This window comes from Mesobacillus maritimus (genome assembly GCF_023715205.1).
Lineage (GTDB): Bacteria > Bacillota > Bacilli > Bacillales > Cytobacillaceae > Mesobacillus_B > Mesobacillus_B maritimus_C.
In genome coordinates, this window is record NZ_JAMBNR010000009.1 from 1 (window position 1) to 115,343 (window position 115,343).

109 protein-coding genes and 1 pseudogene are annotated in these 115,343 nt (G+C 42.7%); 89 read left to right on the forward strand and 21 right to left on the reverse strand.

The window, feature by feature from the left end; all coding sequences use genetic code 11:
- Positions 1–258 precede the first annotated feature (258 nt).
- From M3182_RS13750 to M3182_RS13760, 3 genes are all read left to right on the forward strand, one after another.
- On the forward strand, positions 259–933 hold the full coding sequence (locus tag M3182_RS13750; RefSeq protein WP_251558497.1) for a DNA alkylation repair protein: 675 nt from the start codon (positions 259–261) through the stop codon (positions 931–933).
- A 78-nt stretch (positions 934–1,011) separates the two neighbouring features.
- The gene (locus tag M3182_RS13755; RefSeq protein ID WP_251428109.1) at positions 1,012–1,866 is read left to right on the forward strand and encodes a Cof-type HAD-IIB family hydrolase; all 855 of its coding nucleotides are present in this window, start codon (positions 1,012–1,014) and stop codon (positions 1,864–1,866) included.
- Positions 1,867–1,940: 74 nt separating this feature from the next.
- Positions 1,941–3,011 carry a PQQ-dependent sugar dehydrogenase gene (locus M3182_RS13760; RefSeq protein ID WP_432806712.1) on the forward strand — a complete coding sequence of 357 codons (1,071 nt, stop codon included), beginning with the start codon at positions 1,941–1,943 and terminating at the stop codon, positions 3,009–3,011.
- A 77-nt stretch (positions 3,012–3,088) separates the two neighbouring features.
- Here M3182_RS13760 and M3182_RS13765 read toward each other — a convergent pair whose 3' ends face one another.
- From M3182_RS13765 to pdxK, 10 genes are all read right to left on the reverse strand, one after another.
- Positions 3,089–3,991: a FixH family protein gene (locus M3182_RS13765; protein WP_251558501.1), complete on the reverse strand. Its 903-nt coding sequence runs from the start codon at positions 3,989–3,991 to the stop codon at positions 3,089–3,091.
- On the reverse strand, positions 3,988–4,653 hold the full coding sequence (locus tag M3182_RS13770; RefSeq protein WP_251558503.1) for an ABC transporter ATP-binding protein: 666 nt from the start codon (positions 4,651–4,653) through the stop codon (positions 3,988–3,990). The genes M3182_RS13765 and M3182_RS13770 overlap by 4 nt, the downstream gene beginning before the upstream one ends.
- On the reverse strand, positions 4,650–5,447 hold the full coding sequence (locus M3182_RS13775; protein WP_251428101.1) for an ABC transporter permease: 798 nt from the start codon (positions 5,445–5,447) through the stop codon (positions 4,650–4,652). The genes M3182_RS13770 and M3182_RS13775 overlap by 4 nt, the downstream gene beginning before the upstream one ends.
- Before the next feature lie 2 nt (positions 5,448–5,449).
- Positions 5,450–6,781, reverse strand: a complete 1,332-nt coding sequence (nosD, locus tag M3182_RS13780) for a nitrous oxide reductase family maturation protein NosD (protein WP_251558505.1) — start codon at positions 6,779–6,781, stop codon at positions 5,450–5,452.
- Positions 6,778–7,344 (reverse strand): hypothetical protein, encoded by a 567-nt coding sequence (locus M3182_RS13785; RefSeq protein WP_251428096.1) that lies wholly within the window; start codon positions 7,342–7,344, stop codon positions 6,778–6,780. Before M3182_RS13785 ends, nosD begins: the two co-directional genes overlap by 4 nt.
- Positions 7,345–7,736: 392 nt before the next feature.
- Entirely contained in the window at positions 7,737–9,614 is a 1,878-nt protein-coding gene (gene nosZ / locus M3182_RS13790) for a Sec-dependent nitrous-oxide reductase (protein WP_251428094.1), read from the reverse strand.
- Positions 9,615–9,665: 51 nt separating this feature from the next.
- Positions 9,666–10,124, reverse strand: a complete 459-nt coding sequence (locus M3182_RS13795; RefSeq protein WP_251428092.1) for a c-type cytochrome — start codon at positions 10,122–10,124, stop codon at positions 9,666–9,668.
- 313 nt (positions 10,125–10,437) lie between these two features.
- Positions 10,438–11,103 (reverse strand): bacillithiol biosynthesis deacetylase BshB2, encoded by a 666-nt coding sequence (gene bshB2, locus M3182_RS13800; RefSeq protein ID WP_251428090.1) that lies wholly within the window; start codon positions 11,101–11,103, stop codon positions 10,438–10,440.
- A 91-nt stretch (positions 11,104–11,194) separates the two neighbouring features.
- Positions 11,195–11,542: a YojF family protein gene (locus M3182_RS13805; protein ID WP_251428088.1), complete on the reverse strand. Its 348-nt coding sequence runs from the start codon at positions 11,540–11,542 to the stop codon at positions 11,195–11,197.
- A gap of 33 nt (positions 11,543–11,575) precedes the next feature.
- The gene (gene pdxK, locus M3182_RS13810) at positions 11,576–12,394 is read right to left on the reverse strand and encodes a pyridoxine/pyridoxal/pyridoxamine kinase (protein WP_251428086.1); all 819 of its coding nucleotides are present in this window, start codon (positions 12,392–12,394) and stop codon (positions 11,576–11,578) included.
- A gap of 647 nt (positions 12,395–13,041) precedes the next feature.
- Here pdxK and fdhD point away from each other — a divergent pair.
- The 15 genes and pseudogenes from fdhD (at position 13,042) to M3182_RS13880 (ending at position 27,014) form a co-directional block, all read left to right on the forward strand.
- Complete coding sequence (fdhD, locus tag M3182_RS13815; RefSeq protein WP_251428083.1) at positions 13,042–13,854, forward strand: formate dehydrogenase accessory sulfurtransferase FdhD; 813 nt, start codon at positions 13,042–13,044, stop codon at positions 13,852–13,854.
- A gap of 36 nt (positions 13,855–13,890) precedes the next feature.
- A complete protein-coding gene (locus M3182_RS26605) occupies positions 13,891–14,463 on the forward strand; it encodes a twin-arginine translocation signal domain-containing protein (protein WP_490715554.1) in 573 nt (190 codons plus the stop codon).
- A 12-nt stretch (positions 14,464–14,475) separates the two neighbouring features.
- Positions 14,476–16,875 (forward strand): annotated as a pseudogene (fdnG, locus tag M3182_RS13820) (formate dehydrogenase-N subunit alpha); the annotation flags it as partial.
- Positions 16,875–17,705: a 4Fe-4S dicluster domain-containing protein gene (locus M3182_RS13825; RefSeq protein ID WP_251428080.1), complete on the forward strand. Its 831-nt coding sequence runs from the start codon at positions 16,875–16,877 to the stop codon at positions 17,703–17,705. The pseudogene fdnG and the gene M3182_RS13825, both read left to right, overlap by 1 nt.
- Positions 17,698–18,411 carry a formate dehydrogenase subunit gamma gene (locus tag M3182_RS13830; protein ID WP_251428077.1) on the forward strand — a complete coding sequence of 238 codons (714 nt, stop codon included), beginning with the start codon at positions 17,698–17,700 and terminating at the stop codon, positions 18,409–18,411. Before M3182_RS13825 ends, M3182_RS13830 begins: the two co-directional genes overlap by 8 nt.
- Positions 18,412–18,679: 268 nt before the next feature.
- Positions 18,680–19,489 (forward strand): formate dehydrogenase accessory protein FdhE, encoded by an 810-nt coding sequence (locus M3182_RS13835; protein ID WP_251428074.1) that lies wholly within the window; start codon positions 18,680–18,682, stop codon positions 19,487–19,489.
- 19 nt (positions 19,490–19,508) lie between these two features.
- On the forward strand, positions 19,509–20,108 hold the full coding sequence (gene mobA / locus M3182_RS13840; RefSeq protein WP_251428071.1) for a molybdenum cofactor guanylyltransferase: 600 nt from the start codon (positions 19,509–19,511) through the stop codon (positions 20,106–20,108).
- Positions 20,109–20,137: 29 nt separating this feature from the next.
- Positions 20,138–21,370: a molybdopterin molybdotransferase MoeA gene (locus tag M3182_RS13845; protein ID WP_251558506.1), complete on the forward strand. Its 1,233-nt coding sequence runs from the start codon at positions 20,138–20,140 to the stop codon at positions 21,368–21,370.
- A gap of 15 nt (positions 21,371–21,385) precedes the next feature.
- The gene (locus M3182_RS13850; RefSeq protein WP_251558509.1) at positions 21,386–23,305 is read left to right on the forward strand and encodes a molybdopterin biosynthesis protein; all 1,920 of its coding nucleotides are present in this window, start codon (positions 21,386–21,388) and stop codon (positions 23,303–23,305) included.
- Positions 23,306–23,417: 112 nt separating this feature from the next.
- On the forward strand, positions 23,418–23,882 hold the full coding sequence (locus M3182_RS13855; protein WP_251428061.1) for a molybdenum cofactor biosynthesis protein MoaE: 465 nt from the start codon (positions 23,418–23,420) through the stop codon (positions 23,880–23,882).
- Entirely contained in the window at positions 23,875–24,108 is a 234-nt protein-coding gene (gene moaD, locus M3182_RS13860) for a molybdopterin converting factor subunit 1 (protein WP_251558510.1), read from the forward strand. The genes M3182_RS13855 and moaD overlap by 8 nt, the downstream gene beginning before the upstream one ends.
- Before the next feature lie 53 nt (positions 24,109–24,161).
- Positions 24,162–25,181 (forward strand): thiazole biosynthesis adenylyltransferase ThiF, encoded by a 1,020-nt coding sequence (locus M3182_RS13865; RefSeq protein WP_251428055.1) that lies wholly within the window; start codon positions 24,162–24,164, stop codon positions 25,179–25,181.
- Positions 25,182–25,428: 247 nt separating this feature from the next.
- Positions 25,429–26,103, forward strand: a complete 675-nt coding sequence (locus tag M3182_RS13870; RefSeq protein ID WP_251558512.1) for a uracil-DNA glycosylase — start codon at positions 25,429–25,431, stop codon at positions 26,101–26,103.
- A 116-nt stretch (positions 26,104–26,219) separates the two neighbouring features.
- The gene (locus M3182_RS13875) at positions 26,220–26,540 is read left to right on the forward strand and encodes a YwdI family protein (protein WP_251428048.1); all 321 of its coding nucleotides are present in this window, start codon (positions 26,220–26,222) and stop codon (positions 26,538–26,540) included.
- 102 nt (positions 26,541–26,642) lie between these two features.
- Positions 26,643–27,014 (forward strand): DUF423 domain-containing protein, encoded by a 372-nt coding sequence (locus tag M3182_RS13880; protein ID WP_251558514.1) that lies wholly within the window; start codon positions 26,643–26,645, stop codon positions 27,012–27,014.
- A 296-nt stretch (positions 27,015–27,310) separates the two neighbouring features.
- On the opposite strand, the gene gerQ is transcribed toward M3182_RS13880, so the two are convergent.
- On the reverse strand, positions 27,311–27,805 hold the full coding sequence (gene gerQ, locus M3182_RS13885; RefSeq protein ID WP_349774438.1) for a spore coat protein GerQ: 495 nt from the start codon (positions 27,803–27,805) through the stop codon (positions 27,311–27,313).
- A gap of 145 nt (positions 27,806–27,950) precedes the next feature.
- Positions 27,951–28,697, reverse strand: coding sequence for a hydrogen peroxide-dependent heme synthase (gene hemQ / locus M3182_RS13890; protein ID WP_251428041.1), 747 nt, complete (start codon positions 28,695–28,697; stop codon positions 27,951–27,953).
- A gap of 258 nt (positions 28,698–28,955) precedes the next feature.
- Here hemQ and pta point away from each other — a divergent pair, with 258 nt between their 5' ends.
- Complete coding sequence (gene pta, locus M3182_RS13895; protein WP_251428038.1) at positions 28,956–29,936, forward strand: phosphate acetyltransferase; 981 nt, start codon at positions 28,956–28,958, stop codon at positions 29,934–29,936.
- Positions 29,937–30,084: 148 nt separating this feature from the next.
- A complete protein-coding gene (gene lipL / locus M3182_RS13900) occupies positions 30,085–30,927 on the forward strand; it encodes an octanoyl-[GcvH]:protein N-octanoyltransferase (protein ID WP_251558516.1) in 843 nt (280 codons plus the stop codon).
- 172 nt (positions 30,928–31,099) lie between these two features.
- Here lipL and M3182_RS13905 read toward each other — a convergent pair whose 3' ends face one another.
- The gene (locus M3182_RS13905) at positions 31,100–32,002 is read right to left on the reverse strand and encodes an RsfA family transcriptional regulator (protein ID WP_251558518.1); all 903 of its coding nucleotides are present in this window, start codon (positions 32,000–32,002) and stop codon (positions 31,100–31,102) included.
- A 232-nt stretch (positions 32,003–32,234) separates the two neighbouring features.
- Between M3182_RS13905 and M3182_RS13910 the strand changes: the two genes are divergently transcribed.
- From M3182_RS13910 to M3182_RS13920, 3 genes are all read left to right on the forward strand, one after another.
- Positions 32,235–32,456: a YuzB family protein gene (locus tag M3182_RS13910; RefSeq protein ID WP_251428029.1), complete on the forward strand. Its 222-nt coding sequence runs from the start codon at positions 32,235–32,237 to the stop codon at positions 32,454–32,456.
- Between the two features lie 307 nt (positions 32,457–32,763).
- Entirely contained in the window at positions 32,764–34,041 is a 1,278-nt protein-coding gene (locus tag M3182_RS13915) for an HD domain-containing protein (RefSeq protein WP_251558520.1), read from the forward strand.
- A gap of 41 nt (positions 34,042–34,082) precedes the next feature.
- Positions 34,083–34,598, forward strand: a complete 516-nt coding sequence (locus tag M3182_RS13920) for a YwgA family protein (protein ID WP_251428022.1) — start codon at positions 34,083–34,085, stop codon at positions 34,596–34,598.
- A 314-nt stretch (positions 34,599–34,912) separates the two neighbouring features.
- Here the strand turns inward: M3182_RS13920 and thmT are convergent, their stop codons facing one another.
- Positions 34,913–35,098, reverse strand: a complete 186-nt coding sequence (gene thmT / locus M3182_RS13925) for a 2-hydroxymuconate tautomerase (RefSeq protein ID WP_251428019.1) — start codon at positions 35,096–35,098, stop codon at positions 34,913–34,915.
- Between the two features lie 180 nt (positions 35,099–35,278).
- On the opposite strand from thmT, the gene M3182_RS13930 reads away from it, so the two are divergent.
- Complete coding sequence (locus M3182_RS13930) at positions 35,279–35,881, forward strand: site-2 protease family protein (protein ID WP_251558805.1); 603 nt, start codon at positions 35,279–35,281, stop codon at positions 35,879–35,881.
- Positions 35,882–35,893: 12 nt separating this feature from the next.
- A complete protein-coding gene (locus M3182_RS13935; protein WP_251428016.1) occupies positions 35,894–36,406 on the forward strand; it encodes a YwhD family protein in 513 nt (170 codons plus the stop codon).
- A 130-nt stretch (positions 36,407–36,536) separates the two neighbouring features.
- Here the strand turns inward: M3182_RS13935 and M3182_RS13940 are convergent, their stop codons facing one another.
- Complete coding sequence (locus M3182_RS13940) at positions 36,537–38,612, reverse strand: transglycosylase domain-containing protein (protein WP_251558523.1); 2,076 nt, start codon at positions 38,610–38,612, stop codon at positions 36,537–36,539.
- Between the two features lie 325 nt (positions 38,613–38,937).
- Between M3182_RS13940 and speE the strand changes: the two genes are divergently transcribed.
- The 4 genes from speE (at position 38,938) to argS (ending at position 43,058) form a co-directional block, all read left to right on the forward strand.
- Positions 38,938–39,765 (forward strand): polyamine aminopropyltransferase, encoded by an 828-nt coding sequence (gene speE, locus M3182_RS13945; protein ID WP_251428010.1) that lies wholly within the window; start codon positions 38,938–38,940, stop codon positions 39,763–39,765.
- Positions 39,766–39,894: 129 nt separating this feature from the next.
- Positions 39,895–40,767, forward strand: a complete 873-nt coding sequence (speB, locus tag M3182_RS13950) for an agmatinase (protein WP_251558525.1) — start codon at positions 39,895–39,897, stop codon at positions 40,765–40,767.
- Positions 40,768–40,977: 210 nt separating this feature from the next.
- Positions 40,978–41,391, forward strand: a complete 414-nt coding sequence (locus tag M3182_RS13955) for a YwiB family protein (protein ID WP_251558527.1) — start codon at positions 40,978–40,980, stop codon at positions 41,389–41,391.
- On the forward strand, positions 41,388–43,058 hold the full coding sequence (gene argS, locus M3182_RS13960) for an arginine--tRNA ligase (RefSeq protein WP_251558529.1): 1,671 nt from the start codon (positions 41,388–41,390) through the stop codon (positions 43,056–43,058). Before M3182_RS13955 ends, argS begins: the two co-directional genes overlap by 4 nt.
- A 631-nt stretch (positions 43,059–43,689) precedes the next feature.
- Here the strand turns inward: argS and uvsE are convergent.
- Positions 43,690–44,646, reverse strand: a complete 957-nt coding sequence (gene uvsE / locus M3182_RS13965) for a UV DNA damage repair endonuclease UvsE (protein WP_251558532.1) — start codon at positions 44,644–44,646, stop codon at positions 43,690–43,692.
- A 23-nt stretch (positions 44,647–44,669) separates the two neighbouring features.
- Positions 44,670–45,860 carry a cardiolipin synthase gene (gene cls / locus M3182_RS13970; protein WP_251558534.1) on the reverse strand — a complete coding sequence of 397 codons (1,191 nt, stop codon included), beginning with the start codon at positions 45,858–45,860 and terminating at the stop codon, positions 44,670–44,672.
- A 285-nt stretch (positions 45,861–46,145) separates the two neighbouring features.
- On the opposite strand from cls, the gene M3182_RS13975 reads away from it, so the two are divergent.
- The 10 genes from M3182_RS13975 (at position 46,146) to pyrG (ending at position 60,469) form a co-directional block, all read left to right on the forward strand.
- Positions 46,146–48,257 (forward strand): (Fe-S)-binding protein, encoded by a 2,112-nt coding sequence (locus M3182_RS13975; RefSeq protein ID WP_251427990.1) that lies wholly within the window; start codon positions 46,146–46,148, stop codon positions 48,255–48,257.
- Between the two features lie 407 nt (positions 48,258–48,664).
- The gene (locus M3182_RS13980) at positions 48,665–49,846 is read left to right on the forward strand and encodes an acetyl-CoA C-acetyltransferase (RefSeq protein WP_251558536.1); all 1,182 of its coding nucleotides are present in this window, start codon (positions 48,665–48,667) and stop codon (positions 49,844–49,846) included.
- A 239-nt stretch (positions 49,847–50,085) separates the two neighbouring features.
- Positions 50,086–50,931: a 3-hydroxybutyryl-CoA dehydrogenase gene (locus tag M3182_RS13985; RefSeq protein ID WP_349775455.1), complete on the forward strand. Its 846-nt coding sequence runs from the start codon at positions 50,086–50,088 to the stop codon at positions 50,929–50,931.
- Positions 50,932–50,963: 32 nt separating this feature from the next.
- On the forward strand, positions 50,964–52,094 hold the full coding sequence (locus M3182_RS13990) for an acyl-CoA dehydrogenase (protein WP_251558538.1): 1,131 nt from the start codon (positions 50,964–50,966) through the stop codon (positions 52,092–52,094).
- Between the two features lie 188 nt (positions 52,095–52,282).
- Positions 52,283–53,422 carry an acyl-CoA dehydrogenase gene (locus M3182_RS13995; protein ID WP_251558541.1) on the forward strand — a complete coding sequence of 380 codons (1,140 nt, stop codon included), beginning with the start codon at positions 52,283–52,285 and terminating at the stop codon, positions 53,420–53,422.
- A gap of 33 nt (positions 53,423–53,455) precedes the next feature.
- Positions 53,456–54,091 (forward strand): TetR/AcrR family transcriptional regulator, encoded by a 636-nt coding sequence (locus tag M3182_RS14000; RefSeq protein ID WP_251427978.1) that lies wholly within the window; start codon positions 53,456–53,458, stop codon positions 54,089–54,091.
- Positions 54,088–57,366 carry a fused isobutyryl-CoA mutase/GTPase IcmF gene (gene icmF / locus M3182_RS14005; protein WP_251558543.1) on the forward strand — a complete coding sequence of 1,093 codons (3,279 nt, stop codon included), beginning with the start codon at positions 54,088–54,090 and terminating at the stop codon, positions 57,364–57,366. The genes M3182_RS14000 and icmF overlap by 4 nt, the downstream gene beginning before the upstream one ends.
- A 194-nt stretch (positions 57,367–57,560) precedes the next feature.
- Positions 57,561–57,773 carry a hypothetical protein gene (locus M3182_RS14010; RefSeq protein ID WP_251427971.1) on the forward strand — a complete coding sequence of 71 codons (213 nt, stop codon included), beginning with the start codon at positions 57,561–57,563 and terminating at the stop codon, positions 57,771–57,773.
- 112 nt (positions 57,774–57,885) lie between these two features.
- Positions 57,886–58,455, forward strand: coding sequence for a DNA-directed RNA polymerase subunit delta (gene rpoE, locus M3182_RS14015; protein WP_349775456.1), 570 nt, complete (start codon positions 57,886–57,888; stop codon positions 58,453–58,455).
- Positions 58,456–58,867: 412 nt separating this feature from the next.
- Complete coding sequence (gene pyrG / locus M3182_RS14020) at positions 58,868–60,469, forward strand: CTP synthase (protein WP_251558547.1); 1,602 nt, start codon at positions 58,868–58,870, stop codon at positions 60,467–60,469.
- 1,187 nt (positions 60,470–61,656) lie between these two features.
- On the opposite strand, the gene M3182_RS14025 is transcribed toward pyrG, so the two are convergent.
- Positions 61,657–62,187, reverse strand: coding sequence for a DUF2529 domain-containing protein (locus M3182_RS14025; protein WP_251558549.1), 531 nt, complete (start codon positions 62,185–62,187; stop codon positions 61,657–61,659).
- Positions 62,188–62,390: 203 nt separating this feature from the next.
- Here M3182_RS14025 and M3182_RS14030 point away from each other — a divergent pair, with 203 nt between their 5' ends.
- The 12 genes from M3182_RS14030 (at position 62,391) to spoIIR (ending at position 76,195) form a co-directional block, all read left to right on the forward strand.
- Positions 62,391–62,756: a response regulator gene (locus tag M3182_RS14030; protein WP_251427958.1), complete on the forward strand. Its 366-nt coding sequence runs from the start codon at positions 62,391–62,393 to the stop codon at positions 62,754–62,756.
- Between the two features lie 284 nt (positions 62,757–63,040).
- Positions 63,041–63,898, forward strand: coding sequence for a class II fructose-bisphosphate aldolase (locus M3182_RS14035; RefSeq protein WP_251427955.1), 858 nt, complete (start codon positions 63,041–63,043; stop codon positions 63,896–63,898).
- Between the two features lie 308 nt (positions 63,899–64,206).
- Positions 64,207–64,851 carry a fructose-6-phosphate aldolase gene (gene fsa, locus M3182_RS14040; RefSeq protein WP_251427952.1) on the forward strand — a complete coding sequence of 215 codons (645 nt, stop codon included), beginning with the start codon at positions 64,207–64,209 and terminating at the stop codon, positions 64,849–64,851.
- A 199-nt stretch (positions 64,852–65,050) separates the two neighbouring features.
- Positions 65,051–66,337 (forward strand): UDP-N-acetylglucosamine 1-carboxyvinyltransferase, encoded by a 1,287-nt coding sequence (gene murA / locus M3182_RS14045; protein ID WP_251558551.1) that lies wholly within the window; start codon positions 65,051–65,053, stop codon positions 66,335–66,337.
- A gap of 90 nt (positions 66,338–66,427) precedes the next feature.
- Complete coding sequence (gene glpX, locus M3182_RS14050) at positions 66,428–67,390, forward strand: class II fructose-bisphosphatase (RefSeq protein ID WP_251428463.1); 963 nt, start codon at positions 66,428–66,430, stop codon at positions 67,388–67,390.
- Positions 67,391–67,686: 296 nt separating this feature from the next.
- Positions 67,687–68,964, forward strand: coding sequence for a transcription termination factor Rho (rho, locus tag M3182_RS14055; protein ID WP_251427945.1), 1,278 nt, complete (start codon positions 67,687–67,689; stop codon positions 68,962–68,964).
- A 251-nt stretch (positions 68,965–69,215) separates the two neighbouring features.
- Positions 69,216–69,425: a 50S ribosomal protein L31 gene (gene rpmE, locus M3182_RS14060; protein WP_251427942.1), complete on the forward strand. Its 210-nt coding sequence runs from the start codon at positions 69,216–69,218 to the stop codon at positions 69,423–69,425.
- Positions 69,426–69,957: 532 nt separating this feature from the next.
- A complete protein-coding gene (locus tag M3182_RS14065; protein ID WP_251427938.1) occupies positions 69,958–70,581 on the forward strand; it encodes a thymidine kinase in 624 nt (207 codons plus the stop codon).
- A gap of 1,054 nt (positions 70,582–71,635) precedes the next feature.
- Complete coding sequence (prfA, locus tag M3182_RS14070; RefSeq protein WP_251558553.1) at positions 71,636–72,709, forward strand: peptide chain release factor 1; 1,074 nt, start codon at positions 71,636–71,638, stop codon at positions 72,707–72,709.
- A complete protein-coding gene (gene prmC, locus M3182_RS14075) occupies positions 72,702–73,562 on the forward strand; it encodes a peptide chain release factor N(5)-glutamine methyltransferase (protein WP_251558555.1) in 861 nt (286 codons plus the stop codon). The genes prfA and prmC overlap by 8 nt, the downstream gene beginning before the upstream one ends.
- Positions 73,563–73,871: 309 nt before the next feature.
- Positions 73,872–75,440: a Vga family ABC-F type ribosomal protection protein gene (locus M3182_RS14080; RefSeq protein ID WP_251558557.1), complete on the forward strand. Its 1,569-nt coding sequence runs from the start codon at positions 73,872–73,874 to the stop codon at positions 75,438–75,440.
- Between the two features lie 92 nt (positions 75,441–75,532).
- Positions 75,533–76,195 (forward strand): stage II sporulation protein R, encoded by a 663-nt coding sequence (gene spoIIR, locus M3182_RS14085; RefSeq protein ID WP_251427930.1) that lies wholly within the window; start codon positions 75,533–75,535, stop codon positions 76,193–76,195.
- A gap of 53 nt (positions 76,196–76,248) precedes the next feature.
- Here the strand turns inward: spoIIR and M3182_RS14090 are convergent, their stop codons facing one another.
- Positions 76,249–76,590, reverse strand: coding sequence for a cupin domain-containing protein (locus tag M3182_RS14090; protein WP_251558559.1), 342 nt, complete (start codon positions 76,588–76,590; stop codon positions 76,249–76,251).
- 152 nt (positions 76,591–76,742) lie between these two features.
- Between M3182_RS14090 and M3182_RS14095 the strand changes: the two genes are divergently transcribed.
- From M3182_RS14095 to spoIID, 34 genes are all read left to right on the forward strand, one after another.
- Positions 76,743–77,198, forward strand: a complete 456-nt coding sequence (locus M3182_RS14095; RefSeq protein WP_251558561.1) for a GNAT family N-acetyltransferase — start codon at positions 76,743–76,745, stop codon at positions 77,196–77,198.
- A gap of 198 nt (positions 77,199–77,396) precedes the next feature.
- Positions 77,397–78,440 (forward strand): L-threonylcarbamoyladenylate synthase, encoded by a 1,044-nt coding sequence (locus M3182_RS14100; protein ID WP_251558563.1) that lies wholly within the window; start codon positions 77,397–77,399, stop codon positions 78,438–78,440.
- A 346-nt stretch (positions 78,441–78,786) separates the two neighbouring features.
- Entirely contained in the window at positions 78,787–79,341 is a 555-nt protein-coding gene (locus tag M3182_RS14105) for a manganese efflux pump MntP (protein WP_251427920.1), read from the forward strand.
- A 114-nt stretch (positions 79,342–79,455) separates the two neighbouring features.
- The gene (locus tag M3182_RS14110; RefSeq protein WP_251558564.1) at positions 79,456–79,893 is read left to right on the forward strand and encodes a low molecular weight protein arginine phosphatase; all 438 of its coding nucleotides are present in this window, start codon (positions 79,456–79,458) and stop codon (positions 79,891–79,893) included.
- 87 nt (positions 79,894–79,980) lie between these two features.
- Positions 79,981–80,421 (forward strand): ribose 5-phosphate isomerase B, encoded by a 441-nt coding sequence (gene rpiB, locus M3182_RS14115; RefSeq protein ID WP_251427914.1) that lies wholly within the window; start codon positions 79,981–79,983, stop codon positions 80,419–80,421.
- Positions 80,422–80,436: 15 nt separating this feature from the next.
- Positions 80,437–81,000 carry a TIGR01440 family protein gene (locus tag M3182_RS14120; protein ID WP_251558566.1) on the forward strand — a complete coding sequence of 188 codons (564 nt, stop codon included), beginning with the start codon at positions 80,437–80,439 and terminating at the stop codon, positions 80,998–81,000.
- A gap of 270 nt (positions 81,001–81,270) precedes the next feature.
- Entirely contained in the window at positions 81,271–82,512 is a 1,242-nt protein-coding gene (gene glyA / locus M3182_RS14125; RefSeq protein ID WP_251558568.1) for a serine hydroxymethyltransferase, read from the forward strand.
- Between the two features lie 239 nt (positions 82,513–82,751).
- A complete protein-coding gene (upp, locus tag M3182_RS14130; protein WP_251427905.1) occupies positions 82,752–83,381 on the forward strand; it encodes a uracil phosphoribosyltransferase in 630 nt (209 codons plus the stop codon).
- Between the two features lie 221 nt (positions 83,382–83,602).
- Positions 83,603–85,825 carry a S8 family serine peptidase gene (locus tag M3182_RS14135; RefSeq protein ID WP_251558570.1) on the forward strand — a complete coding sequence of 741 codons (2,223 nt, stop codon included), beginning with the start codon at positions 83,603–83,605 and terminating at the stop codon, positions 85,823–85,825.
- A gap of 377 nt (positions 85,826–86,202) precedes the next feature.
- Positions 86,203–86,424, forward strand: coding sequence for an AtpZ/AtpI family protein (locus tag M3182_RS14140; protein WP_251427902.1), 222 nt, complete (start codon positions 86,203–86,205; stop codon positions 86,422–86,424).
- A gap of 5 nt (positions 86,425–86,429) precedes the next feature.
- Positions 86,430–86,804: an ATP synthase subunit I gene (locus M3182_RS14145; RefSeq protein WP_251427899.1), complete on the forward strand. Its 375-nt coding sequence runs from the start codon at positions 86,430–86,432 to the stop codon at positions 86,802–86,804.
- 22 nt (positions 86,805–86,826) lie between these two features.
- A complete protein-coding gene (gene atpB / locus M3182_RS14150) occupies positions 86,827–87,537 on the forward strand; it encodes a F0F1 ATP synthase subunit A (protein WP_251427896.1) in 711 nt (236 codons plus the stop codon).
- A 73-nt stretch (positions 87,538–87,610) separates the two neighbouring features.
- Positions 87,611–87,823, forward strand: a complete 213-nt coding sequence (atpE, locus tag M3182_RS14155) for a F0F1 ATP synthase subunit C (RefSeq protein WP_251427893.1) — start codon at positions 87,611–87,613, stop codon at positions 87,821–87,823.
- Between the two features lie 209 nt (positions 87,824–88,032).
- A complete protein-coding gene (gene atpF, locus M3182_RS14160; protein WP_251427891.1) occupies positions 88,033–88,554 on the forward strand; it encodes a F0F1 ATP synthase subunit B in 522 nt (173 codons plus the stop codon).
- Positions 88,551–89,087, forward strand: a complete 537-nt coding sequence (locus M3182_RS14165) for a F0F1 ATP synthase subunit delta (protein WP_251427888.1) — start codon at positions 88,551–88,553, stop codon at positions 89,085–89,087. Before atpF ends, M3182_RS14165 begins: the two co-directional genes overlap by 4 nt.
- Positions 89,088–89,111: 24 nt before the next feature.
- Positions 89,112–90,620: a F0F1 ATP synthase subunit alpha gene (atpA, locus tag M3182_RS14170; protein WP_251427885.1), complete on the forward strand. Its 1,509-nt coding sequence runs from the start codon at positions 89,112–89,114 to the stop codon at positions 90,618–90,620.
- A gap of 296 nt (positions 90,621–90,916) precedes the next feature.
- Positions 90,917–91,774 (forward strand): F0F1 ATP synthase subunit gamma, encoded by an 858-nt coding sequence (locus M3182_RS14175; protein ID WP_251427881.1) that lies wholly within the window; start codon positions 90,917–90,919, stop codon positions 91,772–91,774.
- Between the two features lie 86 nt (positions 91,775–91,860).
- Positions 91,861–93,282: a F0F1 ATP synthase subunit beta gene (gene atpD / locus M3182_RS14180; protein ID WP_251427878.1), complete on the forward strand. Its 1,422-nt coding sequence runs from the start codon at positions 91,861–91,863 to the stop codon at positions 93,280–93,282.
- Positions 93,283–93,304: 22 nt separating this feature from the next.
- Positions 93,305–93,709, forward strand: a complete 405-nt coding sequence (locus M3182_RS14185) for a F0F1 ATP synthase subunit epsilon (RefSeq protein ID WP_251427875.1) — start codon at positions 93,305–93,307, stop codon at positions 93,707–93,709.
- Between the two features lie 650 nt (positions 93,710–94,359).
- Positions 94,360–94,737 (forward strand): NADH-quinone oxidoreductase subunit A, encoded by a 378-nt coding sequence (locus M3182_RS14190; protein WP_251427872.1) that lies wholly within the window; start codon positions 94,360–94,362, stop codon positions 94,735–94,737.
- Positions 94,728–95,240 carry a NuoB/complex I 20 kDa subunit family protein gene (locus M3182_RS14195; RefSeq protein ID WP_251427869.1) on the forward strand — a complete coding sequence of 171 codons (513 nt, stop codon included), beginning with the start codon at positions 94,728–94,730 and terminating at the stop codon, positions 95,238–95,240. The genes M3182_RS14190 and M3182_RS14195 overlap by 10 nt, the downstream gene beginning before the upstream one ends.
- A gap of 3 nt (positions 95,241–95,243) precedes the next feature.
- The gene (locus M3182_RS14200) at positions 95,244–96,599 is read left to right on the forward strand and encodes an NADH-quinone oxidoreductase subunit C (RefSeq protein ID WP_251558572.1); all 1,356 of its coding nucleotides are present in this window, start codon (positions 95,244–95,246) and stop codon (positions 96,597–96,599) included.
- Between the two features lie 3 nt (positions 96,600–96,602).
- On the forward strand, positions 96,603–97,703 hold the full coding sequence (locus tag M3182_RS14205) for an NADH-quinone oxidoreductase subunit D (RefSeq protein WP_251558574.1): 1,101 nt from the start codon (positions 96,603–96,605) through the stop codon (positions 97,701–97,703).
- Complete coding sequence (gene nuoH / locus M3182_RS14210) at positions 97,703–98,716, forward strand: NADH-quinone oxidoreductase subunit NuoH (protein ID WP_251427859.1); 1,014 nt, start codon at positions 97,703–97,705, stop codon at positions 98,714–98,716. Before M3182_RS14205 ends, nuoH begins: the two co-directional genes overlap by 1 nt.
- A 136-nt stretch (positions 98,717–98,852) precedes the next feature.
- The gene (gene nuoI / locus M3182_RS14215) at positions 98,853–99,272 is read left to right on the forward strand and encodes an NADH-quinone oxidoreductase subunit NuoI (RefSeq protein WP_251427856.1); all 420 of its coding nucleotides are present in this window, start codon (positions 98,853–98,855) and stop codon (positions 99,270–99,272) included.
- A complete protein-coding gene (locus M3182_RS14220; protein ID WP_251558575.1) occupies positions 99,269–99,799 on the forward strand; it encodes an NADH-quinone oxidoreductase subunit J in 531 nt (176 codons plus the stop codon). Before nuoI ends, M3182_RS14220 begins: the two co-directional genes overlap by 4 nt.
- Positions 99,796–100,110, forward strand: a complete 315-nt coding sequence (gene nuoK, locus M3182_RS14225) for an NADH-quinone oxidoreductase subunit NuoK (protein WP_251427849.1) — start codon at positions 99,796–99,798, stop codon at positions 100,108–100,110. Before M3182_RS14220 ends, nuoK begins: the two co-directional genes overlap by 4 nt.
- 77 nt (positions 100,111–100,187) lie before the next feature.
- On the forward strand, positions 100,188–102,050 hold the full coding sequence (gene nuoL / locus M3182_RS14230) for an NADH-quinone oxidoreductase subunit L (RefSeq protein WP_251558577.1): 1,863 nt from the start codon (positions 100,188–100,190) through the stop codon (positions 102,048–102,050).
- Positions 102,050–103,555 carry an NADH-quinone oxidoreductase subunit M gene (locus M3182_RS14235; protein ID WP_251558579.1) on the forward strand — a complete coding sequence of 502 codons (1,506 nt, stop codon included), beginning with the start codon at positions 102,050–102,052 and terminating at the stop codon, positions 103,553–103,555. The genes nuoL and M3182_RS14235 overlap by 1 nt, the downstream gene beginning before the upstream one ends.
- Before the next feature lie 6 nt (positions 103,556–103,561).
- Positions 103,562–105,079, forward strand: a complete 1,518-nt coding sequence (gene nuoN / locus M3182_RS14240; protein WP_251427840.1) for an NADH-quinone oxidoreductase subunit NuoN — start codon at positions 103,562–103,564, stop codon at positions 105,077–105,079.
- A 280-nt stretch (positions 105,080–105,359) separates the two neighbouring features.
- Positions 105,360–105,596, forward strand: coding sequence for a DUF1146 family protein (locus M3182_RS14245; protein WP_251427838.1), 237 nt, complete (start codon positions 105,360–105,362; stop codon positions 105,594–105,596).
- Positions 105,597–105,899: 303 nt separating this feature from the next.
- Positions 105,900–106,625 (forward strand): YwmB family TATA-box binding protein, encoded by a 726-nt coding sequence (locus M3182_RS14250; protein WP_251558581.1) that lies wholly within the window; start codon positions 105,900–105,902, stop codon positions 106,623–106,625.
- A 32-nt stretch (positions 106,626–106,657) separates the two neighbouring features.
- A complete protein-coding gene (gene murA, locus M3182_RS14255; RefSeq protein ID WP_251558584.1) occupies positions 106,658–107,968 on the forward strand; it encodes a UDP-N-acetylglucosamine 1-carboxyvinyltransferase in 1,311 nt (436 codons plus the stop codon).
- A 345-nt stretch (positions 107,969–108,313) separates the two neighbouring features.
- Positions 108,314–109,345 (forward strand): stage II sporulation protein D, encoded by a 1,032-nt coding sequence (spoIID, locus tag M3182_RS14260; RefSeq protein WP_251427829.1) that lies wholly within the window; start codon positions 108,314–108,316, stop codon positions 109,343–109,345.
- Between the two features lie 128 nt (positions 109,346–109,473).
- Here the strand turns inward: spoIID and M3182_RS14265 are convergent, their stop codons facing one another.
- Both M3182_RS14265 and M3182_RS14270 read right to left on the reverse strand, forming a co-directional pair.
- A complete protein-coding gene (locus tag M3182_RS14265; RefSeq protein ID WP_251558586.1) occupies positions 109,474–110,472 on the reverse strand; it encodes a nuclease-related domain-containing protein in 999 nt (332 codons plus the stop codon).
- Positions 110,473–110,750: 278 nt separating this feature from the next.
- Complete coding sequence (locus M3182_RS14270; RefSeq protein ID WP_251558588.1) at positions 110,751–111,176, reverse strand: VanZ family protein; 426 nt, start codon at positions 111,174–111,176, stop codon at positions 110,751–110,753.
- A 137-nt stretch (positions 111,177–111,313) separates the two neighbouring features.
- On the opposite strand from M3182_RS14270, the gene spoIIQ reads away from it, so the two are divergent.
- The 4 genes from spoIIQ to M3182_RS14290 all read left to right on the forward strand — a co-directional run bounded on the left by spoIIQ (position 111,314) and on the right by M3182_RS14290 (position 115,214).
- Entirely contained in the window at positions 111,314–112,267 is a 954-nt protein-coding gene (gene spoIIQ / locus M3182_RS14275; protein ID WP_251427819.1) for a stage II sporulation protein SpoIIQ, read from the forward strand.
- Between the two features lie 114 nt (positions 112,268–112,381).
- A complete protein-coding gene (locus tag M3182_RS14280; protein ID WP_251558590.1) occupies positions 112,382–114,376 on the forward strand; it encodes a penicillin-binding transpeptidase domain-containing protein in 1,995 nt (664 codons plus the stop codon).
- Between the two features lie 268 nt (positions 114,377–114,644).
- Positions 114,645–114,827 carry a hypothetical protein gene (locus M3182_RS14285; protein WP_251427813.1) on the forward strand — a complete coding sequence of 61 codons (183 nt, stop codon included), beginning with the start codon at positions 114,645–114,647 and terminating at the stop codon, positions 114,825–114,827.
- 81 nt (positions 114,828–114,908) lie between these two features.
- Positions 114,909–115,214, forward strand: coding sequence for a DUF4212 domain-containing protein (locus tag M3182_RS14290; RefSeq protein ID WP_251427810.1), 306 nt, complete (start codon positions 114,909–114,911; stop codon positions 115,212–115,214).
- Positions 115,215–115,343 lie beyond the last annotated feature (129 nt).

Genomic DNA, 115,343 nt, shown 5'->3' on the forward strand with positions numbered 1-115,343 from the left:
TAAGGAAGTTATACAGGAGACCGTAAAATACGGTAGCCCTAGTTTCCTATTGACTAAATTCAATTATTAACATTGTTATCAAAAAAGATAGGGTTTAAACCCTTAATTTATTTTCACAGAAAAGAGCTTGCAAACCTAATTTTAAACATACGAAATGGCTACTATATCGTTAAAATCGGCTTTAGGATTTTAACAACAATCTTTACGATCAGCCTTTTAGGTAGAATAGAAATGAATACAATGTAAGGAGCCAATAACATGAAACAATTTGTTGAAGATTTGAGAGGTCGGTTGGCAGCGAATGCAAATCCTGAGAATGCTGAGCAAATGGCTCGTTATATGAAGAACCATTTCCCTTTCTTTGGGATCAAAACGCCCCAACGGCGAGAGATTGCGAATGAATTTTTTCGCGAAACCGAACTATTAAAAGAACCTTTTGAGGAATCGTTTGTGTTAGCGTTATATGACCAACCAGAAAGAGAATGTCAAATGGTGGCGATTGATTATATCGTTCGGTCACTCAAGAAGTTGGAGAAGAGTGATATTGATTTGATGCACAGGTTGCTTACGACAAAATCATGGTGGGATTCGGTTGATACTTTGGCACAGAAACCTGTAGGAACGATTGTTGCTAACCATCCTGAGTTGATTGCAGAAGTCATCGACACTTGGGCGGTTTCCGAAAATTTATGGTTAAGAAGAACGGCGATTATTTTTCAATTAAAATACAAAGAACAAACGAATGAAGAGCTACTATATCATTACATAAAATTAAATGCAGCTAGCAAGGAGTTTTTTATCCAAAAAGGCATCGGTTGGGCGCTTCGTGAGTATTCAAAAACCAATCCAGAGTCCGTTCGAAATTTTATTCAAAGTCACTCATTGGCGCCTTTGAGTGTCCGTGAGGGAAGTAAACATTTACCAAAAGAGTAATCAGTTAAGAAGAGACTTACTAGGATTCATGTTAGAATAGGACAGAATATAATTATAAAAGATAGTGAAGGTGAAAACATGATTAAATGCATTGCAACTGACATGGACGGAACATTGTTGAACGGATATCAAAAAATCACAGAAGAAAACAAGGCAGCAATTTTAAAGGCTCAGGAGCAAGGCGTTGAAGTCGTAGTCGCAACGGGACGCTCTTATCAAGAAGCAATTTTTGTGTTGGAAGAAGCAGGATTGAAGTGTCCAGTTATTGGCGTGAATGGGGCAGAAGTTCGGACGCCAGAGGGAGAAATCGTCGTTACCAACCCATTAACAAAACAGCAAGCGAAAGAAGCAGCAGCTATTCTTCGTGACTTGGGAATCTATTTCGAAGTGTATACGAATAAAGGAACATATACTGACAATGAGGATAAAGGCATTTCCGCAATCATTGATATTTTTGCGAGTGCAAATCCTGAATTGTCGATGGATTTGCTTGTTGAAGGAGCAAAGGAGCGATTTGTAAAAGGCTTGGTTTCTGTTGTTGAAAACTATGAAATGATCTTTGAAGATGATGAATTTCAAGTGTATAAGTTTCTTGCTTTTTCATTGAGTGAAGAGGAGCAAGCGCGGGGGAAAGAACTTCTTCAAAACCAAGACGGTTTAGCGATTAGTTCATCTGGCCATTTGAATATTGAAATAACGAGCCAACAAGCACAAAAAGGTGTGGCGCTTGAAGCGTTTGTGAAAGAAAGAGGCATCGAAATGTCTGAAACAATGGCGATTGGCGATAATGAAAATGACTTGTCAATGCTTCGTCGTGTTGGCAGAGCAGTTGCGATGGAGAATGCTTCTTATGCAATCAAGGCTGAGTGTGATGTCGTTACAGCGACTAATGATGAAAGTGGCGTTGGGAAGGCAATTTTAGAGGTATTGTAAACAGCATGAACTAACATCCTTCGCCTCAATGCTTGAGGAAAGGTTGAGTTGAATTGTACAAAAAGTGTTTTGGAATGTTCTTAATGATGTTATTCGTTGTTGGGTGCTCAGGTGAGAATCAAGAACAATCTGAGCAGACAAAACCAAGTGAAGAACCTGTAGCAGTTGTGGAGCCTGTGGAGGCAGATGCCTTAGCGAAAAACCTGCGTATTCCCTGGGCAATGAATAAAAGAAATGACACGTTTTATCTTAGTGAACGCGTTGGTTCAGTCGTAAAAGTAGAAAATGGCGGGCAAACTCGACAAAACGTTGTGCTCGAGAAGGAAATTGCCAGTACAGTTCCTGAAGCGGGATTGTTAGGTTTTGTGTTGGCCACAGACTTTGACCATTCACAGAAAGCATTTGCTTATTATACATACCGAGAGAATGATCAGCAATTTAATCGGGTTGTGGAACTATCATTAAATAGGAATGAATGGCACGAAACGAAAGTGCTGCTTGATCAGATTCCAAGTGATCGAGTCCATCATGGTGGCAGGCTTGCGTTGGGACCAGATGGCAAACTTTATGCGACCGCAGGAGACGCCTCACAGCCGGATTTAGCACAAGATTTAAAGTCACTAGCAGGGAAGATTCTACGGATGAACGTAGATGGCTCTGTTCCGGAAGATAATCCGTTTCCAGATTCTTATGTATATAGCTATGGTCATCGCAACCCTCAAGGAATAGGGTGGGCTGAGGATGGAACGATGTATGCCAGTGAACATGGTCCAAATGCACATGATGAAATCAACGTCATTGAAGCAGGGAAAAACTATGGTTGGCCAAAAATAGTCGGAGATCAGTCATTAGAAGGACTAGAACAACCGCTGTTCCACTCGGGGAGCGATACATGGGCTCCTTCAGGTTTGGTTGTTTCAGAAGGCAAGCTTTATGTAGCGACATTACGGGGCAATAGCGTCCGCGAGTTCGACCTAGAAACGAAGACAACAAATGAATTGGTGACAGGGTTAGGAAGAATTCGAGATGTTTGGTTAGAAGGTAGTGAGCTCTATTTTGTCAGCAATAATACCGATGGACGAGGAACACCATTAGAGGAAGATGATAAGCTTTATCGGGTGAACTTGTCTGCCTTGGCAGAATAGCGAAGTAATCACAAAATCAAAAACACACAGCCATATGGTTGTGTGTTTTTGGTGGAAAGAAGAGAATCTGCTTCCATTTACAACAGTTCAATTTCCAACGAATCTACTTGAGAGACGAGCAGTTCTTCGTATTTTTTCTGGGCGGTGAATTGAACTTCCTGTTCACTCGCTTTAGGATTTTCTTCTTTTACCAGCTCAATTACGTCGTCTTGGACCTTTTGAGTTAACACAATCTTTTCATATTGTGTTTGTTGATAGTTCCAGAACTTTTCTTCCCCATATTTAGCAATCAGTTCTTGCGCAACTTTTGAACCTTCATATTGCTTTCGAACTTTTTCAACTTCAGCCTTGATTTCGGCTTCTGCTGCTTGGTGGCCTTTTTCTACTCCAAGCATGGCCATGGCACGTAAGCGGATGATTTGGGCAACGAGCATGTTTTGGTTTTCATTCATTTTTTCTTGAGCATCCCAGTAAGCCATTGCTTCATCTAGGGCCTCGCCTGTGTATTTCTCACGGTCTGTTTCACGGGCCATTTCGATATGAAGCTCATTGATAAATTGGTAAAACGCAACATCTTCTTTTGTGATCCACTCGCCATTAATTGTAGCGACCCCGCCAGCTTCTTTGACATCAAGTTCAACAACCTTTTCGACTTCTGTGCTGCCATTTTTCATCGTTAAAAGAGCTTCCCAACTTCCCGCCATGGGGATGTTCACTTTCGTTGCGTAAGACCCATCCTCCACTTCTTCAAATTGAACTTCCAGTGTACCATGGTCCATTTCGACCATGGCTAATTCAGCCGTAATCTCAAGACCAGAAACAGGGGTGCCATCTTCACGGACTGAAATCTCCATTCGGGCTTCTTTTGCTTTTATAAACGACGGTGCTTGAGTGACTTCTACTTCCCATTTAGGGCTGCTACTGCATGCCGCTAATGTGAGTAGGAGAATCAATCCGATTAGTGTGGACCTTTTTTTCATGTGTTCATTCCTCCTAAATGTTTGAGCTTGATAAATTGTTGGACAGGATATTTCGTGATCTTTCCTCCATCTAAATAAGCAACATGCGTACAGAGTTGTTTAATTTCATCGAGATGATGTGAAGATAAGAGAATCGTTTTATTTTTAAGGCCTTTTAAAATCTCCAAAATTTCTTTACGTCCCATCGGATCAATGCCGCTCGTTGGTTCATCTAAAATGATGATATCGGAGTCCTGATAAAGCGTCACGGCCAAGCCAAGGCGTTGGAGCATTCCTTTTGAGTAGCCTTTAATTGGGATGTCTTTGTCATCCCAGAGTCGAACAGCAGTTAGAATCTCCTTCATTTTTGTTTCCTCGGCATGACCGGTAGCCGCTTTTGCAAAGAAAACCATATTTTCATAACCAGTTAAAGTTGGGTATAGCATGAACTTTTCTGGTAAATAAGCAATCTCATTTTTGCTTTTCCGCTGTTCTGTCCCTTTAATAAGAATTTTTCCAGTCTTAATTGGTAAAAGCCCAAGTAGACTGTTGATAAAAGTAGATTTCCCAGCCCCGTTTCGACCAACGAGTGCACAAACCTCTTTTTGTTCAATTGTAAGGGAGACGTCGTCGAGCACATTTTTTTTACCAAAGGATTGCGTTAGTCCTGTTACTTCGATCATTCAAACCCCTCCTTGCGGTGGAATAGCACTGCTCCGGCAAATGAAAGGATCAGCCAAAACAGTAAATTAAAAAGGAAAAACAATGATGGTGTCAGCCACATAAAGGATTCTAGTAATCTTGACATGTTTCCAAATGAGTAGATGCCAAGGCCTGATTCTAAAAACATCCGCACCGTCTGAATAGGGTTTAAGAAATAAGCCACGGAAAACAATTGGACATTGTCATGTGTAATATTCGGAAGCACCGACAATAAGGCAAAATCGTGTAAGAAAAAGAAGTAAAACCAAATAATGACGGCAATCCCGGCTATCTGCATTCTTGAGCGACTATAACTGCCGATCAACACACCTAGTTGGGTAAACACGAGCATTAATCCAATAATGGTGGCTAATAGGAAACCGTAATCCGTTAGTTGGACCTGAAAGAAAAATTTTAGCGGAACCAAGTAAAGGAAAAACCAAATGAAAACTGGGACGATCAAAACAGTTTGCAGGGCGATACTTTTTTTGAATAAAAAGGTAAATGTGCTTTCTTGTTTCGTTAATAGCATCACTAATGTCTTCTGTTCTTTTTCTTGGAAGACGGAAAACGCCCCAAGGAAAAGGCAGAGGATCGGAATAAAATAGAGGAGACTCTCAAATAAATTCATGATCAAAATATAATAGCCTTGCTCTACGCCATGTCCAGACGATCTAGAAAGCATGAGTAAAGAGACAATGATCATAATCGCTAGTGATAGCCAAAGGCCTTTGCTTCGAATACTTTCTTTCCATTCTTTCCAAATGTAGTTCATCTTCATTTCCCCTTGTTTTGTTGAATTCGTTCGCTTCGCAGGGACCAAATTTTATAAAAGACTAGCAAACCAAGTGCGAGTGAGAGAGCAGCCCATAAATAAGTATGATGATTAGTTGATTGCACGAGTGGGTGGTCGTCCTCAAACATGGTTTTGCTGTTATTCAGTAATTGATGCATTTTTTCATAAACGGTAATTGCTGGGCTTTTTAAAAATAGATAGGTGAGTTCTTGCTCTTCAATCAGTTCATAGAGAGAAGATTGATAGACGGCCGAATGATCACCGATTCCGTTTTGGTCTAAGTCGAGCAGTGGAAATGAACTGCCCCAATTGTTTCCGATTCCATCTTTACTCCAACTGTTGTGGCCTTGCCCACCTAAGGTAACAGCCGGAAGGGTATTGTCGTGAATTGTATTTTCAGTGAAAACTTGTTCGTTGGAGCTTGCCCATAGTTCAATCCCAATTTGATTTTGATAGATTTGATTTCCTCGGATGAGGTTGCGCGTTGCTTGATCTATATATAACCCTCTCTGATTCATGTAGAAAGTATTGTTTTCAATTTGATTATCATTTGCCGATAATAGTAAAAGTCCAAATGAACGATGCCCATAGTTAAAGACAAATTGATTGTTTTCGAGCTTCAGTTCATTGGAGTGCATGATTGCTGCTCCGCCTGTATTAAACGTGAATATGTTGTTTTTAAATTCATTTCGGTTCGAATACATATAATGCAGGCCGTACCTTGTGTGAGAAATTTTATTGTTTGTACTAATGTTGCCATCAGCATAGTCGAAGAACATTCCGTCACGTGTGCCTTCGATTTCGTTATTGGTTAGTACGTTTTGATTCGAATAATAGATATGGAGCCCATTTCCTTGGGCGGCAATTTCCCCTTTGCCACTACCAATGACTTTCACATGATCAATGGTATTTTCATGTGCTTTGCTTAAATAAACGCCATGAAACGAGTCTTTAATGGCTAGATCTCTTAGGGTATTGCCATTTGTATAGACTTTTACGGCCGCATATTCTTCTGAGCTGTTGCGGTCCATACTGCTGTTTTCAATGGCCATATTTTCAACTGTGACCCCTTCGGCACGGATGGAAACGACATTTCCGGTAGCATCTCCCTTGATGACGGTTTTTTCTTGGCCAATTAAGTGAAGGGGCTTATCAATGGTAATGTTTCCTTCATATGTTGTATTTTCGAGTTCGATTTTTGCCCCAGGTTCTGATTTGTCAATGAGTGTTTGGAGATTGACTGTTGCTGCACCTGGCCTGCAGGGGCCAAGGATTAAGGCAAACAGAACGAGCAGGCTCAGGATTTTTTTCATCTTCTTCGATCCTTCCATATGGGAATGAGTAAGAGAATAAACGCAGCGACAACGAGAAACGAACCGGTTTGTAACGAGCTATAAGTCGTAAAGTTAGCTACAATGTTTTCTCCTAAAATTGGGGGAACAAAAGGGTCCATGTCAATTGGTGCCATTGGGTCCAAGTTGGTTCCGAAGTCTTTCAACCATCGTCTTAAATCCCAGACACCTAATACGCCACCAACAGTAAAGAGGCCGATAATGGTAAACAAATAGCCTTTTTTACGAACAATTGCGGCTAGAAGGACGAGGACAGCTAAACCTCCAATTAAGTAGGGTAGATAGTTTAATTCTGGAAAATTCTCTTCACTAAAATTTTTCATGCCAATGTAATGATTAAGTGAATTGATATTATCAATTTCACCTTCTAATTTATCTGGATAAACGATGATGTTGAGCCCTTCAGGATACTGTGGTGCCCAAAATTCCATTCGCCACCATGGAAAGAAGAGGGAAGCGAAGATGAGAAGGGCAGCAAACGCAATGATTACAGATGACCATATTGAAAGTTTTGTTCCTTTCATGCCTTACACGCCTTTCTTAAAGAGACTCTATTCTCAATCCTTGTCGCTTTTTAAATGGTCCTTTTTAAGCCGAACTAACAACGACTAATTATGAGCAAAGAGCCTGCAAGTTATTTTTAAGGGCCTCTTTTCTCGTAGATTAATTGCTTTTTAAAGGAAATATAGATTAATTTAGCTAGGATTCCTTTCTAAAGATCGTTTACAAGGTGAGAAAAGAGCATACAAACTAAGTAGTAATTTAGTGAAAAGCTTATTTCACGTTAAAGTTGGCTTTAGGATTTTAACAAAATAATTTACGAAAACAGTCTTTTAAAAGAATGGCTTTTTCCAAAAATAGTCTTAATAGGAAGAGGGCATCAAACGAATTCGATACCCCATTCCTACTGAATGAATTACGGTTTTACTAGGAAATAGCCAGTCATTTCTTGGTGTAGTGCAGAACAGAAGTTTGTGCAGTAAAGTGGGAAAGTACCCGCTTTTTCTGCTGTAAATTCAATTGTATTGGTTTGACCAGGTTGAACCTCCATGTTTAGGTCATAACCATTGATGGCAAAGCCATGTGTGATATCTTGGTCGAAGTCGATATTGGTTAAGTGGATAAAGACTTTATCGCCTTTATTCACCTCAATCACGTCAGGACGTTCTGCTTTTGCATCAAAGATAAATTTTGAACGCATGGCAATACCGTAAACGTGGACTTCGTCGCCTTTGCGCTCGATTCTTGTTTCTTCTTGGTTGTAAACGGCGTTTGGATTGCCTTCGTCCTTGTCGTAAACGGAAATCGTCTTGATTTTATCGGCTTTAATCATTTGCGCGTAATGCGGTTCAGGGTTAACCGGTGCAGATTGGATGACTTCCATTTTTTCACCGCTTAAGTCAATTAATTGCATCGATTCTGGATGTGACGGACCGACAGAAAGATAACTATCTTTTGCCAACTTGTTCAGAGCAATGATGTATTTTCCGTCCGGCGCGACTGTATCTCCTTCTGCCGCTACAGAGTGGCCAGGAGAGTACTGAACAGGAACACGGTCCAATGTATCCCCAGTGTTTGGATCCCATTTCACAATTTCAGACGAAATGAACATTGTTGTATAAGCCATTCCTGCATCATCAAATTGAGTATGAAGCGGTCCAAGTGCATTTTCTGGGTCGACTTCACGTTCCATAACAGATTCATAGTTTAAAATTGGAATTCCATTGCGTTCGCCAGCAAACTCTTCCTTTTCAATGGCAGCGAAGGCTTTTTCAAAAGAGAAGACCGTCATGGCTGGAGCAAGTTTTCCAGATGCAATAAAGCGTGTTCCGTCAGGAGTAACGTCAACGCCGTGTGGTGATTTGGCAACAGGGACAAGATAAATGCCACCTTTATGTTTTTCAGGGAAGATCATTTTTTGACCTGTTACTTCATCGTACTCTCCATCTGCAATCATCTTTTCAAGCTCTTTCCAGTTGAAAAGAACAATATAGTCACGGTCAGCTTGTGATGCGTTAATTTCAAGGTTCGTCGTTGCTTCTTCTGTGTTATAAGTGGTCATAACAGCCCAGTCACTTGACATGCCTTTCCCAGCATCAGATAGGTCATAAGACCATGGTGGGAGAGCGACTTGATAGGCAATGTTTAATTTTTCTTTTTTCTCATCAAAAGTAACGGCAGACATAACGCCACGGTACTGATCACTATAATCGTCTAGTGAAGCATATTCATGTCCAATCGGGACGGCAAAGCGAGTAGGGAGGAACATGTACTCTGTATTTTCTGTCACAAATGCAGCACAGTGTGGACCGCTTGTGTTTGGAACATCAATGATATCTTTTGTTGTGAAGGTTTCGAGGTTCATAACCGCTGCACGGCTATTTCCTACGTCTGTAGCAAACAAGTATTTTCCATCATAATCCCCGTCGGTTTCGGATAAAGCTGGGTGATGGAGGTCTCCCCATGTGAATCCACCTAACATTTCTTTTGAGTGTTGATCATAGCCGTAACCTGTTGCTGGATCGGGTGTAAACACTGGAATTGTACGAATGTGACGCATGGATGGAACTCCATAAATAAACATTTGACCAGAGTGTCCACCAGAGGCCATTAAATAGTACTCATCTTTTTCACCAAATGGAACATAGACTTTTTCAGCATTTGTTTTGTTTTTATCTCCAGTTGCGTCAGCGGTTGCTTGTGTAGCCGGAGAAGGCGAGAAGTCTGCAAAAAATACAGTCGCCGCCAGTAAACCGGTTACAAGACCAGCAACGGGAGGTACCCATTTCTTCATGCAATTGCACCACCTTAAGATCATTTTTTTAAAGAACTCGTTCTGAAACCTTTATTCCTTTTCTGAAGCATCTTTCAGAGCTTCGACGACTTGTTGAATTTCTTCTTCAGATAGTGGATTTCCACCAATCACGGATGACATAACAGCAGAAGTTGGTTCTTTTAGGAATTCTGTAAGTGGTTTTCCATGTTTTCCTTCTACTTCGTTAAATGCTTTGGACAAATCAGGTCCAGTCGCTCCACCTTGTAAATCAAGAGATGAAACGGAGTGACAAGATAAGCAGCCTTTCGTATTTAAAATTTCCCCGCTTGCAGCAACCGGTTCGGCAGCAGGTTGTTCGGTTTCCTCTGCTGCTGGACTTTCTGCAGCGGGTGTCTCAGTTTCACTTGCGGTTTCAGTTTGAGTGGCAGTAGGAGCTACATCGTCCTTCCCAAGCCACTCAAAGCCTGCGAAACCAATTCCAAAACCAATAACAGCACAAATAATAAAGCTAGCAACTGAATTTGGCATATTGCCGTTTTCCCCCCTTTGATGAATTTACAATTTCATCCTAACGCTTGGAGTGTGGTGGAAATGTGATGGGCCTCACACTTTCGAGGAGGTTTTGTGAAAGATTTGTGAATCGGAGGTGAAGAGAGGAAAACAAAAAACCTGACCTATAGGATAGGTCAGGTTTTGATTGGCCCTAAGCCATCAGGTTTAGGGTAGGGCCTTGGGCTTTTTGTTTTCGCTTAGTTCTAGGTACCAACAAGTCTGATTGGTGACCTTCTTGTACCTGGTGTCACGAGTATAGTCACCAATAAGGGCTATAGGTGGCCTTTTCTTAAAATTGATAAGTCCAAAAGCGTTCAAAATTGATTCGAGCTAATACCTCAGGATCCTGCTGTTTCAAACCTTCAGCCATTCCCTCAATCATTAATTGCGTTTGAGACTGGTGAGCTTTAATGGAGTCGATTTTTTGATCAGCAACCGCGCTCACATCATGAACGATGTCCGCCTCACCAAGCTCTTCGACACAATTATTCGAGAAAGCGACACAATGAAGTTTCGGTCGCTGACCTACAGGAAGCTGTTCAACTGCTTTGACAACCGCTGCACCTGTCGCATCATGGTCGGGGTGAACCGAATAACCAGGATAGAAAGTGATGATGAGTGACGGATTTAGTTCTGCAATCATGTCAGAAATTTGTTTCGCCAACTTCTCTTGATCTTCAAATTCCACCGTTTTATCCCGATAGCCCAACATCCGCAGATCCTGGATTCCAAGGACACGCGCAGATTCTTTTAATTCATACTTTCTGATACTTGGCAATGTCTCCCGATTGGCGAATGGAGGGTTGCCCATGTTTCGGCCCATCTCACCAAGAGTGAGGCAGGCGTAGGTAACAGGTGTCCCCATATTGACGTGTGAAGCAATCGTGCCAGAGACACCGAATGCTTCGTCATCTGGGTGAGGGAAAACAACCAATACTTGCCGTTCCTTTTCCACTCTATCCACACTCCTTTTTTAAAAAAATTCATTCGAAGTAGTATCACTTCGAGAATGGTTCTGCCCGTAGAATCGGCCGCTTGCGCTTTTCCTATTCAAATGGGGTTAAACTGATTTGTAAAGCAACGGCGAGCTTGCCATCAAAGTCGTGGCCTGCAAGCAGTAATCTGCCTTTTGCATCGATTTCATAATGTGTGATGCCTTCCGCATACACCCATCCAAACGGAATTTTAAGGCCAACGCGGTAAGGTCCATCTCCGGTAATTTTCGCGCGTTCATAAGTGATGTTCGCATTACGCATATAAGCGCCTGCTGAGAAAAACTTTTCATTATGATGGGATGCATATGCACCATTCGTTGTTTCAAGATGGACATAAACCTCTTTATTTAAAAATCCATCGAGGGCTTCTTGTACAGATTGGATATTCACTGGATCCAAGGTTCTTCTCCTCCTTTCAGCCAGTTTCGTTGATTACGCTTTGCGGCCAGCCCCAATGCGAGTATAGGCACCGTGCATTACTGGGCCAACAAACTGGTTTAACTTAAATCCATGCTTAATTGCTTCTGAAACGAAATCTTTTGCGACGCTGAAGGCTTCTTCTGCAGGTAATCCTTTTCCAAGTCCTGCTGCAATGGCAGCAGCAAAGGTACAACCAGCACCATGAGTATAGGTTGTATTGAATTTCTCAGATTCAAATAAGTGGAATTCCTTGCCGTCATACATTAAGTCAACTGCTTTTTCATGTTCAAGTTTGCTGCCACCTTTAATCATGACATATTTCGCTCCGAGGTCATGAATTTTTGCAGCGGCTTCTTTCATATCATCCACTGTTTTGATTGGTCCAGTTTGCGCTAATTGCCATGCTTCAAATAAGTTTGGTGTTACCACCGTTGCGCGTGGCAACAATAATTCTCTCATGGCATCTGTATTTTCTGGCATAAGAACTTCATCTTCACCTTTGCAAACCATAACCGGGTCGATGACCACTTTATCAAGCTTGTATTCGTCAATTTTTCGTGCAGCGAGTTCAATAATGTCCACTGAACCAAGCATGCCTGTTTTCATCGAATCAATTCCAACGGATAAAATCGTATCCAATTGTTTTTCGACATGTTCAACCGGTTGCGGAAAGACAACGTGATGCCAGTCATTAGGATCCATGGTAACAATCGATGTCACAGCGTTCATACCATAAACACCGAGCTCTTGGAAGGTTTTCAAGTCTGCTTGTAAACCAGCACCACCGCTGGAATCAGACCCTGCAATTGTTAACACCTTTTTTAAAGTCATTTCTTTCGTCCTCCTTTGTTCTTCCTATATGTACAGGCATTTGGGTTCTATTTCAAGATTATACCACTCGTTTCAGTCGATACAAAGAAAGTTGGTTGGATTCTTTTCTCTCGATAAACATCCTTACGATTTTGCAAGCGGTGATAAAAGTAACTGATAACCATTCAAGTTTTCATTAGGATATTCTATGTGTTTTTTATCGCTCTTTTCTCAAAGATTGTTGTTTTTTTAAAGAAATATAAAGGATGAGAAAGGAGCTTACAAACTAAGTAGGAACGCAGAGAAAGGCTTATTTCGCGTTAAGATCAGCTTAAAGTTGAAACAACAAATTTTACGAAAACAGCCTTAGCAATAAACCCATAAATAACGGAGTGGGAAAAAACTCCTACACAAATTTGTCAAAATTTCGATATTGGTTTGTAACATATGACACAGTGATGCCCTTTGTTTTCCTGTAAATTGGAACTAGAGACACCTTAATAGATTTCTATTGTCACAGTTAAAACTGTGATAAATAATACAGATTTTCGTATTTAAAATTTCTAGAATACTAGGGGAACAATTAAACCGTTGGCCATTTCCTTAAGAGGGTTGTGAAAACCAGTAGCAACAATACTTGGAGGGCAAACGTTTAAGGGGTGAAGAACATGCTCAAAAAGGGTTGTCCTGATGAATATCCAATTAATTTGGTTGTAAATGGGTTTGAAATTGCTGTTTTTCAGTTAACAAGTCAGGATTTAGTAGATTGGGCTTATGGATATCTCTTTTCGGAGGGATTAATTGATCGGGCAGAGGATATTGATGCTGTCAATTTTCAAGAAGGAACGGGAACTTTACATGTTTCCTTAAATAATGATTTTGATCCTAAGCACATGTTTTCAAAGAAAAAGCATTATACGGCTGGTTGTGGTCGTGGCGTGACTTTCTTTTCGATGACAGATGTGAAAAGCTTCCAAAAGGTAAAATCAAACGAGCAATATGCTTTAAGTTACCTTTTAAAAAAGCGTAGTGAATTTGCACAAAACTCGCCTTTGTATTTGGAAACTGGTGGGATGCATGGCGCTTGTATCATCCATGAAGATGGTGAAATAGTCGTTCGTGAAGACATTGGTCGTCATAACGCGGTCGATAAGGTGATCGGTCACGCAATTAGAAAGCGATTACAACCTGAGCGACTTGTGTTATTGACAACTGGAAGAGTTTCATATGAAATGCTCTCGAAAGCAGCAAAGTTTGGGTTTCCAGTTATTGGATCTAGGACAGCGGCGACTAAGCAGGCTGTTCAATTGGCGAGATTTCTCCAAATTGAGGTAGTCGGTTATTTAAGAGGGAAAATGGCCAACGTGTATACTTCAACTGGCAGAATTTACGATGACGTAACAGGATCAACTGTTGCAGAAAAACCAATTGAAAGGGGTGAGGTCTCACTGTTTTCAATTAATCGTACTAATAGGGATTAGGGCTGTTTAATCATAATTTGGGAAGGAGAGAGAGAGATGGTTGAAATCAATCTCAATCGCCGGCAATTTTTAAAGTTGACTGGGGCAACTGCAGCAACATTAGCTGTAGTCGAATTAGGCTTCAATGAAAAAGAAGTACATGCCACATCTAAAGAATTTAAGATTGCCAAAACAAATGTAACACCAACCATTTGTGCATTCTGCGGTGTTGGGTGTGGGATTTTGGTGCACACAGACGACAAAACCGTCGTTTATACAGAAGGGGATCCGGATAGTCCGGTAAACGAAGGAACACTCTGTAGTAAAGGAACCACGATTCGCCAAGTGTACACTTCTGAAAAACGTGTCACTAAACCAATGTATCGTGCTCCTGGCAGTGATAAATGGGTAGAAAAAGATTGGGACTGGATGTACAAAACCATTTCCCAACGTGTAAAAGAAACACGTGATAAATCTTTTGTTGTTGAAGAAAACGGAATTCAAGTAAATAAGACCGAAGCGATTGCTAGCTTAGGAGGAGCAGCTCTTGATAACGAAGAGACGTATTTGCTCGCAAAAATGATGAGAGGGCTTGGCGTTACGTATTTAGAGCACCAGGCACGAATATGACACAGCTCTACGGTTGCCGGTCTGGCACCTACAGTAGGTCGTGGCGCAATGACCAACCATTGGAATGATCTCCAAAATACAGATTGTGCCTTAATTATGGGTGGAAACCCTGCGGAAAATCATCCAATTTCTTTTAGATGGCTGACAAAAGCGAAAGAAAGAGGCGCAAAGCTGATTTCTGTTGACCCACGCTTTACAAGAACCTCTGCAAAAGCGGATTTATATGGGCAGCTTCGTTCAGGTACGGATATCGCATTTTTAGGTGGAATGATTAAGTACGCGCTTGATAATGAACTTTACCACAAAGAATATGTGGCTCACTATACAAATGCTTCGTTTATTTTAAAGGAAGATTATGATTTTAATGATGGTTTATTTAGCGGATATGATGAAGCAACACGTTCATATGACAAAACAAAATGGGCTTTTGAAACAAATGAAGATGGAACACCAAAAGAAGATAAGACCCTGAAACATCCACGGTCTGTATTCCAGTTAATGAAAAAACATTATGACCGTTATGATGTTGATACTGTCATTTCTGTTACCGGAACAAACAAAGAAGATTATGTAAAGATTTGTGAGGCTTTCTGTTCAACAGGACAGGTTGGCAAATCAGGGACGATCATGTATGCAATGGGAACCACTCAACATACAGTAGGTACACAAAACGTGCGTGCCTTCGGAATTATTCAGTTGTTACTAGGAAATATCGGACTTCCTGGTGGAGGAATCAATGCCATGCGTGGGGAGTCAAACGTTCAAGGATCCACGGACTTTGGGCTTCTATTCGGAGATCTTCCTGGATATGTTGGGGCACCAAAGGCTATTCCTGAGCATGCTACCCTTGCAGGATATAACGAAAAGGAAACCCCTCCTAGTGGATACTGGAGTAATAAACCGAAGTTCATGGTAAGTATGCTAAAAGCTTGGTATGGTCCAAATGCTCGTAAGAAAAATGACTTCTGTTACGAGTACCTGCCAAAAGGAAACAAAAACTATTCGCATATCAATCTATTTAATGCGATGTATAAAGGTGAAATCGAAGGTGCATTCCTTTTTGGTACAAACCCTGTAGTCGGTGGTCCAAACGCTGGTAAGGAAAAAGAAGCACTGGGCAACTTAAAATGGTTGGTGGCCGCTGACCTTTGGGAAACAGAGTCATCAGCATTCTGGCAAAAAGAAGCTGGTAGCGATCCATCAACAATTGATACAGAAGTGTTCTTCCTCCCTGCGGCATCTTCTTATGAAAAAGAGGGAAGTGTCTCGAACTCTTCTCGCTGGATGCAATACCGTTGGAAAGCAATAGATCCCAAGGGTGAATCATTGGCAGACCTTGAAATCATCCATATGTTGATGAAAAACATCAAGGAATTATACAAAAATGAAAAGACTGCGATTGCAAAACCAGTCAATGCACTGTACTGGAACTATGGCAAAGGTCACCACCCTGATATCGATTTGGTTTGTAAAGAAATCAACGGTTATGACCTTAAGACAAAGAAGCTTTTACCAGGCTTTGCAGCGCTAATGGATGATGGATCAACAAGCTGTGGGAACTGGATTTATTCAGGTTTCTATCCAGAAGAAGGCAAGAACCGTGCAAAAAACCGTGACAACAAAGATACAGGCGGCGGAAATTATCTAAACTGGGCATTTGCATGGCCAGCAAACCGCCGAATTCTCTATAACCGTGCATCTGCGGACTTAAATGGAAAGCCATGGAGCAAGGAGAAAGCGGTTATTTGGTGGGATGCTTCCCAGAAGTTATGGGTTGGAAATGATGTCCCAGACTTCGTTCCTGCAAAGTCACCGAAAGACCCCGGTGGGGACAATCCATTTATCATGACCAAGGATGGAGTTGCCGGCATCTTTGCAGGTAACTTAAATGATGGACCATTACCTGAGCACTATGAGCCATTTGAAAGCCCGGTTACAAACGCATTCTCAAGCCAAGAGATCAACCCAGCTGTTCAAATTATTGAGGGTGAATTTAATCTCAAAGGAAATTCCAAAGAGTTCCCAATCGTAGCAACAACGTATCGGGTTAGTGAACACTGGCAATCTGGCTCGATGACACGAAATCAAGAATGGCTCTCTGAATTAGTTGGACATATGTACATCGAAATCAGTGAAGAGTTAGCAAAAGAAAAAGGCATCAAAAATAAGGATAAGGTCATTGTCAGCTCGGCCCGAGGGGAAATTGAGGCGTATGCAATGGTGACAAAACGATTTAAGCCTTATACCATCCAAGGACAAAAAGTACATCACATTGGAATGCCTTGGCATTTTGGGTTTAAAGGATTTGCAACAGGAGATACCGCAAACCGGCTAACACCACATGTCGGGGATGCAAACTCAACAATACCGGAATATAAAGCATTCCTCTGTAATGTAAGGAGGGCTGACTAATGGCTACTGAATATGTGAAATACGTCGATGTAACGAAATGTGATGGCTGCCGAGCCTGTATGGTTGCCTGTAAAAACTGGAATGACCTACCTGCAGAACCCCAGGATTTCCTGGGGACGATGCAGTCACATGCCAATGTATCGGCTGATACATGGAACGTCTTAACCTTTGTTGAGCATGAGAATTCAGAAGGGAAGTTAGACTATCTCTTCCGTCACTCCTCTTGCTACCATTGTACAGATGCAGCATGTGAAAAGGTTTGTCCAGAGAATGCGATCAGCTATACCGATTTTGGTACAGTCGTCATCGATCAAGATACTTGTGTAGGCTGTGGGTATTGTGTGCAAAACTGTCCGTTTGATGTCATTTCTCTTAAAACATATAAAGATAAAAATGGAGACGAATACCGTAAGGCGCATAAGTGTACGATGTGTACCGATCGTTTAGAGGAAGGGCTACAGCCAGCATGTGTCACAACGTGCCATACGGAAGCAATGGAGTTTGGCGAAAAAGAAGCGATGATTAAAAAGGCGGAAAAACGTGTTCAAGAAATCAAAGACCGTTATCCAAACGCGAATGTCTATAATCCAAAAGGCGTTGGTGGTACACATACCATTTACGTTTTGACTGAAAAGCCTTCCGTTTATGGAATGCCTGAAAATCCAAAAGTACCAACATCGGCTGTCCTTTGGAAAGACTATGCCCAACCAATCGGCAAGGCAATGGTCGGTGGTGTAGCGATGGCTTTAGCTGGTGCATTTGTTGCTAACAAATTCTTTGATAAGAAGAATAACCAAGAAAATAGGGATGGAGGTGGCAGCCATGAGTAATCAACTAGGTACCCAGATAAAAGTAAAACGTTTTTCCAAGGGGTTCGTTGTTGCACATGCTGTCAATGGTATTTCCTTTTTTGCTCTTTATTTAACGGCCTTGCCAATGTATACGGAGTGGTTTGACTGGCTATATGTTCTTTTTGGAGGTCCCGAAAATGCACGATTCCTCCACCGAGTTTTTGCGGTCACGTTTATTTTGCCGACAATTATTATGTTAATTTTTGACCCAAAAGGTTTTTTCAATTGGATGAAAGAACTCGTAACCTGGAAAAAGCGTGATTTGCAATTTTTTACTGAGTTTGTGAAGGATCTATTTGGTTTGAAGTTTAAACATGTAAAACAATCCTTCTTAAACGCTGGTGAGAAGATTAACTCGGTTTTACAAATCGTTTGTGCCATTCTCTTAATTGGTTCAGGATTTACGATGTGGTTTCCAGACGCATTCCCAAAGGCACTTGTCCAATGGGGGTACTTCTTGCATAATGTAGGCTTTGGTCTTGCTTTTGCGGTTGCTTTAGGCCATATCTACCTAAGCGTGATTCATAAAAATTCAAGACCTGGATTTAAAGGAGTCATTACTGGAGAAGTCCCTGCATGGTGGGCAAAGGATCATTATACTGAATGGTACGAAGAAGAAGTGGAAAAAGGCAACTTCCCAGATGTAGATATTGAGAAAGAAATGAAAAAACCAACAGGTGCATAACAAGAAAAGCGGAGGCGACTGTCCAGCGGAGTCCACTAGTCGCTAAAACCGAAGCTGGACAAGTAGAAAAGCGGAGGAGATTTATACGTAGCCTCACCAAAAGTTGAATTCAATCATTACACTAAAAAATAAATTAATGGTCAAAATGGCTGTCTGTATCAAGACAGCCATTCCTGTAAAAAAGAAATATAGTTTCTGCAACATGTATTAGGATAAGTGAAAAGCAGTTAAGATACGGGATTGTATAATTGAAAGAGGTGTATCAAGGATGAAAAAATCCGTTGTTTCAAAGGAATACACGAACCTACAAAAAGAGATTATTAAGCTACAAGAGCAGTGGAAGCAGGTGTTGAACCCAGATGTGATTCAACCGAAATTGGATCAGGCAGCATTAGCATCAGGTGTGCCAGCGGCTGCTCTGACGGCTATTGATTTTGATATTCCCCTATTCATACAGTGGATAGATGAGATAAATAGATTAATTGTGAAGAAAAATCCGGAATTAGAAGGAAAGTTGGGCAAAGTTAGGGAATTGTTAAATGAGGAAGTAGCGATTCGCTGGATTGATGAGGCTTTTGCTGTTAACCAGTTCTATTTTCAACAGTTTGCCCAAGAGCATGAGTTGGAAGGGTGGATGGCACCATTTTTAGCAGAAACAGCTTTAAGACCTTATTTACAGTTAGTCGCAGAGAAACTGCAGCCTGAGATTACTCATGCTGTCCATGGAGCTGGCTGTCCTGTTTGTGGTGAACCCGTGCGCTTAGCACAACTTGAGGAAAATGGGAAAAAGGTCGTTCATTGTCCACGCTGTTTGGTTCAATGGCCAGAAAAGCGCGTTGTATGTTCACACTGCGGAAATGAGGATTCTAAAACAATCCAATTTATCTCGGTTGAAGGAGACGCAACGTCCCAGTTACAAGTGTGCGATCAATGCCATGGTTATTTAAAGGTCATTGATACGAGACAATTCATTTCCAAACCTTCTTCTGCTATTCTTGATTTAAACAGTATCCACCTTGATTTTATTGCTCAAGATAATGGATACGGAGCAGCAACGGATCAGAATACTGCGAATTAGGGAAAAGAAGGTGCAATAAATGAAAGCCGGAGCCATTATTTTATCGGGTGGTCAATCAAGTAGAATGGGAACCAATAAGGCCCTTCTACCTTTTAATGAAAAAACAAATATTGAGAGAATTAAGGATGAACTTAGTTCTCTTTTTGATGAAATCATATTAGTAACAAATCATCCTGAAGATTATTCATTTTTGAACATCAAGATGGTTTCGGACGTGTATCCAGGCAAAGGACCTCTTGCAGGTATTCATGCTGGACTTGCGGCTTCTGATTATGAAGAAAACATCGTTGTCGCATGTGATATGCCGTTTGTTTCGGCTGAGCTTGCTGGAACTCTGGTTCAAAACCTAAAGCATTATGATGCCATGGTTCCTGTGATTGGGGGAAGAAAGCACCCATTATTTGCAGCCTACCAAAAAAGAATTGTAGCTGAAATTGAAAAATGTTTACAGGAAGATCGGTTACGGATGATTCATCTATTAGAAAAACTAAATGTGCGCTATCCAGAGGAAGTCGATTTGCAAGCTTATTGTGATGGTAGTTTGGAAGAAATCTTTTTTAATATGAATGTTCCGGAAGAATATGAGGAAGCGAAAAAACGCCTAGAAACAAGGAACTAAGATGCGGCAGACGAAAGGGTGGAGTGGAGATGCAATTCTTTAAAGTGAAAACAGTGGAGGAAACCTTAGCCTTAATTGAGGAGAACATTCCAAAAATAAGGGAGGTGTCCGTCCGTTCTTTAGAAGAAGCGCTACACTGTATCCTTGCGGAGTCAATCGTTGCAACGGAAAATGTTCCTGGGTTTGACCGTTCAACGGTCGATGGATATGCTGTCATGGCCAAAGATACGTATGGTTCATCCGAATCGATGCCAGGCTTTTTAACAGTAACCGGGGAAGTGAAAATGGGAGAAGCAGCTACCCACCCGTTAAATCGAGGCGAAGCGATTTATGTGCCAACCGGTGGGATGCTCCCGGCTGGCAGTGACAGCGTTTTAATGATTGAACATTGTGAAGAGATTGGTGGTTTGTTAAATACATATAAACAAATCGCCCCTGGGGAAAATGTGATTCGCGCTGGTGAGGATATTCGCGAAGGAGAAGTGCTTCTCGAAGCGGGGACAAAGCTTCGACCACAGGAAATTGGGGCTCTTGCTTCCCTAGGCATTTCCAAAGTGAAAGTATACCGTCCTATTAAGGCGGCTTATTTATCAACTGGAGACGAAATTGTTCCTTACGATACCAAGATCCTTGAAATTGGCCAAATTCGTGATATCAATTATTTAACCGTTTCTGGACTTGCTCGTGAATGGGGTGTCGAGGTTTTTTATGGTGGGATTACGACGGATGACTATGAAGTTTTTGCAGCCAAAGCCCGCGAGCTTTATGAGCAAGCGGATTTGTTAATTTTATCAGGAGGCAGTTCAGTCGGTGCTAAGGATTATACGACGGAAGTGATTCAGTCTTTAGGCGACCCAGGAGTATTTGTTCACGGTATATCAATTAAGCCTGGGAAACCGACCATTCTAGCAGTTGCGAATGAAAAGCCGGTAATTGGATTGCCAGGACATCCTGCTTCAGCGATGATCATTTTTAGATTGTTTGGGGAGAAGATTGTTAAAAAGCTACAAGGGGAGCGTTCAGAAAAGAAACCAGAGCGTATCTTTGCACGCATTACGAAAAACATTGCTTCATCCCCTGGGCGTTCGGACTATATTCGTGTACGCCTAGTCGAGAAGGATGGAGAATGGTGGGCAGATCCAATCATCGGTAAATCCGGGTTGATCACCACGTTGGTGAAAAGCGATGGGATAGTTGAAATTGGTTCTGAAAAAGAAGGAATCGCACAGGGAGACTATGTACCTGTTTTAGCATCGAAATAAGGGGGAGCCTAGAAAATGGATGAACAGAGATATAGACGGAAAATTTATTTGGAAGACAAGCCAAGAGCAGAAGCACTGAAGGAAATTCTCGAAGCCGCTCGCTTGTCACCGGAAACCGAACTCATCCCAACAAGCGATGCTTTAGGCAGGGTTACAGCGAAACCTGTGTTTGCAAATGTTTCAATGCCGCATTATCATGCTTCTGCAATGGATGGGGTGGCGGTTAACGCAGAGGAAACGTATGAAGCGCATGAACAAAGACCACTTCATTTAAAAAAGGGCGAACAATTTGTTTATGTGGACACCGGTAATGCGATTCCACAACACTTTAATGCTGTCATTATGATTGAAAATGTGCAAATCATTGATGAAGATACAATTGAAATCATTGATCCAGCTACACCATGGCAACACATTCGTCCGATTGGGGAAGATATTGTACAAGAGGAAATGCTATTCCCCCAAGGACATAAGTTGCGTCCAGCCGATTTAGGCGCACTGTTGGCCGCGCAAATCACAGAGGTACCTGTTGCGAAAAAACCACTGGTGACCATTATTCCGACAGGCAGTGAATTGGTGGAAGCAGATGCTTCTTTGTCAGCGGGGAAAATCATTGAATTTAATGGGACGGTATTTGCCAACTATATCAAAGAGTGGGGCGGCGAGCCTGACCTTAAAAAGATCGTTCGTGATGAACCAGAGAATATTAGAGCAGCGCTTTTAGACGCGGTTGAGTTATCAGATATTGTCGTAATCAATGCAGGTTCTTCTGCAGGTTCTAAGGATTACACAGTTCATATTTTATCTGAATTAGGTACGGTGTTTACGCATGGTGTTGCAACAAGACCAGGAAAGCCTGTGATTCTTGGAGAAATTAACGGGAAAATCGTTGTTGGTGTGCCAGGTTATCCAGTTTCTGCTTATTTAGCACTAGAGTGGTTTGTTCAACCACTTGTTTGTAAGTACTTGCAGGTTCCAGTTCCGAAACGGCAAACAGCTGAAGTGAAATTAGGCCGCCGGATCGTTTCAACCATGGGAGCGGAAGATTTCATTCGAATGAATATCGGCTATGTGAACGGACAGTTTATTGCCAATCCATTAACCCGTGCAGCAGGAGTAACGATGTCTCTTGTCCGAGCAGATGGACTGTTAGTTGTTCCACCTGAGTTGCTTGGATATGAACAGGGGGAGAGCGTTGAAATTGAATTACTTCGTCCACTAGAAGAAATTAAAAATGCAATCGTCTTCTCGGGAAGTCATGATTTGACGATTGATTTGCTTTCTTCTCAGCTTAAATGGGAACGTGAAGACATGAAAATTGTCTCTTCTCATGTTGGAAGTATGGCCGGAGTCATGGCGATTCGAAAAGGAGAGGCTCATGTAGCGGGCATTCATTTGCTTGACCCGGATACGAAGGAATATAATGTATCATATGTAAAAAAACTTCTTGCTGGACAAGAAGTCGTGTTGTACCCATTTTTAAAACGGACGCAAGGATGGATGGTACCGAAAGGCAATCCATTGCAAGTAGAAGGCATCGGTGATCTGGCAGAATCCCAAGCAGACTTTGCCAATCGACAAAAAGGTGCTGGCACAAGGATTTTATTTGATATGCTGTTAAAAGAGCAGGATCTATCGCCGGAACAGATCAATGGATATGACCGTGAAATGTTCTCGCATTTAAGTGTTGCAGCGGAAGTCAAAGGCAATGAGAATGCGGTCGGACTTGGAATCTATCCTGCGGCAAAAGCGATGAATCTTGATTTTATCCCGGTGGCGGATGAATCGTATGATTTATTGATGACAAAGGCTTTTTATGAAAGTGAACAAGGGCGTTGGTTACGAGCTGTTATCCAGTCGGAACGCTTTAAGGCTGAGGTTGATAAAATTGGTGGTTATGCGGTCGTAGATGAAGAGAGCCCAATCTTTTTTTAACAGAAAATTTACAAGCCCAGCGATAATGTGGCTCATGTCATCAGTCAATGAGTCACTAGCGCTTTTTCTTTAAAAGCAACAGGATTAATGAGAGAACCTTGAGGTGAACAAAATGATGTACGAAATAGCAAAAGACCCAATTGATATTCAAGCAGTGATCGATAAGGTTGTTCAACGTGAAGCAGGTGCGATTACGACTTTTATCGGTACGGTAAGAGAACTAACGAAAGGGAAGAAAACCCTCTATTTGATTTACGAAGCTTATGAACCGATGGCAGTGAAAAAGTTAGAGCAAATTGGGACTGAAATCAAAGAGCGTTGGGAAGGCGCTGAAGTGGCCATCACGCACCGTGTTGGCAAGTTAGATATTACAGATGTTGCGGTCGTAATCGCTGTATCAACGCCACACCGTGCTGATGCATATGAAGCGAACCGCTATGCAATCGAAAGAATTAAAGAAATTGTTCCGATCTGGAAAAAGGAACATTGGGAAGACGGGCAAGAGTGGATTGGAAATCAACTTGAGACGGTTGCTTACCCAAGTGGAAAACCAGAGGAGGGTGATTTGAATGAATAAGGTCCTATTCTTTGCACATTTGCGCGATGAAGCTGGAGAAGAATCCGTTCAACTTGATTTAGCAGGAAAAACGGTTGCTGATGTAAAGGCAATTGTTGCAGAGATCTATGGTCTACAAAAGCTAGATTCAGCGATGACTGCGATTAATGAAGAATTTGCTTCAAATGAGGAAGTAATCAAAGAGGGAGACGTCATTGCGTTTATCCCACCTGTTAGCGGAGGCTGATTGTCTCCGTATTTCTTTTTACAAACTTTGTATTCTTTAGGAGGATGACTCACATGTCCAATAGATATTCACGCCAGACGCTATTTCCTCCGATTGGCAAGGAAGGTCAAGAAAAGATCCGCAGTAAACATGTGCTGATGATTGGAGCAGGTGCGCTCGGTTCAGGAAATGCCGAGGTGCTGACCAGGGCGGGTGTTGGCAAGTTAACGATCATTGATCGCGACTATGTAGAAGCCAGCAATTTGCAACGGCAACAGTTATATACCGAAAATGACGTCGCAGAGAAACTCCCAAAAGCAGCGGCTGCGGAAAAAAGATTGAAGGCCATCAACTCCGATGTCGAAATCCAGGCCATCATTGGCGATGCGACGCCAGAAAAATTAGAAGAGCTTGCCGATGAGGTTGACCTCATTATTGACGCGACAGATAACTTCGAAACGCGTATGGCGATCAACGATATTAGCCAGAAATATGAGATTCCTTGGATTTACGGAGCATGTGTGGCAAGCTACGGAATGAGTTTTACGGTGATTCCAGGTAAGACGCCGTGTTTAAACTGTTTACTAAAGACAATTCCCATTCAAGGAATGACCTGTGATACAGGCGGCATTATCGGCCCAACCGTGCAAATGGTGGTAGCTCATCAGACCGCAGAGGCACTGAAGATTTTAGTTGAAGATTGGGACGCTTTGAGGTCGGCTTTTGTCAGCTTTGACGTGTGGCGCAACGACTATACGACCATGAAAATGTCCAGAGCCAAGGACCCGGGCTGCTTATCGTGTGGGGAGCATCCTGAATATCCTTATCTCAGTGCTGAAAATCGGACAAAAACAACTGTTCTGTGCGGCCGCGATACCGTCCAAATTCGTCCACCACATAATGAGGGCGTGGATTTAAAAGAAATGGCTGGGAAACTAAAGGCATTAGGGTACGAAGTAAAAGGCAACCCATATTTACTATCAGCTGAGTTAGAGGAAAACCGTTTCGTTTTGTTCCAAGACGGACGCGCGCTCATTCATGGTACGAAAGATATGGCACAAGCCAAAAGCTTGTATAGCCGGTTGTTAGGTTAATAGAAAGATTTAGGCACCTTTACACATGGTTGTGGGGTGTTTTTTTGTGGTGAAAATAAAGTGGGCAAATGTTAAATAGGTAAAAATAGAATACTCATTTTTGAAAATAGTACATCTACTTCTGTATATAACGAATCAACCCTATTTAATTTTAAAAAATACTTCTCAGTCCTCTTTGAATCCAAAAATCTGTTAAAATAATATCTGTTTGATGAAACTGCCTATAAGGTGAAAAGGAGGAGTCTCTATGTTTCATGAGCGTTTACAGAATCACTGGGGTGAATTATTAAAAGAGGAGTTCACCAAACCTTATTTTCAACATTTGACGGAGTTTCTTCAAAAAGAATATAACGAAAAAATCGTTTTTCCTAAAAAAGAAGATGTGTTTAATGCGTTGCTACATACAGATTATGAACAGGTAAAGGTCGTGCTCCTCGGCCAAGATCCATATCATGGAGAGGGTCAGGCTCATGGGTTCAGCTTTTCAGTTCGGCCAGGAGTTAAGATTCCCCCATCCTTAAGAAATATTTTCAAAGAGTTGCATGATGATCTTGGTTGCGCTATACCGAATCATGGTTCGTTACTAAGCTGGGCGGACCAAGGGGTACTACTACTCAATACGGTGTTGACTGTCCGGGAAGGGGAGGCCCATTCACATAAAGGAACAGGGTGGGAAGTGCTGACCGATCGAATCATCTCTTTATTAAATGAACGAGAGGAGCCGGTGATTTTCTTGCTATGGGGCAAGCCGGCACAATTGAAGGCGAAGAAAATCGATCAAAAAAAACATGTGGTCCTTACCTCTGCTCATCCAAGCCCGTTATCTGCTAGGAGAGGTTTTTTAGGGAGTAAGCCGTTTTCCTTAACGAACCAGCATCTGCGAAATCTAGGGAAACGAGAGATAGATTGGGAGATAAAGTAAGACTATTTCGACATGTTCCACGTGGAACAAACAAAATTTTGTTTGTTTCGTGTAAATGATGTTGAACTAAGGTAGAATGAAAACAAGATACGACAATGAAAAAGCGTGGTGCAAATATGAATATATCGCTACAAAAATTACTTCGGAAAATGGATGATGAGTTGAGAAGTGCTCAAAATGCAGAATCAGAGGCAGCGGTGCGAGAGCGAATTCATTCGCTTAAAACATTATGTGAATTGGTTTTAGATGAACCAAAAGGACAATCCGTACCTAAACCAAAACAGCAACCAACACTGGAGAAAACTGTCCCATTTCCAACTCAGCCACAATCTCAAGTTGCATTGCAAACGGGTATGTATGCAACACAACCTCAGAACCAAACAAAGCGGATTGAAATGGAAGATGGCGCAAATGGTGATTCACTGTTTGATTTTTAAGGAGTGATCCTTCTTTAAATGATAGGAATAGAAAAGTTTCTTCCATTGTGACAATCGGGGAATTAAGTAACCGATCGATAGAAAAGAAAGGGAGAGGTTCAAATGAAACTATTTATCATTATTGGTGCAGTTAATGCATTTCTTGCAGTGGCATTAGGGGCTTTTGGTGCACATGGCTTGGAAGGCAAGGTTGAACCAAAATATTTGGAAACATGGAAAACTGGGGTCACGTACCAGATGTTTCACGCCGTTGGGCTTTTAATCATCGGGGTCTTATTGGGGAATATCCCGGCATCATCGGCGCTAACTTGGTCGGGTTGGCTCATGACCGTTGGAATTGTCCTGTTCTCAGGGAGCTTATATGTATTAACGTTAACAAAGATTAGTATGCTTGGAGCGATTACTCCGCTTGGTGGAGTCTCATTCCTTGTCGCATGGGTTCTGCTCATTATAGCGGCAGTTAAATTTTTGTAAAAAAGGAGCTCTGCTTTTGAAGCAGAGCTCTCTTTTTATTTAGGCTCTTTTCTCAGACTTTGTTTCCTTTGCATAAAAATACAACTGAATGAGCCAGGTTAAACAATAATAGATTCATTTTCACAGAAAAGAGCTTGCAAACTTAATTTAAACATCCAAATGATTACTATTGCGTTAAAATCGGCTTTAGGATTTTAACCGCAATTATTACGAAAGAAGCCTTTATTTTTGGGGTAAGTATAAGAATTTGAACTTAGAACCACACGCCGTTGAGCAGGGCGCTTCCGCTCTTCTATTTACCTTGGGGGATAAACGCTTAGACCGGGAGCAGCTCCATATGGATAGTCATACTCGATTTCTTCATCAAATGTTACATAATCTAGGTAAACCATTAATAATAAGTACCGCACCCCTGTTTGTGGATCACTGAGAATGAGGTGGTCTCTTCCAGCAGCTTCAATAATGCCTTTGAAAATCTTTGAATTCCATTCTTTGCTTGCATCAAAGCTCATGTAAACTGTGGCTAATTTCCCTTTGTTAAGCCGAAGGATGTTTTCAACATAGGATGCTTCTGCTGGAAGCATTCCTGGCACTTGTACTCCAGTACCGTTCGCTGAAGGAGTAACTCCTGGCGGTGGTGCTGTCATCTGCGCACCAGGCATCGCTTGTTGTGCCTGAGGTTGGGGTTGCTGAAAAGGATATTGACCGGCTCGATTGTTCGCACCGGCATAAGGTGTATAGGCTTGAGGATAGGTCTGATAATTGTAATACGGATAATTCGATTGACTCATTCTTTTCCCTCCCGAATAATAGTCTTGAATGAATTACCGGTCCACTATTTTCACTTTATGAGTGGATAAGGGATTTATGACAAAAAGTCGGCAGTGGTTAAGCTCAATAAAAAAAAGCACCTATTAAGGTGCTTTTTGTCGTTTATTAGACAGATAGGAATGATGGAATGCGCTCAACATCAAGGATATTTCCTACGAAGAAGGCACCAAATTCACCATAACGTGCGCTTACTTCATCAAAACGCATTTCATAAACGAGCTTTTTAAATTGAAGAACATCATCAGCAAAAAGAGTGACGCCCCACTCATAGTCATCAAAACCGACAGAACCAGTAATGATTTGTTTTACTTTACCAGCGTATTGACGGCCAATCATACCATGGCTGTACATTAACTTCTTACGGTCTTCCATTGATAGCATATACCAGTTATCGTCACCTTGGCGACGCTTGTCCATTGGGTAGAAACAAACATGCTTCCACTTTGGTAGCTCTGGATATAGGCGAGCGCGAACATGAGGGTTTTCATATGGATCTCCGCCATCACCCGCAAGATAATTACTTAGTTCGACAACAGACACATATGAATGAGCGGGAAGGGTAAATTCAGCAAGTTTAGACTTGTTGAACTCCGTTTCAATCTCATTCAATTCTTCCATTGTAGGACGTAGAATCATCATCATGAAATCAGCTTTTTGTCCGACAATTGTATAAAGAGCATGGCTACCTTGTTTTTCTTGTTGGGTTTTGTCCCATTTTTCAAGGAGACCTTGGAACTCATTGATGGCTGCTTGACGTTCCTCATTTGAAGCCATTTTCCAAGTTGTCCAATCGATTGTGCGGAAATCATGTAAACAATACCAACCATCGAGCGTTTGTGCTGCTTCACTCATTTATCTCACTCCTATAAAATCGATATTTTACAACATTTATACTATATCATAGTTTTGCCATTCTTCATGCAGATAACCTCTTAACATTGGGTGGAGTGGATAATTTAGTCCGGAAATGCAAATAATGATGATGGTTGTGAGGATGACTTATTGAAAAATTTCAAAAAGATGAACTTTTCCTCTGGAAACGGTGTCATTCTTGAATTTTTACTATCGTAAAGTATGCTTAGGAAGTATAGATAATAGAGGAGGATCAACATGAGCGATTTATTTACGGGATTACAACAAAAATTGAGCGGGCAAAATATGCGTATCGTCTTCCCAGAAGGTTTGGATGAGCGCGTATTAACAGCAGCTGGTCGTCTTGCTGCCGATGGTGTTCTTCAGCCAATTCTTGTTGGAAATCAAAACGACATCCAAGCGAAAGCAAAAGAATTAAATGCTTCCCTTGATGGTGTGGAAATTTATGATCCAAATGCTTTTGATGCTATGGAAGAACTTGTGGCTTCTTTTGTCGAGAGACGTAAAGGGAAAGCAACGGAAGAACAGGCGCGTAAAATTTTATTAGATGAAAACTACTTTGGTACTATGCTCGTACATACAAATCGTGCAGATGGACTTGTAAGTGGAGCTGCACATTCCACCGCAGACACGGTGAGACCAGCATTGCAAATCATTAAAACAAAGGAAGGCGTTCGCAAAACTTCTGGCGTATTCATTATGGTTCGTGATGATGAAAAGTACGTGTTTGCAGATTGTGCGATCAATATTGCTCCAGATAGCCAAGATCTTGCAGAGATTGCAATTGAAAGTGCAAAAACAGCTAGAATGTTTGATATTGATCCACGTGTTGCAATGCTCAGCTTCTCTACAAAAGGTTCGGCGTCTTCACCAGAAACAGATAAGGTTTCCACAGCTGTTGCGGAAGCAAAGCAGCGTGAACCTGAGCTTGTTCTTGACGGAGAGTTCCAATTTGACGCGGCATTTGTTCCATCTGTTGCAGCAAAGAAAGCTCCAGACTCCGTGATTAAAGGAGATGCCAATGTATTTGTCTTCCCAAGCTTAGAAGCAGGAAACATTGGTTACAAGATTGCTCAGCGACTTGGAAACTTTGAAGCAGTCGGTCCAATTCTACAAGGATTGAATCGCCCAGTAAACGATCTTTCTCGTGGTTGCAGTGAGGAAGACGTCTACAAGCTTGCTTTAATTACAGCAGCACAAGCATTAGAAAGCAAATAAATCCTAACAAGAACCGGTTTCACTGAGAAACCGGTTTTTATCATTTCTCCGAAAGACAAAGTGATTTTCCTAGTATGAGTCATGTATAAGCTGACAGGAAAAAGTGCTATAATAACAAGGTTAATCTGATTAAAAGGAGATAGACAAAATGGATGAGGCGCTTCAATTATTGCGTCAACCGAAATGGCGTTGGATTGACCAGTCGGCCATTGGACCACATTTTCATGCCCTTCAATCGTTTGCCACTGATGATACTTTATGTGAATCTGTTGGAACAGGAAAGTCGCCTGCAGTTGCAAGGTCATGGGTACATCATCAAACGATTGTGCTCGGTATTCAGGATACGAGACTTCCGTACCTACAGGAAGGATTAAACTTTCTTGAACAGCAGGGATATAAATATATTGTCCGAAACTCTGGCGGATTGGCGGTTGTTTTAGATGAGGGCGTGTTAAATCTCTCGTTGATCTTGCCTGAAGTGGAAAAGGGCATTGATATTAATCGTGGCTATGATGCAATGTGGCTGTTGATTAAAAAGATGTTTTCTGATTTTGATATAGAAATAGAAGCACGGGAGATTGTGGGTTCTTATTGTCCGGGAAGCTATGATTTAAGCATCGGGGGCAAAAAGTTTGCAGGGATTTCCCAACGAAGATTAAAAAGAGGGGTAGCTGTCCAAATCTATCTTTGTGTAACCGGAAGAGGAAGTGAACGGGCAGAACTGATTCGTCAATTTTATCAATATGCGAAGCAGGGGCAGGAAACGAAATTTTTCTATCCGGATGTCCAGCCTGAGGTGATGTCTTCGTTATCAGAGTTACTAGGGACGCCGATAACGGTCCAGGATGTGATGTTGCGCTTCCTTACGTTTTTAAATCAGAATAGTGGAGAAATCTTAGCAGGGCAATTACTCCCAGAAGAATATGATTTGTTTCATCACTATTATGAGAGAATCATTGAACGAAACAGCAAGTTTCTAGATTCAGAATAAAAAGATTCAAGTAAAAACAGGCCGCTGGATTCGGCCTGTTTGTTTTTCCTTTTCTCGCTTTGAGTGTGCCCAATGGCGATTTTAAAAGGGGGAGTGTTGACAAACATTCAGCGGGGATTTCTCCATTACTGAATCATAGATTATGGGATTTGTTGCCTTCCTACTCCTCGACTTATTCGGCTACTTTTTCAAGATTGCCGTTTCGGTCCATTTTAAATTTTGTTGCTGGACGATCTTCTTCTTCATCAAATAAAACGAGTTTACGTGCACGATTAAGGATTTTCATCAATGTCTCGTAATCTTCCTGCATCGTATTTGCATCGTCTTCGAGCTGTTTGACTTTCCCCTTCAGCTCTTCATTTTCTTTTCGTAACGTAGCAATCTCGCGCATTAGGCGATCGTTTTCACTTTTATAAATATCGGCATGGAAATTTGTGCTATTTAAATTTTGCAAATAAGCAATTACATGACCGAGAGTCATTCCACTCGTTGGCACGGTTTGGGTAGGCTTTGCCGCTTGTGGAATAGGTTGCTGCTGTTGAACTTGTGGAGCTTCTGTTTGTTCTTCTTGAGTTTCAGAAGTCTCTGAGACTACTTTTGTTTCATCCTCTGAATCGGAATCTTTTAAAAATAGATCATGGAGGCCATCTAACCCGAATTTATCTTGCATTTCCAATGTGTTTAAGTTGCTGAAAGGTTGTGCTGGTTGTGAATCTACTTTTACATCCATTGTTTCAGGCGTTAAATCAGTAGACATTTCAGTTGATTGAATACCTAATTCATCAAGAGACGGTACCGGTGGCGAATAAAGAAGCTTTTTCTTTCCACCTTGATCTTTCCCGAGAATACGTTGTCTTTGCTTCCGTTGCTTTTTAGCAAGCTGCAACGCTTTTTCATATTGATGGCGGACAACGGCATTCCATCTAAAACCACATGCAGCAGATGTACGGTCAAGCTTGTCCCCAACTTCCTCAAACGCATTCAGTTGTGTGCTTCCTTCACGCACATGTCTCAAAACGGTCTCAGCAAGCATTAAATCGTTTTCCTCCGTCCAGGCATCCTGGCGAATTTTCATTTTTCTTCAACTCCCTTTAAAAATCATAAATGACGCTGTTCTAGTCAAAGGATGTCCGATTTTTAAAAGGTTTATACATTCCTGATTAAAAGGATAGTAGATTTTTTCCATTTTTTCATAGAAAAAGGGAAAGGTTTCCCAAGTTGCAATCAAAGGAGGGAAGTTGTAAAATACCTCTTAGTGAAAAATTCTAGTACATGTATTTTTAATATAGAAAGGGTTGTCCACAATAATGGCAAACGAATTTCGTGTTTGCGACGATTGTCAGGCCGTTAACCTTAAGACGCTCATCCCTAAGTTAAAAGGGAAAGACCCAGAGGCAAAGATTGAGATTGGTTGTCAATCATACTGCGGGCCAGGCCGCAAGAAAACATTTGCTTTTGTAAACAATCGTCCCGTCGCTGCACTGACTGAAGAAGAGTTAATGGAGAAAATTGATAAAAAGTTAAAATAATGTTTTAAAAGACAAGAAAGTATAAAAGTTTTACTTAAGAGAATTGTTTAGCTCCAGCAGTTAATTCCTCTGGACATAAGCCACACTGGTCTATTGGGTGGAACAGGTGCTTCCGCTTTTTTATATTCAATTCTAATAGAGTCATCTTTCGCATTTTGTGCTAAAAGATGACTTTTTATTTGCAATTTCAACCCTAATAATTGGTCGGTGTGGAATGAAATTGGTGGAATTTTGTAGAAATTTGGGATGAATTGCAAACTGAAACCCGCTATAATAGAAACATGTTGAACGTGAGAGAAGGGAAGCTATGGACTACTCGGCGGAAAAACTGAACGAAGAGAAAGTGTTTAAAGATCCCGTCCACCGCTATATTCATGTTCGCGATCGGGTGATTTGGGACTTGATCGGAACAAAGGAATTCCAGCGTTTACGGCGAATTAAGCAATTAGGAACAACCTTTTTGACGTTTCATGGTGCGGAACATAGCCGTTTTAATCATTCGCTAGGTGTCTATGAAATTGTTCGACGGATTGTGGATACGGTTTTTGTTGGACGTTCGGAGTGGGATCAAGAAGAGCGCATGCTTAGTTTATGTGCTGCTTTGCTTCATGATCTAGGGCACGGGCCGTACTCGCATTCGTTTGAAAAGGTGTTTGATTTAGACCATGAGGATTTTACAAAAGCGATTATTTTAGGGAAGACTGAGGTCAATCAAGTTTTATCACGAGTTGCTCCTAATTTTCCGAAAAAGGTTGCTGAGGTTATTGATAAGACATATGAAAGCAAACTGGTCGTGAGCTTAATTTCAAGCCAAATTGATGCGGATCGGATGGACTATCTCCAAAGAGATGCGTATTATACGGGAGTGAGCTACGGTCATTTTGACATGGAACGAATTTTGCGTGTGATGCGACCACGGGAAGACCAGGTTGTGTTTAAACAAAGTGGTATGCACGCGGTAGAGGATTATATTATGAGCCGCTATCAAATGTATTGGCAAGTGTATTTCCACCCGGTTACGCGGAGCGCGGAAGTCATCTTAACGAAAATACTCCACAGAGCAAAACATCTCCATGAGCAAGGCTATTCCTTTAAGCATATGCCGCTCCACTTCTACTCATTTTTTAAAGAGGATGTTACGCTAGAAGACTATTTAAAACTGGATGAAGGTGTCGTTCTCTATTATTTTCAAATGTGGCAGGAAGAAGACGATCGTACTTTAAGGGATTTATGCACGCGATTTATTAACCGGAACCTTTTTAAATACGTCGAATTTGACCCGGCGAAGGAATATAAAAAACTGGCGAAGTTGTCGTCGTTATTTGAAAAGGCAGGGATTGATCCCGAGTATTATTTAGTGGTCGATTCATCGTCCGATTTGCCTTATGATTTTTACCGGCCTGGTGAAGAAGAAGAGCGGCTTCCGATTCATTTATTGATGAAGAATGGGGAACTGCGCGAGCTTTCACGTGAGTCGGACATTGTCGATGCGATCTCTGGGAAGCGACGAACGGACCATAAATTATATTATCCTGCTGATTTGATCAAAGAGAACGAGGAGATTTTAAAGCTGCTTGAATCATAGCCAATGGGAGAAGGAACTTTTGAAACAGGAGTTGACGCGTTTTGTTAAAAGATCATGCAAAAATCATTCATGCGATTGCACTTTCAGGCGAAGTCATTGGGCGGAAGAAGCTGCAAAAGATGATTTATATTGCAAAAAAGATGAATTTTCCGTTTCAGGAAAGGTTTCAGTTCCATTTTTACGGGCCATATTCCGAGGAGTTAACGCTCAGGGTGGAAGAACTATGCAATATGGGTTTTCTGAATGAAGTGAAGGAAAAAAAAGGCGGCTATTACCAATATCGGTATACATTAACGGAGGCTGGCGAAGAGTTTTTGGGAATTAATAACGTGGACATGCCGTTACTAGCAGACTGTTTGGTCGACATTAATAATCAAAATGCCAGATTCCTTGAACTGGTGAGCACGGTTTTATATTTTGATAATCTTCCAAAAGATGAAGTGAAAGAAAAAGTCCAAACGGTGAAGAAAAGCCAAAAGTTTACCGATGAAGAATTCGAAAACGCCTATCAATATATTGAAATGTTAAAAGAACGTACGCAAACCAGCCCGTGTTGATTATGGGGCTGGTTTTTTTCTGTTTCTTGAGCACGGGAAACTTTCTAGGTTGCTGATTTCTTTACCAAATTGGTCGTGTAAGGCTGGTCTATGTGCCCGTACTATTGGATTTTTAGTAAGACCGGTAACGTAGAAGATTCTATACCCGTTGCATTGGATTTTTAGCAGGAAAGGGAACGTAGCGGTGGTCTAGCTGCCCATTCCTTCACTGTTTAAAGTGAAATGATCACTTAAAGCTGACTGGAGAGCTTACTCCCATAAGCATGGCATGAAAAAAAAGCTAGCCAATATGGCCAGCTTCTTGTCCATTTAGTTTATTTATCGCTTAAGCGTTGTCCGCCGACGCCGTAATGGTCTGGGCGTAATTCTTCAATGAAGACATGGACTTTTTCTTTAGATGCACCTGTTGTTTCGACAACGGCTTCGGTCACTTTTTCGACGAGGGCTTTTTTCTGTTCGTCGGTACGTCCTGGGAGCATTTCTACGGTTACATATGGCATGTTGGTTTCCTCCTTGAGTAACTTGATGATTTGAGTTTTCCATATATTGCCCCAATCTGCAAGCTCTGATTTTTAATTTCATAAAAAAATGAGGTATACTTGAAGCAACTAAATAAAGGAGTTAACATTGTGGGCCTTGCATATTCTTTGGATCAGTTTGTCTATGTAGCGATTACACTGATGATTGCGTTTACGCTACATGAGTTCGCGCATGCGTATGTGGCGTACAAATTTGGGGATGATACGGCTGCCAGGCAGGGGCGTCTTACTTTAAACCCGTTAAAGCATCTAGACCCCGTTGGAACGATTCTTATCTTTATTGCTGGTTTTGGATGGGCGAGACCTGTGCCAGTGAATCGGTTTTTCTTTAAGAACCCACGGCTAGCAGGGGTCCTCGTATCGATTGCTGGGCCGCTGAGCAATTTATTGCTTGTGGTGGTCGCGTTGTTTATTTGGTATGGTCTCCTTGCGATGGGGCTTGGTCCCAGCTTGCCAGAAGGCGCGGTAGGCTTTATCAATGTGTTTGTCGGGTTAAATGCAGTTTTATTTGTGTTTAACTTGCTGCCGTTTCCACCGCTTGATGGGTATCGCATCATTGAGGATTTGGCACCAAATGATCTCCGTGCCAAATTAACACAGTATGAAAACTACGGAATCGTTATTTTCTTAATTCTTGTGATCACGCCGCTCGACCAGTATACGATTACGCCGTTGTTTAATACGGTTGTTCCTTTTGTGATTGAGGCAGTTCGTGATGTCTTTTTATTCTTGTTTTTACGCTAGGAGGTAGTAGGTTTGGAAGAAAAAAAGAAGAAAAGTATTGGTTTTAATATTATTAAACCAGACCCGATGGATGGCCATAAAGGATTTGGAAAAGGTAGTTTGAGTTTAGACAATGTATCGCCAGTCATCATTGATGTTGAGGAAGGCGAGGCGACTGTTGACGTCGGAGCGATGCATGCGCGTAGTGTGGTGGAAAAAGGGATTAAGTTCATGCCGAACAAAGAAGACTTCCCTAATGCTAAACCATATTGGCTTGTGTGGGTAACGATTGACCGCGCGGAGGAAGGCCCTTATTACGCAGGCGTTACGGCATGTGAAATGACCGTGGACCGCGAAATTCGCCGTGGCTATAAATCGCTACCAGAACATGTGAACCGCTTAGATAAGTCCATTAAACGTCATATTATCGTCGATCATATGGATGATAGATCAAAGCAAATTCTGACAGACTTTTTACGCAATCATGATGAAGGCATGTGGGAGCGTGCAGATGAGAAGCTAAAAACAGGGCTTCAGGTAAAATAATCGTGCTTTGGAATTTCTTACTTGATTTTTAAGATTATTCCATTGTAAACTAAATATCAATGTGACACACAATGTAACTAGGACAGAAAAACCCCGGATGAGGATTCATCCGGGGTTTTTCATTGTCTTGTTATAATCCAAAGATTCGCTTGTACCAAGGTTTCTTGTCTTGTTCCTTCGCAGGTTGCTTTTCGTGCTCAACTGGATGCTCACCATCTTCAAGATGGTCGGTACAATATTCTTGAGGTTCCGTTCCATCTTTAAAATAGGTAAGCCGTTTTACAGGACAATTCTTTGAAGCGATTTTTCCGTTTTCAGGATTGATGTACACGCCAACGGTACCTTTTGTTGTCGGGAAGTTGACAGCAGGTTCGTCTTTAAGTGCTTTTTCCATAAAATTGAACCAGATATTTTTACTAATCACTTGTTCTGTTGAGGTTTCAATCGGCCTTCCTTTGTCGTATCCTGTCCAGACAGCAGATACAAGCTGCGGGGTATAGCCGATCATCCAACTATCTGTATTAGTGGAACCGGATTTACCGGCATAAGGTCGACTCATCTCATCAACCATGCTGATGCCTGTGACGGAAGAATAACCATTTAATTTTGGATCAAACATACCGGTTAACATATGATTCATCACTGAAGCCAGTTCCGGCTTCAGGATACGATCACCACTGTGGTCGTCATGCTCATAAATGACCTCGCCATTATGGTTCTCCACGCGTTCAATCAACACAGGCTCCACGTATTTGCCGCCATTGGCAAACAAGCTATAAGCAGCAGCCATTTCAATGACTTTAACGCCAGAAGTTCCTAGTGCAAGCGAAGGCACCTCCGCCATCTTGGTGGTAAGACCGAAACGCTTCGCGGTATCGACTAACACATCTTCACCAAGGAACAAATGCGTTTTAACAGCATAGACGTTATCTGATAGCGCTAAAGCTTGAGCCATTGTAATGTCATCATTGGCATATTTATTATTAAAATTATGCGGAGTATATTCCGTTTTTCCGTTTTCAAAGCGGAATGTCGTGAGTTCACTTTTCATCATCGTTGTTGGTGTGAATCCTTGTTCCAAGGCAGCGTAATACAATAACGGTTTGAAGGTTGACCCTGGTTGTCTGACGGCTTGGACAGCGCGGTTAAATGGGCTGCTTTCATAATCACGACCACCGATCATGCTGGTGACATGTCCGTTTTTAGGGTTCATTGAAATAAATCCGGTTTGAATATTCGTGTCTTGTAAAAGGTGCTTTTCCACCATTTCCTCTGCCGTCTTTTGGTGCTCAAGATTTAAAGTGGTGTAGACTCTTAAACCACCAAGAGCAATCGTACGGTCATCGATATTAAGGTTATACTTGAGCTCATTTTGGACAGCGTCTTGGAAATAGGGGGCTTGACCAAGGTTGCCCGTTGGGTGTTTTCCAACAAGCGTTAACCTTTCAGCTGCTGCTTTGTCGGCTGTACTGCTGTCGATAAAACCTTTCGTTTCCATCGCTTGTAAAATAATTTCTTGGCGCTTTTCCGCTTTTTCCTGATTTGCAAGCGGGGAATAAGTGCTTGGCCCTTTTGGAATCCCTGCTAGCATCGCAGACTCAGCCAAGGATAAATCTTTAGCGTCCTTACCAAAATAATAAAGACTCGCTGCTTGAACACCATAAGCACCATTGCCATAGTAGATGGTATTTAAATACCCTTCGAGAATTTCCTTCTTTGAATAGTTCATCTCGAGGCGAATGGTATAGAAAGCCTCCGTTAACTTTCGCTTCCATGTTTTATCATGACTTAAATAAAGATTCCGGGCGTACTGTTGCGTAATCGTACTAGCTCCCTGGACTTTGGCCATTGCTTTTAAATCCGCAAGTAGTGCTCCCGCAATTCGTTTATAATCAAATCCTCGATGTTCATAAAAATTCCGGTCTTCAATGCTGACGGTTGCTTTAACAAGATCTGAAGAGATATCCTGAATTGGGACCCAGTAGCGTTTTTGCCCTGTATGACTTTCTCCAATCATACTCCCGTCGTCTGCCATATAAATCGTTGATTGTGGCACAGCAAGCGCTGGTGGCCCGAGTATCTTGGCATAGATCAGAATGGAAAAGTAGATAAGGAATAAAACAGCTGCAAGAATCATTCCGATAAAAAGAACAGCTCGGAATAATTTCGCTGTTTTGCGAAACCGTTGATCCGTCATGATTTCCATCGCTTGCTCCCCCTTTAGTTTTTAAAATTAACATATAAAATTCCATAGAAATCTATTAACCATTATGAAGTCATTTCTGCTGTTTTAAACGTGAGGACTGCAAATTGTTCGTAAAAAGTGAAGGTAGTTGTTCACTAAATGAATGTTCGTTGCTAACTAGTCACTGGCTGCTCACTGAACTCAGTTTTATTCTCGTGAAGAAAAAATGCTTTCCTATTATTCAAGATTCGACTATACTTTTTCTGTTGTAAAAAACGTATTGTTTGGGGAAAGATAAAAATATTGTCTACCGAGGAATTTTCTACAGAAAGGAAAGATGATATTTATGGGCATTTGGTTCACTGAAAAGCAAACAGAAAACTTTGGAATTACGATGAAAATCAACCGAACTTTACATACAGAACAAACTGAATTTCAAAAGCTAGACATGGTCGAAACCGAAGAATGGGGCAATATGTTGTTGCTCGATGACATGGTGATGACTTCCGTTAAAGACGAATTTGTTTATCATGAAATGGTTGCACATGTGCCATTGTTTACCCACCCGAAACCTGAACAAGTTTTAGTCGTTGGTGGCGGCGATGGGGGCGTCATTCGTGAAGTATTAAAACATCCACAAGTAAAAAAAGCAACCTTGGTGGATATTGATGGCAAAGTAATCGAGTATTCCAAAAAGTTTTTACCGGAGATTGCCGGAAAGCTGGATGACCCACGCGTCGAAGTAAAAGTGGGCGATGGCTTTATGCATATTGCCGAAAGTGAAAATGAATACGACGTAATCATGGTGGATTCTACTGAGCCAGTTGGTCCTGCGGTGAATTTATTTACAAAAGGGTTTTATGCAGGAATTTCAAAAGCATTAAAACAAGATGGCATTTTTGTGGCTCAATCGGATAATCCGTGGTTCAAAGCCGACCTAATACGCAGTGTCCAAAAAGATGTGAAAGAGATTTTCCCAATTACACGCTTATATGTTGCAAACATTCCAACGTACCCTAGTGGATTATGGGCGTTTACGATTGGTTCGAAAAAACACGATCCACTTGAAGTAAGTGATGAGCGTTTTCATGAGATAGAAACAAAGTATTATACAAAGGAGCTACATAAAGCCGCGTTTGTGTTGCCAAAGTTTGTAGCCGATTTGGTTAAATAACAAGGCTGTTTTTTGTGGAATGTTGTTAAAATCCTAAAGCTCATTCAACCTTATTTTTCTGTTCAAAAGCAATAAGGTTTAGAAAAGAGCCAATAACAAAACCTATATATAGAAGAAAGAGGGTTTATTATGCGTTTTGATGAAGCTTATTCGGGGAATGTGTTTATCGGAATGAATTCCGATTTTAATGATAGTAAGGTGGTTCTTTACGGGATGCCGATGGACTGGACGGTGAGTTATCGACCGGGATCTCGCTTCGGTCCAGCGAGAATTCGTGAGGTATCGATTGGATTGGAAGAGTATAGCCCATACCTAGACCGTGAACTACATGAGGTAAAGTATTTTGACGCAGGTGATATTCCACTCCCATTTGGAAATCCGCAAAAAAGTTTGGATTTAATCGAGGACTTTGTCGGCAAATTGCTTGCGGAAGAAAAGTTTCCACTTGGCATGGGTGGAGAGCATTTAGTTTCTTGGCCGGTGATGAAAGCGATGGCTGCGAAGTACAAGGACCTTGCGATTATTCATATGGATGCGCATACCGATTTACGTGAGCATTACGAAGGGGAGCCGTTATCACACTCTACTCCGATTCGGAAAATCGCTGAGCATATTGGGCCGGAAAATGTATATTCATTCGGAATTCGTTCGGGAATGAAAGAAGAGTTCGAATGGGCGAAAAACGCAGGTATGCATATTTCCAAGTTTGAAGTGCTTGAGCCGTTAAAAGAAATTTTACCGAAACTTGCTGGTCGTCCTGTATATGTCACAATCGACATTGATGTTCTTGACCCGGCGCATGCACCTGGTACGGGTACAGTCGATGCGGGCGGCATTACTTCAAAAGAATTGCTTGCTTCGATTCATGAAATTGCTCGATCACAAGTCAACGTCGTAGGAGCGGACTTGGTTGAAGTAGCGCCAATTTACGACCATTCAGAGCAAACGGCAAATACAGCAAGTAAACTAATCCGTGAAATGATGTTAGGATTTGTGAAATAATCAGCCTCGAGGTTAACGCCGTTTAATGATTAAGCTTGTTAAAATCAGACTAAAATAGGGAAGAGAGCTGACTGGCTTGGTCGGCTCTTTTTCATGATTTATAGATGGAGATGTTTGTCGAAATTTCAGTTTTTGTTGCGATATTTTGGTACAATACGTATACTTGAAAGTTATAATAGAATTGTCTAGATTTAGTGAGGATGTGTTTAGGTGTCTACGAATGCCGTTGAACAAATTCCTGTAAAAGTGACTGTGAAAACAATCATTAATAAGGAACCCTATGAATTGATCGCTTTTGGGCGCTATTCGAAAAAAGGGTCAAGTGCGTATCTTCAATACGATGAAATGATGACAGAAGGAACGATTCATACGACCGTAAAATTGAAGGAAGAGGAAGTCCTCATTCTTCGCAAAGGTGCGGTAGATATGAGGCTTCATTTTATCGCGAATAAAAAAACACCGGGGACCTATAAAACGGATCAAGGGTTGATGCTGACAGAAGCCAATACCAAGAAAATCAACTTGGAAGATGGTCGCGTCGAAATCCGTTATGATTTGGCGATCCAAGGGTCACATGCAGGTACATATCATATGAATATCCAATACGAGGAGGTTGCGGAATGAACATTGTTGAACAAGTTCAAGCCAAGTTAAAAGAAGAAATCAAAGCCGCCGTCATTAAAGCCGGCTTAGCAGAAGAAGCACAAATTCCAGACGTTGTGCTTGAGTTGCCAAAAGATAAAGCGCACGGGGATTATGCAACGAATATGGCGATGCAGCTTGCACGCGTGGCGAAAAAAGCACCGCGGAAAATTGCTGAGGAACTAGTAGAAAACTTTGATAAAAACAAAGCTTCGATTGAAAAAATTGAAATTGCGGGTCCAGGCTTTATTAATTTTTATATGAATAATAGTTATTTAACAGATTTGATTCCGACTGTTCTTGAAGCAGGGGACCGTTACGGAGAGTCTACCGTAGGGAATGGGGAAAGAATTCAGGTTGAATTTGTATCGGCCAATCCAACAGGCGATTTGCATTTAGGACATGCTCGCGGCGCGGCTGTAGGGGACTCTCTAAGCAATGTGCTTGCAAAAGCAGGTTACGATGTATCGCGTGAATACTACATAAATGATGCGGGAAATCAAATTAACAACTTAGCGTTATCGGTTGAAGCTCGTTATTTCCAAGCGCTTGGCGAAGACCGCGAAATGCCTGCTGATGGTTACCATGGGGAAGACATTATCGGCATCGGGAAAAAATTAGCGGAAGAGCATGCTGACAAGTTCGCAAAAATGAGCGATGAAGAACGCTTTGAAACCTTCCGCCAATACGGGTTGGAATATGAACTGGAAAAGTTGAAGAAAGACTTAGAAGCGTTCCGTGTCGGTTTTGATGTTTGGTTCTCAGAAACATCTCTTTATCAAGACGGTAAGATTGAAAAAGCGCTTGAAGTGTTAAAAGAAAAAGGCCATATCTATGAAAAAGATGGAGCAACTTGGTTCCGTTCAACAACATTTGGCGATGACAAAGACCGGGTATTAATCAAGCAAGATGGATCATTTACGTACTTATTGCCGGATATCGCGTATCATAAAGACAAGCTTGAGCGTGGATTTGAAAAGTTAATCAATATTTGGGGAGCGGACCATCATGGCTATATCCCACGGATGAGAGCAGCGATTCAAGCACTAGGCAATGAAGCGAATGCGCTTGAAGTCGAAATCATTCAAATGGTTCAGCTTTATAAAAATGGCGAGAAAATGAAGATGAGTAAGCGTACCGGTAAAGCAGTGACAATGCGTGACTTGATTGATGAAGTTGGCCTTGATGCAACTCGTTATTTCTTCGCGATGAGAAGTTCAGATACACATATGGACTTCGACCTTGATTTAGCAGTATCTCAGTCGAATGACAACCCTGTTTATTATGCACAATACGCGCATGCACGGATCTGCAGCATCTTGCGTCAAGCCGAAGAACAAGGGCTTGCGGTCGACCGCAACGCCGACTTCAGCTTAATTGGTGCAGAGAAAGAAATCGATTTGTTAAAGAAACTAGGTGAATTCCCACAAGCGGTTGCAGAAGCTGCACAAAAGCGTGTGCCACACCGCGTAACGAATTACATCTTTGAACTAGCATCAGCGTTCCACAGCTTCTACAATGCCGAAAAAGTACTAGACCTAGAAGCCAAAGACCGCTCTGCTGCACGTTTAGGATTAATTAAATCCGTACAAATCACCATGAAAAACGCATTGGATCTGATCGGAGTATCTGCACCAGAGAAGATGTAAGATAGAAAAGCGGAAGCGGCTGCCCAGCGACGTATGTCCTGGAGCCCTTCGACTGAGATAAGACTTTTCTTTGGGCTTTAGCCCTTAGAAAAGTCAATCGGGTTCTTACGGGCAATTAAGAATTTAGTGCCCGTTGAACGCGATAAAGGAAACACGAAGAGCGATAGCGATTCGATGTTGACTTATCGTAGGGAGAAGGGGGAAGGACACTAGTCGCTAGCCGCTGGAGCTTTATAATTTTAAATAACCTCTCCCACTTGGGAGAGGTTTATTTTTCTAGTAAAGGAATTTTGGTTTTGTTTTTAAGGGAGGAATGGGACTTTTGGGGGAGAAAACTTATACCTAAGCAGGTATTTATTCTCTCTACAGAGAATAAAAAAAGGTTTAGGGAGAATAAAGTGAAGTTAACGGCAAATAAATTAGCTACAATCAGCATAGGGAGGGTATAAACGAGCCAAACATACGTCTAGAAAGACAAATAGGCTTGAAAATCCCCCCCTAAAAGTGTTTTTCTAGTAAAAGTCATTCGTTTTTATAAATGGAATGGTGTGATTTTTACTGGTTATCAGCAAAAATGAAGCAATCTAAAAATAAAAACTCACAAGATACATTGGGGGTACACATAATAAACTCACTTCCACTGCAAAGTTGCCCCACCAATCCGCTTAACGCCACGAATTTTACTCAAATCTTCTACTAAATTGAGCGCAGCTTGATCTTTTCGCTTTGCTTCAATCATAAAATCAACATCTTGTCCGAGGGAACGCAAGACGTCAATCAGTGGCAGGATAAAATCAGCGTCCACATAATCAGCATGCGACCGAAAGGCTTTTTCCGTCTTGGGCGAACTGATGTGAATTTTCGGCCGGAGTCCAATTCGTTCCCAAGTTGCAAATCCTAACTCCAACAGCTTTTCAAGCTCCATTGTCCCCAAATTGGCCATATGATGATGATAATCGAATACAAACGGGATGTCTTCTTTTTGACAAGCAGCTAATGTTTCGTCTCCGGTGTACGTTTTATCATCGTTTTCAAGTGTCATCCGTTGTTTAATCTCAAAAGGGAGTTTGCGCAAATTCTCGTGAAAGCGGAGAATTGTTTCTTCTTTATTTCCGTAAGCCCCTCCGATATGGATATTGATGACTCCTTCGTTTTCGAGCCCCATTGCTTCAAGCATCCGATAATGATACTCCATATCAATCACCGCATTATCGGAAACTTCTGGGCGGGGGGAAGTGAACAGAGTATACTGGTTCGGATGAAAACTGGTACGTATCCCCTTGGCTCTAACAAGGCGACCAATTTCGCGCCATTGATCACGAAATGGAGTCACAAAGTCCCATTTCACTTCAGGATGAGTGGCGAGTGGGGCAATCGAGCTTGAAAACCGGTACAACGGTATTTCGTGGGCAATATTATAATGAACCATTCTTTCTGTGCTTTTTAAATTTTCATGAGTCACCGCTAATAGCTTGTCCGTGCGCTCGGCTTTGGACATTTTTTGATAGCGAGTAAAAGTAAGTGTACGCGACGGTGAAGCTTCCCAAAGCGAAATCGCCGTCGATACGTAGCCGAAACGTATAATCATGGTGAATCTCCTTTCAGCCCTCGTTACAGAAAATAGGAGACCGTCTGGGCTGCACGTTCTTTTAGACTGCGAAACGGGTTGAAACGGTTTAACTCCTCAAGGCTGACTTCATCAGAATCTCGTAAATCTTCTTGAAGGATCATGTTTACCTGTTGAATAAATTCTTGGTTATAAATCAAGCAATTGAGTTCGAGGTTTAAAAACATACTGCGTTTGTCAAAGTTGGCTGTGCCTAGGTCGCAAAGTTTATCATCAATTACAAATACTTTTGAATGATAAAATCCTTTTTTATACTGATATACATTTCCACCTGAAGAAATGAGCTTTCGAATATAGCGCAAGGACGCTTCTTTTACTAGTATATGATCAGCTGTAAAAGGAACGAGTAAGGTAAACTGTACACCGCGCTCAACGGCCTTTAACAGTTCATTGAAGATTCGATCGCTAGGGATAAAATACGGAGTCCCGATCATCATCTTGTGTTCGGCCTTCTGGATCATGCTGAATAAGGTTTGTTCTAATTCATTCCCTTCCGAAGGCAGTAACTGGTGGCGAATTTCTCCCTGCTGAAGCGGAGGAAAATAGACTTCTTTTTGTAAAAGATTGACTTTCATAGTCCGTTTCCAGTCAAGAAGGAATTGTTTCTGTAGATCTTGGACGCCTTCGCCTTTTACCTTTAAATGATAGTCACGCCACGGAGTCAGTTTTTTGTCTTTGTTGATGTATTCCTTGCCAACATTATAGCCTCCGGTGTAGCCAATTGCACCGTCAATAATGGTAATTTTGCGGTGATTTCGTACTTGCGAAGAATAAAACAAAAAGGGGAGTTTGGGAACTTGGCTGCTAGCAAACTCGACACCCGCTTGTTTTAATTTTTGTTTCGTCTTACGTGAGAGACTACCGCCAACCCAGTCTACCAGTAGCCGGACCTCAACACCTTGTTTCGCTTTTTGCATTAAGATCTCTAAAAACTCGTTGCCGAATGAATCATCTTTTACAATGTAAAACAAAACGTGAATATGCTTTTTAGCTTGCCTAAGTTCAGCAAAGTAATCTTCAAATAAGTCGGGTCCTGTTGTGAAGACAGCAAGCTGACTTTTTCGTTCAGGAAATCGTTGCTTGTTTAACTGGGCTAAATGTCGCTTTCTCCCGATGGAAAAGTCCACTATTAGCAGCAGGGTAATACAAACTATTATCCACGTTGCAATCTCCACAGAAATCCGGCTCCTTTATGTAATTTTTTCACGCGTATGACTTAAGTAGGGAGGTAAAAAGTCGGTTGCGAGTACAGATTAGTTTTACCGAAATAATGATTTATATGAAGGGTTTTCCGAATCCATCCAAGAAAAAAATTTTTGAGAAAAAAACCGTTGACTGAATGCTCATTCATAATATAATGGAGTTACAGATAAATTCAGAAAATTTTATTGGTTTTAAATTTTCTCTGCAAATGAGCGAGCGCTCGCTTGTAGAAATCTTCAAAGGGGGTAGAGGAAGTTATGAACGGTCTGTTATGGGTTAACTTGATTGCGACGATTCTTGTAATCGCTTACGCAGCTAGTCTGTTCCTGTATGTGGTCAAAACGAGAATTGAGTACATTAAGCTCGGGAAGAAATCAGAGTTTAATGACCATGTAAAAGAACGTTGGGACAGAATTTGGGTAATGGTATTTGGTCAGAAGAAATTAATGAAGGACAAAAAGAGTGGAGCGATCCACGTTATGTTCTTCTATGGATTTATTTTAGTCCAGTTTGGAGCGATTGATTTTATCTGGAAGGGGATTAAGCCAGAATCGCATTTGCCGCTAGGTCCGCTATACCCTGGTTTCACATTCTTCCAGGAAATCGTGACGTTAACGATTCTCGTTGCCGTTATTTGGGCGTACTATCGCCGTTACATCGAAAAGCTCGTACGCTTAAAGCGCGGTGTGAAAAATGGACTTGTTCTTATTTTTATCGGTGGCTTGATGTTATCCGTTCTTCTCGGAAACGGTATGAGCTTGATTTGGCACGGTCATGAAGGTACATGGACAGAGCCTGTTGCTTCAGCGATTGCCGCTGCCTTAAGTTGGCTGCCAGAAACTGCAGCAATTGTGGTGTTCTATGTTGCTTGGTGGATTCACTTACTCTTACTTTTAACGTTCTTGGTGTACGTACCACAAGGAAAGCATGCGCACTTACTTGCAGGACCAGCAAACGTGTACTTTACACGTGTGGGGCCGGCCGCAAAGCCTAGTAAAATTGACTTTGAAGATGAAACACAAGAAAGCTTTGGAGTAGGTAAAATCACCGACTTTACTCAAGAGCAGATGATTGACTTTTATGCTTGTGTAGAGTGCGGACGATGTACAAATATGTGTCCAGCCACAGGCACGGGTAAAATGCTATCGCCGATGGACTTAATTTTAAAAATGCGTGATCATTTAACAAACCATGGAGCTGCTGTGACATCCAAGCAACCGTGGGTGCCGACATTTGCATTTGCGAATACAACTGGAAACCAGTTAGCGCTTGCTGGTGCAGGTGCTGGGGCAGAAGAAGCGGCTGCTAGTCTTGCTTATAACCCGAGCTTAATTGGCGATGTCATTACAGAAGAAGAAATCTGGGCTTGTACAACTTGCCGTAACTGTGAAGATCAGTGTCCAGTTATGAACGAGCATGTTGATAAAATTATTGACCTTCGTCGTTATCTAGTTTTAACCGAAGGAAAGATGGATGCCGATGCACAACGTGCAATGACAAACATCGAGCGTCAAGGAAACCCATGGGGCTTGAACCGTAAGGAAAAAGAAAAATGGCGTGAGCTTCGTGACGATGTTGTTGTACCAACTGTAAAAGAAATGAAAAAGTCTGGCGAAGAGTTCGAATACTTATTCTGGGTTGGAAGCATGGGTGCTTTTGATAACCGCAGTCAAAAGATCGCGTTAAGCTTTGCGAAACTTTTAAATGAAGCGGGCGTCAAATTTGCGATTTTAGGAAACAAAGAAAAGAACTCAGGCGATACACCACGCCGTCTTGGTAACGAATTCTTATTCCAAGAGCTAGCAACAAACAATATTGCGGAATTTGAAAAGAACGAAGTGAAGAAAATCGTTACAATCGACCCGCATGCATACAATATCTTTAAAAATGAGTATCCTGATTTCGGCTTTGAAGCAGAGGTGTATCACCATACCGAATTGCTTGCGGAGCTTGTGAAAGAAGGAAAGCTTGTACCGAAGCATACATTGGATGAAACGATTGCGTTCCATGATTCTTGTTATCTTGGACGTTACAACGAAGTTTATGATGCGCCGCGTGACATCATCAAAGCGATTCCTGGTGTGAAGTTGAAGGAAATCGAGCGTAACCGCGAAGACGCAATGTGCTGTGGAGCCGGTGGTGGCTTGATGTGGATGGAAGAAGAAACAGGACACCGCATCAACGTAGCACGTACGGAACAAGCGCTTGCTGTTAATCCTTCGGTCATTTCGTCCGGCTGTCCATATTGCTTAACGATGTTATCAGATGGAACCAAAGCAAAAGAAGTCGAAGAAAACGTTAGTACGTATGATGTTGCAGAACTTCTTGAGAAATCTGTATTTGGTGAAAAGGAAGAACTTGCTTCATAAAAACTAGACTAATAGAAGAGCAACTTGGGCCTATACAGCATAGAGGTTAGCGGCGGAATGTTTCGCCGCTAATCCTCATAAATTTGTATAGGCATTTGCATTTAGTTTTGGCTCTTTTCTCAAACTTGGTTGTTTTTGAAAAAAGTGCGACTGAATGATCTAGGATATACTTAATAGTTTTGTGTATGAGAAAAGAGCCTGCTAACTTAATTTTCAGCTTAGAAAATGATGATTACAGCGTTAAAATCGGAATTAAGATTTTAACAACAAACTTTACGAAAACGGCCTTATATTTAAGCGCTTACAACGTTGGGGATGGTGTAAGTTTTTATATGGGTCAGGCTTGAGCGAGCGTTCAGTCAATATTTTTCGATAATAAAAATTGACCATAAAAGGGGTGCTAATAGATGGGCAAGACGGTGATTTTAGCAGGAGCAAGAACACCTTTTGGAAAATTAGGTGGAAGTTTGAGCGGTTTGACCGCTGCAGAACTTGGCGGTATCGCGATACAAGGTGCGCTGGGGCGCGCCAATGTTGCAGCAAAAGACGTAGGCGAAGTCATTATGGGAAATGTGCTCCAAGGTGGGCAAGGCCAGCTTCCTTCCCGTCAAGCGGCACGCAACGCGGGAATACCTTGGGAAGTCAAAACAGAGCTTGTGAACAAAGTCTGTGCTTCAGGAATGCGTAGTGTATCGCTAGCCGATATACTGATTCGTTCTGGTGAAGAAGAGGTAATTGTCGCAGGCGGAATGGAATCGATGAGCAACGCTCCGTACATGTTACCGAAAGCACGCTGGGGATTAAGAATGGGCGACGGCCAAGTGAAGGACTTGATGATTCATGATGGATTAACATGTTCATTTACCGGCGTTCATATGGGCACATATGGAAACGGTGTCGCAGCGGAGATGGCCCTTAGTCGTGAAGAGCAAGACAAATGGGCATTCAGAAGTCACCAAAAAGCGGTTGCTGCAATCAATGGTGGTTTACTAGCAGAAGAAATTGTTCCAGTTGAAGTCCCGCAACGACGTGGAAATCCAGTCGTGGTTGATCAAGATGAAGCACCAAGAAAAGATACGTCGCTAGAAAGCTTAGCCAAATTGAAGCCAGTGTTTAATCACGATGGCACGATTACTGCAGGAAATGCACCAGGAGTCAATGACGGTGCAGCAGCGCTTGTGTTGATGAGTGAAGAACGCGCAGTTCGTGAAGGACGCAAACCTGATGCGGTCATTCTTGGGCATACAGCGGTTGCTACGGAAGCGAAGGATTTTCCGAAAACACCTGGCTTGGTCATCAATGAGCTGTTAAAGAAAACAGGAAAGTCGGTTGCTGATATTGACTTGTTTGAAATCAATGAAGCCTTTGCTGCTGTTGTTCTGGCGAGTGAGCAAATTGCAGGCTTGGATTCAGAGAAAATCAATGTTAACGGTGGTGCGGTTGCGCTTGGTCACCCAATTGGTGCTAGTGGAACTAGAATCATTTTAACGTTGATGCACGAGCTGAAGCGCCGTGGCGGTGGCATTGGGGTTGCCGCGATTTGTTCGGGCGGCGGCCAGGGCGATGCGGTAATGATTGAAGTTCGCTAGTAGAGTCTAGAACCGTGAGATGTGGGAATAGACACAAGTTTTATGGGAAATAGAACGTGGATGTTGGGCAATAGATCAAGGTTCCTTTGTAATAGAAAGATGAGTTACGGGGATAGACAAAGGTTTTGCGGGAATAGAACCGGATTATGAGGCAATAGACCAGAATATCGCGGGAATTGAAGAGAACTGTTCTTCGGAGAACCTATTTTTCTATCAAACTAGCTAAAGGGGGAAAACAAGTGGAAAAAATTATGGTAATTGGTGCCGGGCAAATGGGTTCGGGAATCGCACAGGTTTGTGCTGAGGCTGGGTACCAGGTGACTTTGAATGATTTGAAACCGGAATTTGTAGAACGTGGGTTAGGAGTCATCACCAAAAATTTAACACGACAAGTGGATAAAGGCAGAATCACTGCAGAGCAGAAGGCGGAAGTACTTGCACGGATTGCTTCCTCTACAGATCTTCAAGATGCAGGTGCGGTTGATCTTATCATCGAAGCAGCAGTTGAAAATATGGAAGTGAAAACGAAGATTTTTGCTCAGTTAGATGAGATTGCTCAGCCACATACGATTTTAGCTTCCAATACTTCTTCGCTGCCAATTACTGAGATTGCCGCGGCGACAAAGCGTCCGGAAAAAGTAATCGGCATGCATTTTATGAACCCAGTACCGGTCATGAAGTTGGTAGAAATTATTCGTGGTCTAGCAACGGCCGATGAAGTGTACCAAACCATTGAGGACATTACGAAAAAAATTGGCAAGGTTCCGGTAGAAGTGAATGATTTCCCTGGGTTTGTGGCAAATCGGATTTTGATGCCGATGATCAACGAAGCGATTTATACCTTATATGAGGGTGTGGCAACAAAAGAATCGATTGATGAAGTGATGAAACTCGGAATGAACCATCCGATGGGTCCGTTAACGTTGGCTGATTTTATCGGCTTGGATACTTGTCTGTATATTATGGAGACCTTGTATGACGGCTTCGGTGACCCTAAATATCGACCATGCCCATTGTTGCGTAAGTATGTGAAAGCAGGTTGGCTTGGAAAGAAATCGGGTCGTGGCTTTTATGTTTATGAATAAACATGCATCTTAGTCAGGGAGGGGTTCTTTAGATGAACCTGAGATTTACAGATGAGCAAGAAATGATGCGGAAAATGGTTCGAGATTTTGCGGAAAGAGAAGTTGCCCCGTTTATTGGACGGATGGAAGCGGGCGAGTTTCCACACGAGCTTCTTAAAAAAATGAGTGAGCTTGGTTTGATGGGAATTCCGATTCCAGAAAAGTATGGTGGAGCAGGAATGGATTTTACGTCCTACATCCTCGCAATTGAAGAAATCTCAAAAATGAGTGCAACGCTTGGGGTCATTTTATCGGTGCATACATCAGTTGGCACGAACCCGATTCTTTATTTTGGCAATGAACAACAAAAGCAGAAATATGTCCCGAAGTTAGCGTCAGGTGAATATCTCGGGGCTTTCTGTCTGACTGAACCGAGTGCAGGTTCCGATGCAGCCAGTTTAAAAACAAGAGCGGTGAAAATAAACGAAGGCTATCGTTTAAATGGTTCGAAAGTGTTTATTACCAACGGAGGAGAAGCAGACACATACATTGTTTTTGCTTCAACCAATCCGGAAGCCGGTTCAAAAGGGATTTCGGCTTTTATCGTGGAGAAAAATACGCCGGGGCTTGTGATCGGAAAAGATGAGCACAAAATGGGGCTGCATGGTTCGCGCACGGTACAGTTAACGTTCGAAGATATGGTTGTGCCAGCGGCCAATCGCTTAGGAGCGGAAGGTGATGGGCTAAAAATTGCGCTTGGCAATTTAGAAGTGGGGCGAATTGGGATTGCCGCTCAGGCCCTAGGAATTGCTAGCGCAGCTCTTGAGGCCGCGATCACATATGCGAAACAACGAGTTCAGTTTGGCAAACCAATTGCGGCGCAGCAGGGAGTAGGGTTTAAGCTAGCAGACATGGCGACGGCTGTGGAAGCATCGAAACTACTTGTCTACCAAGCAGCAAACCTCCGTGAGCGTGGGGAGAAATGCAGCAAGGAAGCCTCGATGGCCAAATTATTTGCTTCAAGGACGGCTGTTGAAGTGACGACCGAAGCGATTCAAGTATTCGGTGGCTATGGATACACCAAAGATTATCCTGTTGAACGATACTTCCGCGATGCGAAAGTGACGGAAATCTATGAAGGAACAAGCGAAATTCAGCGAATTGTGATTAGCAAGCAGTTGTAGGAAGTAGATGAAACAATAGACTGTGTATTTCTTAGTTTTTTTATCTCGTTGATTGGAGCGGATGGTGCGAACACTCCTGCGGGAAGTACAGGTCAGCGGTAGACCCCACGGGCGCGGAAAGCGAAGCACCAGGAGTGGAAATCAACAATTAGGTATCATAGTGCAAATAAAAACTGGGGGAATTGAACATGAATTTTAAACTATCAGAAGAACACGAAATGATTCGAAAAATGGTCCGTGATTTTGCAAAAAATGAAGTAGCTCCAACGGCTGCAGAGCGTGATGAAGAAGAGCGCTTTGACCGCGGTTTGTTTGAAAAAATGGCGGAGCTTGGCTTAACCGGGATTCCATGGCCAGAAGAGTACGGTGGCATCGGCAGTGATTATTTAGCTTATTGTATCGCGGTGGAAGAGTTATCGCGTGTATGTGCATCAACAGCGGTAACATTGTCCGCTCATACTTCGTTAGCTAGCTGGCCGATTTATAAGTTTGGTACGGAAGATCAGAAGCAAACGTATTTAAAAGCGTTGGCAACAGGACAAAAGATGGGCGCTTATTGCTTAACAGAGCCTGGCAGTGGTTCGGATGCGGGTGCGATGAGAACGATTGCGCGTCGTGATGGCGACAATTATGTGTTGAACGGTTCGAAAATTTTCATCACCAATGGTGGCGAAGCAGAGATTTATGTGGTGTTTGCGCTAACGGATCCAGACAACAAGCATAAAGGTACAACTGCTTTTATCGTTGAAAGTGATTTCCCAGGTTTCTCAGTGGGCAAGAAAGAAAAGAAAATGGGGATTCGTTCATCACCTACAACAGAAATCATTTTTGAAGATTGCCGCGTACCAGCAGCGAATGTTTTAGGGAAAGAAGGCGAAGGGTTTAAAGTTGCAATGATGACGCTTGATGGCGGACGTAACGGAATTGCGGCCCAAGCGGTTGGGATTGCACAAGGGGCATTGGATGCGGCAGTTGATTATGCGAAAGAACGCGTTCAGTTTGGAAAGCCAATTGCTCAGCAACAAGGAGTTGGCTTTAAACTAGCGGATATGGCAACGCAAATCGAAGCTTCAAGACTATTAACTTATCAAGCAGCATGGTTAGAGTCTGAAGGTCTTCCATACGGGAAAGAATCAGCGATGTCCAAATTGCTTGCAGGGGATACCGCAATGAAAGTAACAACCGAAGCGGTACAAGTCTTTGGCGGCTATGGTTATACAAAAGAGTACCCAGTTGAGCGGTTTATGCGCGATGCGAAAATTACGCAAATCTATGAAGGTACACAAGAAGTTCAACGCCTCGTGATCAGCAGAATGTTGACGAAATAAGCGGACGGTACGGGCAAGGCAAGGGGGGTAATGATGAGTAGGAGGGAAGTGCAGGCTTCTGTAAAAGATGAGCGGCTCGTTGAAAAAAGGCGCGATCAAATGATTGTCGGAGCAGTGGCGTTGTTTAAACAAAAAGGGTTCCACCGAACAACAACTCGTGAGATTGCGCGGGCTGCAGGCTTTAGCATTGGAACCTTGTATGAGTACATTCGCAAGAAGGAAGACATTTTGTACCTTGTCGTCGATCGAATGTACGACCAAATTCGCGAACGGCTTCAAAAAGATTTGGATACCAATCAGGGGACGGTTGAAAGTTTGAAAAGCAGCATTGCTTATTACTTTCGCGAAATGGCGGAGATGCAGGAAGAAGTATTGGTCATGTACCAGGAAGCAAAATCGCTCAGCAAGGATGCTCTCCCCTATGTGCTAAATAAGGAAATCCAAATGGTCGGCATGTTCGAGGATGTGATTGAAAACTGTGTGAGAAACGGCGAGCTTGATTTGAATGACAAACAAATCAAGCTGTTCGCACACAATTTGTTTGTCGAAGGTCAGATGTGGGGATTCCGCCGTTGGGCGTTGCAAAAAGAGTATACGCTTGAGGAATACATTGAATTGCAAATTCAATTGCTATTTTATGGAGTTCAAGGAACAGGGGGAGAGAAATGAGTTTGCCGGAAAAGTACCTACCGAAAAACCATATTCGCTTTGTGACAGCATCAAGTCTATTTGATGGGCATGATGCTTCAATCAATATTATGCGAAGAATTTTACAAGCTCTGGGAGCGGAAGTAATCCATCTTGGACATAATCGTTCGGTTGAGGAAGTCGTCAATGCCGCGATTCAAGAAGATGTGCAAGGAATTGCGATTTCTTCTTATCAAGGTGGGCATGTGGAGTATTTTAAATACATGTATGATTTGCTTCAAGAACGGGGAGCTTCCCATATACGCATTTATGGTGGTGGCGGCGGTGTCATCATTCCACGGGAAATAAAAGAACTGCATGAATATGGAATTGCCCGGATTTTCTCTCCTGAGGATGGACGCTTGCTAGGCTTAGAAGGCATGATTCAGCAAATGATTAAGGAATGTGATTTTCCAACCGTCGGACCAGATGTTGCGAGTGAAGTAGAAAAGCTGCCAACTGGGGATGTCCTGACAGTGGCAAAATTAATTACCTTTGCGGAACAGCAGGTGGCAGGTACTGGAAATTCTCAAACGGAAACAGCGGCTGCGGTCGAGTCCGTCCTTGAAAAAGTAAAAACATTAGGCAAGGATGTTCCGGTTGTAGGGATTACAGGAACCGGGGGAGCAGGGAAAAGTTCATTAACAGATGAACTGATTCGCCGCTTTTTAAATGAATTACCTGAAAAACGCGTGGCGATTTTATCGGTTGACCCGACAAAACAGAAAACGGGCGGGGCTTTGCTAGGAGACAGAATTCGCATGAACGCAATTTTCTCTCCACGCGTTTATATGCGCAGTCTTGCGACAAGGAAAGCGCGGTCGGAGTTATCGCTTGCGATTCAAGATGCGATTACGGTGACGAAAGCGGCGGGCTTTGATTTGATTATTGTCGAGACGAGTGGAATTGGTCAAGGGGATGCTGGCATTACCGATGTTTGTGACCTCTCCATGTATGTCATGACAAGCGAGTTCGGGGCACCGTCACAGTTAGAAAAAATCGATATGATTGATTTTGCTGACTTGATTGTCATCAATAAGTTTGAGCGCAAAGGTTCCGAAGACGCTTTGCGTCAAGTTCAAAAGCAATATCAACGCAGTCATCTATTGTTTGATCAAGATCTCGATCAAATGCCGGTATATGGGACGATAGCAAGTCAATTTAATGATCCCGGAACGAACGCGTTGTTTGCGGCTTTAATTGAAAAAATCAACAGCAAAGCGGGGCTAGATTGGAAGACTACTTTTTCAACAGATGCGAAGGTCGAAAAGCAAAATATCATTATTCCAAATGACCGTCGCTATTATTTACGTGAAATCACGGAAGCGGTTCGGGGTCATCATCGCTATGCCACCCAGCAAGCAGAAATCGCTCGACGTTTGTTCCAAGTTGAAGGAACAATTGAAGCGATGAAGGAACAAGGTATGACAGGAGATATTTTGTCAGCGTTAGAAAGTTTGCAAGCAGAAATTGAGCAGCAACTGTCGGCGGATTCAAAACGAATTTTAGCAGGATGGGAAGAGTTTAAGGAAAAGTATGGTGCGGAGCAGTTTGTGACCAAGATTCGGGACAAAGAAATTGTCACCCAAATGCGGACGACAAGTTTATCAGGGTTATCAATCCCAAAGGTCAGCTTGCCACGTTACAAGGATTATGGCGAAATTTTACGATGGGTCTATCTTGAAAATGTACCAGGTTCTTTCCCGTATACAGCCGGCGTGTTTCCGTTTAAACGCGAAGGTGAAGATCCGAAGCGACAGTTTGCTGGTGAAGGGACACCAGAACGAACGAACCGTCGCTTCCACTATCTATCCAAAGATGATGCTGCGAAGCGCTTGAGTACAGCGTTTGATTCGGTGACGCTCTACGGCGAAGATCCGGATTACCGCCCAGATATTTATGGCAAGGTAGGCGAAAGTGGCGTTAGTGTTTGTACGTTAGAGGATATGCAAAAGCTGTATGCTGGCTTTGATTTATGTGCACCGTCGACATCTGTTTCAATGACGATTAATGGTCCTGCGCCGATTATTTTAGCAATGTTTATGAACACGGCGATCCAGCAGCAGGTTGAGCGAAAAGAAGCTGAGCTAGGCCGGAAGTTAACGGATGCTGAGTATTTGGAAGTAAAAGCATATACACTGAGTACGGTAAGAGGTACGGTTCAGGCCGACATTTTAAAAGAAGATCAAGGGCAGAATACATGTATTTTCTCGACGGAGTTTGCGCTGCGGATGATGGGCGATATTCAGCAGTATTTTATTGATCATAAAGTGCGAAACTATTATTCGGTATCGATTTCTGGGTATCATATTGCCGAGGCCGGAGCAAATCCAATTTCGCAGTTGGCGTTTACGTTGGCAAACGGGTTTACGTATGTGGAGTACTATTTAAGCCGTGGAATGCATATTGATGATTTTGCACCAAACTTAAGTTTCTTCTTCTCCAATGGGTTGGACCCAGAGTATACGGTGATTGGCCGTGTTGCACGCCGAATTTGGGCAACGGTGATGAAGAACAAATACGGAGCAAATGAGCGGAGTCAAAAGTTAAAGTACCATGTGCAGACTTCTGGTCGTTCGTTGCATGCACAAGAAATTGACTTTAATGATATTCGCACAACGTTACAAGCGTTAATGGCGTTGCATGATAATTGCAACTCGTTGCATACAAACGCTTATGATGAAGCAATTACAACGCCTACGGAGGAATCGGTGCGCCGCGCGATGGCGATTCAAATGATTATTACGAAAGAGCATGGGTTGACGAAAAACGAAAATCCATTGCAAGGTTCGTTTATCATTGAAGAGTTGACCGATCTTGTTGAAGAAGCGGTGCTGCAAGAGTTTGAACGCATCGATGATCGTGGCGGTGTACTTGGTGCGATGGAAACGCAGTATCAGCGTGGCAAGATTCAAGATGAATCGATGTACTATGAAATGAAAAAACATACCGGTGAATTGCCAATTATCGGTGTGAACACGTACTTGAATCCAAATCCACCCTCAGAGGAAGCAGTCGACAATATGGAATTGGCTCGAGCAACGAAAGAAGAGAAAGAACTGCAAATAGCCAATTTGAATGCGTTTAAGTCGGAGCATGAGGACGTCTGTGAAGAAGCCTTAAACCGCTTAAAGCAAACGGCTGTCAGTGGTGGGAATATCTTTGCGGAACTGATGGAAACGGTAAAATACGCAAGTCTTGGTCAAATCACGCGGGCTCTTTATGATGTCGGCGGTCAATATCGCCGCAATATGTAAAACTGGGCGGGATTACCAATTTTCTGGATGGTGCCTGGCACCATCCAATTTTTTGCTTGTGGGGGCGACAAGCCATTTTTTTCTGTTTAGCGGGCAAGCTTTAAGTTATACAAGAAAACGGTCTTCCTAGTTGCGATAAGAAGCTATATAATCAAACATATACATAATATACTGAATTCAGTGGGATGTGACGTATGTTGAAAGTCCTATTAGCGATATTCGGGACAGCCGCAGCTGTAGGCGTGTTGCTGTTGTTCTATAAATTCCAGTTAGGAGCCATTTCTTTTGCTCTTTTATCGGTGTTTTGTTTTGTGCTTTCTGTTAGACTTTTTCGAAATTCAGCGAGTGAGAAACAGAAAAAAGAGGATTCAAAAGCAAAATCCTATAAAAAAGCGCAAGAACCATAGATTAGACTGGCATAAACCAGATGAATTTGTTTATAATGAAGAATATGCTTTTTGGGAGATTTTCCATATTCCGGATATCCTGCTCGAAAGAGAGCTTGAATAGAGAAAGGAAGTGCAAGTCTTGAGTTTAAACCAATACTCAAAAGAAGAGCTAAATGAAATGTCTTGGATTGAAATTGCTTATCAAATTTTATTAGAAAAAAAGCAAGCCGTTTCATTTGCCGAATTAGTAGCAGAAGTGAAAAAGGTTCTTGAACTTGGTGAAGACGATGCTACAGAAAAAGTGGTACAGTTCTATACCGACTTAAATATAGATGGCCGGTACTTAGGTCTAGGCGATAATCGCTGGGGCTTGCGTGCTTGGTACCCAGTAGATCAAGCGGAAGAAGATACAATTACACCTGTAAAACCGCGGAAGAAAAAGGCTAAGAAGAAAGCGGTTGATGAAGAAGTTGAAGGCTTCGACGAGCTGGATGAAGAAGAAGACTTTGATGACTTTGACGAAGAAGACGACCTTCTTGATGAAGATCTCGATGATTTTGATGAAGAAGATGAAGAAGAAGAAGAAGACTTTGATGATGACGATGACATCATTGAAGACGAAGATGAATTAGAACTTGACGAAGAAGAACTCGACGACGAAGAAGATGAAGACCTGGATGATGAGGAAGAAGACCGATAAGTTGAAACCTCATTCAATGGGTTTTATTCACTGAATGTTCGTCACGCAAAGCCTGATTGATTTTTCATCAATCGGGCTTTTATTCGCAGTTAATCCCCCAATTAACCTTTTTGAAGTGGGGGGTTATACTGCCAGTTAATGTGAAATAAACATTCTTGACTTTTTAAATAGACGCCTGTAGAATCATTTTTGGGCTCCTTAAAAAAGGAACGGTCTTATAATTAGCGCTGAAACGCTCCCCATACATTTGTATGCGGGGCGTTTTTTTGTTTTTTATGGAAGGATAAAACGATAAAAAGTGTTACCGTATTTGCATCCTATCGCCGTGAAGAACGGCTTCTATTTTTTATAGTAAGGAATCAATGAAATTCATCCATATAGAGCAAACTATATGGAAAAGAGGGGGAGCATCATGACAAAATACATTTTTGTAACAGGCGGGGTTGTCTCGTCACTTGGGAAAGGAATCACTGCAGCATCTCTTGGTCGATTGTTGAAAAATCGAGGATTAAAAGTAACGATTCAAAAATTCGACCCATATATTAACGTGGACCCAGGAACAATGAGTCCTTATCAGCATGGGGAAGTTTTCGTTACCGATGATGGTGCAGAAACAGACCTTGATCTTGGACACTATGAGCGCTTTATTGATATCAACTTGAATAAGTACTCAAACGTTACAACAGGGAAAGTATACTCTACAGTTCTGAAAAAGGAACGCCGTGGCGATTATCTTGGTGGAACGGTTCAGGTTATTCCACATATTACGAATGAAATCAAAGACAAAGTCTTCCGTGCAGGAAAAGAAACACATGCGGATGTTGTCATTACAGAGATTGGTGGAACAGTAGGGGACATTGAGTCACTTCCATTCCTTGAAGCCATTCGTCAGATTAAAAGTGATATTGGTACCCACAATGTGATGTACATCCATTGTACCCTTGTGCCGTACATTAAAGCAGCGGGTGAGTTAAAAACAAAGCCAACTCAACACAGTGTCAAAGAATTACGTAGCCTAGGTATTCAGCCAAATGCAATTGTTCTTCGTACTGAGATGCCAATTTCTCAAGATATGAAGGATAAAATTGCTCTATTCTGTGACATTGAAAAAGAGGCCGTTATCGAGTGTCAAGATGCTGAAACACTATACAGCATTCCACTTGATCTTCAGCGTCAAAATCTTGATCAAATCGTATGCAACCATTTGCAATTACAATGCACAGATGCAGATATGGATGAGTGGAAAGAACTTGTTGAAAAGGTAACAAACCTTAAGCATACAACGAAAATTGCACTTGTAGGGAAATACGTGGAACTTCAAGATGCCTATATTTCCGTTGTTGAATCCCTTCGTCATGCGGGTTATGCGTTTGATAGCGACATCGACATCAAATGGGTAAACTCAGAGGACGTAACAACTGAAAATGTGGCCGAGTTGTTAGGCGATGTTGATGGAATTTTAGTTCCTGGTGGATTCGGGGATCGTGGAATCGAAGGAAAGATTCTAGCGACTCAGTATGCACGTGAACAGAAGAAACCATTCTTCGGAATTTGCTTAGGCATGCAATTAGCTTCCGTTGAATTTGCTCGCAATGCAGTGAAGTTAACAGGAGCTCATTCTGCTGAAATCCAACCAGACACACCACATCCAATCATTGACTTGTTGCCTGAACAAAAGGATGTCGAGGATCTTGGTGGAACATTGCGCCTTGGTTTATACCCATGTAAATTAATCGAAGGTTCAAAAGCTGCTCAAGCGTATGGCGAAACAGTTGTCTACGAACGTCACCGCCATCGTTACGAATTCAACAATGAATACCGTGAGCAGTTAGAAAAAGAAGGCTTTATCTTCTCTGGGACAAGCCCTGATGGACGTTTAGTGGAGATTGTCGAAATCGCAAACCACCCATGGTTTGTAGCTTGCCAATTCCACCCAGAATTCAAATCAAGACCAACACGTCCACAACCACTATTCAGAGACTTTGTCGAAGCATCATTCAAACAAAGTAACTAGAAGAGCGTAGGGGACTGTCCAGCGACGTATGGGCTGGAGCGCTCTGACTGAGATAAAGGAAACACGAAGAGCGTAAGCGATTCGATGTTGACTTATCGTAGGGAGGAGAGCGAAGCCCACTAGTCGCTAGGAGCCGTAGCTGGACAAAGAAAAGCGTAGGCGACTGTCCAGCCCCGACAAGCGCTGGAGGACTGACGGATGAAGTCCGTTCTTTGACTTCGACTGGCAGACCGAAGCGACTCGAGGGGCTAGGAGCCGCAGCTGGACAAGCCGAAAAGCGGAAATGGCTCTTGCAACTCCGAGGTAAACAATGTTGGTATTTATTAATAACAAAAATAGGCGTGAAATCCGATGGATCTCACGCCTATTTTTTCTATAGAAAGTGCCTCAGTGCCCGTTGCCATCAAAAAAAGAAACGGATGGTAACCGAGAGGGAGTGTCAGTGCCCGTGCCATCAAAAAAAAGAAGCGAACGGTAACTGAGAGGGCGCCTCAGTGCCCGTTGCCATCAAAAAAAGAAGCGGAAGGTAACTGAGAGGGCGCCTCAGTGCCCGTTGCCACCAAAAAAAGAAGCGAACGGTAACTGAGAGGGCGCCTCAGTGCCCGTTGCCAACGAAAAAAGAAGCGAACGGTAACTGAGAGGGCGCCTCAGTGCCCGTTGCCATCAAAAAAAGAAGCGGACGGTAACTGAGAGGGCGCCTCAGTGCCCGTTCACATCAAAAAAAGAAGCGGATGGTCACCGAGAGGGCGCCTCAGTGCCCGTTGCCATCAAAAAAAGAAGCGGACGGTAACTGAGAGGGAGCCTCAGTGCCCGTTGCCATCAAAAAAAGAAGCGAACGGTAACTGAGAGGGCGCCTCAGTGCCCGTTGCCATCAAAAAAAGAAGCGAACGGTAACCGAGAGGGAGCCTCAGTGCCCGTTCACAGCAAAAAAAGAAACGGATGGTCACCGAGAGGGCGCCTCAGTGCCCGTTGCCATCAAAAAAAGAAGCGGATGGTCACCGAGAGGGCGCCTCAGTGCCCGTTGCCATCAAAAAAAGAAGCGGATGGTCACCGAGAGAGAGCCTCAGTGCCCGTTCACAGCAAAAAAAGAAACGGATGGTCACCGAGAGGGCGCCTCAGTGCCCTCTTCACAATAAAAAATGAAGTCATCAGTCATCGAGAGGGTACTTCAGTACCTAAGTTATGGTTTATTCGTATTCTGCCATAATTTCGTCAATGGTGAATTTAATGCCATAGTACACGTAAAGTGCCGCCATTGAGGAAGGTTGGCCAATGCGGTTGCCAAGTTCATCAGGCAGTAGTCCTTTTGTAAGGCGTAGATCTATATGAACATCGGCTAGGGTGTCTAGTCCTTGTGTTTCCGAGTTTTTATCAATCGTGGAAACGGCGACAAAGGGGAAACTTTTGTCTGCGAGCTTTTGGGAGATTTCCAATGCCTCAGGATCTGTTGACTTTCGTGAGAATAAAATCACGCGGTCAGCTAGGGTGACATTGGAAACTTGCTCTGCTGTTAAAATTTGAGCTTGTTTTAAGGGTTCAGCGCCGTACATAGCCTCTAAAGGGACGGCACCCATTTCTTTTGCACCGTATAGATAAATGGTTCCTTCGCCAGCAACTGCTTGAGCGAGCAGTCTGGCACTATCCTCAATCGAAAATTCTTCTTTTTCTTGTAATCTGTTAAACAGCCCGGTTAGCTGTGTTGTTAACATTTTTAACATCAAAAATCGCCTCCAATTAGTGATTATAAGGGTTATCGACATGAAGGTAAAATTTTCGACAATAAGTTTTGTGATTGGGAGAAGGATTTTTAAAAGAAAACGCGAAATAATTAACTTAACTATTAATGAAGCTCGGCTCTTTTCGTTCATACTACGGAAACAGCCTTATAAGTAAAACGAAATTGATATTGGGGGAAAGCGGCATGAAACAAAAAATCTTGATTGTTGACGATCAGTTTGGAATTCGCATCTTGCTTAACGAAGTGCTGCAAAAAGAAGGCTATGACACTTTTCAAGCGGCTAACGGAGTACAAGCTCTTGAAATTGTAAAGGAGCATTCACCAGACTTAGTTTTACTTGATATGAAAATTCCGGGCATGGATGGAATTGAAATTTTAAAACGAATGAAAGTAATCGAAGAAGATATCCGCGTCATCATTATGACCGCGTATGGAGAGCTAGATATGATTCAGCAAGCGATGGATTTGGGAGCTTTAACCCATTTTGCAAAGCCGTTTGATATTGATGATATTCGCGCGGCAGTAAAAAAGTACGCACAAGCGGTTTAAGCACTATTTATACATAATCAATGAACCCGCTCTGCAATATCGAGTGGGTTTTTGAACAATTCTGATAAGTAAAAATACTGGTAGCGTTTGCTTGTGAATTTTTTATAAAACCTGTAAAAATCGGGCTTCCGAGATGGTATTTCTGTCGATGTTTTGATATGATATCTAATGGATTCCATAAGATCACTCGTTTTTATTTTACGTACATAATCAACCAGATAGAGGGAAACCTTTTAATGGTAGTCTAATTGAGGCGAGACGATCTAATGAAGGAGGAAAAACAAATGCCTTTAGTTTCAATGACAGAAATGCTGAAAAAAGCAAATGAAGAAGGTTATGCAGTAGGACAATTTAACCTAAATAACCTTGAGTTCACGCAAGCGATTCTTCAAGCTGCACAAGAGGAAAACTCTCCAGTTATCCTTGGTGTATCTGAAGGCGCTGGCCGATATATGGGTGGATTTAAGACCGTTGTGAAAATGGTTGAAGGTTTGCTTGAAGATTACAACATCACTGTACCAGTGGCAATTCACCTTGACCACGGTTCAAGCTTTGAAAAATGTAAAGAAGCAATCGATGCAGGATTCACTTCTGTAATGATTGACGCTTCTCACCATCCTTTCGATGAAAACGTTGAAACAACTAAGAAAGTTGTTGAGTACGCACATTCTAAGGGAGTTTCTGTTGAAGCTGAACTTGGAACAGTTGGTGGACAAGAAGATGACGTAATCGCGGAAGGTGTTATTTACGCGGACGTTAACGAGTGTAAAGAACTTGTTGAGCGCACTGGCATCGACTGCCTAGCGCCTGCACTAGGTTCTGTACATGGTCCATACAAAGGTGAACCAAACCTTGGATTCAAAGAAATGGAAGAAATCAACAAAGTTGCTGGTGTACCTCTAGTTCTTCATGGTGGAACTGGTATCCCAACAGCTGACATTAAAAAGTCGATTTCTTACGGTACTGCAAAGATCAACGTTAACACTGAAAACCAAATCGCTTCTGCGAAAGCTGTTCGTGAAACACTTGCAGCGAAGCCAGAAGAGTACGATCCACGTAAATACTTAGGACCTGCTCGCGATGCAATCAAAGCAACTGTTATTGGTAAAATGCGCGAATTCGGTTCTTCACAAAAAGCATAATTAGAAAAGTGGAAGCGGCTTGGTCAACTCCGACAGGCATAAGACGAACCGGAATAGAAGGCGCTTTTTGCCTTCAATTCCGGGGTGGCTTATGACCCGAGGGGTTAGCCGCTGGAGCTAGACAATAGAAAAGCGTAAGCGGCTCGTACAGCAATGGACACTAGTCGCTAGCCGCTGGAGCTAGACAGACATCCAAGTTAAAACATCAATGCTTTCTTAACTAAGTACCAAGGTAACCGCCTTTTTTGAGGCGGTTTTCCTTCATTAAAAGGAAACTGAAAATTTTGTCGAATGGAGGCGTTTTATTTATGAAGTTTTTCATTGATACAGCGAATATGGATGAGATTCGTGAAGCTCATGCACTTGGAATCGTTGCTGGTGTGACAACGAACCCGTCGTTAGTGGCAAAAGAAAAGAATGTAAGTTTTCATGATCGTCTAAAGGAAATTACGGAATTGGTTCCTGGATCAGTTAGTGCTGAGGTTATTGCGCTGGATGCAGAAGGAATGATTAAAGAAGGTCGTGAGCTTGCGGCGATTGCTCCGAACATTACGGTTAAAGTTCCAATGACTCCCGAAGGACTTAAAGCGGTTTCAACATTTGCGAAAGAAGGAATCAAAACAAATGTGACGTTGATTTTCAGTGCCAACCAAGCGTTATTAGCTGCGCGAGCAGGGGCAACCTATGTATCTCCTTTTCTAGGAAGATTGGATGATATCGGACATAACGGCATGGATTTGGTCTCTACGATTGCGGATATTTTTGCCATCCATGGAATTGAAACCGAAATCATTGCGGCTTCAATACGTCATCCACAGCATGTAACGGATGCAGCTCTTCAAGGAGCGCATATTGCAACCATTCCTTATAAAGTGATTATGCAATTATTTAAGCATCCTTTAACAGATAAAGGGATTGAAGCGTTTCTAGCAGACTGGGAAAAACGAGCTTAATAAAAGATTCTTTGCCCACTCACACTCAAATTCGTGTAAGATAAGAATTGTAGGAATCATACGGTCTATTATTATAATTTCATCATTCTTTGTAAATAATGCATAATGCAAGCTAGCAGGGCTTTTCTCTTTAGGGACAAGCCCTTATGCATGGAACTAAACAGAAGATTGCACATCACGGCTTAGAAGGGAGTCAAGTATGGAAAAACTTAAAATTGCAGGTGGGTACCCGTTAAAGGGAACAGTTCGGATTAGTGGAGCTAAGAATAGCGCAGTTGCGTTGATTCCCGCAACCATACTAGCCGAATCGCCTGTGACGATTGAAGGTTTGCCAGATATTTCCGACGTCCATATTTTAAAAGACTTATTACAGGAAATCGGTGGTTCTGCTACATTTTCAGAAAATGAAATGACGGTGGATCCTTCTACGATGATTTCCATGCCTTTGCCGAACGGAAAAGTGAAGAAACTTCGTGCTTCCTACTATTTAATGGGGGCGATGCTCGGCCGTTTTAAAAAGGCTGTCATTGGGTTGCCGGGAGGCTGTTTCTTAGGACCAAGACCGATTGATCAACATATCAAAGGGTTCGAGGCGCTAGGAGCAAAAGTAACCAATGAACAAGGTGCGATTTATTTACGGGCCGATGAGCTACGAGGGGCTCGAATTTACCTTGATGTCGTCAGTGTTGGGGCGACAATTAATATTATGCTTGCTGCCGTTCGTGCAAAAGGCAGAACAATCATAGAAAACGCCGCGAAGGAACCGGAGATTATTGATGTTGCCACACTACTTAGCAATATGGGGGCAAAAATCAAAGGTGCCGGTACCGATGTGATCCGCATTGACGGAGTCGACGAGCTTCATGGCTGTCGACACACCATTATTCCTGACCGAATTGAAGCAGGTACATATATGATTTTAGCTGCTGCGGTAGGTCAAGGAATCCTCATTGACAATGTCATTCCACTTCATCTTGAATCATTGATCGCAAAGCTGAAAGAGATGGGCGTACCAATTGAGTCAAAAGATGACCAAGTGTTTGTTGGCCAAGCTGAAGGCTTTAAAGCCGTCGATATCAAAACACTCGTTTATCCAGGTTTTCCAACAGATTTACAACAGCCGTTAACGTCGCTTTTAACTCAAGCAGAAGGGTCAAGTGTTGTGACGGACACCATTTATGGTGCTCGGTTTAAGCATATTGATGAACTGCGAAGAATGAATGCGACGATTAAGGTTGAAGGGCGTTCGGCGATTATCAACGGACCGACTAAGCTTCAAGGTGCGAAGGTGAAAGCAAGTGACTTACGAGCTGGAGCAGCACTTGTTATCGCTGGGTTACTAGCTGAAGGGGTTACTGAAATCACAGGTTTGGAGCATATTGACCGTGGTTATAGCCATCTTGTGGAAAAGCTGAATGGACTAGGTGCAACCGCTTGGCGAGAAAAGCTGACAAAAGAAGAACAAGAACAAATGAAAAATGCATAAAGCAGCAGACAGGTAGATGCAGTAAGATAGAGATAGAAACATCGTAAACAATCTGGGGTTTTGTTAAAACGAGGATCGAGGGTGAAACCGATGGAGAGAAGTTTATCAATGGAGCTCGTCCGTGTTACTGAAGCAGCTGCTTTATCATCTGGTCGCTGGATGGGCCGCGGGAAAAAAGACGAAGCAGATGGCGCTGCTACGGAAGCAATGAGGGATGTTTTTGATACGGTGCCGATGAAAGGTACAGTCGTCATCGGTGAAGGGGAAATGGATGAAGCGCCAATGCTTTATATTGGCGAAAAGCTTGGAACCGGTTATGGTCCACGTGTAGATGTCGCGGTTGACCCTGTTGAAGGAACCGAAATCGTTGCATCAGGTGGCTGGAACGCGCTAGCGGTTTTAGCTGTTGCGGACCATGGGAACCTATTGCATGCACCAGATATGTATATGGATAAAATTGCAGTAGGGCCGGAAGCGGTAGGCAAAATTGATATCAATGCCTCTGTGCTAGATAACCTCAAAGCGGTTGCGAAAGCGAAAAACAAAGATATGGAAGATGTGGTCGCAACGGTTTTAAATCGTGAGCGTCATGAACATATTATTCAACAAATCCGCGAAGCTGGTGCCCGTATCAAGTTAATTGATAACGGGGACGTTGCAGGAGCCATTAACACAGCCTTTGATTTCACCGGAGTGGATATCTTGTTTGGAATTGGCGGGGCACCTGAAGGAGTGATCGCCGCTGTTGCGCTGAAATGCCTTGGTGGAGAACTTCAAGGTCGCTTGGTGCCGCAAAATGATGCAGAAGTAGAACGTTGCATTAAAATGGGCATCGACGTAAACAAAGTTTTACGCATGGAAGACCTTGTGAGAGGCGATGACGCCATCTTTGCAGCGACAGGAATAACAGATGGCGAAATGCTGAAAGGTGTACAATACAAAGGTAGCATCGCCACAACTCATTCGCTTGTTATGCGTGCGAAATCAGGAACGGTTCGTTTTGTTGAAGGGCAGCATAGTTTGAATAAAAAGCCGAACCTCGTAATTAAATAATTTTTACCATTTAAGAGATTTCAATTAGAGAAGCTTTCTAGTTGAATATCAATCGTTTTAAAAAAGCAACTTGGTAGGAAAGGGACCTTCCAAGTTGCTTCATAATAAAAATTAGCATTGATTCGATTGAGAGAAATAGGGTACAATGAACAATATTTTAAAAAGATCTTCGATCGACTGCTTTTCAGAATACTCTTCTTACAATCTTCAGTAGAATTCATTTCTTCTTTTTCCATCCATAGTTTTACATTCACATATTGGAGGAAAACGAAATACTTATTAGGTGTGGTGACGACATGGAAGTCAATATTTCGAGTTTAGAAAATATGAAATTAAAAGAGCTCTACGAATTAGCTCGTGAATACAAAGTTTCTTACTACAGCAAGTTATCAAAAAAGGAACTGATTTTTGCAATTTTAAAAGCGAGAGCAGAACGCCAAGGCTACTTTTTTATGGAAGGCGTCTTGGAAATTATTCAGTCGGAGGGCTTCGGGTTCTTACGTCCGATTAACTACTCCCCAAGTTCTGAAGATATTTATATTTCTGCATCGCAAATCCGCCGTTTTGACCTTCGCAATGGGGACAAGGTTTCTGGTAAAGTTCGTCCGCCAAAGGAAAACGAACGCTATTTTGGATTGCTTCAAGTTGAATTAGTCAATGGAGATGACCCTGAGACTGCGAAGGAGCGCGTCCACTTCCCTGGACTTACTCCACTTTATCCTGACCGCCAAATGAAGCTTGAAACTACGCCAAGGCATATTTCAACACGCATTATGGACTTGTTGGCTCCGGTTGGTTTTGGACAGCGTGGTTTGATTGTGGCACCACCAAAGGCTGGGAAAACAATGCTGATCAAAGAAATTGCCAACAGCATTACGACGAATCACCCTGATGCAGAATTGATCGTGTTGTTAATCGATGAGCGACCAGAGGAAGTAACCGATATTGAACGTTCCGTGCAAGGCGATGTCGTTAGCTCGACGTTTGATGAGGTTCCTGAAAACCATATTAAAGTGGCGGAGCTAGTGCTTGAACGCGCAATGCGTTTAGTAGAACATAAGCGAGATGTAGTCATTCTGATGGATAGTATTACGCGTCTGGCTCGTGCGTATAACTTGGTGATTCCGCCAAGTGGCCGTACGCTATCCGGGGGGATTGACCCGGCTGCGTTCCACCGTCCAAAGCGTTTCTTTGGGGCAGCTCGTAATATTGAAGAGGGTGGTAGTTTAACCATTCTTGCAACAGCGCTAGTTGATACAGGTTCCCGGATGGATGACGTTATTTACGAAGAATTCAAGGGAACAGGAAACATGGAACTGCACTTGGATCGTGCGCTTGCAGAACGACGCATCTTCCCGGCGCTCGATATTCGTCGCTCTGGAACGCGAAAAGAAGAATTGCTTATTCCGAAAGAGCATCTTGATAAGCTTTGGGCGATTCGCAAAAGCTTATCAGATTCCCCAGACTTTGCAGAAAAGTTCTTGCGTCGTTTAAAACAAACCAAGTCAAACGAAGAGTTTTTCGCGATGTTGACGGAAGAAATGAAGGCTGGAAATAAACGCGTACTTTCTTAATTTCTGAATGTTCTATAGGATAGGGCGCACATTTTGAATGGGCTTGCTGGTGACTAGATTAGCGTCTAGGAACTCATGCTATTCTATTAGAAATATTGGAAATTATTGAGGGAAAAACACGCTTGATAAATATGAATAGCCTTGCTATAATAACAACAGTGTGTTTTTAGATTATCTAGGCACAGAGTTTTGTGCCCCAGAATATAACTCTGTTTCAGCAAATGATTCAGGGCAAAAGGAGATGACAAGGAATGAAGACAGGAATTCATCCTAACTACAAGACAATTACGGTGACTTGCGCATGCGGTAACACTTTCGAAACTGGTTCTGTAAAGAACGAGATTAAAGTTGAAACATGCTCTGAGTGCCATCCATTCTATACAGGACGTCAAAAGTTTGCTGAAGCTGGTGGACGTGTAGACCGCTTCAACAAGAAATACGGCCTTAAGAATAACCAATAATTCAAATAAGGCAGCGGCGCAAATTAGGGCCAGCTGATGATCTCATTCTTTGACGTCAACAGTTGGTTCCAGAGCGCTGCAGCTAGGAAACATTGATGTTTCCTATTTTAAATTTGAAAAGAGCAGGCAAGAAGCAACATCACTTGCCTGCTTTTTATTTCGGTCTGAAAAGCGGAGGCGCCCTGGTCAGCGGCGTATGGCCTGGAGCTCTCCAACTGAGATAAGACTTTTCTTTGGGCTTTAGCCCTTAGAAAAGTCAATCGGGTTCTTACTGGCAGTTATGAAATTACTGCCAGTTGAACGGGATAAAGGAAACACGAAGAGCCGGAGGCGATTCGATGTTGACTTATTGTAGGGCGGAGAGGGAAGGACACTAGCCGCTAGGGCGCTGGAGCTAGACAAATGAAAAGCGGAGGCGCCCTGGTCAGGAGGTATATAGCCTGGATCAGGTGGCGCTTTCTTAAAAATAGACACCCCTGAATTGGGGACTCTATAAGTAAACTGTGATTGTAAGGAAGGAGAGGCCGTGTCTATGTATGTGATGAAGCACAGCGGCTGGATTGAAATTATCTGCGGCAGCATGTTTTCAGGCAAATCGGAGGAACTGATCCGCCGTGTGAGAAGAACTCAATTTGCCAAGCAAAAACTTGCTGTTTTTAAACCGTTAATTGATAACCGCTATAGTGAAGAGGCCGTCGTGTCTCATAATGGGACAAGCGTAATCGCCAAACCTGTAGCGAAATCGACTGATATTTTTCAGCATATTGATTCGGACATCGAGGTCATTGCCATCGATGAAGTTCAGTTTTTTGATGAAGAAATCGTTCAAGTAGCTCAGCATCTTGCCAATAGTGGACACCGCGTCATTCTTGCTGGGTTGGACCAAGACTTCCGTGGTGAACCTTTTGGGCAAATGCCAGCGCTAATGGCAGTTGCCGAACAAGTGACAAAACTCCAGGCTGTGTGTGCTGTCTGCGGTTCGCCTGCAAGCCGAACTCAGCGTCTCATAAATGATAAACCGGCCTCTTATGATGATCCCGTCATCCTCGTCGGCGCATCGGAATCATATGAACCTCGTTGCCGACACCATCATGAAGTGCCAAGAGCACCCCGTGTTCATCTAGAAAACACTTCAAAAACAGATAGCTTAGCATAAAAATGAGAAACCAGCTTCTTTTTTTGAAGGAGCTGGTTTTTTGTATTGGTCGGTAAAATTTAATTTACCGGAAACAAGAGTTCTATTATCAAAAATACAGGGTTTATTAACGGAAATTGGGTTTCTATTTTCAAAAAGTGAAGACCTATTTACAAGGAGAACTTCTATTTACGAAAAGCCGAGGTCTATTATCAAAAATGTAAGATCTATTAACCGAAAATGGGGATCTATTTTCAAAAAGAGGATTTCTATTTACAAGGAGAACTTCTATTTGCGAAAAGCCAAGGTCTATTATCAAAACTGTAAGATCTATTAACCGAAAATGGGGATCTATTTTCAAAAAGAGGATTTCTATTTACAAGGAGAACTTCTATTTGCGAAAAGCCAAGGTCTATTATCAAAACTGTAAGGTTTATTAACGGAAAATGGGTAACTATTTTCAAAAAGAGGAGTTCTATTTACAAGTAGAACTTCTATTTACGAAAAGCCGAGGTCTATTATCAAAACTGTAAGGTTTATTAACGGAAAATGGGTATTTATTTTCAAAAAGTGAAGCCCTATTTGCAAGTAGAATTTCTATTTACGAAAAGCCAAGGTCTATTATCAAAACTGTAAGGATTATTAACTGAAAATGGGTATTTATTTTCAAAAAGAAGAGTTCTATTTATAAGTAGTAGTTCTATTTGCAAAATTAGAGGTTCTACTCTCGAAATGTAAGGGTCTATTAACAGAAATCAGCATTCATTTTGTAAATGAAATTTCATATGTAATGAAGTTTCATTCGAGAAATGCTATTTCCTTACTTGCAACTTTCATTTTGATTTTGACGAAGATTTCTCGCTATACTATAATTAAATAGTTGTGGACTTAAAAGCGGAAGCGCCTTGTTCAGCCCGCAAGCGCTGGAGAACCAGACGGTGGGGAAGTCGTTCTTTGACTTCGGTGGCTGGTTTGAAGCGGTCGAGGGGCTAGGCGCGGGCTAGATGGGTAAAAATGAGAATGTGGAAATGAATTTAAATGTCTTTTTAACATATAAAATTTGAGGTGAATGACTGTGTTTGATCGTCTTCAAGCCGTGGAGGACCGCTTTGAAAGGCTGAATGAGCTTTTAAGTGATCCTGAAATTATTAATGATTCGAAAAAACTACGTGAGTATTCTAAAGAACAATCGGATATTCAAGAAACGGTGCAAGCGTACCGGGAATATAAGTCAGCAAAAGAGCAGTTGGCCGAAGCAAAAGCCATGCTTGAGGAAAAGTTAGATGCTGAAATGAAGGAAATGGTGAAAGAAGAAATTTCCGAATTGAATGACCAGCTTGAGGAATTGGAAGCAAGATTAAAAATCTTGTTAATTCCAAAAGACCCGAACGATGATAAAAACGTCATCATTGAAATCCGCGGTGCTGCAGGTGGGGATGAGGCAGCGTTATTCGCGGGTGATCTGTATCGGATGTACAGCCGTTATGCGGATGCACAGGGCTGGAAAGTGGATGTCATTGAATCCCACTCAACTGGTGTGGGTGGCTATAAAGAAATAATTTTTATGGTCAACGGAAATGGCGCTTATTCCAAATTGAAGTATGAAAATGGGGCACACCGCGTTCAACGTGTTCCGGAAACAGAGTCTGGTGGCCGAATTCATACGTCAACGGCAACAGTCGCTTGCTTACCGGAAGCGGAAGAGGTCGACATTGAACTTCATGATAAAGATATTCGCTTTGATACGTACGCATCTAGTGGTGCGGGTGGACAGAGCGTTAACACGACGATGTCAGCGGTGCGTTTAACCCATATTCCAACTGGGATTGTCGTTACGAGTCAGGACGAACGTTCGCAGCATAAAAACAAAGACAAAGCGATGAAAGTATTACGTGCCCGTGTGTATGACAAATTCCAACAAGAAGCGCGTGCGGAGTATGATGAAGTGCGTAAATCGGCTGTTGGAACAGGAGACCGTTCAGAGCGAATTCGGACGTACAATTTTCCGCAAAACCGAGTAACGGATCACCGCATTGGGTTAACAATCCAAAAACTTGATCAGATCCTTCAAGGGAAATTGGATGAATTCATTGATGCGTTGATTATGGAAGACCAATCTAGCCGTCTAGAGAATGCGTCAAATGAGTAAGAAAATCTACGAAGCCCTCAACTGGGCTTCGTCTTTTTTAAAAGCAAAGCAGCGGGATGAAAACGCGGGAGAATTGCTTATGCGCCATGTCACGGGCATGAGCCGGGCAACTTTGTTTGCGGAGATGCGCGAAGAGTTAAGTCCTGAACTTTTGATAGCCTTTGAACAAGCGGTCCGCCAGCATGAACAAGGGATCCCGGTTCAATATATTATTGGGACTGAAGAATTTTATGGGCGCCATTTTAAGGTGAACTCAGCGGTGCTGATTCCACGTCCGGAAACAGAAGAGTTGGTTTATGGAGCCTTGGAACGTCTAGAAAAGATGTTTGGCAAGCAAGTGGAGTTGGAGCTTGCGGATATTGGGACCGGGAGCGGGGCGATTGCGATTACAATGGCGCTAGAAAATCCGAAGCTACAGGTCACTGCAACCGATGTTTCTGCGGATGCGTTAGCAGTGGCGAAGCAAAATGCTGCGGATTTAGGTGCGGATATTGAGTTCAAGCAAGGGGACTTGTTAGAACCGTTGATTGTTACAGGCAAGAAGTATGACGCAATTCTATCCAATCCACCCTACATCCCAGTGAGCGACCAGTCATGGATGTCTGAAGTGGTGACCGAGCATGAGCCGCATTTGGCGTTATTTGCGGGCGATGACGGACTTGATTTATATCGCCGTTTTATGGACGAATTGCCGCTTGTGTTAAAAGAAAAGGCCCTTGTTGGCTTTGAAATTGGAGCAGGACAAGGCGAGGCTGTTTCGACATTGTTGCAGCAAGCTTTTCCAGAAGCAAGAGTAGAAGTGGTGAACGATATTAATGGCAAAGATCGGATGGTATTTGCGGAAATTGGTTAACAGCTGATTGACATTTACTCCCATCTGAAGGTATGATTTAAATAACAAATAACGGAAGGGTGACCCAATAACGATGAAGTTTTAATCCTATTACTCGAAAGCAATTGAATCTAGGCATTTTAAAAGCAAGCAGAGAATAACTGCTTTGTTTGTGGTGCCTACATTCGTGTTTTCAGAATAGGATAGGACTTCACGTAGTTGGCCTTAAAGGGAGTAGTCTCTTTAGGTGTGCACCTATGCCTCCTATTCTGAACGTGAGATAGGAGGCTTTTTTGTGCTTCCGGAATTCAAAGAATTGGGGGCGTTTTTGTGGTTACTTTAGAAGCAAATCATTTAAAACTTTCGATAAAAGACCGGTTGTTATTAGATGTGGATAAATTGCAGGTTGGAAAAGATGACCGAATTGGGCTAGTTGGCCGGAATGGCAGTGGCAAAACAACACTTTTGGAAGTGTTAGCCGGAAAACGGGACTCGGAAGGAGGAACTGTTACGGCGCGGGGAACGCTTGAGTTGTTGCCACAGTTGAAAAGAACCGACACAGTGAAAAGTGGGGGTGAAGTCACGCAAGAGTATATCAACCAAACTCTTGCGAAGCGGCCAGAATTGCTTTTAGCGGATGAGCCGACGACCCATTTGGATAAAGAGCATATTGAATGGTTGGAAAAGAAGTTAGCAAGATGGCCAGGGGCGTTATTGCTTGTTTCGCATGACCGTGTGTTTTTAGATAAAATTTGCACAAAAATTTGGGAGCTTTCTGATGGAAAGATCACCGTATATAAAGGAAACTACAGTGCTTATGCTGAACAAAAAGAAATCGAACGGCAGCAGCATGAACTGGCGTATGAAAAGTATGAGAAAAAGAAGCAACAGTTAGAAGCGGCACTGCACACGAAAGAAACAAAGGCAGCGCGGGCAACAAAAGTTCCAAAAAATAAATCGATGGAGTCAGGTGCTTCGAAGCCATATTTTGCGAAAAAGCAAAAGAAGTTGGATAAAGCCGCAGGTGCGATTAAAACTCGATTAGAGAAGCTTGAGAAAGTCGAAAAAGTGAGAGAAGCAGCTCCGATTAAAATGAATCTGCACAATGAGGAAAGTTTTAAAGGCAGAGTGGTCATCCGGGTTGAGGATGTTGGCGGCAAGGTTGGTCAGCGTGTGTTGTGGAAACCGACTCGTTTTACGATTAAAGGTGGCGAGAAGCTGGCCGTCATTGGTCCAAATGGGAGCGGCAAAACGACATTAGTGAAAAAACTGCTTGAACAGGGGGCTGGAATCACGATTTCTCCGGCAGCGAAAATCGGTTATTTTAGCCAGAATATCGCAACACTTGATGTGAACCAAACGATTTTTGAAAATGTGCGTTCATCATCAGTTCAAGAGGAAAGTTTTATTCGAACGGTGTTAGCGCGCCTTCATTTTTACCGTGAGGATGTGCATAAACCTGTTTCTGTATTGAGTGGCGGCGAGCGGATGAAAGTGGCGTTAGCGAAACTGTTTGTGAGTGAGGTCAATATGCTGTTGCTCGATGAACCGACGAACTTCCTTGATTTAGAGTCAGTCGAAGCGCTAGAGTCACTTTTGCAAGAGTACGAAGGAAGTATTGTGTTTGTTTCGCATGATCGCCGGTTTATTGAAAAAGTGGCAACGCGGATTTTAGAAATAAACGCGCAGGAAATTCAGCTTTTTGATGGAAGTTTTCAAGAGTACTTAGAATTTGAGCCACAGAACGAGCGTGATGAACAGGCAGAGCAGTTATTGCTGATTGAGACGAGAATTTCGGAAGTGTTGAGCCGGTTGAGTATCACGCCATCTGAAGAACTAGAGAATGAATTTCAGGCTTTGTTGGCAGAGAAACGAAAGATCATGAGCGAGCGGATGTAAGTCTCGCTCGTTTGAAAAAATTTTAAAAATTAATAGTTTAAGAATCTAGCAATCTGTCCACACTGTGACTAGTGAAGGGATGGTGCTAGAAAATGAAACAGAAATTACTTGCTGAACTTTATATTCTATTATTATGTGCTGCGACTATTTTAAATTTATATATGCCAACAACAGTGGCAACTTCTCAAGAGCCTCAGGTGATTCCAAATGAAGCGATTCGATTGCGAATCCTTGCTGATAGCGATATGGACAAAGACCAAGAAATCAAGCGTGCGGTTCGGGATGCCGTTAATGCGGAAATCACAAAATGGGTAGAAGAGTTGGTTTCGCTTGAAGAAGCTCGTACCGTGATCAAAGAGGGAATTCCAGAATTGCAAAAGATTGCTGAGGAAGTAGTGGCTTCTTACGGAAGCGATCAAAGTGTAACAGCTGAATTTGGAAAGGTGAAGTTTCCAACTAAGTTATATGGACAGTTTCTTTATCCAGCAGGAGAGTACGAAGCGGTGCTGATTACGTTAGGCGAAGGCACAGGTTCAAATTGGTGGTGCGTGTTATTCCCACCATTATGTTTCTTAGATTTCTCGAATGGTGAGGCGACAAGCCCAGGGTTTGAGGAGGAAAAAGTAGAGGCGGAGGAAGTTGAGGATGAAAAGAAAGTAGCTCAAGAAAAAACGCCAGTATATGAAGACGGAGAAGAGGAAAAGGTTGAAACGAAGTTTTTTGTGGTCGAGCTTTGGAATAAGATTTTTGGATAAATGAGAGAGAGGCGCATCTATGAAGGTGCGCCTCTTCTGTGTTTGTTATGCAATTAAATGTCTTGAGCAAAGCGCTCGTCGGGAATTTTCGTTAGGACGACATAAAGGGTTACGGGTTCGGTGCCGGTGTTTTTAAACGCTAATTTTTCTTGGTCTTGGCAGTGGAGAACTTCGTTTTGTTTGAGTGATGCTTCTTTGCCGTCCACGGTAAAGGTTCCTTCTCCTTGCATCATTTGAATGAACACATCGCTGCCTGGGTGTGCATGTGGTGGGAGTTCTTGTCCAGGTAAGAAGTTTAATAAAAAGACGGTGTTGTCGCCTTTTTTAAACACGATTCGTTTCGTAAATCTTTCTTCATTGAATTCTTGGTATTGGTTCAATGTTTGTTTCTCCATGAAAGATCCCTCCGTTTACTAGATTCTAGTTAAAAGTATACGCCTTTTGTTAGAAAACAAAGTGAACCATATCACGAAATGCTAGAAAAGTGGTTCTACTTTTCTACTGTTCCCATACATATATACTAGAATTCAAAAAATGAGGTGGGAATATGGAAGAAACCATTCGAAAAGCAGAGCAAAAGGATATTAAAAAGCTGGAATCCTTTTTACTAGAAGCAAATGTGAACGCTGAGGGAATAGCGGATTCAATCAATTATTATTCACTTTTGGAAACAAAGACTGGTGGATTAAAGGCGTGCATTGGGATTGAGCCTGTTAATGGGGTAGGGCTGTTGCGCTCGTTTGTGATTTCTGAAGGCACGACCCAAGTGCAAATCATGCTCTTGTTTGATCGTGTGATTCGTATTGCTGAAAGCAATCATCTCGAGTCTTTGTATCTAGTGACGAATAAAGAGAGTGCAGTGGCATTTTTCAATAAAATTGGTTTTGAACGAGTCGAGGAGATTCCGCCAACTCTATACAATAATCAACATTTTGAAAACGTTACACATGTGGATAATGCAATTGTTATGAAAATGAAAGCGGGAAATGTGGATAACTCGTAATTTGTGGAGAAATTCATTGGATAATGTGGATATCTTTAGAAAGTTATCCACGGTTTTGTCCATTCTATCCACATTTTGTGGATAAAACTTGTCAACGCCTCATTCTTCTTTTATACTTTCATAGGGAATCTCTTAAAAAGAGTGGATATATCGGACTAACTTGGGAAAACTAGACCCAAATGTAAAAGGTGGACAAGTATGTTAACAAAATTGTGGAAAGTGGATAAAAATGTGGATAATTTGATAACATATCCACAAATTCGACAAGCTGCGACATTATTAATGGAGAATCATGTCGTTGCATTGCCGACAGAGACGGTCTATGGTCTTGGCGGAAATGCAGAAAGTGATGACGCGGTGGCAAAAATTTTCGCCGCGAAAGGAAGGCCTAGTGATAATCCACTAATCATTCATATCGCAAACCAAGCGCAATTAGCAAACATTGTCCGGGAAATACCGGAAATGGCGAATCAATTAATGGAAGCGTTCTGGCCTGGGCCACTAACGCTTATTTTTAACAAACAAGACGGAAAACTTTCAGAAAAGGCAACAGCTGGGTTATCCACAGTGGCGGTTCGGATGCCGGACCATCCGGTTGCACTTGCGCTGATTGAAGCGTCGGGACTTCCGATTGCGGCTCCGAGTGCAAATCTTTCTGGGCGTCCAAGCCCGACAACAGCAGGTCATGTGCATGACGATTTAGATGGACGGATTGCGGGGATTGTCGACGGAGGACCTACTGGAGTTGGCGTCGAATCGACGGTTGTGGATTGCACTGGTGACGTACCGGTGATTTTACGTCCAGGCGGAATAACGAAGGAACAGCTGGAAGCGGTTGTTGGCGAAGTATCGACCGACCCGGCATTGGCTGATCCTGAACAAGCACCGAAATCGCCGGGGATGAAATACCGGCATTATTCGCCAAATGCGCCATTGTATTTAGTGGATGGCGAGGTTGAAGACATTCAGCAGCTTGTTGATGAAAAGCGGGCAGAAGGCTTGAAGGTCGGCGTGATGACGACAGAAGAAAACCGTGAGCGTTATCAGGCAGATGTGATTTACCCTTGTGGCCGACGTACGCAGCTAGAGAGTGTGGCTGAGGCTTTGTATGATACGTTACGAGCGTTTAATGAGAGTAATGTGGACATCATTTATGGCGAGATTTTTCCGGAAACGGGTGTCGGAGTTGCGGTGATGAACCGATTAACAAAGGCGTCCGGCTATCCGATTATTCGGAAGTGAGTTGGATAGGTGGTAGTGGGACCAAATCTCTTGTGGGGTTTGGTCTTTTTTATATGGAGGAGCACGGGTTTTTCAATATAAAGGGATGGAACGGAGTAGGAGTTTGTTTGGTTTTTTCAAGAAGAGTGGGTTGATGGGACAAAAAGAGGAGGTTCGGAGATTAAACAGTCAAATAAGAGCGGGTTGAAAGACAGAAAGAGGAGGCCCAGAGAAGAAACTGTCCAAGCAGATCGTGTTGCCCTATCACGCATTCCCCCTCCACGCTTAAACATTTTTGCCTTCTAAACTCTAGTGGACGTGCATATGTTGGTAAAGCAAGTCCACGTATGTCCGGGGAGGCTAGATTATGGAAGCAATGCTTGGAGAACTCGTAACACTACTATTGATGGCCTTTGCGCTAGGGATGGATGCCTTTTCTGTTGGGCTCGGGATGGGGATGTTCCGGTTGACGATGAGGCAAATTATGAAAATTGGAATCATGATTGGGATTTTTCATGTCTGGATGCCTCTAGTGGGGATGATTGCCGGGCGTTATTTGTCAGAGCAGTTTGGCTCGCTTGCTAGTTATCTGGGCGGTGGTTTACTCATTTTATTAGGCGTTCAGATGATCTATTCAAGCTTGAAGACGGAGGAAGAGAGTTTGATTGCCCCGGTTGGGAAGGGCTTGATCTTTTTTGCGTTTGGGGTCAGTTTGGATAGTTTTTCAGCGGGCTTGTCGCTTGGCATATATGGAGCAAAGACATTGCTGGTGTTGATTAGTTTTGGAGTGGCTGCGACCGCTTTGACTTGGGCCGGTCTTATGCTGGGCCGTAGGGTTCAAGGATGGCTGGGCCATTATAGTGAAGCGCTCGGTGGAGGGATTTTGCTCGCTTTTGGATTGAAATTATTGCTCCCGTTTTAGTTGGAGTACATACGCATTCGGTGGCACCCAAAAATGCTGGGTGTCTTTTTTTACTGATTTTTGCCGAGAGTAAGTATAATAAAGAGTAAAAGGAGAAAGTAAGGAGGGTGAAAATTGAAGCGAGTTTTATTTGTGTGCACTGGAAATACGTGTCGGAGTCCGATGGCGGAGGCAATTTTACGAAGCAAGGAAATCCCGGAGGTAGAAGTGAAATCTGCTGGTGTCTTTGCGGCTAAGGGCAGTGCGGCGTCTGAAAATGCGGGGAAAGTGTTAAAAGAAAATGAACTTAGTCTCGATCACAAGTCCACACAGCTTTCACAAACTGAAATTGAATGGGCGACACTTATCTTGACTATGACGGCTAGCCATAAGGAGGCGGTTTTGAGTTACTTCCCTCAAGCGGTGGATAAGACGTTTACCTTGAGCGAATTTGCTGGGAATGCAGCCCGAGACATCGCCGACCCTTATGGGGGCAGTGTAGAAATTTACCGTGCCGCTTTTGCTGAAATTAAAGATGCGATTGAAAAAGTTGCAAACAAGTGGAAAGTGTAACTCTCTGTGACTGTCTTTTTATTTTAGAAGAGTTGTGAGAAAATAACGGTAGATTCTTAATCGTTGGATAAATAGGAGGAAATAGAGATGAAAGTGGCAATTGCTTCAGATCATGGTGGAATCAATATCCGAGAAGAAATCAAAAAGTTAATGGATGAAATGGAAATTGCGTATGAAGATTTTGGTTGTGAATGTGATACATCCGTTGATTACCCTGACTATGCTTTACCGGTTGCGGAAAAAGTAGCTGCTGGTGAATTTGATCGTGGAATTTTAATTTGTGGGACAGGAATTGGTATGAGCATTGCAGCGAACAAAGTAAAAGGGATTCGTTGTGCGCTTGTCCATGATGTGTTCAGTGCGAAAGTAACGCGTCAGCATAATGATAGTAATATGATTGCGATGGGTGAGCGAGTAATCGGACCAGGACTTGCGCGTGAAATTGCACAAGCATGGTTAACCTCTGAGTTTGAAGGCGGTCGTCATGCGAACCGTGTTGGTAAAATTACTGAATACGAGAATAAGTAAAAGAGTGTGAATAAGATGATTGAGCAGTGGGAAAAAGAGCTACAGCTGCTTCTTAGCGAGTTTGACGAACAGGTAGGGTTCAAGCCAAACCAAGTGCTCGTAATCGGCTGTAGTACAAGTGAAATCATAGGAGAAAAAATTGGCACAGCTGGGACGGAAGAGGCTGCAGCATTCGTTTTTCGTCAATTGAAAGAGTTACAAGCAAAAACGAAAGTTCAGCTTGCTTTCCAGTGCTGTGAGCATTTAAATCGTGCTTTAGTTGTTGAACGTGAAACAGCAGAAAAGCTTCAGCTTGAAGAAGTGACCGTCATCCCAGTTCGTAAAGCGGGTGGAGCGATGGCGACGTATGCTTATCATCAGTTTACCGATCCGGTTGTTGTCGAATTTATCAAGGCCGACGCTGGGATTGATATTGGCAGCACGCTTATTGGCATGCATATCAAACATGTGGCGGTTCCCGTTCGTGTTAGTCATAAAACGGTTGGTCAGGCTTATGTAACACTAGCGAAATCACGGCCAAAGCTTATTGGTGGTAGCCGTGCAGTTTATGAACAGAATCATGAGAATGAATCATGTTAAAGGAGAAGAGCTCACAGTGGGCTTTTTTCTTTTTAGTAGAAACATAAAATCCGAACGATTTTATTAAAATGAACTAATAATGTTCATGAATAATGAACCATTTTTCGACATTTGCCACAAAATTAGGTTTTTTATAAAAAAATCATGAAAAATAGAGTTTTCTTTCTTTCTTTTCGTGAACACATGGGCTACAATAAAAATGAATTTTCGAACGATTAATAGATTAGCTACATAGGTGAAGAGCATCAGTGATTTTAAAGGGGGATAAACATGAAGCATCTTAAGGAACAAGATAGCCAAGTATTTGAAGCCATTCAGAAAGAATTAGGACGCCAACGTACTAAAATTGAATTGATTGCCTCAGAAAACTTTGTTAGTGAAGCGGTGATGGAAGCACAAGGTTCTGTGCTAACAAATAAATATGCCGAAGGATATCCAGCAAAACGCTATTATGGCGGTTGTGAGTATGTGGATATTGTTGAGGATATCGCGCGCGACCGTGCCAAGGAAATCTTTGGCGCCGAGCATGTAAACGTTCAGCCCCATTCTGGTGCGCAAGCGAACATGGCGGTATACTTTACGATTCTTGAACAAGGTGATACCGTTCTTGGGATGAATCTTTCGCACGGTGGTCACTTAACACATGGTAGCCCAGTAAACTTCAGTGGCATTCAATACAATTTTGTCGAATATGGTGTGGACGAAGAAACACATCGAATCAATTATGAAGATGTTCGTCAAAAAGCCCTAGAGCATAAGCCGAAGTTGATTGTAGCTGGAGCGAGTGCGTATCCACGTGAAATTGATTTCAGTAAATTCCGTGAAATTGCCGATGAAGTGGGCGCTTACTTGATGGTTGATATGGCACATATCGCTGGTTTGGTAGCAGCTGGACTTCATCAAAACCCAGTTCCTTATTCTGACTTTGTGACAACGACAACACATAAAACCCTTCGTGGTCCGCGCGGTGGGATGATTTTATGCCGTGAAGAGTTTGCGAAGAAAATTGATAAATCGATTTTCCCTGGGATCCAAGGTGGTCCATTGATGCATGTAATTTCTGCGAAAGCCGTTGCGTTTGGTGAAGCCCTTCAGCCTAGTTTTAAAAATTATGCTGAAAACATCATTGCCAATGCAAAGCGTTTAGCAGAAGGCCTCCAAAAAGAAGGTGTCAGCATAGTTTCTGGTGGAACCGATAACCACCTTATTCTAATTGATACTCGCTCACTTGACCTTACAGGAAAAGTGGCTGAGAAAGTTCTAGATGATGTCGGCATTACGGTCAATAAAAACACAATTCCGTTTGATCCTGCGAGCCCATTTGTAACGAGTGGAATTCGTATTGGAACAGCGGCTGTGACAAGTCGCGGCTTTGGCTTAGAAGATATGGACGAAATTGCTTCTATTATCGCCTTTACCCTTAAAAATCACGAAGATGAAGCCAAATTGGCGGAAGCAAGTCAACGTGTTGAGGCGCTATCATCGAAGTATGTGCTTTACCCAGAATATTAATAGACAACTAGAAGCGGTTCTCATAAGAGAATCGCTTTTTTTAGCTGTGAAGGGGTAATTTTAGCTATAAATTAGAAAAGTTACTGAGGTGTAGAACTTTGTTTAAGATAAGTGTCTTTAACAAACACTAAAATGTATGAGAATGGTTGTTGCCCTGCAGGAGTTTTTTCTGTAAAATTAGACGAAGTGTGACTACATAGGACAAAATTCTACATTTTTTTTAAAAAGGAGCGAATTCCATGGCGAAGGTATATGTGTTTGACCACCCATTGATTCAACATAAGTTAACGTTTATTCGTGATAAAAATACAGGTACAAAAGAGTTCCGTGAATTGGTAGATGAAGTAGCGACTTTAATGGCATTTGAAATTACGCGTGATATGCCATTAGAGGATATGGAGGTTGAAACGCCTGTTCAAAAGACAACTTCTAAAGTACTTGCCGGTAAAAAAATGGGCTTGGTGCCGATTTTACGTGCAGGAATTGGTATGGTCGATGGAATTCTAAAACTAATTCCAGCTGCAAAAGTTGGACATGTTGGCTTGTATCGTGATCCTAAAACATTAATGCCGGTTGAATACTATGTAAAACTTCCAAGTGATGTGGAAGAGCGTGACTTTATTGTTGTGGATCCAATGCTTGCTACAGGTGGTTCGGCGATTGAAGCGATTCGCTCACTGAAAACGCGTGGAGCGAAACACATTAAGTTTATGTGTTTAATTGCGGCACCAGAAGGCGTTGAAGCATTAAAAGAAGCTCACCCAGATGTCGATATTTACATCGCTGCGCTTGATGAAAAATTAAATGACCATGGATATATTGTTCCAGGACTAGGTGACGCAGGTGACCGTCTCTTCGGAACGAAATAAACATAAAATCCTTTTCTCTCGTTTCAGTAATGAAACGGGAGTTTTTTTATGGAGATAACAAGCGTTTAGTTTTTTAGCTATATAATAGGAAGAAACATGTGATAATTCAGTTAATTACCGGATGGACGGATGAAATTTTCCGTTAAAGGATCTAGGTGTTGGTTCCTGCATATTCCAACCTTGCTTCGTTTAAGCTAAGAGATAAAAAAGTAGGTGGAAGCATGCGAAACATCCTCTATCTCACTGTGATGCTTTTAGTGCTCCAACTTGGAGTTTCACAAGCGGTGGCGACTTCGAAACTAACGCATCCGCCCATCCCCAAGCAAGATAAAAGTGTTGAGAAGGTAGCGATTGTTTTAACAGAGGATTTTGAATCACAACAAGAGATTGAAAAGCGCTTAGAAAAACATCCTGAAGTGAAATTGCGCCGGGTGTTTAAGCATGCCATCCCAGGTTATTCGGTAGAAGGCCCGTTGCAAGCACTCGAAAACATTCCTGAAGCGAAACAAGTGACCCCGGTTCAATCGTATCGAGCAGAAGCGACTGCAACGAATATTGAACTGATTGGCGGGGAAAGAGTTCGCGGTATTCTTGATAGCAAAGGGCATCGACTTTCTGGAAAAGGAGTCACCGTTGGGGTGATCGATACAGGCATTGATTATGAACATCCAGACTTGCACCGAAATTTTGGTGGCGGCCATGATTTGGTGGATGGCGATAAAGATCCGATGGAAACAAAAGGCGTCGGTGGCAGTACGCTGCACGGGACCCATGTTTCCGGAATCATTGCGGCCAATGGTCGGATAACAGGTGTCGCGCCAGATGCGAAAATTATTGGCTACCGCGCGCTTGGTCCGGGGGGGACAGGAACGACAGAGCAGGTGTTAGCAGCGATTGATCAAGCAATTGAAGACAAAGTGGATGTGCTCAACCTATCATTAGGCAATGAAATCAATGGACCGGATCTGCCGATAAGTTTAGCCATCAACAACGCAGTTGAAAAAGGGATTGTCGCGGTTACCTCTTCGGGAAATTCAGGACCAAACCGGTGGACCGTTGGGTCTCCAGGGACCGCTGCAAAAGCTATCTCGGTTGGGGCATCCACTCCGCCTTTAAAAGTTCCATATTTAAGCGTGAGCTCTCAAGCAGATAGAATCAAACTACAACCGCTGATGGGTTCGGAAAAGTGGGAGTTAGACCGGAGCATTGAAATCGTCGATGGTGGCATTGGTCGTGCGAATGAGATAAAAAATGCGGAAGGGAAAATGGTGCTTGTGAAGCGCGGAACACTCACGTTTACACAGAAAGCAAAGAATGCAGCAAAAGCCGGAGCGGTTGGCGTGATTATTTTTAACAATACAGCTGGTAGTTTTATTGGCAACTTAGAAGAAAAATTGGATCTTCCGGTCGCATCGATTACGCTAGCGGAAGGAGAACAACTTCGAAAAACATTGAAAAAAACGCAAGAGTTTGCGAGGTTGGACTTGGTTGAAGAACAAGACCAATTAGCTGATTTTAGTTCAAGAGGACCGGTAACCGTTACATGGGATATTAAACCAGATGTGGTTGCGCCAGGAGTTGCGATTGAAAGCACGGTCCCAGGTGGATATCTTGCTCTGCAAGGAACGAGTATGGCTGCACCCCATGTTGCTGGGGCTGCTGCATTAATTAAGCAAGCGCACCCTAAGTGGAATCCTGAACAAATCAAAGCGGCCCTGATGAATACAGCTTTGCCGATACAAGATGAAACAGGAAAAGGTTATCGTACCTATGAACAAGGAGCAGGAAGAATTCAAGTCGAAGAGGCAGTAAAAACGGAAACACTCGTGATGCCTGGTTCGTTACAGTTTGGTCGGTTTCGGCTTAGTGATCATCATCATCGTCATACGACTGTCGTCGATGTTCAAAATCACAGTACCGAATCGAAAAGATACTCCTTCGCTATACCAAAGCATGAAGATGGAATTGAGTGGGAGATGCCAATGAGCTTTGAGTTAGAAGCTGGGGAATCAAAAAAAGTGGAAATTAGCATGCTGATTGACCCTGATGTATTTAAAGGGAAAATTCATGATGGCTATCTTACTTTAAATGAAGGATCAAACCAAATAAATTTACCTTATCTATATGTGCTTGAGGAACCAGATTACCCTAGGATCATGGGATTTGCGTTTGCACCCGCAGATAAACCCGGACACTATCGGTATGAAGTTTACCTGCCTGGTGGGGCCGAGGAATTTGGGATCGCGTTGTTTGACCCCGAGAGTTATCGCTTTGTTGGGTTCCTTGATGCTAGACGAAATGTCAAAAAAGGTTTGCTTGAAGTGGAGCTATCACCGGAGGAAATGCCAGCAGAGGGTGGCTATTTGGCAAAGGTGTTTGCGAAAAAAGCGAACCAAGAAGACCGGATCGACACACATTTGTTTATTTTTCCAGAAGAACAATAATGGATGCGGAGGATAATTTGAAATCCTCCGTTTTTTTCTTTTTCTTATTAGCGAAGAGGGGGTATAATTGGATTATTAGAATAGTCTTATTCTAGCGTCTGGCAACTAATTGATTGAAACAAAAAGAAGGGCATTTTTTTATCATTTCACTTGCTAATGGAATAGTTATTTGCTAGAAAAAGAGGGAAAAATTGTTTTTCATTACTATGTGAATTTTTTCCCTATAATGGATTGACATTGACAAGTCGCTATTGTATGCTTACAAAGGGTAAATGATAAGGTTTTCAACCTTATCACAGTTCATATCGTCGCAATTATCTATCATTTTATTTTTCTATGTCCCCACCGCAATACTCTTAGACTTGGAGCGCGAGAAGATGCGTCAAAAAAACCGTCACCCCTTTCAAGCAATGGCCTTAATGTCTGCCATAACGGCACAATTAGTAGGCTGTGTTCTTATTGGAATTTTTGCTGGAAGATGGCTGGACCGTCAGTTTGGGGTTGAGCCTATTTTCTTAATTATAGGCTTGTTGGTTGGGTTGGCTGCGGGTGTATATGCGATGATCCAACTTGTCCAACATTTCTACTCAGGAGAATGACAGCTATGCCGGAAATACGGGGAATTTTTGAACGTCAACGCAAATACATATTTTTGTTGTTATCTGTTTATGTGCTAGGTTGGGGGTTCACAGACCACCAATCCATTTATGCGGGTTTGATTCTTGGGACAAGTATTAGTTTGTACAACCTATGGTTGTTAGCAAGAAAGACTTGGAATTTTGGGGATGATGTGCTTCAAGGGAAGAAAGTTCGTTCGCTTGGTTCGTTTTCACGCTATGCAGCGGCAGGATTCGCAGTTCTGATTGCGATGGAGTTTCCGGAACATTTCCACATAATTTTTACTGTTTTGGGATTAATGACATCCTATTTTGTCATTATGATAGATTTTTTAATCCAGTCTTTTCATATACGTCGATAGCGGGGAAGAGAGGTGAATACTGGTGAATCATGAAGCACCTATAGTTGAGTTTTTAGGACTCCATTTTAACTTAGCAAACGTTATGATGATTACGATTGCTAGTCTTATTGTTTTTCTTATTGCTGTCCTAGCCACTCGTAAGCTAGCAATGAAGCCTACAGGAATCCAGAACTTTATGGAATGGGTAATGGATTTCGTTAAGAACATCATTAATAGCGCGATGGACTGGAAGGATGGCGGGAGGTTCCATATCCTTGGAATTACATTGATTATGTATATCTTTGTTTCCAATATGCTTGGTCTTCCATTTTCAATTGTCATTGACCATACGCTATGGTGGAAATCACCTACTGCGGACCCAGTCGTAACATTGACGTTAGCGGTGATGGTTGTCGTGCTTTCTCATTACTATGGAGTTAAGCAAAAAGGTGTAGCTGCATACGGGAAAGAGTTCTTAAAACCATTCTCATTCATGCTACCGATTAAAATTATTGAAGAATTTGCAAACACACTTACGCTTGGTCTTCGTCTTTACGGAAACATCTATGCGGGTGAAATTCTGTTAACCCTAATTGCAGGAAGTCTTGCAACGGGTGTTGGCGGTCACTTAGCGGCAATTGTGCCAATGCTTGCATGGCAAGGTTTCTCCATCTTTGTTGGAGCCATTCAATCATTTATTTTCGTTATGTTAACAATGGTCTATCTATCTCACAAAGTTAGTTCTGACCATTAATATATTTTCCTGTTCATTTATGAACAAAAAAACACTAATTATTTTTTCATACATTTAAAGGAGGAACTTTATAATGGGTCTTTTAGCAGCAGCAATCGCAATCGGTTTAGCGGCACTAGGTGCTGGTATCGGTAACGGTCTTATCGTATCTCGTACAGTAGAAGGTATGGCTCGTCAGCCAGAAGCACGTGGTATGCTTCAAACTACAATGTTCATCGGGGTTGCACTAGTTGAGGCGATTCCTATCATCGCGGTTGTTATCGCGTTCATGGTAGTTGGTCAATAATTTAAGTGTCGTTAAAAATGGCGAAGATCATTCCGAAGCGAACCTTCGCCATTCATTTATCTCGCAGTTTTAAAACGACTATTGGTAAGTAGTTTTTTTACCAATAGCAGTTTCTTATGTGCAAATAAAAGCAAACTTTCTGGTTTTAATAAAAAACTGTTCCATCAATCTTTTTCGAAGAGAAGACTCTTGAAGGGAGTGAATCGAGGGTGTTAACAAATGGTTTTGTAGTGGCAGCATCAGCAGGTCACTTAAATACGGGTGATATTGTATTCCAGTTACTTATGTTCCTCATCTTGTTAGCATTACTGAAAAAGTATGCATGGGGTCCATTAATGGGCATCATGAAACAGCGTGAAGATCATATTGCTGGAGAAATCGGTGCGGCAGAACAAAGTCGTACGGAAGCAAATAAACTTCTAAACGAACAGCGTGAGCTATTGAAGCAAGCGCGTCAAGAAGCTCAATCTTTAATTGAAAACGCGAAGAAACAGGGCGATCTTCAACGTGATGAAATCATCGCACTTGCTCGTACTGAATCGGATCGGATTAAAGAATCAGCTAAAGCTGAAATCGAGCGTGAAAAAGAACAGGCTGTTGCCGCTATTCGTGAGCAATTGGCTTCTATGTCTGTCATGATTGCATCGAAGGTTATTGAAAAAGAACTTTCTGTAGCAGATCAAGAGAAATTGATCAATGAATATATCAAAGAGGCAGGAGAAGGTCGATGAGCAACCCGCAGGTAGCAAAACGTTATGCGCTGGCTCTTTTTCAAGTAGCATCAGAGCAAAACCTTCTCGATACTGTTGAAGGGGAACTCCGCGTTGTCAAAGAGGTATTCCAAAACAATACGGGTTTAACACCGGTTTTAGCTTCTCCAAACATTACGCTTGAAAAGAAAAAAGAACTTTTAAATCAAGCCTTTGCATCTGCGAGCCCATATGTACTGAACACATTGATGTTACTTGTTGACCGTCACCGTACGGCGTTAATTACCGAAGTGGCCGATCAGTTCATTGAGCTTGTGAATGAAGCAAAAGGATTAGCTGAAGCGAAAGTTTACAGTGTCCAGCCGCTAACGGATGAACAAAAAGAAGCCTTATCCTTGGCTTTCGCACCGAAAGTCGGTAAAAAGGCACTTATTTTAGAAAATATTACAGATTCCAATTTACTAGGTGGCATTAAGCTACGTGTAGGCAACCGCATTTTTGACGGTTCTTTACGTGGGAAGCTTGATCGTCTCGAACGTAAATTGCTAGGCTAAGATTCGTAGATAGGGGTGAAACTCATGAGCATCAAAGCTGAAGAAATTAGTGCGCTGATTAAGTCGCAAATTGAAAACTATCAGTCAGAGATTCAAGTAAGTGATGTTGGTACAGTCATCTCCGTTGGTGACGGTATCGCGCGTGTTCATGGTCTTGATAATGCCATGGCTGGTGAGCTTGTTGAATTCTCAAACGGCGTTATGGGTATGGCACAAAACCTTGAAGAAAATAACGTCGGTATCATTATCCTTGGACCTTTCACTGAAATCCGTGAAGGCGATGAGGTCCGCCGCACAGGCCGCATCATGGAGGTTCCGGTAGGTGAGGAACTGATCGGTCGTGTTGTAAATCCACTAGGTCAACCAGTTGATGGTTTAGGACCAATCAATACAACGAAAACTCGTCCAATCGAGTACAACGCTCCTGGGGTAATGGATCGTAAATCCGTTCATGAGCCATTACAAACAGGAATTAAAGCGATTGATGCACTTGTTCCAATCGGTCGTGGTCAGCGTGAGTTGATCATCGGAGACCGCCAAACAGGTAAAACATCGGTTGCAATCGATACAATCTTGAACCAAAAGACAGAAGATATGATCTGTATTTATGTAGCAATTGGTCAGAAGGAATCAACTGTACGTAATGCGGTTGAAACCCTTCGTAAGCACGGTGCATTAGATTACACAATCGTTGTGACAGCAGCTGCTTCACAGCCAGCACCACTTTTATACCTAGCTCCATATGCAGGGGTATCAATGGCAGAAGAGTTCATGTACGATGGCAAGCATGTTCTAGTTGTATACGATGATTTAACAAAACAAGCATCTGCATACCGTGAACTTTCCTTGCTACTTCGCCGTCCTCCAGGTCGTGAAGCATATCCAGGGGATGTCTTCTACCTACACAGCCGTCTATTAGAGCGTGCTGCAAAACTTAGTGATGCAAAAGGCGCTGGTTCAATCACAGCCCTACCATTCATCGAAACACAAGCAGGGGACGTATCAGCTTACATCCCAACAAACGTTATCTCCATCACAGACGGACAGATTTTCTTACAATCTGACTTGTTCTTCTCCGGTGTACGTCCGGCGATCAACGCTGGTTTATCCGTATCTCGTGTTGGTGGATCTGCTCAAATTAAAGCGATGAAAAAGGTTGCCGGTACATTGCGTCTAGACCTAGCTTCATACCGTGAGCTTGAGTCTTTCGCACAGTTCGGATCTGACCTTGATAAAGCAACTCAAGCAAAACTAAACCGTGGTGCGCGTACGGTTGAAGTTCTAAAGCAGGACTTAAACAAGCCAATCCCGGTTGAAAAGCAAGTTGCGATCCTTTACGCACTTACACGTGGATTCCTTGATGATATCCCAGTTCAAGATATCCTACGTTTTGAAAATGAATTCTATGCATGGTTAGACGCCAACCGTAAAGAAGTGTTAGACCATATCAAGACGACGAAGGAACTTCCTAAGGACGAAGATATGGCCGCTGCAATCAACGACTTCAAAAAGACGTTTGCAGTTTCTGAATAAATAGAAAAGCGGAGCCGACTCGATCAGCCCCGACAAGCGCTGGAGGGCCAGCCGATGAAGTCGTTTTTTGACTTCAACGGATGGACCGAAGCGACTCGAGGGGCTAGTCGGCGCAGCTGGACAATGAAAAGTGGAGAAGACTGCACATGGGGATAGCCTGATACTTGTATAGCGTAGTCATCTGGTCAAACCTCGAGGGACCAAATGCTAAAGCTAGACAATTTATTAGAGCTTTCCGCCGCCGTGCGGTCGACCTCATCAGAATAACAATCTTTATAAAAGGGTGGTGAGAACCAATGGCATCTTTACGTGATATAAAAAACCGGATTACGTCGACAAAAAAGACAAGCCAAATCACCAAAGCGATGGAAATGGTGTCTTCTTCTAAATGGAACCGTGGAGTACAAAATGCGAAAGCGTTTGTTCCTTACATGGAGAAAATCCAAGAAGTAACATTTTCGATCGCAATGGGAGCGAAGGATGCAAACCATCCAATGCTAAATAGCCGTCCGGTCAAAAAGACGGGTTATCTGGTCATCACATCGGACCGTGGTCTTGCTGGTGCCTTTAACAGCAACGTCATCCGCCAAGTGTATCAGACAATCCAAAAGCGTCATAAATCGAATGATGAATTTGCCATCATCGCCATCGGTCGAGTAGGCCGTGACTTCTTTACGAAACAAGGCATGAATGTCATGCTTGAAATCACTGGAGTAGCGGACCAACCTTCTTTTACCGAAATTAAGGACATTGCCAGCAGTACAGTTGGAATGTTTGCGGATGGAACATTCGATGAGCTGTATGTTTACTACAGCCATTATGTTAGCGCCATTTCACAGGAAGTAACGGAGAAAAAGCTTCTTCCTTTAACGGATATGGAAGCTCCAACAAAACTTACATCCTATGAATTTGAACCAAATGCGGAAGAAATTTTAGAGGTTCTCTTACCTCAATATGCTGAGAGCTTAATTTATGGCTCATTACTTGACAGTAAAGCGAGTGAGCATGCTGCGCGTATGAACGCCATGAAAAATGCAACTGATAATGCCAATGAGCTTATCAACTCACTTAGCCTTAGTTATAACCGTGCTCGTCAGGCTGCCATTACCCAGGAAATTACCGAGATTGTTGGCGGTGCAGCGGCACTAGAGTAGAAACGTTCGGGATGTGGTTGGTCGAAAGCCCACATCCCATCATGATGTATACATTGGAAGAAGGAAGTTAGTTAGGAGGGAACAAGATGAACAAAGGACGCGTTCTCCAAGTTATGGGTCCAGTTGTTGACGTTAAGTTCGAAAGCGGCAACCTTCCTGAGATCTATAACGCATTAAGGATTGAAACGAAACCACAAAATGAATCAGAAGTCGAAATCAAATTAACTCTTGAAGTAGCCCTTCACTTAGGCGATGACACTGTTCGTACGATTGCGATGTCTTCTACAGACGGCCTTCAACGTGGAGCAGAAGTTGTCGATACAGGAGCACCAATCTCCGTACCAGTTGGAGATGCGACGCTAGGTCGTGTATTCAACGTACTAGGAGAAAATATTGACCTTGATGCTGAAATCCCAGCAGACGTTCGTCGTGATGCGATCCACCGTGATGCACCGACTTTTGAACAATTATCAACTGAGGTTGAAATTCTTGAAACAGGGATTAAAGTCGTTGACCTTCTTGCCCCTTATATCAAGGGTGGAAAAATCGGTCTATTTGGTGGAGCCGGTGTTGGTAAAACCGTATTAATCCAGGAATTAATCAACAACATCGCCCAAGAGCATAGCGGTATTTCCGTATTTGCTGGAGTTGGTGAGCGTACACGTGAAGGAAATGACCTTTACCACGAAATGACTGACTCAGGCGTTATCAAGCAAACAGCGATGGTATTCGGACAGATGAACGAACCACCAGGTGCACGTATGCGTGTTGCTCTAACTGGTTTGACAATGGCTGAATACTTCCGTGATGAACAAGGACAGGACGTTCTTTTCTTCATGGATAACATCTTCCGTTTCACACAAGCAGGTTCTGAGGTATCTGCCCTACTAGGCCGTATGCCATCTGCCGTTGGTTACCAGCCAACACTTGCAACTGAAATGGGTAAATTACAGGAACGTATCACATCTACTAACGTAGGTTCTGTTACTTCCATCCAAGCCATCTACGTACCAGCCGATGACTATACGGATCCGGCTCCAGCGACAACGTTCGCTCACCTAGATGCGACTACAAACCTTGAGCGTAAGCTTTCTGAGATGGGTATCTACCCTGCGGTGGATCCACTTGCATCCACTTCTCGTGCGCTTTCAGGTGAAATCGTTGGCGAAGAGCATTACGAAGTAGCTCGTCAAGTTCAGTCTACGCTTCAACGTTACCGTGAATTGCAGGATATCATTGCGATCCTAGGTATGGATGAGCTTGGAGATGAGGACAAGCTAGTTGTACACCGCGCTCGTCGTATCCAGTTCTTCTTATCTCAAAACTTCCACGTTGCCGAGCAGTTCACAGGACAGCCTGGTTCATACGTGCCAGTTAAAGAAACGGTAAAAGGCTTCAAGGAAATCCTTGAAGGAAAATATGACCACCTTCCAGAAGACGCATTCCGTCTTGTAGGTCGTATTGAAGAAGTAATTGAAAAAGCAAAGAGCATGGGTGTAGAGGTTTAATAACGGACCAGGAGGGTAAAAAATGAAGACGATGAAAGTCAATGTTGTTACTCCTGATGGACCGGTTTATGAATCTGACGTGGAAATGGTCAGCACTAAAGCTCAAACGGGCGAGCTTGGAATCATGCCTGGCCATATCCCAATGGTGGCTCCTCTCGAAATCGGTGCAGTCCGTCTAATCAAGGACGGAAAAACTGATTTGGTTGCGGTTAGTGGCGGTTTCCTTGAAGTACGTCCTGACACGGTTACGGTTCTTGCTCAAACTGCTGAAAAATCAAATGATATCGATGTAGAACGTGCGATGCGTGCCAAAGAGCGTGCTGAGCAAAGACTACGTGAGAAGCAGCAGGAAAACGTTGATTTCAAACGTGCCGAGCTAGCGCTTCGACGCGCGATCAACCGGATTTCCATTGCCCAGGGAAAATAATAATAATAATCGAATTGACGAAAGAGTGTCTCCTTTTAGGGGGCGCTCTTTTTTTGCTTGGTTTTGTTGGTTTTGGGTGGGGTGATTTTATTGTGCCCGGAATGAGGGTGTGGGAGTGGATTCGGTAACGATAGGGTTTCTATCGTGCCCGGAATGAGGGTGTGCAGGTGGAAAAGGTAACGTTAGAGATTCCTAGTGTTCCTGACAAGAACGTAGCCAAGGAAAAGTAACGCAAGAGGGTTCTAGCGTTCCCCAAAAAAAGCAAAAGCCATGTAAAAGGGAACACAAGCAACTCACAACATCCCCAAAACCAACCAAGACACCAATACTAGAAGGAAACAAACATGAATTGGTGAACAACCTACCTCCAACACTCTCTTATGTCCCCAACTCTAAGACAAACTCTCATAAAAATTCATTTTTTATACCGAGCTGCATAGGTATAGAAGGACAGGACATCTTTATAAAATGAAAAATATTTTATGCAATTTCAATAACATTTTTCACAACTGGAAAATCTTCAAAAATATGTAACAAAATTTGATAGTTTGCTAAGGCTTTATCGACACATTTTGGTAACAATGATATAATTGGTATCGATTACATGTGTAAATACTCTGAATATATTCTACAACAATAGGGGGTTAGGCATGGAACTTTTGAATGTATACCAAAATAATTATTTGATGGTTTTTGCGTTCCTATGTCTCGGTGTCTTGTTACCTGTAGTGGCTTTGTTTATGGCCAAGCTTCTTCGTCCGAAGTTCAAGTCGGACGCTGCGAAGTACACTACATACGAAAGCGGAATTGAACCGTTCCACGATGCTAGGGTGCAGTTCAATGTCCGCTATTATGTTTTTGCCCTGATGTTTGTGATTTTTGATGTGGAAACCGTTTTCTTGTATCCGTGGGCAATTGCGTATGAGAAACTGGGAATCTTTGCGCTGATTGAAATGCTAATCTTTGTTGTGATGCTTCTGATTGGACTCATCTACGCATGGAAAAAGAAGGTGCTAAAATGGATTTAAACTTGGAGTTTCTGTCACAAGAAGAAATGGAAGAAGTAAGAAGAAATATTTTCTTCGCGAAGCTTGATGAAGTGAAAGGTTGGGCTCGAAGCGCATCGTTATGGCCAATGACATTTGGTCTAGCTTGCTGTGCCATCGAAATGATGGGAACGAGTTCTGCGCACTATGATATCGAGCGTTTTGGTACTTTCTATCGTAACTCACCAAGACAATCCGATGTCATGATTGTATCAGGGACGGTAACGAAAAAAATGGCACCGACAGTTCGCAGGCTTTATGACCAAATGGCTGAACCGAAATGGGTAGTGGCTATGGGGTCCTGTGCGACGGCAGGTGGACCATACATCAAGTCATACTCCGTAGTAAAAGGTGTCGATCAAATTGTTCCAGTGGATGTCTATATACCAGGCTGTCCTCCTAATCCCGCAGCCCTAATTTACGGGATTAATAAATTAAAAGAGAAAATCCGTTACGAGGCGAAGACCGGGAAGAAGGTGATCTAGTCGATGAGCGGGGATAAAGATCTTGAACGTCTAAAAAAAGAAGCCGTTGCGAAAGCGAAAGCCGAAGCAGCCGCAAAACGAAAAGCGAAAGAACTTGCAGCACAAGGAGCAAGTGAAGAAGCTCCAGCGGACAAATCGTCAGGCGATACAGCAGACGATTTAGCGAAGAAGAAAGCTGAGGCTGTTGCGAAAGCAAAAGCCGCTGCAGCCGCAAAACGAAAAGCGAAAGAACTTGCAGCACAAGGAGCAAATGAAGAAGCTCCAGCGGACGAATCGTCAGGCGATACAGCGGACGACTTAGCGAAGAAGAAAGCTGAGGCTGTTGCCAAAGCGAAAGCCGCCGCAGCTGCAAAGCGCAAAGCAAAAGAACTCGCAGAGCAGGGAGCAAGTGAAGAAGCACCAGCAGACGAATCGTCAGGCGATACAGTGGACGATTTAGCGAAGAAAAAAGCCGCTGCTGTAGCTAAGGCGAAAGCCGCCGCAGCCGCAAAGCGCAAAGCAAAAGAACTCGCAGAGCAGGGAGCGAGTGAAGAAGCACCAGCAGACGAATCGTCAGGCGATACAGTGGACGAACTAGCGAAGAAAAAGGCTGCTGCTGTAGCCAAAGCAAAGGCTGCCGCCGCTGCAAAGCGAAAAGCGATGGGGCAAGCAGAAGGTGGCGACGAAGGTGATGACTTAGCCAAGAAGAAAGCCGCCGCTGTTGCGAAAGCGAAAGCTGCTGCCGCTGCGAAGAAAAAGGCTGCTGAAGGTGGAAGCGGTTCGGGAGACGATGCCAAAGCGAAAGCAATTGCAGCTGCGAAAGCAAAAGCCGCTGCCGCCGCAAGAGCGAAAGCTGGAAAAGGTGCTGCTACAGAAGAACCAACAGAACCGAAGCAACCATCACCAAATCAGAAATATCTAGACAAATATGTCGAAATAATTAAAAAGCATTTAGGTGAGGAAGTTTTAGAAGACTCCTATATTAATAATCTCTCAAAAGATGTTCCGACATTGGTGGCAAAACGAGAGGCGTATTATAAAATTGCGGAGTTTCTAAAGTTCAATGAAAGCCTTGGCTTCGATTATTTATCCGAAATCCATGGAAGTGATTTTGAAACACACATGGAAGTCTATGCTCACCTTTATTCTTATAAAAACAAGCAATCAGTCGCTTTAAAAGTGAAGCTTGACCGAGAACAGCCTGAAATCGAGTCAGTTGCAAGGCTTTGGGCTGGAGCTGATTGGCCAGAGTGCGAAGCGTATGACCTGCTCGGCATCCGCTTTACGGGACATCCGAATCTACGACGTATCATGCTTGGTGAAGAGTGGATCGGTTATCCATTAAGAAAAGACTATGAACCGTATGATGTGGAGGTGTAGCCGGTGATACGCACGGAAGAAGTCCTTTTGAACGTTGGCCCGCAGCACCCGAGTACACACGGCGTGTTTCGCTTAGTGCTCACCCTTGATGGGGAAGTCATTACAAACGCGGAACCGGTAATCGGGTATTTGCACCGCGGGACCGAAAAGATTGCGGAAAATCTCCAGTTTACTCAAATTATCCCTTATACCGACCGGATGGACTATGTGTCAGCGATGACCAATAACTATGTGTTGGTTCATGCAGTTGAAACCATGATGGGGATAGAAATCCCAGAGCGGGCGGAATATTTACGTGTACTTGCAATGGAATTGAACAGGGTGGCGAGCCACCTGCTTTGGTGGGGTACATATATTCTCGATTTTGGAGCGACGAGCCCATTGCTCTATGCCTTCCGTGAGCGGGAAATGATTTTAAATCTATTAAATGAGCTATCAGGAGCCCGCTTAACCTTCAACTATATGCGTGTTGGCGGTGTGAAATGGGATGCACCAGAAGGTTGGCTTGAGAAAGTCAGAGACTTTGTGCCTTATATGAGAAAAATGCTCGATGGCTATCATCAGTTGGTTTCTGGGAATGAAATCTTCTTAAGCCGTACGAAGAATGTTGGAACGTATACGAAAGAGGATGCGTTGAACTATAGCTTAAGTGGTGTGAATTTAAGGAGTACCGGCGTGAAATGGGATTTGCGCAAAGATGAACCATATTCGATTTACGACCGTTTTGACTTTGATGTCGTGACTCGCGATGGCGGTGATGCGTTTGCGCGTTATGAGTGCCGCCTAGCTGAAATTGAAGAATCGTTAAAAATCATTGAGCAAGCCGTTGAACAGTTCCCTGAAGAAGGGCCGATTATGGCGAAGGTACCGAAAATCATTAAACCTCCGAAAGGCGAAGCGTTTGTACGAATCGAAGGCTCGCGGGGTGAAATTGGGTGCTATATTGCGAGTGACGGGAAGAAAGAACCTTATCGCTTGAAGTTTAGAAGACCATCATTCTATAACCTTCAAATCCTTCCGAAGCTCTTAAAGGGTCAAAACATTTCGAATCTCATTTCGATTTTAGGGGCAATTGACATCGTTCTCGGGGAGGTTGACGGATAATGGTTCAAGACCTGCTTCATTCGAGCCCTGGCTTACTCAACTTTGGAATCTTCTTCTTAATGGCTCTTACCTTTTTATTTGTCATTTTAGGATTTGTTACGTACGCCATCTTGGCGGAGCGGAAAGTTTTAGGGTTTATGCAGGGGCGGATTGGTCCGAACCACCTCGGAGGCCGTTGGGGGCTGTTGCAAACCGTTGCGGACGTTTTAAAGCTTCTTGTAAAAGAAGACTTGATTCCAAAAGCTGCAGATCGACCGATGTTTATCATTGCGCCTGTTATTGCGTTTGCACCATCTTTTATGGTTGTAGCGACTATTCCGTTTACAGATAAGCTGCAGTTTGCCGATTTGAATGTGGGCTTATTGTATTATCTAGCCATCTCAGGCATTACCGTCATTGGGACGTTGATGGCGGCATGGGCCTCTAATAACAAGTATTCCTTGCTTGGTGGGATGCGGGCAACCGCACAGATGGTCTCCTATGAGATTCCGCTGGTAATGTCTGGTTTAGGGATTGTGTTGTTAACAGGAAGCATGAACTTAAACGACATCGTTGCGGCCCAGGAAGCAAGTGGTTGGTATATTCTTTGGCAGCCGATTGCATTCGTGGTGTTCTTCATTGCCGCTATGGCTGAATTGTACCGTGTTCCGTTTGACCTAGCAGAAGCAGAGAACGAGCTTGTAGCCGGGTTCCATACCGAGTACTCTGGTTTCCGTTGGGCAATGTTCATGCTGGCCGAGTATGTTTATATGTTCGCAATGGCTTCACTGATGACCGTGTTGTTCTTTGGCGGCTGGTTGCCTCCATTTGAGTTCCTAAGCTTCATTCCAGGAGCAGTATGGTTTGGTCTTAAATTTGCGGTTGTCACTTATATTCTGTACTGGTTCCGAGCAACATTCCCAAGGATGCGTCCAGACCAATTGATGGAATTTGCATGGAAAGTCTTATTGCCAGTTGCATTAGCGAATATCTTCTTAACCGCTCTATTAAAAGAATTATTGAATATTTTTTAACAACAATCTTTACGAACACAGCCTTTAAAAAATACGTTTAGCTGCAGCGCCTAGCCCTCGGGTTTGTAGTCAGAAAGCACTTCTTACCGGGCAGGATCAGGCGCTTTATAGCTTCCAAACCAAGGGGTGAAAATACGTGCTAGGATGGACGAAAGGATTAGCTTATACCCTTAAAAACTTGAGTAAAGAAAAAGTCACTTACGACTACCCAAACGAGCCGGTACCATTACCAGACCGGTTCAGGGGGATTCAAAAGTTTTATCCGGAGAAATGCATTGTTTGTAATCAGTGCGCGAATATTTGTCCGACCGATTGCATTCAATTGACGGGGAAAAAGCATCCGGACCCGACGAAAAAAGGGAAGATCATCGATACGTACGACATCAACTTTGAAATCTGCATTCTCTGTGATTTGTGTACGGAGGTGTGCCCGACTGAAGCGATTGTAATGACAAACGAATTTGAATTGGCGGAATACAGTCGAGATGATTTGTTTAAAAATCTGGAGTGGCTGGATGAAAATGACGAGAATGTACGGAAGGTGAATAAGGCATGACGGTATCTGGTGAATTTATCGCGTTCCTCGCACTTGCGCTTGTCGCCATTATTGGTGGGGTACTTTTACTGAACCTAACAAAAGTGGTTCATATGGTTGTAGCCCTTGTGTTTACCTTCCTTAGCATTGCAGGTCTTTACGTGCTGTTATCGGCGGAATTTCTCGCCGTTGTTCAAGTATTGGTCTACTCTGGGGCGATTAGTATCATCATGCTCTTTGGAATCATGTTAACGAAGCATAATGATGAAGACGATGAAAGTCCTAGTGTCGGCAGATGGAAACGGCTATTCCTTTTGTTGGGAATCCTTGCGTTTGGTGCAGTCTTTTACATTGGAATCTATGACTTAGATTTCGGTACGACACCAGTGGCGCTTCATGAGAACAACGCAGAACAAATCGGAATGGAGTTGTTTAGCAAGTATGTGATTCCATTTGAATTGATGTCCGTCCTTCTATTGGTGGCCTTTGTTGGGGCAATTGTTCTGTCGCGGAAGGATGACGACGAGAAGGAGGCGGAGAAGGAATGAATGGAGTTCCCATTTCAGCCTTTCTGGCGCTAGCGCTTATTTTATTTTGTATCGGCCTATATGGTGCACTGACAAAACGAAACACGATCATTGTGCTCATTTCAATTGAATTGATGCTGAATGCAGTGAATATTAATTTGGTTACCTTCAGTAAGTTTGGCATGGTGCCTTCGATTACTGGTCAAATCTTTACGGTGTTTGTGATTGCGGTTGCCGCTGCGGAAGTGGCAGTTGGGATTGCGATCCTATTATCGTTATATCGGAACCGCAGAACAGTTAATACAGATGAAATGAATACGTTGAAAAACTAACACGGCCCCATAACGGGCACACTCTGACGCGCGAAAGATGTAGGGAGGCGCGTTCAAAAAAGGGGATTGTGATATAGATGGAGAATGCTTGGCTCATTCCGCTTTTCCCGCTTTTATCGTTTCTATTCCTCCTTCTATTCGGCAAAAAGCTGAAAGAAGCGAGTGCGTATGTAGGGATTTTGCTAACCCTTGCCTCTTTGGTCTATTCAGTGATCGTGTTGGTAGGTCGTCTGACGAATGACACCTACAAAGCAGAAGCTGATTGGCTCCAAATAGGAAATCTGCAATTAACAGTGGGATTTGAGGTAAATCAATTAAACGCATTGATGCTGGTGATTGTGTCACTAGTCAGCTTTCTAGTACATACCTATTCCAAAGGCTATATGCACGGTGACGAGCGCTTTCCAGTGTTCTATGCTTATCTAGGATTGTTCACATTTGCAATGCTCGGACTTGTTCTTTCACCGAACCTTCTACAAACGTATATTTTCTGGGAGCTTGTCGGTGTCGGTTCCTTCTTGTTGATTGGCTTTTATTTCCATAAAGACAGTGCCAAGGCAGCGGCAAAGAAAGCATTTATTATGACAAGAATCGGGGATGTTGGTCTGTTAATTGGGATGATTCTCTTATTCTGGCAGACTGGTAGCTTCGAATATGACGAGATTTTCGCAAGCGTCCAAGCTGGGGAAGTTTCTGGAACGATGATCACTCTTACATCGATTTTAATTTTTGTAGGGGCGGTTGGAAAATCAGGTCAATTCCCGCTTCACACATGGTTACCAGATGCGATGGAAGGTCCAACACCGGTTTCCGCTTTGATCCACGCCGCGACAATGGTTGCTGCTGGGGTTTATTTAGTGGCTACGATGTTCCCGGTGTTCGCTGCAAGTGAGACCGCAATGGCGACCGTAGCGATTGTCGGGGCGGTTACAGCCATCTTTGCGGCAACGATCGGATTGACGCAAACCGATATCAAACGTGTGCTGGCGTATTCAACCGTCAGTCAGCTTGGCTACATGATGTTGGCATTAGGTGCAGCAGGCTATGTGGCTGGCGTGTTCCACTTGATGACGCATGCCTTTTTCAAAGCGTTGTTGTTCTTGGCAGCGGGTAGCGTGATTCATGCAGTGCATACACAAGATATTGAGAAAATGGGCGGTCTCTGGAAAAGGCTGAAGTTTACAGCGCCGTTGTTTTTAATCGGGACATTGGCGATTAGTGGAGTGCCATTATTATCTGGATTCTTTAGTAAAGATGAAATTTTAATTGCCGCATGGGCAAATGGCAATTATGTGTTGTTTTGGTTGGCGGTCATTGCAGCATTTTTCACCGCATTTTATATGTTCCGCTTGTTCTTCATGGTGTTTACCGGAAAACCGCGGAGCGAGTACAAGAATGTTCATGAATCTCCGGCTTCGATGACAGGCCCAATGGTGGTGCTGGGCATTTTAGCGGTGATAAGTGGGTATGTGAACACGCCTTGGTTTGGAACATTCCTTGGTGACTGGTTAGTGGAAGGCAATGAAGCGCTAGGACATGGTCATATTGAAGGTCCAGCTTGGATCATGATTGTGGCCACGCTTGTGTCATTGGCAGGGATTTACCTGGCGTACTTGATGTACATGAAGCGTAGCCTAGCGCAAGATTGGTTCACAAGCCGTGCACCAACGGTTTACAGCATCGTCAATAATAAATATTTCATTGATGAAATTTATCAAAGTACGATTGTTTATGCAACAAAAGCAGTTAGTCTTTTCCTACGCTTTATTGAACTCTTCCTTGTGGAAGGTCTAGTGAAGTCGGTGACAGGCATTGTTCAAGGCTTAGGAAAACTGGGAGCAAAACTGCAAAATGGTCAAGTTCAAGCATACGGAACAGTTGCCTTTGTTGGCCTGGCCGTGTTGATGCTCATCTTTGCGCTAACAGGGGGGTACTTATAATGAATAGTTATTATTTAAGTCTACTCGTTTTCTCCCCGTTATTAGGTATTGTGCTTTTGGCGTTAATGCCAAAGAGCAATGAAAAAGGATTGAAAATGCTCGGCGTTCTGGCTACTTTGCCGGCTACGATTCTAGCATTACTTGCTTATTTCTCGTATTTGGGTGGCAAAGATCTTGCAAGTTTTTCGGAACAAGTGAATTGGATGCGATTTAGCGATTTCTCAGCAATTCATGCCAATCTCTTTACGGTAAAATACGAGCTAGGGATCGACGGGTTTTCCTTGTTGATGATCGTGCTAACTTCTGTGTTAGCGACATTAGCAGCGATTGCCTCTCTTCATATTAAAAATGAATGGAAAGGCTATTATATGCTTTTCTTGCTGCTGGAGATAGGGATGCTTGGAGTGTTCACCGCTCAAAACCTGATTTTATTCTTTATCTTCTTTGAAATTACGTTGATTCCAATGTTCTTCTTAATTGGAAAATGGGGCTATTTCAATAAAGAAAAAGCAGCTTATAGTTTCTTAATCTACAATGGATTAGGTTCAGCGATTCTTTTAATCGTCATCATGGTGCTGTTTGCGAAAACTGGTACAACCAATATTGAAACATTAAAAGTATTGGTCAATGGTGGGGAAGGGCAAACGCTAGCCGCGATGTCTGAATCGTTAAAAATGGGACTTTTCATTGCGTTATTGATTGCGTTTGGTGTCAAACTCCCAATCTTTCCATTGCATAGCTGGATGTTGCGTGTTCACGTGGAAGCACCACCATCGATTGTTATGTTGCACTCTGGAATTCTATTAAAAATTGGGGCTTTCGGTTTGATCCGCTTTGGAATGGGGATTTTCCCAGAACAATTTGAAACGCTAGCGGTTCTCATCGCGATTCTTGGAGTTATTAACTTGCTTTACGGAGCGTTTCTGGCGTTTATCCAAACCGATTTTAAAATGGTGCTTGCGTATTCTTCGATTTCCCATATGGGAATTGTCTTGATTGGGCTTGGCGCATCCAATGAAGCGGGTGTTCAGGGAGCCATTTTCCAAGTGGTTTCACACGGTCTAATTTCAGCTTTGTTGTTCTTCTTAGTTAGCGTCTTGTATGAACGTGTTCAGACAACGCAAATGAACGAACTTGGTGGATTCGCGAAAAGCATGCCAATCGCTTCAGGGTTCTTGCTTGCTGGTGCGATGGCATCGCTAGGTTTACCAGGGATGTCAGGGTTTGTGAGTGAATTTATGGCGTTTCTTGGATTGTTTAAGGAGATGCCAATACTAGCGGCCATTGGAGCCCTTGGTATTATCATGACGGCTGTCTATTTGCTTCGCGCTGTTCTATCGATCACTTACGGGCAGGCGAACCGGGAATACGCCGGCATCCGTGACCTCCGTTCATTTGAATGGGCACCGGTCCTAGTCCTAATTGGACTGATTATCCTAATTGGCGTATATCCAGCTGTGTTAAGTCAGCCATTAGAGAACATCGTGCTAGGGATAGGAGGGTGATGAAGGATGGATTTAGAGACATTATTATCATTTGACTGGGGTTTGATGGCACCGGAATTCATCATTCTCATCGCTACCGTCATTTTAACGTTATTGGATTTGTTTTTACCAAAGAAAGTGGACCGAAAACTTCTAGGTTGGCTCGGGTTTGCGTCGGTGTTGCTCGCGATTGCGGCACTCACTGGATTGCTCGATAATCCGCTCGGTTCGATTTTACATGATACATTTAGACTTGATGCGTTTGCGAAAGCATTCAAGCTGTTATTGCTAGTTGGCTCTGCGCTTGTGTTGCTGCTTGCAATTGATTACGAGTCAAAAGAAGGTCTTACCGAGTACCGAGGGGAATTTTACTATTTATTCCTAACAGGGTTGCTTGGCGCGATGATCATGAGTTCCAGTGGCGATTTGATCACATTGTTTGTTGGCCTTGAAACGTTATCGATTTCTTCCTATATTTTAGCTGGTTTGCGGAAGAAGAACCTGAAGTCGAATGAGTCAGCGATGAAGTATGTAATCAACGGAAGTATTTCCACGGCAATTACGTTGTTCGGGATGAGTTATTTGTACGGAATAACCGGTTCTACGAATTTGAAGGAAATGTCCGACATGTTGATGTCAATCTCTGATTCACAACATATTTATCTGCTCGGATTAGCGTTTTTCATGGTGTTTGTTGGCTTGTCTTTCAAACTAGCGTCCGTGCCATTCCATATGTGGGCACCAGATGTGTATGAAGGCGCCGCTACACCAGTGACAGCTTTCTTGAGTGTGGTTTCGAAAATTGCCGGCTTTGTCATTTTAATCCGCGTGATGGTTTCGATCTTTGCATCGGTACCGATGGAAGATGGGACAACTCCGATGTTGTTCGCTTTACAAGATTTCATTGGATTCCTCGCTGCGGTGACAATGATTTTAGGAAACGTGGTCGCGTTGAGGCAACGCAATATTAAGCGGATGTTCGCTTATTCCAGTATTGCCCATGCCGGTTATCTTTTAGTCGCCTTTACCGCTATGTCATATGTGATGTTTGATAGCATTTGGTTCTACATGCTCGCTTATGTGTTTATGAACCTTGGGGCATTTGCAATCATTCAATTGGTGACGATGAAAACCGGTTCGGAAGATATTAGTGAGTTTGCTGGCTTGTATCGCCGCTCGCCAATTTTGGCTGTGACAATGGGTGTGTTCATTCTATCGCTCGCAGGAATCCCGGGTACGGCAGGTTTTATTGGGAAGCTTAATATTTTCCTTGGCGCGTTGATGGTGAATCCATCGCATTATGTGCTCGCATCGATCATGATTGGGGCGACCGTCATTTCTTACTTCTACTATTTTGGCATTCTATCACAAGTCTTCTTCCGTCCAACAGCTACTGGGGAGGAGACAAAAGTGAAGGTACCAGTTGGCACAACGGTTGTCATTATTCTGTGTGCTGCTGCCACGATTTTATTCGGAGTCATGCCACAATTGGCGTTTGATTTCTTGCAAACAAACTTCGAACAGTTTATTGATTTTATGGGATAACCACTCAGGTTGGGGGATTTGGGTGGAACGGTTAAATAAGGGGTTTTTAACGAAAGCTGGCCTTGGGGGAGGTCAGCTTTCTATATTTTTAATTGAAAAGGTGCTATTCTCTAAAAGGACGGGTTTTCTTTTGCAACTTGTCTCTGTATAGTAATATTTGACATGAGAAAAACATATTTTACGAGTGAAGGTTCTTTTAAGCAAAAAAAGTGAAACCTTCTGGTTCGAAATCCGTCTATATTAAAAGAGAACAAATATAGAAACAAAGGGGGTTGGATGAGTGATAACGGACTTTGGCACACAATCGCTACTCAGCATCGTTTCCCATCTGGCATTTATTGCCCTGGCCTGGTGGGCCTTGCAATCACTACATTTTGACAAACTACTACGTGCCAATCGTGTTTTCCAAGCTAGAGTCCTTTACATAATGCTCTCCATTGTAATCGGTTCATCGGTTAGTAATTTCTTCCTTGATTATTTACTATGGTCGCAACAGTTACCAACTTTATTTCAATAGTTACAAACAGGTAAAATGGTAAAAATTTAGGTATTAATACATGTTTTCAAATTAAGTATTATTGAGTAAGATTATCTGTGGACTGATTTTTTATTGTGAAGACTTTCATAAAGTATTTTAGCAACGTATGATCACGTTTTACCATATAATGAACAATAAAAAAGCAGTGGTTCGTTCTTCTTGATTCTTTAGTGAACACCTGGACATGTTGTTTATACAATAATTGTCAAAAAGTGACGAGAATTTTTTAGTATGCTCCTCCTTAAGCTGGTAAGAATGGTAGTAAGGGGAGGGGACGTAAAAATGAAAAAATGGTCCTTTTATTTATCAATTATTGGCATAATCGGTTTTATAATGTTTCAGGTAGGGAATAAGACAATCGTCGCGAACGAAAGCAATCAAGATTTAACGAAACTGGTTTCGGTCTTAGAGGACGAACATATTTTAATCAATGAGTGGTCTTTGTATTCACGAGAAATGATGGAAAGTCAAAAAGTGGACCATTATGTGACACAGTTGAAAGACAAGTTTTCCGACTGGTCATGGAGTCATTCGGTTGAAGAGAATCAAGAAACCATCACTGGAACCTCGATTTCGTCTGATTATATAGAAGAAATTAAAATCGTGGCTCACGGACCCATGCAAACGTATGTGATGTATGAGGTAAAAGGAAAGAATTGGAGTACTCATGCAGAGGATTTCATTGCGAAATCCTGGCCGGAACAGGTACGTACAATTTTTCATGCAGAGCCGCAAACTTTTTCTTGTATAAAGGGCGAGTTCGGTGATAAGATTGATGAGGCTTTGCCGGTTTATATGAGTGGGCTTTTAGAGGCTTTTGATGCGGAGGAAATCGAAGCATTAGAAGAGGAGAATTTTGTTTCAACATCAGCCTATTCACCATTATTTACAGAAACCATTAGCGAAGATCATGAAATGAATTTACAGCTTGGACTTAGAAAACCAGATGGAATGGGCGGAAATACTACCCTCGTAGTTGGCACACCCATCATAACGATTGAATATTAATATAGAGAAATTGGACGCGGAGGGGAATACATTTGGAAAAAATCATCGTCCGCGGCGGAAAAAGGCTAAGCGGCACAGTTAAAGTAGAGGGAGCTAAAAATGCCGTACTGCCCGTTATCGCTGCAACCTTATTAGCAAGTGATGGAAAAAGTATTATTCGTGATGTGCCAACTCTCTCCGATGTATACACAATCAACCAGGTACTACGCTCTTTAAACGCCGAAGTGGAGTTTAAAAATAATACAATTGTTGTCGATGCATCTCGAGAGTTGAAAATTGAGGCACCGTTTGAATATGTACGTAAAATGCGTGCTTCTGTTTTAGTTATGGGATCCTTGCTAGCTCGTAATGGTCGTGCTCGTGTAGCACTGCCTGGTGGCTGCGCAATTGGTTCTCGTCCAATCGATCAGCACTTAAAAGGCTTTGAAGCGATGGGTGCAAAAGTGAAGGTTGGAAATGGATTTATTGAAGCTGAAGCACCAGAAGGTCTTCATGGCGCAAAAATCTATTTAGACTTCCCAAGTGTGGGCGCAACTGAAAACATCATGATGGCTGCTGTGCTTGCAGATGGCCTAACTATCATTGAAAATGTCGCAAAAGAACCAGAAATTGTTGACCTTGCAAACTTCCTAAACAAAATGGGAGCAAAAGTAAAAGGTGCTGGAACAGGTACGATTCGAATTGAAGGTGTGAAGCAACTATTTGGTGCAGATCACAACATCATTCCAGACCGTATCGAAGCTGGTACATTCATGGTAGCAGCGGCGATCACAGGCGGAAACGTGCTTGTGAAGGGCGCCGTTCCTGAACATCTTTCTTCCTTAGTTGCAAAAATGGAAGAAATGGGCATTATAATTGAAGAAGAAGATGAAGGTATTCGTGTCATTGGGCCAGAGAAGTTGAAGGCGGTTGATATTAAAACTATGCCTCACCCTGGATTCCCAACGGATATGCAATCTCAAATGATGGCGCTATTGCTTCGTGCACAAGGCACAAGTATGATTACGGAGACTGTGTTCGAAAACCGTTTCATGCATGTGGAAGAATTCCGTCGCATGAATGCACATATCAAGATTGATGGTCGTTCGGTCATCATGAATGGTCCATCCGATCTTCAAGGTGCGGAAGTTTCTGCAACCGATTTGCGTGCAGCTGCCGCTCTAATTTTAACAGGATTAGTTGCTGATGGCGTCACACGTGTAACGGAACTAAAGCATTTAGACCGTGGTTATGTGGACTTCCACAAGAAATTAGCTGGCCTTGGTGCTGACATTGAACGTGTAAATGAACTTGAGGAAACAGAAGAAGAAGTTCAAACTTATGTTTCCGACATGAATGCATAATAGAACGATCCCCAAAAAACCGGAGGATGATGCTGCTTTGTCAGCGTGATTCTGCGGTTTTTTGCTGTTTATGCTGGTAAAATTAGGTTTAGCACTCTTAAGTTGAATTTTTACATACATATGGGAAGTTTTAATAAAACATGCACAAAAAATAGGAATAGAACCAAATTGTAAAAAAATTAGGGCGTTTCTACTAGTTTCTTATGAGAATAAATGGAGCGGTTTTAGGATTTTAACAACAACTTTTTAAAATAAATGACTTGTCATAAATGCTTGTCCTCCACCATAAGATTGAATGAAGACGGTGCAACTCCGTTCTAAATTTAATAAGCTGGAGGCCATACAATGAAAAAAATCAACCCAATCTTCGTTCTAGCAGCTCTTCTATTTACTGTGATCCTCCTAATTCCTACGATGCTCGTTCTGCCTTTTAGTGGAGAAAAGGCGACCGGAGAATTGAGTGAAGAGGTGAAACAACAAACAGAAAAAGAGGCGAAAAGTGAACCGTCTGCCGACTCTGCTGTTGAAGTAGCTGTGTTGCGGACAGCTCAGTCTCAAGTTGAAAATGTGCCACTCAATGAATACTTAATCGGAGTCGTTGCCGCGGAAATGCCGGCAGAGTTTGAATTGGAGGCCTTGAAAGCTCAGGCATTAACAGCAAGGACTTATTATGTAAAACAAATGATGGGAACCGAAAACAGTGGTCTACCGGATGGCGCCCATGTTACTGACACCGTTGCCCATCAAGTGTATAAAAATAAGCAAGAATTGAAGCGACAATGGGGCTCGGAATTTAACCAGAAATATGCCAAAGTCAAAGAAGCAGTCGAGTCCACAGACGGTCAAATTTTAACTTATGAAGGGGAGCCTATCACAGCAACGTTCTTCTCTACGAGCAATGGGTTCACAGAAAACTCCGAGGACTACTGGGCCAACACGTTCCCTTATTTAAGAAGCGTGGAAAGTCCATGGGATAAAGCCTCACCGAAGTATATCGAACAAAAAGTCATTCCAATTCGTGAATTTGAAAACAAGTTAGGCATTCAGTTAACCGATCGTACGAACATCGGCAAAGTGACCGATCGGACGGCTGGTAATCGTGTCGCCAAGGTCGAAGTCGGCGGCAAAGTGCTGAGCGGGAAAGAAGTCCGCGAGCAACTGGGCTTAAATTCGAGTGATTTTAAATGGTATGCCAAAGGTGACAATATCATCGTTGAAACCGTCGGCTATGGCCATGGAGTCGGCATGAGCCAATACGGGGCAAACGGCATGGCCGCGGAAGGCAAGAACTATAAAGATATCGTCCAGCACTATTATCAAGGCGTGGAAATCGCTTCAGGTGAGAGTGAATTGACGAAAGTGATGGCAAAGAAATAGGGAGAGTAGGAACCAGGGCGTGCGGTGTTTAGGGGCTCTGGTTTTTTCTTGTTGTGGTGATTTGATTAGTTCATAAATGCGGTAAAGTGGTCTAACCTTGTTTCAACCACTGGAGCACTATTGCCACGTTACTTTTTATGCAAACGGTGATAGCGTGTTTCGAGCTGGTCCAGGAAATCAGTTGGGCGATGGTAGATTCGGCCTTTATTCGAGCCCGTGCTTGGGAGATTCAAGAGTCTTAGAAGCTTATTTGCCGTATTAACGGAGTCAATCCCTAAATATTGTCGAAACTCTCTGTTGGTCATCGTCGTTTTATGAAAAAGAAAATAATCAAGGATGGCATCATGATATGTCTCGTTAGAATGGTATAAACAGTGTGGGCAAACCCAAACTCGATCGATTCTCATCATCCGGTACGAGAAACACTTGGGGCATCGAATACCAGGGATAATCTCTTGTGGGGAAAGGCCGTATGATTTGTGAACTTCAGGAAAGAGAGGCGTATCGTCTTCTAGTAATAACCTAGAGGCTTTTTTAAGGGACCTTTCTGTCAGATGGTCTTTCGTATAACTGCTAGTAAGATCTAAAAGCTTATTTTTAAGATTCTCTACTTTGCAGACTTTCTTAAGAATGCTAGGGTCATCGGTTCGAATAATGGCGGATGGGTTGCTAAGTACGACAAGCGGAATTAAGGGGATCGTTGGGAGGCGGTGACTCTCAAGCCAATCTTGTAGCTGCTCCTTATGACGGTTCACCTGCACAATCGGGTTTTTATAGCCTTTTCGACCGTAAAAAGACTCCTGGCTGAATTGCTCCTCTGTAAAATACAGTTCGCCGCCTATATTTTTCGTTTCAAGAATGAGAATATATTTACGTGAAAGTATGGGAGTGTCCATTTGGAAGTGGTGTTGTTCATGGGGAAGGCGTAAACCACCAAATATATGATGTTTTTTGTCATCCAGGAAGTTTAAATGGTATTCAGTCGCCTTTTCACCACGATAACCCGACATAAAACTGCGGAGATCTCGTTCAATAAGCGGGATTTTTGGATGGTTGGAGGGCAATCTGGGGATGAGCGCTTGACTAAAATGAACATTTAGAGGAATTGGACGAGGTTTTATATACAAAATGAGTCCTCCTTATTAAGTTTGATTTAATCATAAGGCATTCAGGAGGGCTTTCCTAGTGAAGAATGTGTGACAGTGTGATTATATTCGCCGTTAGCGACGATTTATTCGCCGTTAAGGGACGGATATTCTCCGTAGAGAGAATACCCAACCAATTTTATTCGCTCTAGGAAGAGTATTTACAAGGTTTATTCGCTCTAGAGCGAGTACTATTCACCCTAGGGCGAATACCTAACTACAAGGTTTATTCACCGTACAATGAAGATCTACAAGTTTATTCACCGCACAACGAATAAACCCTCAAACTTCCGCAACCAATCCCCAAGCCGCTTAAACTTTCCACTAAAATAAGCGTGGTGCATGAAATGGGAGACGACTAATACACCAATCGTATCTTTGACGAAGTCGATCACTGTGGCTGATCGCGCGGGTACAAACGATTGGTGAATCTCATCGACAAGCCCCCATAAAATCGCCACGCCCATAAACACAAAGCTCATCACTGGGCGGAATCCTCCAAACGTCAAACCTGCTAGAAACAATAATAGATACAATAGACCAAACTCGACGAGGTGCAGCGATTCTTTTATAAACGCATCGATTCCCTCAGCTGGCAATGCGACAACCGCATCGGATGGCATGCTGGATAATAGCCAAATTAACCCCATATAGAGGGCGGGCAAAACTCTTATAACGTACTTCATGTTGGACCTCCAAAAAATATTTTTAACAAAGATGCATAATCTTGAGAGCTTTGTCGAAAAATAAGCAGTAAAAAAATTTTCAACTCTATGTATATATTTTTTCGCATCTGTTCAGAATGATTGCTGAGGTGATGAAAATGAGAGAGGAAAAATCTTCTCAAGAAAAGAGCTTTAAACGCTTTTTCAAGAAGCGGTGGATGTACCCAGCAGTTTATTTAGCAAGTGCCGCAATCATACTAACAGGTGTACTTTACTTCCAAAATAGCGGTGAGCAAGGTGTTGACGAAATCGATCAAGCAACTGATAGTCAAAAGCAGTTCAGCGATGAACCTGCGATCGAAGTCAATAGTGCCTTAGAAAACTTTACAATGCCAGTGAAAGATGTCGACAATGCCGTTGTAAAAATGCAATTCTATGACAACGAAAGCGACAAAGCGGATCAAGAAGCTGCACTTGTGGTCTACAATAACCAGTACCATCCGAACACAGGAATCGACATTGCTTCCAAAGATGGCAAGGAATTCGATGTCCTAGCATCATTGAGCGGGGAAGTCACAATGGTTAAAGAAGATGCACTGCTAGGTAATGTGATTGAAATCGAACACGACAATGGAATTGTAACACAGTATCAATCAATTAAAAATATGCAAGTCAAAGCGGGCGACATGGTGAAACAAGGAGATGCAATTGCTACAGCTGGTACAAGCCAGTTCAATGAAAAAGCAGGCATTCACGTACACTTTGAAATCCGTAAAGACGGAACGCCGGTAAACCCACTTGATTATTTGGATAAGCCACTAAGTGAATTAAAAGAAGCAGAAATGGATTCTGAAGGCGATGCTGGCAAGAGTGAAGCTGGCGAAGGTGCCAACATGGAAGAAGATACATCAACTGAATCTAGTACTACTGAGGAAGGTACTACTACGGAAGAAGGATCTCCTACAAATGAAGATGCTTCAACCGAAGAAGGAACTGACACTGAAGAGGACGCTCCAGCTGAAGAAGGAACTGACGCTGAAGAAGAAACTCCAGCTGAAGGTGGAACTGACTCAGAAGAAGATGCGAACGCTGAACAATCTAGTAACTCTTAATCCACAAAACGAAGAAGCTCACCATTTTAAATGGTGGGCTTTTTTCTATGAAAAGGACGGTTGCGTTCTTCTGTGTTGCCTATGGTAGAATAAAACATGGAGGGAGGAATCGCATTGAAAAAAGCAATCATCCTTATGACATTGATTTTAACCATGATTTTGGCTGGGTGCATGAGCAAGGATCCGACGCCAGATGAGCGGTTTTCAGAGTACGTAAAGCTTTGGAATGATCAAAAGTTTGACGAAATGTATGACTATTTATCAACTACAGCGAAGGAAGCCATCACAAAAGAGGAATTTGTTAATCGTTATAATAAAATTTATCAGGATCTTGAAATTGATAAGCTTGACGTTCACTTTACCTTGCCTGAGGAAGAAGCGGAATATGAGGAGCAGGCCGAGTTTCCATATGCAGTGAGCATGGAAAGTATTGCTGGTCCGATTGAATTTGACCATCAAGCAGCGCTTGTAAAAGAAAAGCGAGACGACAATACCAACTGGTATCTCAATTGGGACACAACGTACATATTTCCTGAATTAGAAGCGGAAGATAAAATCAATTTTGATCGTGTTCCCGCAGTGCGCGGCAGTATTTTGGATCGTCGTGGCAATGGGCTGGCGATTAACGGAACAGCGATGCAAGTTGGCGTTGTCCCAGAGAAGATGGACGACAACACCGTTTCCAAGTTAAGTAAGCTTTTAAACATGAGTGAAGACCAAATCAACAAGCAGCTTAACGCGTCGTGGGTGAAACCAAACTTATTTGTTCCATTAAAAAACATCAATAAAAACGATGAAGCATTGAAAGATGAATTATTTAAAGTAAGCGGCGTAACGAGCATGGAAGTGGGGGCGCGTGAGTATCCTTATGGCGAGGATGTTTCGCATCTTGTTGGGTATGTCGCGAAGGTGACGGCCGATGACCTCGAAAAGAATGAAGGCAAAGGTTATACCGCAAACGATTATATCGGCAAGCGTGGGCTTGAGCAGGTGTATGAAGAACGTTTGCGTGGCACGAGTGGCGTGAAAATTTCAATTGCCAAAGCCAATGGATCGGAAGTTGTGTTGGCAGAAAAGCCAGTAGAAGATGGCGAGGACGTGCAGTTAACGATTGATGTTGTGCTACAACAACAGATATACGACCAACTGAAAGGCAAGGCAGGCACAGCGGCTGCGATTGACCCGGTCACAGGGGAGACGCTAGCGTTGGTGAGTGCGCCTGGATTTGATCCGAATGCGGAAACACTAGGGATGACCGCGGCGGAGCGTGAACAGATTCAAGAAGAGAATCCCATGCAGCCATACTTGAACCGTTTCCGAGCAACTTATGTACCAGGTTCGGTTATGAAGCCGATTACTGCTGCAGTTGGCTTGAATGCGGGTAAAATCAAGCTGGATACGGTGTATGAAATCACCGAGAAGCAATGGCAGCCGGACAAGTCATGGGGTGACTACAAAGTTACTCGTTATACAAACTTAGTCGGCGACGTTGACCTTGAAAAAGCAATGATCTATTCGGATAATATTTATTTTGCGCGTACGGCGCTTGAAATGGGCAAAGACGAGTTTACGGCAGGGTTAAAGCAGTTTGGATTTGAGGAGATGGAATATGCTTATCCAATCGAAGCTTCTCAAATTGGGAAAATGGAAAACGACATGTTGCTCGCAGACTCTGGTTATGGTCAAGGACATATTGAGATGAACATTCTTCATTTGGCCGCGACTTATACCCCATTTGTTAATGACGGTAACTTGATCAAACCAATTTTATTAAGTGAAGAAGAACCAAATCAAGTTTGGGTTGAAAACATTGTGAGCCCTGAAGTGGCAAAAGGAATCAACTCGATGCTAACGAAAGTGGTCAGTGATCCGCATGGGACAGCGCATGTGGCTTATCGCAAAGACTTGCCACTCGCGGGGAAAACAGGGACAGCCGAAATCAAAGACAAACAAGGGGCAAAAGGCCGCGAGCTTGGTTGGTTTGTCGGCTATAACCCAGAAAAGCCAGATTTATTGATTAGCATGATGATTGAAGATGTTCAAGATGGTGCGGGTTCAAGGTCGGCGATTACGAGTGTTCAAAATGTGTTTATAGCAGAAAAAGAATAAGTCACGTTTAAAAACCAGAGGAGAAAATCCTCTGGTTTTTTTTCGACATCCATAAACCTTTCCCTCACAAGGATGAAGCGAAACAGTAGTCAGTTGTCGACAAACATTGCGGAAACTTTCTCTTGACCCTAATGGGTGAAATATGGATAATAAAAATTATCCAATTTTCTAAAAATTAAATAAAATGTAACAAAAGGTGGAACTTTGGGTTCGACTGTTTTCAAGACCTGTAGGATTGTTAGCGCTTACAATTTAGGGGGTGGAGTGTATGCTAGCATTATTAGTTTTTATGGCCATTACAGGAGTTTCCCTAATTTTGGCCTTGCGAAAGAAGAAAACCATTTTTCTAATGGTCCCATTTTTAAGCATCTTTGTTTATTTTCTAATTCAAGTCATCATGGTTCCTGCACCATTTTTTGAAACCGTCCGATTTATCTTTAGCTTAAGTTAATCGGCGCCAGCATGATAATTTTGAGAAAGGAGGTCCATGTTTCCCGCTGTTTCAAATATTGTGGATAAAAGGGGTGGAAGGATGAAGAAAATCGATAAAGCAGTAGCGGATCAATATTTCCGGGAAAAGAATCGGTATATGATCCTCTATTTTGTCATTTGGTTTGTTGTGTCATATGGAGTGGTGCTGTTCGCTGAGCCACTAAGTGAAATCACGATTATGGGGGGGTTCCCGTTCCACTATTTCATGGGAGCACAAGGAGCCGTCGTGACGTTTATTATTCTTTTATTTGTGAATGCAAAGGTTGGCGACATGATTGATAAAAAGTACGGCATTGATGAAGAGCAAAATGTAAGACTTAGTGCTGGGAAAAGTGTCGATCATTAAGAGCGTGTTAGTGGGAGAGAGGTAGGATGTCTGACAGTCCATCCTGAGGAGGTAGGAAGCCAGGCTAGAGAGATGAACAGGTAATAGACTGGAAAAGTAGTTAAGGTGGGAGGTCTGATTGAAACAAGG

What these genes read in the sequence shown, in the direction of transcription:
- M3182_RS14120 (WP_251558566.1), top strand. Translation starts at nt 80,437, where the DNA reads ATGATTGAGCAGTGGGAAAAAGAGCTACAGCTGCTTCTTAGCGAGTTT.
- gerQ (WP_349774438.1), bottom strand. Translation starts at nt 27,805, where the DNA reads ATGAGTCAATCGAATTATCCGTATTACAATTATCAGACCTATCCTCAA.
- icmF (WP_251558543.1), top strand. Translation starts at nt 54,088, where the DNA reads ATGAGTTTGCCGGAAAAGTACCTACCGAAAAACCATATTCGCTTTGTG.
- M3182_RS13770 (WP_251558503.1), bottom strand. Translation starts at nt 4,653, where the DNA reads ATGATCGAAGTAACAGGACTAACGCAATCCTTTGGTAAAAAAAATGTG.
- M3182_RS14135 (WP_251558570.1), top strand. Translation starts at nt 83,603, where the DNA reads ATGCGAAACATCCTCTATCTCACTGTGATGCTTTTAGTGCTCCAACTT.
- M3182_RS14095 (WP_251558561.1), top strand. Translation starts at nt 76,743, where the DNA reads ATGGAAGAAACCATTCGAAAAGCAGAGCAAAAGGATATTAAAAAGCTG.
- M3182_RS13975 (WP_251427990.1), top strand. Translation starts at nt 46,146, where the DNA reads ATGAACGGTCTGTTATGGGTTAACTTGATTGCGACGATTCTTGTAATC.
- spoIID (WP_251427829.1), top strand. Translation starts at nt 108,314, where the DNA reads ATGAAAAAAATCAACCCAATCTTCGTTCTAGCAGCTCTTCTATTTACT.
- M3182_RS13835 (WP_251428074.1), top strand. Translation starts at nt 18,680, where the DNA reads ATGAAAAAATCCGTTGTTTCAAAGGAATACACGAACCTACAAAAAGAG.
- M3182_RS14195 (WP_251427869.1), top strand. Translation starts at nt 94,728, where the DNA reads ATGGATTTAAACTTGGAGTTTCTGTCACAAGAAGAAATGGAAGAAGTA.
- M3182_RS13865 (WP_251428055.1), top strand. Translation starts at nt 24,162, where the DNA reads ATGTCCAATAGATATTCACGCCAGACGCTATTTCCTCCGATTGGCAAG.
- M3182_RS26605 (WP_490715554.1), top strand. Translation starts at nt 13,891, where the DNA reads ATGGTTGAAATCAATCTCAATCGCCGGCAATTTTTAAAGTTGACTGGG.
- nosZ (WP_251428094.1), bottom strand. Translation starts at nt 9,614, where the DNA reads ATGAAGAAATGGGTACCTCCCGTTGCTGGTCTTGTAACCGGTTTACTG.
- upp (WP_251427905.1), top strand. Translation starts at nt 82,752, where the DNA reads ATGGCGAAGGTATATGTGTTTGACCACCCATTGATTCAACATAAGTTA.
- fsa (WP_251427952.1), top strand. Translation starts at nt 64,207, where the DNA reads ATGAAGTTTTTCATTGATACAGCGAATATGGATGAGATTCGTGAAGCT.
- rho (WP_251427945.1), top strand. Translation starts at nt 67,687, where the DNA reads ATGGAAGTCAATATTTCGAGTTTAGAAAATATGAAATTAAAAGAGCTC.
- moaD (WP_251558510.1), top strand. Translation starts at nt 23,875, where the DNA reads ATGAATAAGGTCCTATTCTTTGCACATTTGCGCGATGAAGCTGGAGAA.
- M3182_RS14165 (WP_251427888.1), top strand. Translation starts at nt 88,551, where the DNA reads ATGAGCAACCCGCAGGTAGCAAAACGTTATGCGCTGGCTCTTTTTCAA.
- nuoH (WP_251427859.1), top strand. Translation starts at nt 97,703, where the DNA reads ATGGTTCAAGACCTGCTTCATTCGAGCCCTGGCTTACTCAACTTTGGA.
- M3182_RS13830 (WP_251428077.1), top strand. Translation starts at nt 17,698, where the DNA reads ATGAGTAATCAACTAGGTACCCAGATAAAAGTAAAACGTTTTTCCAAG.
- argS (WP_251558529.1), top strand. Translation starts at nt 41,388, where the DNA reads ATGAACATTGTTGAACAAGTTCAAGCCAAGTTAAAAGAAGAAATCAAA.
- M3182_RS14220 (WP_251558575.1), top strand. Translation starts at nt 99,269, where the DNA reads ATGACGGTATCTGGTGAATTTATCGCGTTCCTCGCACTTGCGCTTGTC.
- M3182_RS14175 (WP_251427881.1), top strand. Translation starts at nt 90,917, where the DNA reads ATGGCATCTTTACGTGATATAAAAAACCGGATTACGTCGACAAAAAAG.
- hemQ (WP_251428041.1), bottom strand. Translation starts at nt 28,697, where the DNA reads ATGAGTGAAGCAGCACAAACGCTCGATGGTTGGTATTGTTTACATGAT.
- mobA (WP_251428071.1), top strand. Translation starts at nt 19,509, where the DNA reads ATGAAAGCCGGAGCCATTATTTTATCGGGTGGTCAATCAAGTAGAATG.
- nuoN (WP_251427840.1), top strand. Translation starts at nt 103,562, where the DNA reads ATGGATTTAGAGACATTATTATCATTTGACTGGGGTTTGATGGCACCG.
- M3182_RS14100 (WP_251558563.1), top strand. Translation starts at nt 77,397, where the DNA reads ATGTTAACAAAATTGTGGAAAGTGGATAAAAATGTGGATAATTTGATA.
- M3182_RS14140 (WP_251427902.1), top strand. Translation starts at nt 86,203, where the DNA reads ATGCGTCAAAAAAACCGTCACCCCTTTCAAGCAATGGCCTTAATGTCT.
- M3182_RS13785 (WP_251428096.1), bottom strand. Translation starts at nt 7,344, where the DNA reads ATGAAAGGAACAAAACTTTCAATATGGTCATCTGTAATCATTGCGTTT.
- M3182_RS13765 (WP_251558501.1), bottom strand. Translation starts at nt 3,991, where the DNA reads ATGAAAAAAAGGTCCACACTAATCGGATTGATTCTCCTACTCACATTA.
- lipL (WP_251558516.1), top strand. Translation starts at nt 30,085, where the DNA reads ATGGATGAGGCGCTTCAATTATTGCGTCAACCGAAATGGCGTTGGATT.
- M3182_RS13845 (WP_251558506.1), top strand. Translation starts at nt 20,138, where the DNA reads ATGCAATTCTTTAAAGTGAAAACAGTGGAGGAAACCTTAGCCTTAATT.
- M3182_RS14000 (WP_251427978.1), top strand. Translation starts at nt 53,456, where the DNA reads ATGAGTAGGAGGGAAGTGCAGGCTTCTGTAAAAGATGAGCGGCTCGTT.
- rpmE (WP_251427942.1), top strand. Translation starts at nt 69,216, where the DNA reads ATGAAGACAGGAATTCATCCTAACTACAAGACAATTACGGTGACTTGC.
- spoIIQ (WP_251427819.1), top strand. Translation starts at nt 111,314, where the DNA reads ATGAGAGAGGAAAAATCTTCTCAAGAAAAGAGCTTTAAACGCTTTTTC.
- M3182_RS13875 (WP_251428048.1), top strand. Translation starts at nt 26,220, where the DNA reads ATGAATATATCGCTACAAAAATTACTTCGGAAAATGGATGATGAGTTG.
- pyrG (WP_251558547.1), top strand. Translation starts at nt 58,868, where the DNA reads ATGACAAAATACATTTTTGTAACAGGCGGGGTTGTCTCGTCACTTGGG.
- spoIIR (WP_251427930.1), top strand. Translation starts at nt 75,533, where the DNA reads ATGAAACAGAAATTACTTGCTGAACTTTATATTCTATTATTATGTGCT.
- M3182_RS14285 (WP_251427813.1), top strand. Translation starts at nt 114,645, where the DNA reads ATGCTAGCATTATTAGTTTTTATGGCCATTACAGGAGTTTCCCTAATT.
- M3182_RS13990 (WP_251558538.1), top strand. Translation starts at nt 50,964, where the DNA reads ATGAACCTGAGATTTACAGATGAGCAAGAAATGATGCGGAAAATGGTT.
- M3182_RS14290 (WP_251427810.1), top strand. Translation starts at nt 114,909, where the DNA reads ATGAAGAAAATCGATAAAGCAGTAGCGGATCAATATTTCCGGGAAAAG.
- M3182_RS13910 (WP_251428029.1), top strand. Translation starts at nt 32,235, where the DNA reads ATGGCAAACGAATTTCGTGTTTGCGACGATTGTCAGGCCGTTAACCTT.
- speE (WP_251428010.1), top strand. Translation starts at nt 38,938, where the DNA reads ATGGGCATTTGGTTCACTGAAAAGCAAACAGAAAACTTTGGAATTACG.
- M3182_RS14270 (WP_251558588.1), bottom strand. Translation starts at nt 111,176, where the DNA reads ATGAAGTACGTTATAAGAGTTTTGCCCGCCCTCTATATGGGGTTAATT.
- thmT (WP_251428019.1), bottom strand. Translation starts at nt 35,098, where the DNA reads ATGCCATATGTAACCGTAGAAATGCTCCCAGGACGTACCGACGAACAG.
- M3182_RS13915 (WP_251558520.1), top strand. Translation starts at nt 32,764, where the DNA reads ATGGACTACTCGGCGGAAAAACTGAACGAAGAGAAAGTGTTTAAAGAT.
- nuoK (WP_251427849.1), top strand. Translation starts at nt 99,796, where the DNA reads ATGAATGGAGTTCCCATTTCAGCCTTTCTGGCGCTAGCGCTTATTTTA.
- M3182_RS13775 (WP_251428101.1), bottom strand. Translation starts at nt 5,447, where the DNA reads ATGAACTACATTTGGAAAGAATGGAAAGAAAGTATTCGAAGCAAAGGC.
- M3182_RS14025 (WP_251558549.1), bottom strand. Translation starts at nt 62,187, where the DNA reads ATGTTAAAAATGTTAACAACACAGCTAACCGGGCTGTTTAACAGATTA.
- pdxK (WP_251428086.1), bottom strand. Translation starts at nt 12,394, where the DNA reads ATGACTTTAAAAAAGGTGTTAACAATTGCAGGGTCTGATTCCAGCGGT.
- M3182_RS13995 (WP_251558541.1), top strand. Translation starts at nt 52,283, where the DNA reads ATGAATTTTAAACTATCAGAAGAACACGAAATGATTCGAAAAATGGTC.
- atpA (WP_251427885.1), top strand. Translation starts at nt 89,112, where the DNA reads ATGAGCATCAAAGCTGAAGAAATTAGTGCGCTGATTAAGTCGCAAATT.
- M3182_RS13750 (WP_251558497.1), top strand. Translation starts at nt 259, where the DNA reads ATGAAACAATTTGTTGAAGATTTGAGAGGTCGGTTGGCAGCGAATGCA.
- atpD (WP_251427878.1), top strand. Translation starts at nt 91,861, where the DNA reads ATGAACAAAGGACGCGTTCTCCAAGTTATGGGTCCAGTTGTTGACGTT.
- M3182_RS14090 (WP_251558559.1), bottom strand. Translation starts at nt 76,590, where the DNA reads ATGGAGAAACAAACATTGAACCAATACCAAGAATTCAATGAAGAAAGA.
- speB (WP_251558525.1), top strand. Translation starts at nt 39,895, where the DNA reads ATGCGTTTTGATGAAGCTTATTCGGGGAATGTGTTTATCGGAATGAAT.
- M3182_RS14010 (WP_251427971.1), top strand. Translation starts at nt 57,561, where the DNA reads ATGTTGAAAGTCCTATTAGCGATATTCGGGACAGCCGCAGCTGTAGGC.
- M3182_RS13850 (WP_251558509.1), top strand. Translation starts at nt 21,386, where the DNA reads ATGGATGAACAGAGATATAGACGGAAAATTTATTTGGAAGACAAGCCA.
- M3182_RS13825 (WP_251428080.1), top strand. Translation starts at nt 16,875, where the DNA reads ATGGCTACTGAATATGTGAAATACGTCGATGTAACGAAATGTGATGGC.
- rpiB (WP_251427914.1), top strand. Translation starts at nt 79,981, where the DNA reads ATGAAAGTGGCAATTGCTTCAGATCATGGTGGAATCAATATCCGAGAA.
- nosD (WP_251558505.1), bottom strand. Translation starts at nt 6,781, where the DNA reads ATGAAAAAAATCCTGAGCCTGCTCGTTCTGTTTGCCTTAATCCTTGGC.
- M3182_RS14190 (WP_251427872.1), top strand. Translation starts at nt 94,360, where the DNA reads ATGGAACTTTTGAATGTATACCAAAATAATTATTTGATGGTTTTTGCG.
- M3182_RS13795 (WP_251428092.1), bottom strand. Translation starts at nt 10,124, where the DNA reads ATGCCAAATTCAGTTGCTAGCTTTATTATTTGTGCTGTTATTGGTTTT.
- M3182_RS14035 (WP_251427955.1), top strand. Translation starts at nt 63,041, where the DNA reads ATGCCTTTAGTTTCAATGACAGAAATGCTGAAAAAAGCAAATGAAGAA.
- M3182_RS13880 (WP_251558514.1), top strand. Translation starts at nt 26,643, where the DNA reads ATGAAACTATTTATCATTATTGGTGCAGTTAATGCATTTCTTGCAGTG.
- glyA (WP_251558568.1), top strand. Translation starts at nt 81,271, where the DNA reads ATGAAGCATCTTAAGGAACAAGATAGCCAAGTATTTGAAGCCATTCAG.
- M3182_RS14030 (WP_251427958.1), top strand. Translation starts at nt 62,391, where the DNA reads ATGAAACAAAAAATCTTGATTGTTGACGATCAGTTTGGAATTCGCATC.
- M3182_RS13760 (WP_432806712.1), top strand. Translation starts at nt 1,941, where the DNA reads ATGTTCTTAATGATGTTATTCGTTGTTGGGTGCTCAGGTGAGAATCAA.
- M3182_RS13870 (WP_251558512.1), top strand. Translation starts at nt 25,429, where the DNA reads ATGTTTCATGAGCGTTTACAGAATCACTGGGGTGAATTATTAAAAGAG.
- M3182_RS14185 (WP_251427875.1), top strand. Translation starts at nt 93,305, where the DNA reads ATGAAGACGATGAAAGTCAATGTTGTTACTCCTGATGGACCGGTTTAT.
- uvsE (WP_251558532.1), bottom strand. Translation starts at nt 44,646, where the DNA reads ATGATTATACGTTTCGGCTACGTATCGACGGCGATTTCGCTTTGGGAA.
- atpE (WP_251427893.1), top strand. Translation starts at nt 87,611, where the DNA reads ATGGGTCTTTTAGCAGCAGCAATCGCAATCGGTTTAGCGGCACTAGGT.
- M3182_RS13755 (WP_251428109.1), top strand. Translation starts at nt 1,012, where the DNA reads ATGATTAAATGCATTGCAACTGACATGGACGGAACATTGTTGAACGGA.
- M3182_RS13930 (WP_251558805.1), top strand. Translation starts at nt 35,279, where the DNA reads ATGATTGCGTTTACGCTACATGAGTTCGCGCATGCGTATGTGGCGTAC.
- M3182_RS14105 (WP_251427920.1), top strand. Translation starts at nt 78,787, where the DNA reads ATGGAAGCAATGCTTGGAGAACTCGTAACACTACTATTGATGGCCTTT.
- M3182_RS14065 (WP_251427938.1), top strand. Translation starts at nt 69,958, where the DNA reads ATGTATGTGATGAAGCACAGCGGCTGGATTGAAATTATCTGCGGCAGC.
- glpX (WP_251428463.1), top strand. Translation starts at nt 66,428, where the DNA reads ATGGAGAGAAGTTTATCAATGGAGCTCGTCCGTGTTACTGAAGCAGCT.
- M3182_RS14200 (WP_251558572.1), top strand. Translation starts at nt 95,244, where the DNA reads ATGAGCGGGGATAAAGATCTTGAACGTCTAAAAAAAGAAGCCGTTGCG.
- nuoL (WP_251558577.1), top strand. Translation starts at nt 100,188, where the DNA reads ATGGAGAATGCTTGGCTCATTCCGCTTTTCCCGCTTTTATCGTTTCTA.
- M3182_RS14145 (WP_251427899.1), top strand. Translation starts at nt 86,430, where the DNA reads ATGCCGGAAATACGGGGAATTTTTGAACGTCAACGCAAATACATATTT.
- M3182_RS14235 (WP_251558579.1), top strand. Translation starts at nt 102,050, where the DNA reads ATGAATAGTTATTATTTAAGTCTACTCGTTTTCTCCCCGTTATTAGGT.
- M3182_RS13905 (WP_251558518.1), bottom strand. Translation starts at nt 32,002, where the DNA reads ATGAAAATTCGCCAGGATGCCTGGACGGAGGAAAACGATTTAATGCTT.
- M3182_RS14250 (WP_251558581.1), top strand. Translation starts at nt 105,900, where the DNA reads ATGAAAAAATGGTCCTTTTATTTATCAATTATTGGCATAATCGGTTTT.
- fdhD (WP_251428083.1), top strand. Translation starts at nt 13,042, where the DNA reads ATGCTCAAAAAGGGTTGTCCTGATGAATATCCAATTAATTTGGTTGTA.
- M3182_RS13980 (WP_251558536.1), top strand. Translation starts at nt 48,665, where the DNA reads ATGGGCAAGACGGTGATTTTAGCAGGAGCAAGAACACCTTTTGGAAAA.
- M3182_RS13855 (WP_251428061.1), top strand. Translation starts at nt 23,418, where the DNA reads ATGATGTACGAAATAGCAAAAGACCCAATTGATATTCAAGCAGTGATC.
- murA (WP_251558551.1), top strand. Translation starts at nt 65,051, where the DNA reads ATGGAAAAACTTAAAATTGCAGGTGGGTACCCGTTAAAGGGAACAGTT.
- prmC (WP_251558555.1), top strand. Translation starts at nt 72,702, where the DNA reads ATGAGTAAGAAAATCTACGAAGCCCTCAACTGGGCTTCGTCTTTTTTA.
- pta (WP_251428038.1), top strand. Translation starts at nt 28,956, where the DNA reads ATGAGCGATTTATTTACGGGATTACAACAAAAATTGAGCGGGCAAAAT.
- M3182_RS13940 (WP_251558523.1), bottom strand. Translation starts at nt 38,612, where the DNA reads ATGGAAATCATGACGGATCAACGGTTTCGCAAAACAGCGAAATTATTC.